We start from the raw sequence: 115343 nt of genomic DNA, 5'->3' as shown, positions 1-115343 counted from the left end.
AGAACACCCTGCCCGGTCAGACGGTCGAGGTGACCGTGCTGCGCGGTTCCCGGTCGGTCGACGCGAAGGTCAAGCTCCAGGCCAACTCAAGTGCGGGTAAGCAGGGCTTCCTGGGGATCGGCGCCGTCGAGCGGCCCAAGGCCCCGTTCACCATCTCCATCTCACTGGCCAACATCGGCGGACCATCGGCCGGCCTGATGTTCACCCTCGGGATCCTGGACAAGCTGACCCCGGGTGGCCTGACCGCCGGACGTTTCATCGCCGGCACCGGGACGATGGAGGTCGATGACACCAAGGGCACGGTGGGCGAGATCGGCGGGATCCTGCTCAAGATGATCGCCGCCAAGAACGCCGGGGCGTCCGTGTTCCTGGTGCCCGCGGGCAATTGCGCCGAGGCGCTGACCCGCGTCCCACAGGGCCTGGAACTGGTCCGGGTGGCGACGCTCGACGACGCGGTCAAGGCGCTCAAGACGTTGGGCGCCGGCGGCACTCCGCCGTCCTGCTGAGCCGAACCCGGTCAGTCCTCGAAGGTCGCGTGCAGGGCCCGCAGCAGATTCGGTGCCAGGTCGCCGCCCCGCAGCGGCGTCGCGTCGTCCTTGCCCCGTACCCGCAGCAAGCAGGCTCCGCCCTTGCCGTCCCGCAGCACGCCGGCGGCCAGTCGGGCCTCGACGCGATCCGGGTGGGCGGCGGCTTCCTCCGCCGTGATCTCGACATCGTTGCTCTCCCGGAACGAGCCTTCGGCCCGCGTCGTGGCGGTGTTCGCGGCCGAGGTCGGTGAGCCTTCCGCGTCGGCCTCACCCGGCAGCAGGTCCTGCGCCCGCTCCGGCGAGCCTTCGGCCCGCGTCGCGACCGCTGACGGCGGGAGCACGACGATCTCCTGCACCAATACACAGCCCGCCACCTCGTCGGGCCAGGAGATCGTCGACAGGGCCTCGGACAGGTCCCCGGGCGGCAGCACCTCCTGCGCGATGGGGGTGAAGACGCCGGAGTCGGCCAGGGCAGCGGCCAGACCGGGTTGGGCGGCCGCCAGATCGGCCGTCCGGACCAGGGCGAACATCTGCGGAGCGGCATCCCACCCGGCGCTGCCGACGAATTCCTCGACCTCGGCGACAGCCGCCGCCAGGTCGGGGTCCTCCCACCAGTAGGGAGCCTGCGCGGGCGGGATGAGCGAAGCCGGATCCACGGGGTCGGATCCGGCCGGAATGTTGTTGGAAGCCACCCGGTGATCCTTGCATCCCGGCGCGACGGCGATGTGCCGGCATCGGGCCTCGGACCCGGCCGACCCGGCACGGCGCGGGCTCCGGCGACGCACCGGGTTCGCACAGATCCGCTCACCGGGCACAGCCGTCTCCCCGGGAACCATCATGTGCCGCCTACAGTTGATCCAACGTTGCCCCCGTCATGGGTCGCGTCAGCCGAAGCGAGAAGGGTTTCGGCGTCCCCGCCGGCAGTTGAGAGCCCCGCACCACGAACGCAAGGAGTCCAGTAGTGGCCATGCGGCCCCCGATCGGCATGCCGAGCATGTCGAAGCGATCCAAACGAGTCCTCATCACGCTGGTCGCGCTCGTCGTGCTGGCCATTCTGTGGTTCCAGTTCGTCGGTGTGTTCGTCGACTGGCTCTGGTTCGGCGAGGTCGGATACCGGCAGGTCTGGACGACCGAAATCGTCAGCAAGATCGTGTTGTTCCTGATCGGCGGGATCGGTGCGGGGGGAGTGGTGTTCCTGGCCCTCAACACGGCCTACCGCTCCCGGCCGGTGTTCGTGCCGTCGGGCGAGGTGGATCCGCTGAGCCCCTACCGGACCGTGGTCAGCAGCCGGCCCAAGACCTTCGTCTTCGCCATCTCCATCCTGGTCGGTCTGATCTGTGCCTTCTCCACCCAGGGGGACTGGCAGACGGTGCAGCTGTGGCTGCACGCAGTGTCGTTCGGGAAGTCCGATCCGCAGTTCGGGCACGACGTCGGCTTCTACGTCTTCACCCTGCCCTTCCTGCAGATGATCATCAGCTGGCTGTTCGCGCTGGCGGCGCTCAGCTTCTTCGCGGTCCTGGTCACCCAGTACCTCTACGGCGGACTGCGCTTCTCCGGGCCCGGCCGGCGCATCACGTCTCAGGCCTCGCTGCAGCTCTCGCTCCTGGTCGGGGTGTTCGTCCTGGTCAAGGCGATCCAGTACTGGTTCGACCGGTACGCCCTGCTGTTCTCCAACCGCGGGGGAAAGTTCACCGGCGCGTCCTACACGGACGTCAACGCCGTGCTCCCGGCCAAGATCATCCTGATGGTGATCGCGGCCATCTGCGCCGTCGGGTTCATCGTCGGTGCGTTCCTGCGGAGCGTGAAGCTCCCGGCCATCGCATTGGCCCTGCTGGTGCTGTCGAGCGTGCTGATCGGCGGTGTCTGGCCCCTCATCCTGCAGCAGGTGGTGGTCAACCCGAACGGCATCACCAAGGAGCCGCCGTACATCGCGAAGAACATCGCCGCGACCCGGGCGGCCTACGACATCGGTTCGGACAAGGTCAAGTACGTCAACTACTCGGACGAGACGAGCTCGACCCCGCTGACGGCGACCGGCAATCCCACCATCTCGAACGCTCGGCTGCTGGACCCGAACATCCTGTCCTCGACGTTCACCCAGAACGAGCAGCAGAAGAACTTCTACGGCTTCGCCGATCCGCTGTCGGTCGACCGCTACACCGACCCGAAGACGGGCAAGACCCAGGACTACATCGTGGCCGTCCGTGAACTCAACACCGCGGGGCTGACCGGCGATCAGACCAACTGGATCCAGGAACACATGGTCTACACCCACGGCAACGGCTTCATCGCGACCCCGGCCAATCAGGTCGGCTCCGACGGATACCCGGTGTTCAGCGGGAACGTCTCCGACGTGTCCAACTCCGGGACCATCAAGGTGACCCAGCCGCGGATCTACTACGGCAGCCAGGCCACCACCTATGCGATCGTCGGATCCGACAGCCCCAACAGCAACCGCGAGTACGACACCGATTCGACGTCGTACACCTACGCCGGGAGCGGCGGCGTCAAGCTGGACAACCTGTTCGACCGGTTGGTGTTCGCCACCCACTACGGCGAGGCGAACTTCCTGTTCTCCTCGGAGATCAACGGCAACTCCAAGATCATGTACAACCGTGATCCGCTGGACCGGGTCCGGAAGGCGGCGCCGTTCCTGACCACCGATTCGAACCCGTACCCGGCCGTGGTCGACGGCAAGATCGTCTGGATCGTCGACGCCTACACGACGGCCCAGAACTACCCCTATTCGCAGAGCGTCTCCCTGGCCAGCAGCACCACCAACTCGCAGACGACCGGCACCGGCGCGCAGGCCAACACCGACGTGTCCTACATCCGCAACTCGGTCAAGGCCACGGTGGACGCCTACACCGGCGCCGTGACGCTCTACTCGGTGGACGACGCGGACCCGGTCCTGAAGGCCTGGGAAGGTGTGTTCCCCAATCTGATCAAGCCCAGCTCGGACATCAGTACCGACCTGCGCGCCCACTTCCGCTACCCGCAGGACTTGTTCGAGATCCAACGCAAGCTGTTGACCCAGTACCACGTGGACTCGCCGGTCGACTTCTTCCAGAACTCCAACTACTGGGATGTCCCGGCCGATCCGACGGAGGCCGGCAACACGGCGGCCCAGCCGCCGTACTACCAGCAGATCGCGCTGCCCGGCCAGACGAGCACCAGCTTCCAGCTGACCAGTGCGCTGACCATCTATCAGCGTCAGTTCATGGCCGCGTTCGTCTCGGCCAGCAGCGATCCGAAGACCTACGGTGATCTGACCGTGCTGCAGTTACCGCAGAACACGCAGACACCCGGGCCGGTGCTGATCCAGCAGGCGTTCAACTCGAACCAGGCGATCAGCAACTTCGTCACGACCAGACAGACCAGCGGCCGATCCCAGGTCATTTACGGGAACCTGCTGACCCTGCCGACGGACAACGGCCTGCTGTACGTCGAGCCGCTGTACATCAAGGGCGTGTCGACCAGTGCCTCGCCGCAGCTGGGGCAGGTGCTGGTCTGGTACGCCAACCGGGTCGGCTACGGCACCACCCTGGCCGATGCGCTGCAGGTGGCGGCGGCCAGTGCCCCGACGCCGATCACCGGGACCGGCACCGGGACGTCGTCGGGCAGTTCGACTTCGTCCGGCTCGGCCACCCTGTCCAGTTCGAGCAGTCCGTCGACCCCGGTCGTCCTCCCCTCCGACCAGGCCCAGGCGTTGTCGGCCATGGACGCGGCCAACAAGGCCCTGGCCACGGCCAAGGCATCGGGTGATCTGGGCAAGATCGGTGCCGCCAGCCAGGCGCTGGAGGACGCCGTGAACAACTACCTGAAGCTGGCCGGCACATCGCTGACCACACCTTCGACGACATCGGCGGCCCCGACGGCGACCGCCACCAGCCCCACCGGGTAGCGCAGGGAATCCTTGTGTTCCAGCCGATTTGGCTTTGGTGACACCACTTGCTACAGTGGTGTTACCGCCAACGCGGGGTGGAGCAGCTCGGTAGCTCGCTGGGCTCATAACCCAGAGGTCACAGGTTCGAATCCTGTCCCCGCTACCACCGGATGGCCCTGATCAGGTGCACAACCTGATCAGGGCCATTTTTTTGTGTCCGCTCTCGCTTGCTCCGGTGGTGATCCAGGCTTGAGCAGGGGGTGGGACCGCGCCGGGCCGGATGCGGTCCGCGTCCCTTCGCCGCCGGATCCGCCCCGGCGGCGGCTCCACAGGAAACGGGCACGGTTAGCACCGATTTCCGAGCCTGACAATTGTTTCCTTGCCCACCCCGGAAGAGTCGGCGACGAGCCGATCCGATGACCGTCCGTGCGCGCCAACTGCGCCGTTGGGGAAAATCGATTATCAACAGGCTATAGATAGCCCGGCTTCGGACGTCGAGCACCAGATCCGTCACGCTAGTGCACATCTGCCGTTACTATCCGTCAAGAGGTTGGTCGGACCGCATCCTCAAAGACACTCCCCCAAGTCGAAAGTGTGAAATCACCGTGCTCAGAAGACGTTCAATCATGGCCGGATGTGCCGCCCTCGTGCTCCTGGCCACCGCCGCCTGCGGCTCGAGTTCCACGGCCGCATCATCGAGCTCCGCCGCCAGTTCGGCGCCGGCCTCCAGCGCGGCCGTTTCCGCACCCGCCTCGGCCGCCATGTCCTCTGACTCGGCGCCCGCTTCCGATGTGCCGAGTTCGGCTCCGGCCGGCACGGACGCCGCCAGTTCGGACGGGGCCGTGAGCTCGGACGCTCCCCAGAGTTCGGCTGCGGACAGTGCTTCCGCGGGTGCCGATCTGGATGCCGCCAGTGCCACGTGGTTCACCGCGCTCTGCACCGGTCAGGCCAAATCGGCAACGGTCTCCCCGAAGATCAAGGCGGCGACCGCCGGTTCCATGTCCGACGCCGACAAGGCCAAGGCTGCTTCGCCGTTCCTCACCGAGGGCGGCCAGGACTTCATGGACCTGGCCAGCACCCTGACCTCGTTGCCGGCACCGGGATTCACCGGGGGAGCCGACTACGCGACGAAGCAGATCGGGTCGCTGAAGGAGAAGGGCGAGGTCTTCCTCGCCGCCGGCAAGTCGACGGCATCCGGCGACACCAGCAAGCTGATCTCCCTCGCGGCGGACCAGGCGGCCGGGCCCAACACCATCGCCCTGAATTCGGTTCAGCTGCCCGCCGGCGTCGGAGCAGCCGCGAAGGCGCTCCCCGCGTGTGCGGCGGTCCTGGGCTGACCGTCTGCTCTTACCGATGCTCGGCTCCGTGGCCACCAGCGGCCACCTCGGCCCGAAAGCCATTGCCGTAAGGCGCTTTCGGTAGCAGCTGTTCCGCCTGCGGTTGGGTCGTGACGGTTACGCGTGGTTGCCAGGACAAGACGAGGATCTCGTTCCTGCATGTACTGAGAATGGCCCCCGATCAGGTCTCACGACCAGATCAGGGGCCATTCCCGCGTCTATCTCCAGCCGGCCGGGTCGCGTCCGGGTGGTTCCGGTGTCGACGGTGGCCTCGGCCCGGTGGATCGAAGGGCTCGCCGGTCCGTGTTCATGCGGGTGGGAGTACCGGTTGCGAGTCGTGCTCGCCGGCGCCGGAGTCGGCGACGCCGTCGTCGGTCAGGCCTTGGTCCTGGTGGGTCGACACGCGACCCGAGGCGCCCTTGACCGAACGCCTTCGCCGACGAACCCGGAGCGACAGCAGGAGGACGGTCAGGAGTGCGACGGCCCCCAGGATCAGAAACGTCGGCAACATCCATCGGTGACGACCGTCGCCCGCCGGAATGGGCGCCACCGCCACCGAGGAGGCACGGCCCGCAGCCGGAAACGTGATCGTGCCCGCGACGCTGACCTCCGTGAGGCCGCTTCGCAGCGTGATCCTGGCGTTCCACGGCCCGGCCGGCAGTGCAGCGTCCAGCACGGCGGCGGCGGACTCGGTATCGCCGATGCCGACGGTCGTACCGAGTTTGATGGGGAATGGGCCGGCGCTGAGGCCGCCGGGGCCGTGATCGAGTTGGATCGTGCCCGCAAGATCGATGGCCCGGCCGCCCGTGTTGTGGACGGCGGCACTGACCGTCGGTTGCCCACCAGGCGTTCGTGCGGCCGTGAGCCTGTCGATGGTGAAGGCAGCAGCCGGGGGACCGCCGGGACCGACATCGATGTAGAGGCGGATCCCGACCCGGCTGATCTGGGTCACCCCAGCGCCATGTCCTGGTCGGGAACGGATTTCAGCCCAGACGGCGCCGTAGCGCTCTCCGGGCGCGGCGTCCCGTGGGACGGACACGGTGACCGTCGCCATCTGCGTGCCGCCGGCAGGGAGATCGACGAGGCCCGGTTGTGTCGAGGTCCAGCTCGACAGCTCATTGGGTGTGTGCCCTGCGGCCCCGACGAATGATCCGCCGGTGACGTCGGCGGCGGCGGCGTACAGGGAGACCTGCACCGGCGTGGAGGTGCGGTTCGACAGCTCGATGCGCCGGTGGATGACGGCGGCGGGGTTCAGGTGATCGACGATGTAGACGTGGGCCCTGGGGTCGTCCTTGGCGTCGGTAGGAGCGTCGATCAGCCGGATGCCGATCCCGGCACTCGGTGCTCGGGCCGGAGTCTGTGCGGGTGCGGATGCCGCGGCGAATACCGGAGGCGCGGTGACAGCCGGGACCAGGGTCCCGGCTATCACCGCCAGTGCGGCGAAAAAGCTTCTCACATCTACCTTTTCGGCTTGCCGTGGGCCTAGAGGACCGAAGTGGTGACGGTGCCCGCGTAGGTACCGGCCAGGGCGGAGGCGGGCAGAGTCACGGTCAGGGTCGGAGAGAAGGACGCGGTGTTGTTGCCGCTGGCCGCCGTCCCGGTGGCCACGGTCTGCGCGGTGGTGATACTTGTCGGGCCGTTGCTGGCGGGCGTCACTGTTCCCGTGCTCGCGGTCGCCGGGCCCGAGTCATACGTGACGTCCGTGCTCACGGACCCGCCAGAGGCGGTGAAGGTGGTGGAGGCGGCCGTCATGGTCCATCCGGCGATGCTGCCTCGGGCGTCCGTAACGTCGACGGCACCCAGCGCTCCGGTGATCGACGTCGTGCCGGTCGCACCGGGGTCCAATGTGGCCGTGGCGGCTTGGGAGACGGTCAGCGACCCGCCGGCGAGAGTGAACGTCGCACCGGTGGTACCGGCGGAGGCGGGCACGGCTGCCGTGAGCGCAAGGCCGCCGGCCATCGCCGCGATGATCACACCGCGCGTCACCGAGCCATACGCACCCAGGCCGGGTCGACCGGACAATTTGGGGGACGTCTTACGGAGATTGTTGATCATGGCTGCTTCTTCCATCAGAATGACCGGTCGATACGCCGGCAAATGGAATCTACACCTCAATACGGCAAGTATTGCGGGGACGAAACAATTTCACTCCCCGGTGCCCCGTCGATCTCTTTCCGGATATGGCCATGACTGCGAGTCACCGGGAGACTGTGCGCGGCTTTCAGTGGTCGGTCATGGCGAGAAGGATTGTGCAGCAGCACATCACCGGGTGCCTGGCATCTCTCCGGGGCCGCGATTGTGCAGGCGTGGCATCGTTTTGCCCCCTTTCGAGGCGATCACCAATCCGATTCGATCACGCGTCGTAGAGGCTCCGAATATGGGATCGGGCGGGCACCGTTCTGAGGCTCGTCCACCGCGATGCGCGAACGTGACCTGAGCGGTTTAAGAATGAACAGAAGGATCAGACCGCTCTCGCGGTGCCGGACAATTCCGTGTCGTGCCCCAATTGTCTCCGGATTCGCCGCACCGCCATCGGGGGATGGATCAGATGGCCACTCGGCGCAGGTGTTTGGCCTGGTTCATGGTGCGGTCGGCGTGCTCGAGCACGACCGCGGCGTCGTCACCCGCTCTGGCCAGGTGCACTCCGATGCTGCCGCCGGCGCAGAGGGTTCGCCCGGCGACGTGATGGGCTCCCATCAGAGCCATCTCCACTTGCCGGCTCAGCACCGTCAAATCGGCGCGGGTCGCTCGCGGTGACAGGATGGCGAACTCATCTCCACCGAGGCGGGCCACGGTGCTGCCCGGTCGGGCCAGTGCGCGCAATCGATCGGCCACGGTGCGCAGGACTTCATCGCCGACGTCGTGCCCGAAGGTGTCGTTGATGGCCCTGAAGCCGTCCAGATCGATATGGAGCAAGCCGACATCCCACGCTGTTTCCTGGGCCCTGCCGGTCGTCAAGCTCTTGGCCAGTCGCTTGTGGAACAGGACGCGGTTCGCCAGTCCCGTCAGGGGATCGTGGGAGGCAGCGTGCTGCAACTGCTCCTCGGCCATCTTCCGTCGGGTGATGTCGACGTGCGACACGACAACCCCCTGGAGCGGGCCGCCGAGGCGGGTGATCCGCAGCATGAACCACTTTCGCTCCGTCGAGGACGGGCATGGATACTCCAGTTCCGGTTCCGGCAACGCGCCGGCCAGCACCGAGCGCAGGCCCGTGGCCACCTTCCGCGCATCCCCGCTGCCCTGCTCTCCTGCTCGCCGGCAGACGTCGAGGTAGCTCACGCCGACCCCGTTCGTCTCCTCCGATCCGCCGTTGTCGAGTGAGAACGTCCGCCAGGCGCGGTTCACCGCGACAATGACCCCTTCATGGTTCAGGACCGCCGTTGCATCCGGGAGGGCATCGAGGACGGCCGTCGTCAACCCGTCCACGACCGGACGGTCGGTGGCTCCGGGATGGGTTCGGTCGGTGGCGGGCGCGTGCATGTCGTCATTGGCTGTTTCCAGCGGATTCGGGATCGGATCGACCAACCCTCGTTGCTGAGCCAACCGGCTTCGCAGAGCAGGGATCTCGGCCGCCGGAACGGCGGCCGAGAAGAAGAATCCCTGGGCGTTGAGTGCTCCCAGCTCACGCGCGCGGCCGACCGCGGCCGGTGCCTCGAGACCTTCGATGGTGGTACGCATCCCCAGCCGGCGCGTCAGATCGGTCACCGACCGCACCAGGGCATCTCCGATTGGCGTTCCCAACGCCAGGGAAAGCATGCGGTCAATCTTCAGTCCGTCCGCCGGCAGTCGCAGCAAGTATTCGAGCGAGGACCAACCGGTTCCGAAATCGTCCAACCACACCTGGAAACCGCACGCCTGCATCTGCCGGACGAACGTCCCGTCGCCATGCCGCGACGACAGTCGAGCAGTCTCGGTCAACTCCAGATCCACCGATGCGGGAGACACCCCGGCCGAGAGCGTGACGGCCAGCAGCGATGCCAACCAGTCCTCGCTGTCGAAATGCCGCGACGAGATGTTCACGCTCATCCGCAGCGTGGGATCAGTCTGCTGCCAGACCTTCAGGTCGATGAGGGCCCGCCGCATGACCGCCAGGTCCATGTCGATGATCAGATCGCTGTCCTCGGCCAGTGGGATGAAACTGTTCGGCTCGGACACCGTGCCGTCCGGATGAACCCATCGGGCCAGAGCTTCGAACCCGACGACCCGGTGGTTGGACAGTTCGATGATGGGTTGGTACCACGGAACAATCTGCCCGGCAGTCAGCGCGCTGGCCAACTCACCGGTGGCCACCGTGACGCCCATCCGCTGCTCCCGCAACCGCCGGATGAGATCCAGCTGATCCTCCACCACCCGGCCGAACTGCTCCAACCGGGCCAGCTGATCGTCGGGGAAGACATGGACCTCGTCGTCGACGACGCAGATGGCTCCCACCGGTTGGGACTCCCTGCCCCACAGCGGGAACCCGGCGTAGGACACCCACCGACCGGACGCGAGCGCCGGACGGTGAGCGAATCTCTGGTCAGTTCGGGCGTCGGAGACCACGATGGGCCCCGAACTGCGCACGACGAGATCACAGATCGAATCCGAGCGTGGAACCACATCAGCGTGACCCCCGTCGAGGACCGCGATGGAATGTTGATCGTGCTCGTCCAGGATGTTGATCATCGCGGCGCGGAAACCCAGCGTGCGGGCGGCCAACGTCAGGATGGGCTGGAGGCGCCCGGTGAGGCTGTCCGGCAGACCGAGATAGTGCCGAGCCGACCGCCACTGCCGCTGTTCGTCAGGGTTCGTCATGCCGGTGGGTGCGAGGCCTTCACGTGGCCGAGCACTCCCGCCGCGGGTGGCGAAGCCGTACCCTTACACGCCATTGGCAGCGATCGTGTGCTCCGTGTCGTGGCATCAGGGTGGTTCAGGCTCCGGTGCCGATCGAAGGCAGAGGTTGGCGTCACCCTCAAAGCCTATCGTCGGCCGCCCGGGCCTCTCTGGGCGAAGTCTCCCGACTTTGGCGTCATCATCGGCCTATGCTGAGCACAATAGGTCGACGTGACGGCGGGGCACGGTGATCACGAGAGGGTGGCCGACCAATTGACGACGGACAAATCCGACGATCCACTGGCCGGAGCCGGCGTCCTCGCCGACGACGACTCCTGGATTTCCGACGGCACGTTGGCCACCAGTGCCTACGCCGCGGTGGTTCTGCAGGTGCCATCGACGACAATAGTGGCCTCCACGGATGCAGCGAGGACCCTGCTCGATCCGTCGGGCCAGGGCATTATCGGGCGCAGCTTCGAGGATTTCATGAGCGATTCACCGACCGGTGGAATAGACCTGCTTTCCCGGGGGGTCATCACCGGTTACGAGGCCAGCCGCCAGTTGAGCCGTCGGCCGCAATCGGATCCGAAGGTCCATATGTGGGTACGCCGGTTCGTGCACCGATCGTCGTCGCGGTATGTCCTGGTGGTGATGATCGCCGGCGAGGGGGACCGCGCCGACCCCCGGCCCCGCGGTGGACCTGATGCACGCGCCGTGGTCGGGACGGTTGACGCCGACCTGCTGATCGATCGGATCAGCGGTGAGGCCGAATCCCTTTTCGGCTGGCCCTTCTCGGCCCTGTTGGGCCGCTCCCTGATCAGCCTCGTTACCGAGCAGGACGTGCCGCGCTGCCTGTCGGCCATCGGCGAGGCGTCGGCCACCCAGCGGGGAGTGAATGTCTACTTGCAGGTACAGGTGGGGGATCGGTCAGCCATGCCGACGGGGCGAGCGATCGGCTGCGAGGCGCTGATCCTGCCGTTGCACCCCGCGCCCACCTGTGCATTCGTGTTGTTGCCGGCCCGGTCTGGCTTGCCTCGCGCACCCATCACGGAAGACCTTCCCACCATCCTGCGGCGACTGGGCCGAGGGATAGAGGTCGCCGAACTCACCCGTGGCCGTGTCGCCCGGGTCACGGAAAGATCAGTCCCGGGAGTGAGTCGTCTGACGACGCGAGAGCTGCAGATCGTGGATCTCCTGCTCCGCGGCGACCGGGTGCCCTCGATCGCCGGTCAGTTGTTCCTGAGCAAGAGCACCATTCGCAACCACCTGACCTCGGTCTTCGCCAAGCTGGGGGTCAACTCCCAGCAAGGGCTCCTGCACCGATTTCGGGAGGCCGATCCACTCGAGACGCGTTGACCAGTTGCGGTGGCCTATTTGAAGTTCTTGGCCATCTCGATCGCGACCGGCCCGAGCAACACGATGAACAGAGCCGGAAGAATGCACAACATCAGCGGAAAGATGACCTTGACCGGGATCTTCATCGCCTTCTCCTCGGCGGCCTGACGTCGTTTCATTCGCATCTCGTGCGCCTGGGTCCGCAGCACGCCGGCGATGGCGATGCCGTAGAGGTCCGCCTGGATCACCGCCCGGAGGAAGCGCCGGAGGTCCGGAACGCTCGTCCGGTTGGCCAACGCGAGGTAGGCCTCCCGGCGGGACTGCCCGAGCTGCATGTCCTGGAGCGTGCGAATGAGTTCCTCGGCCAAGGGGCCGCGGCCGTTCTTGGCCGCTCGCAGCATGGCGCCTTCGAAGCCAAGGCCGGCTTCGACCGCAATGGTCATCTGATCCAGGGTGTCGGCGAGTTCCAGCCCCATCGCCGCCTGCCGCTCCTGGCCGCGGCTGTACAGCAGCAGGTCCGGCAGGAAGTGGGCCACCACCGTCACCAGCACTGCGAGCAGGTAGCGTCCGGTCGAGGGGCCGGCCTCCACGAACAGGGCGCTGAGGGCGGCGCCCACCGCCGGAAGGATCAGCCTCGCGCCCATCAGCCGGCCGAGGGTCCAGGCCGGGGGACGGCCGGCGAGGGCGGACAGTCGTTCCAGCCGGGCGACCGCCTTGCCGCCGGTGAGGTGCCGGGCCAGTCCACCGGACGGGTTGCGCCTCGGGGTCGAGCCCGCCGCTCCGTCCGCCGGGCGCAGGCCACCGATCGCATTGGCCAGTACCTCTTCCCGGGCCGGATCGGCCGGCGTCAGGACGACCCAGCTGGCGATGCCGACACCGAGGGCGAACGTGAGCGCTGCGGCCAGCACGATGGGGGCCATGGTGAACCTCCTCCAGGGATGAGTGGGAGTCGTGGACGTCGGAAGATCAGAACCGGAAGGAGACGACCTTGCGGAGCCACAGGGCGCCCACCACCACCAGAATCACGGCGGCGCTGATCAAGCCCCAGCCCAGGACCGATCCGGTCAGCTTGGACAGGTAGCCCGGATTGGTCATCATGAGAAAGCCCGAGACACCGATCGGCAACAGGATCAGCACGATCCCGGACAGGCGCCCCTCAGCACTCAGCGCCTTCACCTGTCGCCGGATCTGATTGCGCTCCCGGATGGTGTGGCCGACGGTATCCAGAACCTCGGCCAGGTCACCGCCCACCTCCCGGTGGATCGCGATGGCCTGCGCCACCCAACTGAAGTCGTCGCTGCGCATACGGTCCGCGGTGTCCTCCAGCGAATCACCCAATTCGCGGCCGACGCGTGTCTCGTTGAGAATTCGGCTGAATTCGATCGACGTGGGCTCTTCCGCTTCCCGGGACACCGCGTCGACCGCGCGGAGCAGGCTGTGCCCGGCCCGGAGGCTGCCGGCGAGCAACTGCAGGGAGTCATCCAGCTGGTCGGCGAAGGCGGCCCGGCGGCGGCCGGCCAGATACCCCAAGCCCACTTTGGCCACGACGGGTACGACCAGCGCGAGCAGGACACAACCGGCCCCCAACCCGAGGACGAGCCCGGCAACGACCGCTACCAGCATCCCGACCATCAGCAGCATCACAAAGTCGCCTGGCTGGACGTTCTTGCCGGCGCTGTCCAAGGCGGCCTTGACCTTGACCTGCCAACCCGAACGCCTCAGGCCCCCATCGACGGCCGCGATCAGACGTGCGCTCGGCTTGGCCAACGGACTGGGCCGATCGACGGCCCCCGGCTGGGTGCGGCGGTCTGGTGAGATCCGAGGCCCGCCGGACCAGACCGCGGCGACGGCGGCGGCCAGGCTCAGGTACATCAGGACGAGCCCGGCGTAGGAGATCACCGGGACCGCCCGGACGGCACCCCGAACACGCTGGGCGACAGCGTGATGCCGAGGTCGCGGAAGCGGTCGGTGAACCGGGGGCGGACACCCGTCGGGATAGCGCGACCGATGAAGCGGCCGGAGCTGTCCATTCCGGCCGAGTAGTCGAACACGAATGCGTCCTGCAGCGTCACCACTTCGCCCTCCATGCCCTGGACCTCGGTCACGTGGGTGACTCGACGGGAACCGTCACGCAGCCGGCTCAGCTGGACGAACACGTTGACCGCCGAAGCGATCTGCTCGCGGATGGCCCGCAGCGGCAGGTCCATCCCGGCCATCAGGACCAGGGTCTCCAGCCGGGAGAGGGCGTCGCGCGGCGTGTTGGCGTGCACGGTGGACAGGGAGCCGTCGTGACCGGTGTTCATGGCCTGCAACATGTCCAGGCTCTCGCCGCCACGGCACTCACCGACCACGATCCGGTCGGGGCGCATTCGCAGGGAGTTGCGGACCAGGTCCCGGATGGTGACCGCACCCTTGCCCTCGATGTTCGGCGGGCGGGATTCCAGCCGCACCACGTGCTCCTGCTGCAGCTGTAGTTCGACCGCGTCCTCGATGGTGACGATGCGCTCGCCCTCGGGGATGAACGACGACAACACGTTGAGCAGAGTGGTCTTACCGGTGCCGGTGCCACCGGAGACGATGATGTTCAACCGGGCGGCGACACAGGCCTGCAGCAACTCCGCCATTTCCGGCGACAGCGTGCCGAAGGCCACGAGATCCTCGACCTGGTAGGGATCCTTGGCGAACTTCCGAATGGTCAGCGAGGATCCGCTGAAGGCCAGTGGCGGAATGACCGCGTTGACCCGCGATCCGTCGGCCAGCCGGGCGTCCACCATCGGGGATGACTCGTCGATCCGGCGGCCCACCCGCGACACGATCCGCTCGATCACCCGTCGCAGATGCTCTTCCGAGCCGAACCGCGCCGTGGTGCGGAACAGCTTGCCGTTGCGCTCCACGAAGATCATCTCCGGGCCGTTCACCATCACCTCGGTGACCGACGGATCGTCCAGCAGTCGCTGCAGTGGCCCGTATCCGAGAACGTCGTCACTGACCTCCCGCAGCAACCTCTGCCGCTCGTCCGGGGTGAGCGGAACCGACTCCTTCTCCACGACGTGGCCCAGTTCCTCCCGCACCAGCGCATGGAGTTGGTCCTCGGCGAGCGTGACGTCGTTGAGCCGGGCGCCCATTCTCTCGAACAGGGCCTTGCTCGCGCGTTCCTTGAGCTTGCCGAGAGCGTCGACGGGCGGTGCCACGGCCGCCTCGGGAGTAGGGCGCCGGACGGCCGGTGTGGTCGCCGTCCCGGTTGTCCGCGCGGTGCGACTGGGCGGGGCCGTTGGCCCAACGCGCACCGCCTGCAAACGATCCGACAGGTTCATCGCGCCATCGCCCGGTGTCGCGGAGCCCGGCCGGCGGCCTTCTTCAGTTGTGGTTGGAAGAGTGCGACCAGTTGTTGGAGGTTCTTCGTCACTGCATCCCGGGTGCGGCTCTGCAACAGCGGCACGCCGCGATTGGTCGAGAGCGGAACGGCTTTCGAGCGAGGGATCACCAGATCCACGCCCCGGCCGATCACGGCTTCCACGTCCTTGACGGTCAGACCACTGTGGCGGTCGGCGAAGTTGCAGAGCACATGCTGGGTCATCCCGTCCAAGGAGAGTTCGTGCAGGATGCTCAGTTCCTTGTGCAGGCCGCGGATGCTCGGCACGTCCATCCCGCAGACCAGGACCGCGTCGCTGGCGCGATCGAGCACCGCGAGGGTGTGCTCGGTCAAGCCGGGGGCGGTGTCGATCACCACGTACCGGAACTCCTGCGCCAGCAGGTCGATGAGGCGCCCGACGTCCTCGCCGGTGATCACGTCGCACTCGGCCGGCGTCTGCGGGGCACACAGCGAGTACAGCCCGGTCGAATGCGGGGTCAGAAAGGTCTTGAGCGCCATGGCGTCCAGGTCCTTCGCGGCCACGGCCTGCGCGATACCCTGCTCCGGCGCCAGCTGCAGAGCCGTTGCGATGTCACCGAACTGCAGATCCAGGTCGACGATCACCGTCTGGTGCGGGGCCAGGGCGGCCAGGCCGACCGCGAGATTGCTGGCCACCGTGGTCTTGCCACAGCCACCCTTCGGCGAGACGACGGGGATGACGCGTCCGCGAGATCCGCCGGGGCCGGTGGTCAGCGCGGCATGCCGCTGCGCCGCGGCCGCCGACGCGGCGCGATCCAGGACCAGGCGCAGATCGGAAACCTCGGCGTCGGCAGCGATCACGTCGCGGATACCGGCCTGCATGGCCAGCAACCACTCGTCGGGGCCGACGCCGTTCGCCAGCACCACGCTGGTCGGGAGGTGACGTTGGTCGATGTGCGCGGCGATGTTCAACGCGGCCGCCATCGGGATGTCGGGACCGATGACGACGACGTCCGGCGGCTCGCCGACGCCCAGGCTCACCATCAGCCGCGCGGCATCGATGACGACCGGATCACCGGCCCGGCGGTGACCATCGGGTTGGCCGGCCGCGCCGCCCGGGTCCATCGACTCCACCGAATCGGCACCGATGGCCAACCGCACCCGCCGCTCGAATTCCGCCGACGTCGTCATGACCACGGTGCGCTTCATTTGGTGTAGACCTTCGTTCCGTCGACGATCTCGGTTCCGCTCTCGTCAGCGGTCAGCGGCTCGTAGGACAGCCAGATCGATCCGTGTTCGGCACCGAAGACGATCTTCTCCGCGATGTGGGCCGTTGTCGCCAGGGTGACCAGCACATTGGCGGTCGGGTCGGGGCCGGATGGGGTGGCGGCCGACGTCGCCGGCCCGGACGCGACGACTGATGGTGCGGTCGCAACGGCCGGGGTGGCGGTGGAGGAAGTGGTCGGACCGGCGGTGGCGCTGGCCGCCGCAGGTGGTGCGGTCTGCGCCTCGACCCGGGTGACCAGGACCTTCTGCGCGGTCAGATGGGTGCGAGCCGCAGGGATGTTCTTTTCGCCCAACGAGATGAACACCCCGACGGTGTCGCCGGCCGCGAGATGGCCGCCGAGCACCTGCTCGGGTCGCAGCAGGATGGTGATCTGCTGGAACGCGGGCGGGATCTTGACCGCCGTCGACGACGACATCACGACCAGCGGTGGCCCGAACTTGCTGATCAGCAATTGTTCTCCGGGAACGAGCGGTACGAGCGCCACCTGCTGGGCGAGCTGCGTCAGGTCGGTGACCGTGTTCGGTAGCACGGCGGCCGCTGGGATCGCTTTGAGGGCAGCCAGTTTGGCAAACGCGGTGGCCGGAGTGCCGGCGGGTATCGGACTGGTGGCGACCCAGACGCTCGTCATGGCCGGTGCGGCCGGCGCCGCCGCCGCGTTCTTGTGCGCGTAGCTCAGCAGGACGACCGTTCCGACGACGGCCAACAGAACCGCTGCCACCGCGGCGATCATCCGGCTCTTGATCATGACGCCTCTCTCATGCGGTCAACCGGACGACCCGCGCGCCGAGGTCGGGCGCGCCGGAACCATAGGTGAAGGCGTCGGACGGCGCGACGAACTTGGTGAAGTAGCCCTTGATCCAATTGGTGTTGCCCTGGAACGAGAAGTCGGTGAGCGTGAAGGCCGCGTAGCTGTACACCTGGTACCACGCGCCGCTACCGGTGCCCCCGTAGTGGTCGAAGATGGGCAGCAGAACGGTCTGGCCCTTCAGCACGGTGAAGAATGAGTCGCTGCAGGGTGACGAGGATCCAGGGTCCGACCACAGCACGTTGGACACGGACGAGGTCACCGTGCAGTTGCTCCCGTTGTCCACCTTGAGCCAGCCGAATCCGCCCGGAACGACATTTCCGGACGGTCCGGTACAGGTCGTTGACCCGTCCAGTTTCGAGAATTTCAGCGGGGTGCTGGTGGTGGTGGGCAAGCCGCCGCCGGTCTGGGCCAGGAACGAGCACCAGGAGAACGCGATGGGCAGCACGGTCCGGCCGCCGGTCGCCGAACCCCAGGATGCCGCGCTGGTGGCGCTCACGGCGGTGTTGGCGATTCCCACGACCGGAGCGAAGACGAACGGTGTGACCGCCGACGCCGTGACGGTGACCGTATTCCCGTTGACGACCGCAGTGGCGGTGGCCGCCCCAGTGCTGACGTTCGCCGTGGCCAGAGTACTTGCGGTGGAAGCGATGTTCCCACAGCTACCCGCCCCGCACGCTTGAGCGATGGCCAGGGCGGCGGCATCGGCGGCGTTCTGCAACTGGCGCCGCTGGAGGTAGGCCGACCCGGTGTCCATGACGAGAGCCGCGAACATGAGCACCGGCACCATCAGTAGTGCGGTCATCACCGCCACCGCGCCGTGGTCGTCGTTCAACCGCCGCATCGCATGACACCAACCGCAATCAGGTTGTGCCCCTTCATGATCGAACTGAACATTCCGCTGACCGAGGTCATCGGGTAGGTCACGGTCACGGTCACCGTTGTCCCGGCGGCACAGGCGGCAGGCGAGATGGCAATCTGGGCGTCGGTCAGTGACGGAGAAAGCTGTTGTGTCGCACTGCGAACGGCTGTGCGGGCGGCCACCGGATCGTTCTTCACCGCCATGACGCGAACCCCCTCGCGGGCGGCGGCGGTCAGCGAGAGATCTTTGCTGTAGGCCGACCCGAAATCCACGATGCCGAAGAGAATCAGGAACAGCGGAACCATCACGAGGGCGAATTCCACTGCCGTCGCGCCTCTGTCGGATCCGATGCGTCGCATTCTCTCCACCTCATTGCCAGATGCGGAAACCGGGGGTGAGACGAACGCGGTGAAGACGTCACCGCGTTCGACAACCCCGTTTGATCCTGGCCTGGACTCTCGTTAGATCGAGCTGGTGATGCTAGTGAACAGGGTGGTCAGCTTGCCGCCCAGCGCGGTGACGGCGACGATGATGACCACCGCGATCAGGCCGACGAGCAGTCCGTATTCCACTGCCGTGGCGCCACGATCCTCCTTGCTGAAGCGATCCTTCAGGTCGGCACCGAACACGTAAAGGGTGACGAAGAGCGCGTTCATACCAAACTCCTTGCGAGGGATGAGTGTCGAATTCAAATCGACAGACGCCGGGATCGGGCGATACCGAGAACTTTAAGCGCCCTGCCTCGTCTGGCCTAGTCCCTGAGAGGATGGACGAAATTCCGGCACCACTACGCACAGTGGCTGCTCGCTGCCAGATTGTGATCGTGGGCCGCCCGAGGGAGTGGAGCCGTGGCCTGATCAGTCGGAATCGAGTAACACAGCAACGATCGCCGCGCCCAGCATCGACGGCCCGAACGGCACCAGTGTGCGGCGGTCGGCCCGGTGGATGGCCAACAGCACCAAGGCGATGACCGCCCCGAGGACGAACGAACCGAAGGCGCCGTATACAAGTGTCCGCACGCCTCGGTAGGCGAGGAGAGCTCCGATCACCCCGGCCAGCTTCACGTCACCCATGCCGATGCCGGCCGGAGATACCAGGGCCATGATCAAGAAAAGCAGAAACAGCGCCGCACCGCCGACGAAAGCGCGCCGGAGCGGCGGCAGCGTGCCGTCACCCAAGGCCCCGCCGCTGAGCAGTACCAGGCTCGCGATCGCGGACCAGCCGACAATTGCGTTCGGCAGGCGTTGATACCGCAAGTCGATCACCGCGAGCAGCACTGCCATATAGCAGAAGTAGAGGTAGGCCGGCAGAGCCCAGGAAAGCCCGATGCGTGCCGTCACCGCGCCGAACAGTGCGCCCACGGTCAGAGCCAGCCACAGCCGTCGGCCGGGCTGCGGGAGTCCCGACCGCTCATCGGTCGTGACCGGCGTCCCGGACAGCCGCGTGGCCACGGCGTTCAGGCCGAGGCCGACGCCGATCCCGCCGATCGTCATGGCCACAGTCAGGGCGATCAGCATGCTTTCCTGCCTCGGGTCCGATGGGTGATCGGGGACGGTGCCAATAGAACCGCGGGCGCCGGCTGAAGGTCCACAAATGCTCGCCGTGACCGTGTGCTCGGTCGGCGGGAGCCTCGCCTCACCCTACGGCCCGGCGGCGTCAGGACGGGTTTGAGAATGAGATCGGCACGCGGTCGGTGACCTGAGGGCAGGACGGTCACTGCGGGCCCGGAGTGGCACCGGGTTCGCCCGCCCGGAGCCGGCCGATGCTCAGCGGCTGGCCCACACCATCCCGCGCTCCACCACGGTGCGGACGTCTGGCATCTCGAAGTCCGGTTCGTGGTGACCGATGGTGGTGACGAACACCCGCCCGGCCCCCCACTGGCGGGTCCAGATCGCGGGGCAGGTGACCGGGCGTCGCCAGCGCGTGTTTTCTCCGACTGGCAGTGTCGTCGTGGCGAGGACGTCGTTGTACTCGTCGGTCAGCACCCAGTACTGCTCGGAGTTCAGTCTGATGGTCGAGAGGCCCTCGACGATCGGATGGTCGGGTTGGGTGATCACCACCTCGTGGTCGACGAAGTTGCCGGGATGGGCGACGAACTGACCACCGACCATCTGCAGGTAATGGGTGGAATTGCGAAATGAATCGGCGATGCCGCCGTGCCATCCGGCGAAACCGGTGCCGGCCGACACGGCGCGGATCAATCCGGTGAGCGCCGGACGGTCGATCTCGTCCAACGTCCAGCACTGGACGATAAGGTCGAGTCCCGTCATGGCCTCGGGGTCTGCGTAGACCTGCAGCGACTCGCTGACGGTCACCTCGAACTCCGAACGTTCGAGGAACGGAATGATGAGGTCCGTCATCTCGGTAGGCCGATGGCCGGGCCAGCCACCGCGGACGATCAGGGCTCGACGTCGAGTCATGGCGCCATTTTCACATGCGCCATGCCGCGGTCTCCATTCGGGTGTCGGCCATCCGGCTGCCTTTGCGCAAACCGGGGCCGGCTGTGCGTATGACGTCCGGCCATGTCAGCACCCTCTCCGGGGCCGTAGAGCCCGGAGGTTTGCGCAAAGGCGCACGAGATCGGATGATCGGGCCCATGAGCTCGAAGATCCGCCGTCGCCCACCAGGTGCGCCGACGCTGTCGGCCATTGCCGAAGCGGCCGGAGTCGCGCTGCCCACGGTTTCCAAGGTGCTCAACGGCCGCAGCGACGTCTCGGACTCGACCCGGCTGCGGGTCACTCAGATGCTCCGACAGGGAGGGTACGAACTCGACGACGATGTCGACGGAAGATCCGATCATCCTCAGGACGCTGCCGGCGGGCTGGTGGACTTGGTCGCTCCGGGTATCGAGGGGTCGTGGGCCACCTCGATGCTCGCCGGGGTCGAGGAAGTGGTCTCGCGCGCCGGCCGGGACGTCGTGGTCACCCTGGCGCGGGAGACCGGGCCAGGCGAGGCCAGTTGGGCCGATCGGTTGGTCGCACGTGGCTGTCGTGGCGCGGTGCTCGCTCTGGTCACCCCGACACGAGCACAGCGACGCCTCCTCGCCGCGGCCAACGTGGAGCTCGTCATGCTGGATCCCGGCGCCGAGCCGGTGACCGACCTGGCGACCGTCGGCGCGACCAACTGGTCCGGTGGATACTCGGCCACCGAATATCTGGTCTCCCTGGGACACAGGCGAATCGGCATCATCGGCGGTCTTCCGATTCATCTCTACAGCAAGGCGCGACTCGACGGTTACCGATCCGCCCTGAGCGCGGCCGGCATCGCCTGGAATCCGGATCTCGTGCGGGAAGCCGACTGGACCCGGGCCGGCGCCTTCGACGCCGCGACGGATCTACTCGCCCAAGCCCAGCCGCCGACGGCAATCTTCGCCTGCTCCGACCGAATGGCTCTTGGCGTCTACGAAGCGGCCGCGTCGGTGGGTCTGTCCATTCCGGGTCAACTGTCGGTGGTCGGATTCGACGACCTGCCGGAGGCGCGATGGCTGAGTCCGGCCTTGACGACGGTGCGGCAGCCGGTGCGTGAAATGGGACGAACCGCGGCGACGATGCTCCTGCGTCTGCTCAACGGAGAGGAACTGGAGACCCAGCGGCTGGAGTTGGCCACGGTTCTGATGCCGCGCGCCAGCGCCACCCCACCCGATCTCGGACAGTAGCCATCGTCGGCGGTCCGGCCCGACTTGCGCAATGTCTGGCCGGCCGGCCGACTCCCGCCGCGGGATGAACGAGCCCGCGGGCGCAGGCTCCGGGCTCGCCCGACCGGAACGGACCGGGTTCTGACGATCGTGGGGTCCCATCCATCGGTGGGGCGCGTGGCCTCGAGCCGCACGCAGATCACCCGTCGAGATTCGTGGCAATCAGCTTGACCAGCCAATACAGTGCGCTCTGCATGGCCTGATCAATGGTTGCGGGCGGCATCGGTCCTGAAGTCGAGCTCGGTCCGAATCGAAGATGCTCCGTTGGTGACGTCCGGTCGAACCCGGAGGTGTGCAGCGGACATCGGTGCGAAGGAGAATGCGACTCCATTGCCCCGAATGGATGAATGCGAAAGGTTTCGAGGGAAGGCATTGACGGGCGACCGACGACCATTAATGATTGTTTAACAAGTGGACGAGACGAGGTTGCAATGACGCCACCCGGCGATGAACCCCCCCTGCCGACGCGGCCGAGATCGAAGGACCTGTCGTCCGATGACGATCGGTCGGTTCCGGATCAGGCCGATGAACCGCTGTTGATCATGACGGGCATCGTCAAGTCCTTCGCCGGGGTCAGGGCGCTCGACGGCGTCGACCTAGAGGTGCTGCCGGGCGAGGTGCATTGCCTTCTTGGCCAGAACGGGGCCGGCAAATCGACCTTGATCAAGGTGATGGCCGGGGTGCACCGGCCGGACGAAGGGACGATGATCTGGCGCGGAGAGCGGGTCAGCTTCAACAGCCCGGCCGCGGCGGTCAAGCTCGGCGTTGCCACGATGTACCAGGAATTGGATCTGGTCGACGGTCTTTCCGTGGCCGAGAACATCTTCCTGGGTCACGAGCACTCCATAGCAGGCTTTACCCGGCGGGCCGCCGCCGCGGCCGACGCCCGTCAGATGCTGGTACGACTCGGACATCCCGAGGTCGATCCGCACGCCGAGGTCCGCACCCTGTCGATGGCTCAGAAACAGGTCGTGTCCATGGCTCGTGCCCTTTCGCACGACGTGCGAATGATGATCATGGACGAGCCGTCGGCCGTGCTGGATCCGGAGGAGGTCGAGAGCCTGTTCCGGCTGGTGGGTGATCTCCGGCGTGAAGGCGTTGCGGTGGTGTACATCTCTCATCGCCTCGAGGAGATCCAGCGCATCGGCGACCGCATGACGGTCCTGAAGGACGGTCGGGCGGTCGCGGTGAATCTGGCCGCCCGGGAAACGTCGACGCAGGAGGTGATCCGCCTGATGACCGGTCGATCGATCGAGTACGTCTTCCCCGGTCGGCCCGGTGTTCGGAAGGATGCTCCGGTCGTGCTGGATGTCGACGATCTGAGCCGTACCGGCGAATTCCACGGCATCTCGTTCAATGTGCTCGCCGGTGAGATCGTGGGAATCGCCGGCCTGGTCGGTGCGGGACGGAGCGAGGTGATCGAGACCGTCTACGGCGCGAGGAGGTCCGAGACCGGGACGATCACCGTCGACGATCGTCCGGTACCACGCGGATCAGTTCCGGCAGCCGTTGCCGCGGGGATGGGTCTGTGCCCTGAAGAGCGCAAGGCACAAGGACTTCTGCTGGGCGAACCGGTCTCGGTGAATATCACGGTCGCCTCCATGCGGCGCTTCGCGAACATCAGTTTTCTCCGTCGCCGAGCGGAACGTCGGGCTGCGGTCGAGCAGATCCGGGCCTTGGACATCCGACCAGCGGATCCGGACAAACCGATTCGGATGCTGTCCGGAGGCAATCAACAAAAGGCGGTCCTGGCGCGCTGGCTGGAGCGGGGCTGCCGGGTGTTGTTGCTGGACGAGCCCACGCGAGGTGTCGACGTCGGGGCACGCGCGGACATCTACGCGGTCATTCGCCGTCTGGCCGACTCCGGCGTCGCCGTGGTCGTGGTCTCCAGCGAGGTCGAAGAAGTGTTGGGGCTCGCCGATCGCGTGCTGGTCATGGCCGACGGACGGATCGTGCACTCCGGCCCAGCCGCGGAGATCGACGAACACACCGTCTTGGACCTGGTCATGAAGGGACACGCAGCATGAGCGTCACCACTGATAGGCAGGAGGCGAACGGCATCGGTTCGCCGCCGCCGGTGAAAGGCACGAGGCGACGTCGGTCGGTCATGGCGTCCCCGGTCGCCCGGCATCTGGGCCTGGTCGCGGCGCTGGTGGTGCTGTGTGTCATCGGGCTGGTCACGGCCGGCGACCGCTTCGGCACCGAATCGAACATCCGCACCGTGTTGACGCTCTCGGTGGTCATCGGCGTCCTGTCCGTCGGGATGACCTTCGTGATCATCGGCGGCGGCATCGACCTGTCCGTCGGATCGCTCGTCGCGCTGGCGTCCGTGTGGTCGACTACCCAAGCCACGCAGAGCATGTCGGGGTCCTCATGGTGGCTCATCGCCGTGACGTCGATGTTGGTGGGCACCGTCTGCGGCGTGGTCAACGGGGTGTTCGTCGCGTTCGGTCCCATCGTTCCGTTCATCATGACCTTGGCGACGATGGCGGCCGCCAAAGGATTGGCCGAGGTGATCTCCGCGAAGAAGACGCAGGTCATCAAGGACCCGGCGTTCAAGGACTTCTTCAACTCGTCCGTGCTGGGCGTTCCCGTGCAGGTGCTGGTGTTCCTGGTCGTCGCCGTGATCGGCTGGATCGTCCTGAACCGCACCACGTTCGGGCGCCGAACCTACGCGGTCGGGGGAAATCCGGAGGCAGCCCGGTTGGCGGGACTCGGGGTGCGCACCCACACCGTCGCGCTCTACGCCCTGATGGGACTGTGCTGCGGCATCGCCGCCATCATCATCTCCGCTCGTACCAACTCCGGCTCGTCCAACCTCGGCAGCGGCTACGAGCTAGATGCCATCGCTGCCGTCGTCATCGGCGGGACTCTGCTGACCGGCGGCCGCGGAACCATCATGGGTACGGTGCTGGGCGTCCTGATCTTCACGACGTTGAACAACGTGTTCACCCTGAACAATCTGGACACGTCGACCCAGCAGGTGGCCAAGGGGGCCATCATCGTCGTCGCCGTCCTACTCCAACAGCGCCTGGCTCGCTCTCAGCTGAGGGCCTAGCACCTCCGGCGGCTCCCGACCAGGACCCGCCATCCATTTCCACATCAGCTCACCGAACCGACCATCCGGGCCGGTCCATGTCGCACGCCCATGAGGAGTATCGATGTCCGAAACTGACCAACCACCAGGCATCGCCGCACCGGCGGACGTCGGGCAATCGCCTGCCGCGGGCGTTCCCCGCCGTTCGTTCCTGTTCGGCGGCTTCGCCTTCGGAGCGTCCGCGTTCCTGGCTGCCTGCACGTCCAACAGCGTCGGGGGAACCTCCGCCGGCGCCAGCAGTCCCGCCGGTTCGACGACCGCGTCGAGTGCCGTCATCAGTAGCTCGGCCAGTAGCTCAGCCGCGACAAATCCTGGAGGAAAAATGGTCAAGATCGGCTTCTCGGCACCGGCGGCCGATCACGGCTGGATGGCGGCCATCACCGACCACGCGAAGAAGACGGTGGCGAAGTTCCCGGACATCCAGGCGAACTTCGTGGAAGGGACGAACGACGTCAACCAGCAGATCTCCCAGGTGGAGACACTCATCAACGCCAAGGTCGACGCGATCGTGCTGCTGCCGTTCGACGGCGCGCAGATGACCGATGTCGCGAAGAAGGCCACCGATGCCGGTATCGAGGTGGTCAACGTCGATCGGGTGTTCTCCTCGCCGTTCGCCTACCGCACCTATATCGGCGGCGACAACTACGGCATGGGGGTTTCGGCCGGCAACTACATCGGACAGCGACTCAAGGACGCGAAGATCAGCAATCCGGTGATCGCCGAGATCCAGGGTATTGCCAGCCTGCCCCTGACCGTCGATCGGTCCAAGGGATTCTCCGACGCGCTCAAGTCCTTCGGCTTCAAGGTGTCCAACCAGGTCGCGGCCGAGTTCACGGCCGACTCCGGTGAGTCGACCACCGCCAACCTGTTGCAGGCCGCGCCGAAGATCGATGCGATCTGGAATCACGACGACGATCAGGGCGTCGGGGTGCTGGCGGCCATCGAGAGTGCCGGACGCAAGGAATTCTTCATGGTCGGCGGCGCCGGTTCGGCGAACGTCATGCGGGCGATCAAGGCCGACAACAGCGTTCTGAAGGCCACGGTCGTCTACCCGTCGACCCAGGCTTCGTCCGGCATCGAGCTGGCTCGGTTGCTGGTTCTGGAGAAGGGACTTGGCGACCTGCAGGAGATCGAGGTGCCGAAGAGCTTCACCCTGTTCTCCGCCGTGGTCAGCAAGGAGAACGTCGACAAGTACCTCCCGTCGGCCTTCGAGTCCTGATCGGTCGGCCGGGCCGACCCGCACCCAGGCAAGACCCGATCTTCGACCGAACCGGCCGAAGATGCTCAGTGGGGCCGTCTTTCGAGCAATGACCTGACGGTCCGAATCGCAATATCCACCCACATCCCTCCACGCGGCTGCGCGCGACCGGAGCGAGAAGACAACTCAGCGAAAGGAAACTCCCATGTCTGGTCCCTCGGACCCCCGAGCCGGCGATACGCCGGCCGGAGGGCGTTCGATGACCCATCGGCGGTGGAACGGGAAGGATGCCGCAGCCTCCGGCCCGTTCCACCTTCTCACCACCGCTCGGCGGTTGATGGCCTTGTGCCTGGTGCTCGCCCTGTCCACCGTTGGCAGCGTGATGTTCGCCCCGGCCGCGACGGCCGCTCCGGTGGCGGCGGGCCCGCGTCTGGCGATGCACGCAGATGACGAACCCACCTACAAGGTGCTGGTGTTCTCCAAGACCGCCGGGTTCCGCCACACCGACGGCATCGCCGCCGGAATCGCACAGATCCAAGCCCTTGGGGTCGAGCACCACTTCGCCGTCGACGCTACGGAGGACGCGGCCGCGTTCACTGCGGCCAACCTGGCGCAGTACAGCACGGTGATCTTCCTCTCGACCACGTCCCCGACCGCGGATGCCCTGCTGACGGCGGCTCAGCGGCAGGCGTTCCAGGCCTACATCGAAGGCGGTGGCGGCTTCTTCGGTATCCATGCGGCGTCCGACGCCAACTACGACTGGCCCTGGTACGGCGGACTGGTTGGCGGCTACTTCAAGCAGCACCCGGCCATCCAGACCGCGTCGCTCCTGCTGGAGGACCGAGTGCATCCGGCGAACGCCGGACTCGGTGAGAGCATTTCGCTGACCGAGGAGTGGTACGACTTCCAGGCCAACCCGAGGAACAAGGTTCACGTCCTCGCCTCGGTCGACACGCGTTCCTACAGCGGATCGACGATGGGACTGGATCACCCCATCAGTTGGTGTCAGGACTACGAGGGAGGCCGGTCGGCGTACACGGCCCTCGGCCACGACGCCACCAACTGGAGCAAGCCCTGGTTCCAGCAGATGGTCCTGGGCAGCATCGAGACCACCGCCGGCGTGGTCGCGGCCGACTGTGGCGCATCCGTTCCGGGCAACTACGAGGTGGTGTCGCTGGACAACACTCCGAAGAACCCGATGATGCTGGACATCGCGGCGGACAAGCGCGTGTTCTTCATCGAACTCGCCGGCGCGCTGAAGATGGTCGATCCGGCAACGCAGCAGACGTCGACGGTCGCCACCTTGCCGGTGTTCACGGCCAATGAGTCCGGCCTGCTCGGCATGGCTCTTGACCCGGGCTTTGCGAGCAATCACTACATCTACCTGTACTACTCACCCACGGGTGTCGACGTGGACCGGCTGAGTCGTTTCACGGTCAGCGCCGACTACACCTCCTTGGGCGCAGAGAAGGTGCTGGTCGATGTCCCCGTACAGCGGGCCGAATGCTGCCACCACGGTGGTTCACTGGCCTTCGATCGGAACAGCGGCAACCTGTACCTGGCGACCGGCGACAACACCAACCCGTTCGCCTCCGACGGCTACTCGCCGACCGACTACCGCTCGGGCCGCGCCTTCTGGGACGCCTCGCGGTCGTCCGGCAACACCAACTCGTTGTCCGGGAAGGTGCTCCGGATCCACCCGGAGGCCGACGGCACGTACACCGTGCCCGACGGCAACCTCTTCGCCGCCGGCACGGCGAAGACGAAGCCCGAGATCTACGCCATGGGCTTCCGGAACCCGTTCCGGATCAACATCGACCCGAACACCGGCCACCTCCTGGTCGCCGACTACGGGCCCGACGCCAGCAGTGACAATGCCAACCGCGGGCCGGGCAATACGGTGGAGTGGAACATCGTCGACACCCCGGGCAATTACGGCTGGCCTTTCTGCACCGGCAACAACGCCGCCTACAAGCGCTGGAACTTCGCGAACTCGACCGCCGGTACCGCCTACGAATGCGCGACCGGTCCGGTCAACGATTCGCCCAACAACACGGGCCTGACCACCCTCCCGGCGGCGATTCCGGCCGACATCTACTACCACTACTCGGCCGGCACCGATTTCCCCGAGATCGGTGGTGGCGGTGCCCCGATGGCCGGCGCGGTGTACGACTACGACGAGTCCAACCCGTCGGACACGAAATGGCCGGCCTACTGGGACGGCAAGCCGCTCCTGGCCGAATGGAACAACAACACCCTGTACTCGATCCTGACCGATGCCGCGATGACCAAGGTGCAGAAGGTCACGCCGGTGACCTTGCACCAGTTGCCGGCCCCGGCCACTCGATCCATCAAGATGATGGACTCCAAGTTCGGTCCGGACGGGTCCCTCTACATGATCGACTGGGGTGGCGGTTGGTCGGACAACACCGACGCCGGGATCTACCGGATCGACTACGTCCACGGCGACCGGGCTCCGGTGGCCAAGGCGTCCGCTGACGTCACCGCGGGGTCGGCGCCACTGGATGTCACCTTCTCCTCAGCCGGATCGGCCGATCCTGATGGCGACACACTCACCTACGCCTGGGCCTTCGGCGACGGCGGGACGTCGACCGAGGCGAATCCGAGCCACACCTTTGCCAGGGGCCAGTGGAACGTCCAGCTGACCGTCACCGACAGCACCGGTCGCACGGGTGTGTCGAACGTTCGGATCGTCTCGGGCAACGCCCGCCCGGTCGTGACCATCACGGGTCCGAAGGACGGCGGATTCTTCGAATTCGGCGATCAGCTCACCTACACCGCCACCGTGACCGACGCCGAGGACGGGTCGACGCAGGACCAGACCATCTCCTGTGACCTGGTCAAGGAATCGAGCCAGCTCGGCCACTACTCGGGTGGGTCGGCCCATGCCCATCCGATGGATGAGACGACCGGGTGCACCGCCACGGTCCAGACCCTCGGTGAAGGGGGCCACGGCGGCGACGTGCACCTGTTCTGGATCATCGAGGTGAGCTACACGGACAAGGGCAACGGTGACATTCCGCCGCTGACCGGCAGTGCTTCGGTGACGCTTCAGATGAAGCACCGGCAAGCGGAGCACTTCACCGAGAGTGGCCGCATTCCCGGGACCAGCTCCACCGGTGATCCTGGGGTGAAGATCGAGACCACGTCCGACCCGGCCGGCGGAACGTCGAACATCGGGTTCATCGAGCCGGGGGATTGGTTCTCCTACGACCGGGTCAACCTGACCGACATCACGGCGCTGAGCATGCGGGTGGCCGGTACAGTCGGTGCCGATTTCGAGATCCGCTGGAACGATCCGGTCAACGGCCAACTGCTGGGTACCGTCCCGGCCAAGCCCACCACCGGCTGGCAGGATTTCACGGACACCCAGACCGCCCTGACCAACGTGCCCACCGAGACCGGGACCATCTACCTCGTCGCGACCAAGGCGGGCCAGACCGGGTCGGTCGTCAACGTGAACTGGGTCGACTTCATCGGAAAGGGCGCCACGTCCAACGAGCGACCCGTGATCAGTTCGGCATCAGTGAGCCCGACCTCCGGCATTGCGCCGGTGACCGTGGACCTGGCCTCGGCCGCCACCGATCCGGAAGGCACGCCCGTCTCGTACTCGTGGGACATGGGAACCACCGACGGCGCCACCGTCAAGCAGGCCAATGGTTCGTACACCTTCACCGTCCCCGGCACCTACACGGTGAAACTCACGGCCACCGACGCCGGCGGCGGATACAGCACGAAGTCGTTCACCGTGAGGGTCAACGCACCGGCCGAGTCCTGCCTCGGCGACAAGTCCGATGATTTCGACGGCAGCACGCTGAGCAACGGCCGGTGGTCGGTGGTGCGCGGAGACCAGACCATGGTGGTCGCGGGTGGCAATCTGCGTATCCCCGCGTCGACCAACGATCTGTACGGAACCAACAACACGCCCGTGTCCAACATCGTGCTGCAGAGCATGCCGGCGGGTGCCTGGCAGGCCACCACCAAGGTGAACGTGCAGGCCTACACGTCGTATCAGCAGGCGGGCCTGATCCTTTACACCGACGACGACAACTACGCGAAGTTCGTCGTCCAGGGCCGAACGTCCAGCAAGGACGGACGGGTGATCCAGTTCGCCCACGAGGTCGGCGGGAGCGCGCAGGAATCCAACTCCGCCGCGCTGGGGGCCGACTTCCCTGACACGGTGTATCTGCGTCTGACCAGTGACGGCACCACGTTGACGCCCAGCTATTCAGTGGACGGCAGCACGTACACCACACCCGACCAATCGTGGTCCGGGTGGAACACGATCCGCAAGACCACCGCAACCCTGGGCACCCCGAAAGTCGGGCTGGTGGCCTTCGCGAACACGTCCGGCACGGTGACGAACGCCGACTTCGACTGGTTCCGGTTGACTCCGGATTCCACCGCCACCGCGAGCACGCCGAACGACGAATTCAACGGGAGCAGCGTGGAAACCTGCCGTTGGACGGTGCTCCGGTCGGATCCGTCCCTGTCGCGGGTCACGGGCGGAAACCTGCAGTTGGACACGATCGCGGGCGAACTGGGCGTTGCGAAGAACGTCACGCTGCAGAAGCAACCGGCCGGCAACCACTGGACGATCGAGACCAAGGTTGACGGCAGCAACTTCACCGGCAATTACCAGCAGGTCGGTCTGGTCGACTACGTGGACGGTGACAACTTCGTCAAGCTCGACTTCATCCGGGACAGTGCGACCGGCCGACGCATCGAGTTGCGGTCCAATGTGGCCGGCTCCTTCGTTCAACCACAGCCGAACTCGGCGAACCTCACCACCGACGTCTGGTATCTGCGGCTGGAACGACAGGACAACGCATTCGCCGGCTACTACTCGGCCGACGGAATCACCTGGACGAAGTTCGCGGACACGGTCGCCAACATCCCGGCCGCCTCCGACGGGCTGGTCGGCGTGTACGCCTCGGGTGTCAATCAGACGTCCTCGGCGACCGCGTTGATCGACTACTTCCACGTGGTCGGTGCCGATACCGGGACGGACACGACGGCCCCGGTGACCGCGGCGACCACGAATCCGGCCGCGCCAACGGGTCAGGACGGTTGGTACGTCGGAGACGTCGGGCTGACTCTCACCGCCACCGATTCCGGTGACGGCGCCAGCGGTGTCGACCAGACCCGGTACCAGCTGGACGCGGGAGCCGAAGGCGTCTACGGAGCACCGCTGGTGGTGACCGGCGACGGCACCCACACGGTCAAGTTCCGTTCCGTGGACAAGGCCGGCAACGACGAAGCGATCAAGACCGTTGCGATCAAGATCGACTCGACCGCGCCGACGACGGTGGCCGACGTCAGCACCGACAACCCCGCGAAGGTCATCCTGACCGCGACCGACCCGACGTCGGGCGTGCAGCGCACCGAGTATCGGCTGGACGGCGGAGAGTGGACCACCTACGCGGCACCGTTCACCGTTGTCCGGACCGGCGCCGACCAGAACCTGGAGTTCCGCTCCACCGACAAGGCCGGCAACGCGGAGATCACCGCCTCGGTGGTCATCACCAAGGCCGGCGACACCACCGCACCACTGACGGCCGCGGCTCTGAATCCGGCCCAACCCAACGGCCAGAACGGTTGGTACACCTCACCGATCGAACTGAAGCTGTCGGCGACCGACGGGGACAGCGGAGTCGCGTCGACCGAATACGCCCTGGGCGACGGCGCCTGGACCGCCTACACCGGTCCGGTATTGATCGATCTGGAAGGGGCACAGTCGGTTCAGTTCCGGTCGACGGACAAGGCCGGCAACGTCGAGGCGGCCAAGAACGTCGTCGTCAAGTTGGACGCGACGGCTCCTGTTGCCGCGGCCAACCTGGACGGCGACCAAGTCGTCGTGGTCACGTTGGTCAGCTCCGACGACGCCTCCGGGGTCGCCGGCAGCACCTACCGGGTGGCCGGCGGCGCGTGGAAGGCCTATGCCGGGCCCTTCACCATCACCCGCACCAGTGCGGCTCAACTGGTGGAGTTCCGCTCCACCGACAAGGCGGGCAACGCCTCGGCGATCCGTACGGTCACCGTCGCTCCGGCTCAGGTCGTCCTCAAACCATCGGTGACGACTCTGACCGTCAGCCCGGCCTGGGCGCCGTTCGGGTCGAAGGTGACCGCTGCGATCACCGTGGTCTCGGCCGGAACTCTGGGGTCCGAGTTGGTCACCCTCTACGACGGGTCGACCATCATCGGGGCCGGGGTGCTCAAGAACGGCAAGGTCAGCGTCGCGATCAGTGACCTGACGGTGGGCGCCCATTCCCTGACCGCTCGTTTCGCGGGCAATGCCAACGTGGCCGAATCCGCTTCGCCGGCCAAGGTCGTCACGATCGACAAGGCCACCGCAGCGGTTGCCCTGAAGACGGACAAGGTGACCCAGACCTACGGAACCCGGTCGCCGGCCACTCTGACCGCCACGGTCACGTTGAACAGCAAGCAGGCGGTCGCCGGACGCGTGCAGTTCAAGGACGGCAGTGCCGTGATCGCCACCGCGCCGGTCGTGTCGGGTGTGGCCCGGGTCAAGTTGTCCCAGACCTTGGCCGTCGGATCCCACCGGTTCACCGCGACCTTCCTGCCCACCGACACGGCCAGTACCGGAGGAGCCACCTCCCAGGTGGTGACGGTCAAGGTCGTCAAGGCGGTCTCGAAGACGCTCCTCAAGGCGAATCGGTCCAGCCAGAAGGTCGGCCAGACCACTACCTTCACCGCTGGGGTGTCCTTGGACACCAAGCAGCTGGCCGTCGGCGTGGTGCGGTTCGCGGTCAACGGCAAGAAGGTGGCGACCGTCACCGCATCGAAGGGATCGGCCGCCTACGTGCTGCCGAAGTCGACGAAGGCGGGTTCGTACAAGGTGACCGCGACCTTCGTGCCCTCGTCGGCCAAGTCGGTCTCGGGCTCCGTCAGTTCGACGGTGGTCGTGAAGATCGTCAAGTAGAACCACGTCAGGTAGTTCGCGCTGGTCGCTGTGGTGCCCAGACGGAGCCAGCTCCGTCTCGGCACCACAGGGCCGGCGTCCTGGGCCGCTTCGCCGGTGCCGCAGGGGTCCGGCGATGCGGCCGGTGGAACCGCCTCGGACCGGCGCGCGGGATTCGCCATCAAGTCACGGAGAGGAACCGGTCATGGCACGACCAATTACGCTGTTCACCGGCCAGTGGGCCGATCTGCCGTTCGAGAAGGTGGCCGAGCTGGCCGCCGGATGGGGATACGACGGCCTGGAAATCGCATGCTGGGGCGACCATCTCGACGTCTGGCGCGCCGCCGAGGACCGGACCTACCTGCAGGGCCGGAAGGAGATCCTGGATCGATACGAACTGTCGGTCCATGCGATCTCCAACCATCTCAAAGGTCAGGCGGTCTGCGACGACCCGATCGACGCCCGGCACCGGGCGATCCTGCCGGCTCAGGTCTGGGGTGACGGTGAAGCCGAGGGGGTCCGACGCAGAGCCGCGGAGGAAATGAAGCTGACGGCGCGCGCCGCCGCGGCGTTGGGGGTCGACACGGTGGTCGGTTTCACCGGCTCGTCGATCTGGAAGTACGTCGCGATGTTCCCGCCGGTGGGCAAGGAATTGATCGATGCCGGCTATCAGGACTTCGCCGATCGCTGGAACCCCATTCTGGATGTGTTCGACGAGGTCGGTGTCCGCTTCGCACACGAGGTCCACCCCAGCGAGATCGCCTACGACTATTGGACGACGGTGGCTGCGCTGGAAGCGATCGGCCACCGGGAGGCATTCGGCCTGAATTGGGATCCCAGCCATTTCGTGTGGCAGGACCTCGATCCCGTCGGTTTCCTGTGGGACTTCAAGGAGCGGATCTATCACGTCGACTGCAAAGACGCCAAGCGTCAGGTCGGAAATGGTCGCAACGGCCGTATGGGGTCGCATCTGCCCTGGGCCGATCCCCGGCGGGGATGGGACTTCGTCTCGACCGGTCACGGGGATGTTCCCTGGGAGGCCTGTTTCCGCATGCTCAACACCATCGGATACAGCGGCCCGGTCTCGGTCGAATGGGAGGACGCGGGTATGGACCGTCTCGTCGGTGCGCCCGAGGCATTGGAATTCGTCCGGCGGCTGGCGTTCTCCGCGCCGAGCAGTTCTTTCGACAGTGCGTTCTCGACCGGATCGATGTCCGACGCCGGACCCGATCCGCGCACGACGCCCGCCGCCAACGGCCCCGCCCCGGGCTGAGGCCAGAGCCGATCGGTGTTCGGCCCAGTGCCTGGGGCTAGTCAGAGCTCTCGAGCCGCTTGCGGTACTCCTTCCGCCACGCCCGCTCGAACTGCACTTCGACCTGATCGGCCCGGACCTGCTGCAGCGCATGCAATCGGCCGATGGTGAACGGGTTCTCACCGTCCAGGTGCATCCGGACACCGATGGCACGCAACGTCTTCCGTAGCACCACGCTGTCCTGGTGGGCGCCGAGCAGTTCCTGGATCTCCTCGCCGGTCGCGGCGAGCTCGATGGCCGGGCGACCGAGTACCGGCAGGCTGGTCTCGGCCGCATACCGGACCCGTTTGGCCGCCTTGCGGATGTCGTGCAACCACCAGTCGCGCTCGTCGCCCGCCGCTGGGGCGCCGAGGGCGACCACGGCGACCAACCGGCGGATGGCCTTCGCCACGCCCAGGCCGAGCATCTTCCGAGCCCGGCCATCGGCCTGCCTGCTGAACGGCGGAGAGGCCACCAGGTCGTCCAGGGTGTCGAGCAACCGGAAGTAGCGGTCGGAGTGCATGACGTCACGGAGTTGCTCGTGCGCGGCCGCGGCATCGGCGTGCAGTTCGACCTGGATTCGACCGGCCACCGGGCCGAGAATCAGATCGTCGGGTTCGGCGGCGATGACCTGCAGCAGGTGGTCCTGCTGCACATAGGCATCGCGAGCCCCGCCCAGCGCGGTGGCAAACCACGCCACCTCGTCACGGATGGGGTCGGTGACGTCGCGGTGCAGCAACGGCCGGTAGGTGGCCAGGGCGCTTCGCAGCCGGCGAGTGGCCACCCGGACCTTGTGGACGGCGTCGGCATCCTGCACCCGCACGTCGTGGTCACGGCGGACGATCACCTCGACCTGCTCGCGCAGATAGGCGAGGAGGACCTCACCGGCGCGGCTCTTGGCGTCGAGAGCGGGGACGGCGGCCATCGGTCGCGGCCGCCGTCCGACGGCGTGGTGCCCCGTCGATGGCCAGTCCGACGGCCGGGCACCGGCTGATACGAGCAACTCCTCGGCCGCCGACCGCAGCTTCTTCCCACCGTCGACCAGGGCGAAGTGCCACTCTCGCCACTCGGAGAGAAGGGCGGACCCGCCGTCGGCCGCGGCATGGGCGGTCACGTGATCGTCGCTGAGGATCGCCAGCACCGCGCCGTCGGAGCCGAGCAGGCGGTGATCCGACCGGCGGGTGGTCACCGTCCCCACCTCCGACAACAAGTTCCCGCGGGTCCAGGCCAGCGCCCACTCGGCCAGGACCGAGGGGACCGAATCGTTCCGCCGTACCAGCGGGGCGGTGATCTTTGTCCGCTGGTCGGCATCCCAGGGCCGATCGAGCGACCAACCCGGGCCGGCCTTGTCGGTGCGGCGGCGCAAGGTGATCCCGGCGTCGAGCAGCGCGAGGCCCTGCGTGTCGTGAAACACCTCCACCAGTTCGGTCTCCGGGTCGGTGGCCACGGACCTGACCGTCTTCAGGCCGGTCAGATCAGGCAGCCGGGCGGCGGGTGAAACCTGGTACGTGTCGGCCCGGTCCAGTTGATCGGAGTTCATGTTCGACTACTACCCGAAAAGTGCCGGGCCCACCCGGATCGGGCTCACAGAGTGGGGAATCCGAGGGCCTGATCGACCCGGTTCAGTACCTCGGTGTCGTCGTTCCCGGCACCGCGCAGCAGATCGATGGTGATCGACCGGAGCTGGCCGACGATCATGACGATCGGAAGCGGCTGGCGGACGGCCAGGATCGATCGGGCAGCGTCGATGGTGGCCATCGCCTCGGCATCGAGTGCGGCTCGAGCGCTGGTGGAGCCCGGCTCGTCGCGCCGGAGTTCGGCGATCAGGGCCAAGCCGAGGTGCCCGACGGCGCGTTCGAGATGGCGGAGGGCGACCGGTATGTCGGCCGTCGTCGAGGCCTCCGTGGCGGGCCAGTTGGTCACCGTGACCGATGCTCGGGCCAGGATGCGGGCGCCCCGCACCACATAGTCGAGTTGCCGGATCGCGGCCAGCAGCGCGGTCACCCCGGCGCGTTGTTGTCGCCGGACCGGATCGAGTTGCAGGGCCTCGCGGGCGCCGGTGGCGGCGTCCTGCAGTCCGGTCACCGCGGCGTCCGACGCGCGGGCCTGGGCCAGCGCTTCGGAGGCCAGGAGCCGGTCGTGCTGCTCGACGGCGTCGGCCGACGTGCGGATGACGGCGACGATGCGGTCGCAGATCCCCCTGATCTGGTCGACCGCCGGGCCGAACGGGTCGCGGGCGGCGCCGACCTGGCTGATCAGGAGGGCTATGCCACCGCCGACCAATGCATCCAGGAAGCGGTTGGGCACCAGGGTCTGCGTCGGGGGTGACACGACCGCCACGTACAGCGCCGAGACGGTGGCCTGCACGACCACCACCGGGCCGGCGTCCAGGGCGGTGGTGATGGTCAGGGTGACCACGATCAGTACGGCGATGGTCAACGTGGGCCACGGTTCCAGCAGCTGCGCCACGATGTCGGCCAGCAGCACGCCCCCGGCGACGGCGAGGAACACCTCGAGCGCCCGGGTGATCCGGGCGCCTCGCGCCTGCGACAGCACGATGATGGTCGCCGCCGGCGCGAAGAACGGCTGGTGATGGCCGATCAGGGTGGCCGCGACGAACCAGGCGAGGGTGGCGCCGGCGGTGGCCTCCAGCAGGGGCAGCCAGCCGGCCCGCAACCGCCGGGCGAAAGTGGTGAGCATGGGTGTATTGAACATCGGGGATGTTCCGGACGCGTTCCGTCCGGAACACGTCCTACGCTCACCGGCATGACCGATATCACTGAGGAAGCCGCAGATCAGCCGCCTGTTTGGGTCCCGCCCCCGTGGGAACCGCCGGTCGCCGGGACGGAGGTCGGCCACCTGCTGGGTGCGTTGGACCGCCAGCGGGCGACGTTCCGCTGGAAGGCCGACGGGCTGGACGCCGACGGGTTGAACGCGAGGATCGGCGCCTCGACGCTGACCATCGGTGGCCTGCTCAAGCACCTGGCCGTGGTCGAGGACGAGAAGTTCGGGGTGTGGTTGTCCGGAGCGCCGCTCGGCGAGCCGTGGCTCAGCATGGGTGGCCCGCCCGAGGGTGACGACGCCGACGTGTGGATCTTCACCTCGGCCACGGACGACTCACCGGAAGACCTCTACGCCCTGTACGACGGGGCCGTGCGGCGGTCTCACGAGCGGTTGGCGCTGGCACTGCCCAACGGTGGTCTGGATCAGCCGCTGCGCATCGACTTCGGTGCCTACGGCCATCCGAGCCTGCGGCGGCTTCTGTTCGACCTGCTGGAGGAATACGGGCGCCACACCGGACACGCCGATCTGCTGCGCGAGGCGATCGACGGTCGGGTCGGCGAGGACCCGCCCCCGGACTGGCGACCCTGGCCGGACAACGGCTGACCGGACCGGCGGTCGGCCGGGCGACGAGATGGCGTGCCCGTCCGTGGGCGCCGGTTGGTCGCCTTCAGATCGCGGCCCGTTTCAGCCAATCCGAGATGAGGGCACGGAGGAGGTCCGGCTGCTCGTGCGGCAGCGCATGCCCTGCGTCGTCGAGCACGGCGAGTGAGGAGTGGGGGTAGGCCTGGAGCAGGTCGACGGCGGCCGCGTACCCGATGGCCGAATCCAGGCGTCCGGCCACGAGCAGCACCGGGCCGGCGTATGGCCCCCCGCCTGGCGGCGTGAGCTCCCAGTGCTCCCCGATCCGTTCTAGCGCAGCCTGATCCACCAGGGTTGCCGCCGGTGCGACGTATCGCTCGTAGCGCTGGAGCATCTCGGGCGTCTGGATGACGAAGTAGTCCCGGAACGTGGCGTCTCCGAGCGTGCCCGATCCGGTAACCACGCGGTGCTCCGGAACGTCGCGCACACCCGGCACCAGGGGACAGACGAGAGCCAGACCCGCCACCTGGGCCGGACGCCGGGCCGCCATCGCCTGCGCGTAGTAGGCACCGGCCGAGTGGCCGATCAGGAGGAGCGGTCGGTCGCCGGCGACCTCGTCGGCCAGACCCAGCAGGACGTCAAGGACGTCATCGGCGCTTCGCATCGACGCCGGGGCGACCGTACGTCCCATGCCGGGCAGGTCAGGATAGATGCGGCGGAGCCCCGGGTCGCGGCTGAGCGCGGGCTCGAAGCAGGCTTCCACCTCGCGGTGGTCGACGCCGGCGCCGTGCAGGACGAGCACCGCCCGACCGGTTCCGTGCTGGACGCAGTGCACGTCCGTCTGGCCGACTCGGACCTCCATCCCCGTAGGCTAGGCGACCCGGACGGTAGGGTGGGTTCCGGTGTGCCGGGAAGTCTGGTCGGCGAGTCGTTTTGTCGACCCGCTGCCACCGGGCAGCGTGACCCCCAGGAGATGCCGCCGTGTCGGAGAAGATCACCCATCGTGTGCTGGGCCGTGGCTCGTGGCCGGAGGCCAGCCGGGTCGCGGAGATCCTCCGCAAGGAAACGGTCGGCGGCGCACTGCTACTGGTGGCCACCGTCGTTGCCCTGGTCTGGGCGAATTCCCCGTGGTCGGATTCCTATGCCGCCCTGCGGGATCGCTCGTTCGGGTTCTCGGCCTGGCACCTGGAGCTCTCCGTCGGACAGTGGGCCGCGGACGGCCTGTTGGCCATCTTCTTCTTCGTCGCCGGCCTGGAACTCAAACGTGAGTTCGTGGCCGGTGACCTGAGAGACCCGCGCCGCGCGGCGATCCCGGTGATCGCCGCGGTCAGCGGGGTGACGGTGCCGGCCCTGCTGTTCACCGTGCTGAACCTGGGCGACGTCGCCAAGCTGCGGGGCTGGGCGGTGCCGACCGCCACCGACATCGCTTTCGCGCTGGCCGTTCTGGCCGTGATCAGCACCCACCTGCCGTCCGGCCTGCGGACCTTCCTGCTCACCCTGGCCGTCGTCGACGACCTGCTGGCGATCACCATCATCGCCATCTTCTACACCAGTTCGCTGGCCGTGGTGCCGTTGCTGCTGGCGCTGATTCCCCTGGCGCTCTTCGCTTTTCTGGTTCAACGCCGAGTTCGATCCTGGTATCTGCTGATTCCGTTGGCCGTGGCCGCCTGGGCGTTGGTGCACGCATCGGGAATCCATGCAACGGTGGCCGGCGTGCTGCTCGCGTTCACCGTCCCGGTGCTGCGCAGCGATGCGGCCGGCGGGCCGGACGCCGGCCCCGGCCTGGCCGAACATTTCGAACATCGTCTGCGGCCGTTGTCGTCCGGTTTCGCCGTGCCGGTGTTCGCGTTCTTCTCGGCCGGCGTCACGATCGGGGGAGTGGCCGGCCTCGGTCACTCCCTGGCCGACCGGGTCACGATCGGGGTCATCGTCGCCCTGGTGGCCGGCAAGACGATCGGCATCTTCGGATCCACCTTCCTGATGGCCCGATTCACCAGGGCGAGGTTGGACGACGAGTTGGCCTGGACCGACGTCTTCGGCATGGCCCTGCTGGCCGGCGTCGGATTCACGGTTTCGTTGCTGATCGGGGAGCTGGCCTTCGGGCCAGGGAGCCCGTCCGACGAACACGTCAAGGTCGGCGTACTGCTCGGCTCGCTGCTGGCCGCCGTCCTGGCCGCCGCGGTGTTGCGCTCCCGGAACCGTACGTACCGCCGGATCTGCGAGGCGGAGGAACGCGACGACGACCTCGACGGTGTCCCTGACGTCTACCGCTAACCGGCGTCTCTACCGCTGACCCGTCAGGCGGCGCGGCGGCGAGCCAGGACGCCCAGGGAGAGAAGCAGGAGAAGCAGGACCGCCGAGAACCACAACAACGCACTGGCGGTCGAGATGTACTGCGTGGCCAGCCCGACGGCCAGCACCGGTCCGATGAGGCCCAGGTAGGCGATCAGGAACAGGCCGGCCAGCGCTTCACCGCGCTGGGCGGCCGGTGCCTGCGCCACGACGGTTCCGATCGCGGATTTGAACAACACGCCGGCGCCGGCTCCGGCCAGCGCCCCGCCGACCAGGAACGGTGCGAGTGCCGCCGATTCCACACCGACGGTCAGCACCACCAGACCCGCGGCTTCACCGACGATGCCGGTGAGCATCTGGCGGTGCGGGGCCATGCCACGCGTGAACGACTGGGCCAGGGCGGAGACGGTGAAGACGATGAACACGACGGCGCCGGCCAGCACCCGGGCCGGGTGCCCGAGGGTCCCCGACAGGAATGTCGGCGCCAGCGACGTGAACAGGCCGAACACGGCGAACGCGGTGAAGCCCGCGGCCATCGCGGCCAGAATCTTCCTCTTGTCGCCGTGGCCCAGGCTGACCCGCTGCGGCCGGTACGGAACCGGTTCGGTCGGCGCGACAACGGTCTCCGGGGTGAGCTGGACGGCCACGATGCCGAGCCCCAGGAGGCCGGCGAACACCAGGTAGGGGGTGGTGAGCGGAGCCGGTGCCCACTGAGCCAGGATCCCGGCGACCAGCGGGCCCAGGCCGAGACCGCCGATGTTGGCCGCGGTGGAGACCAGTTCGAAACGGGCGGTGCCCTGCTCCGGCCGACTCGCCGCGTGCAGTTCGCTCAGGTGAGCGGTCGCGGTGGCGGTGATCATGCCGACCGCGAATCCGGTGATGAACCGGGCCATGATCAGGCCGGGAAGATCGGGCCAGACGACGAACACGACGGCGGCGACGATCTCGATGCTCAGGGCGGGCAACAGGATCCGTCGCCGGCCCACCCAGTCCGAGACGTGCCCGAACAACAGGAGGCTGGTCACCACCCCGACCGCGTAGACGGCGAACACGATGGTGACGGTGAACGAGCCGAAGCCGTCGCGCTTCTCGTACAGCGGGTACAGCGGAGTGGAGACGGTGGAGAAGGCCATGGCGGTGACGAACACCGCGGCGATCAACCAGAAACCCAGGCCGTGACGGGTGCGGTGCTGTTGTGCGGTGGTGATGACGGACATCTTTTCAGGCTCCCTGTCGGTGGTGACGTCATCACTGTGCGCCCGAGCGAGCATCAACGCCAGCGACAATTCTTGATATCAATCCCCACCATCAGTGATGATTGGCCGATGGAACTCCGGCAGCTCGAGTACTTCCTGGCCGTGTGCGACGAAGGCAGCTTCACTCGGGCCGCACAGCGCCTGCACGTGGTCCAGTCGGCGGTCAGCGCCGCCATCAAGAACCTGGAACGCGAGCTGCACACGGTGCTGTTCGTCCGCAGCTCCAAGCAGATGGACCTGACCGAGGCCGGGCGGGCGCTGCTGCCCAAGGCACGGGCCACGATCGACGCCGCGGTGGCCGCGCGTGACGTGGTCGCCGAGGTGCGGACCGGGCTGCGCGGCACCGTGCGCGTCGGCACGATGACCTCGGTCGCGCCGATCGATGTGCCCGACGTGGTCGGGCGCTTCCACCGGGCCTATCCGGGCGTCACATTGTCGTTGCGGGCCAATATGACCGGATCGGCCGGTCTGGCCGAGCTCGTGGTCAACGGCGGCCTGGACCTGGCCATTCTCTCGATCAGCGGCGGCGCGCCGGCCGGGCTGCAACTACGTTCGCTCGGGTCCAGCCCGCTGCTCCTGGTGGTGCGGGACGACCATCGCCTGGCCGACCGGGCCGACGCCACCCTGGCCGACGTGGCCGACGAGCCGTTCATCGACTTTCCGGTGGGCTTCGGTAACCGGACCATTGTCGACCGCGCGTTTCGCGAGGCCGGGCGGCGGCGCCGGGTCGTCGTCGAGATCGCCGATGCCGGCGAGGCGGCGGCCTACGTCAGGGCCGGGTTGGGGGTGAGTCTGGTGCCCGGCTTCGTCCGGCCACGCCCCGACGGGGTGGCCGTGCTCACGATCTCGGACGTCGATCTGACCTGGCCGGTGCAGCTGGCGCAGCCGGCCGATCGGCCGCCGAGTGCGGCGGCGTCCGTGCTGGCCCAGATGATGGTCGACGCGGCGCCGCCGACGGCGGTCTGACCGACCGGCCGGCGGCGCGGTGCAAAGGGTGGGCCGACCGCCGGGCGACGCCCGGCCGTCGGCCCACGGTGCCCTATCGGAGGGACGCGACCATGGGGCACTGGAAACGGCTGGCGGACAGGCCCACCTTGTTCAGGTAGACGGCCACGATCCGCCATGCCCGCAGAATGCTGACCTCGTTGTACTCGACCTGGCTGTTGGCGCAGTAGTTCTGCACCACCGTGCGGACCTTGTGCAGGTGCGGCCGGGGCATGCTCGGGAACAGGTGGTGCTCGATCTGATAGTTCAGGCCGCCCATGGCGAAACTCGCGATCCGGCCGCCGGCGATGTTGCGGGAGGTGAGCACCTGACGGCGGAAGAAGTCGATGCGGGAATCGTGCGGCAGGATCGCCATGCCGATGTGGCTGGCGGCGAAGGAGACGCCCAGATACATCCCGGTGACCGCGAGTTGCACGCCCAGGAACGCTCCGGCGATACCCGGGGACAGGAAGATGAACAGGATCGCCGGGTAGCCGCCTAGACGGACCACCAGCATCGCCGCCTCGATCCAGCGGCGCTTGAGACCCTTGCGCGTGACGACGGCCTGGACGCCTTGGACGTGGAGGTTGAGCATCTCGACGGCCAGCAGCGGGAAGAACCACCAGCCCTGCCGGCGGTGCAGGAAGCCCAGCACCCGGTTGCGCGGCGGGTTCTCGGCCGGGTAGAAGTGCACGACCGAAGCGGCGATGTCCGAGTCCTTGCCGATCTGGTTCGGGGCGGCATGATGCTTGTTGTGCTTGTTGTGCCACCACGCCAGGCTGACGCCGCCGATCAAGGTGCCCATGATCAGGGCCGCCATCTCGTTGGCCTTCTGTCCGGCGAACACCTGCCGGTGGGCGGCGTCGTGGCTGTAGAAGATGATCTGCGTCAGCACGAGACCTAGCGTGGCCGCGATGGCCAGCTGACTCCAACTGTTCCCGACGAAGGCGAAGGCGACCCACACCCCGGCCAGAGCGGCGGCCAGCATGCCGAACCGGATCGCGTAGTAGCTGTAGGCGCGCCGCATCAGGTTCAGCGACTGCGCGGACTGCAGCACTTGGGAGTAGTCGCTCGGCGGTCTTGCCGCGCGGCGAGCGCGAATGGCCGTCGAACTCATGTCAGTGGGGATGTTCGTCTCTTTTCGCCGGAATCGTCGTGCCTATCACGTAAGTGGACTCGATGAACCTGTCAAAAGCATGTGGACGGCGTTCTGTAGGGCCGGATCCATTTCCTTAGCTTAGCCAACAACAAGGGAGAACCGTTGCGCCAGTGAGAGTTACGTCGGGCGATAGGGCAAAGAAGAATCTTTGCGGATCTATTTTTTCCGGCGTCTGCGGTGGTCGACGAGTTACCGCCACCGAGCGGCGGCTTTTCGGCCTGATTGGGTGTTCGTTCGAGTGTAAGGTTCGTGATCCCGTATTCTGATTCGGCCGTACGGGACGCGCCGAGGCGCGTCCGAGGCGAGCAGCCACCACACAGTAGGCGGCGGCGCCGTCGGAGGTCGTCTACAGCTGATCGACCAGCATTCGCAACGGCCGGGGGACCTCGTCGAGGGGGAGGGCATCGACCATGAGGGTGGCGTACCGGATCTTCCGGCCGCCGCGGGTGCCCATGAACCGATGCAGCAGGGCCAGGGTCGGGCGGCCGATCGACGCGGGTTGCTGCTCCATGGTGCGAAAGGCCGCCAGGTCATCGTTTTCGGCCAGCAGTCGCTCCGTTGCTGACACGCCGAGCGCGCGGATCAATTCGTCTTCCAGATCGACCACGCAGGGATGAAAACCGAGAGCCGCCATGGCCGCGACCGAAAGGTTGTCGCCGAGACCCGCGCGGGCCAGGCCCCGCCGGAAGAACCGCACTTCGCCTTGGTCGTACAGGCCCGCGACCCGCAGATTCCGACCGGTCGGCCCGTAGTACACGAGGAATTTCGTGATGTTCGTGGCTCCGCCCATGGCCACCACCGCGATTCCCTCGGCGAGCAGGCTGCGTCCCCGACGCCCGGCCAACGCCTCGACCGCGCGCCGGTCGCTCGCCCCCTCGACCAGCACCACGGTGCGGGTGTCGGTCGGCAACGGCCGCTCCGGACCCTCCATGGCCCGCAGGATACTGCCGGCCGCCGGACACCACTCGTTCGAGTGGCTGGCGATCACCGCCGGATGAAAACCCAACCGGATGCCAGGGGTGGGTCTCAGGTCTTCGTACAGTGCAAGGGCCGCCCGCGTCCGTTGGGTGCACTCATCCAGGGGGACCACCTTGCGCTTCCGTTCAGCCGTCGCCGCCGCCGTCCTGGCCATCACGGCCACCATCGTTCCGTCGGTGGCGCAGGCCGCCCCGGCCCCGGCCCTGCACGCCGCGGTAGCGGCCAAGGCCTGCTCGGCGAGCGTGTCGAACTCGCGGCCCACGCAGAACAGCAAGGTGGTGGTCACCGTGAAGAACGTCGGCGCCGGCGCCGCCGTCACCACGGTCGCCAAGTACAAGACCACGAACACGAAGAAGTCGGTTCACGCCACCGCCAAGGGCGTTGCCTCGGCCACCTATTCGATCGGCCGGGCCACTCACGGTTTCAAGGTCGTCATCACCGTAGCCGCGAGCAAGGGCTCGACCCGATGGGCCTGCCAGACGTCGTTCACCACGCGGTAGCCGAGCCGGGCCGCCCACCACGGTGCGGCGCGACGCGCCGGCGCGGGGACGTTCGCCGGCTCGTCGTCACAACGGCTCAGACGACCGACGGTGAGAGCCGCCTCAGCAGATCGAGCGCGGCGGTGGCGATGACGGTGCCCGGTCCGAACACCGCCGTCGCCCCGGCCTGCAGCAGCAGTGGCACATCGGCCGGCGGTATGACCCCGCCGACGACGATCATGATGTCCGGCCGCCCCAGGTCGGCCAGCGCATCGCGCAGTTGCGGAACCAGCGTCAGATGTCCGGCGGCCAGGGAGTTCACCCCGACGATGTGCACGTCGGCGTCGACCGCCTGGGCCGCAACCTCGGCCGGAGTCGAGAACAGCGGCCCGACGTCGGCATCGAACCCCAGGTCGGCGAAGGCGGAGACGATCACCTTCTGGCCGCGGTCGTGGCCGTCCTGCCCCATCTTGGCGACCAGGATGCGCGGGCGGCGTCCCTCGGCCTCGGCGAACCGCGCCGTGGCGGCGAGCGCCCGGGCGACCGCGTCGTCGTCGCCCGAAGCCTCACGGTAGGCGCCGGTGATCGTCCGGATCACCGCCGTGTGGCGTCCGTAGGCCCGCTCCAGGGCATCCGAGATCTCACCCACCGTCGCCCGGGCCCGGGCGGCGTTGACGGCCAGCGCCAACAGGTTGCCGGACAGGTCCCCCGACCGGGACGGCCCGGCCGACGCAGCCGCGGTCAACGCGTCCAGGGCGGCGTCGACGGCCTGCTGGTCGCGGTCGGCCCGCAGTCGCTCCAGCTTGGCGATCTGGGCTTGCAGCACGGCGCGGTTGTCGACCTTCCGGACCTCGAGCGCCTCGTCGTCGGCGACGTGGGTGTTGATCCCGACCACCGGTTGTGACCCGGAGTCGATCCGGGCCTGGGTGCGGGCGGCCGCCTCCTCGATCCGCAGCTTCGGGATGCCGGCCTCGATCGCCTTGGCCATTCCCCCGGCTGCCTCGATCTCCTGGATGTGCGACCAGGCCCGGTCGGCCAGATCGTCGGTGAGACGTTCGACGTAATAGGACCCGCCCCATGGGTCGATGATCGCGGTGGTGCCCGACTCCTGCTGCAGCAACAGCTGGGTGTTCCGGGCGATGCGGGCAGAGAAGTCGGTCGGCAGGGCGATGGCCTCGTCCAACGCATTGGTGTGCAGGGATTGGGTGTGCCCCTGGGTGGCTGCCATCGCCTCGATGCACGTACGAGCCACGTTGTTGAACGGTGACTGCGCCGTCAGCGACCAGCCGGAGGTCTGACAATGGGCCCGCAGTGACAACGATTTCGGATTCTTCGCGCCGAATTCGGCGACGATCCGGCTCCACAGCACCCGCGCCGCCCGGAGTTTGGCCACCTCCATGAAGAAGTTCATCCCGATCGCCCAGAAGAAGCTCAGTCTCGGCGCGAAGGCGTCGATGTCCAGCCCGGCATCCTGCCCGGCCCGGAGATAGGCGATTCCGTCGGCCAATGTGTAGGCCAGCTCCAGGTCGGCCGGGGCACCGGCCTCCTGCAGGTGGTAACCGGAAATCGAGATGGAGTTGAAGGCCGGCATTCTCGCGGCCGTGTACAGGAAGATGTCGGAGATGATCCGCATCGACGGATCGGGTGGGTAGATGTAGGTGTTGCGCACCATGAATTCTTTGAGGATGTCGTTCTGGATGGTGCCGGACAGTTTCTCCGGGGGCACGCCCTGTTCTTCCGCGGCCACGATGTACAGGGCCAGGATCGGCAGCACCGCCCCGTTCATCGTCATCGACACCGACGTACTGCCCAACGGGATGTGGTCGAACAATTCGCGCATGTCCAGAATTGAATCGATGGCCACCCCGGCCATTCCCACATCGCCGACCACCCGGGGGTGGTCGGAGTCGTATCCGCGGTGCGTCGGCAGGTCGAAGGCGACCGACAGTCCCTTCTGCCCGGCGGCCAGATTCCGGCGGTAGAAGGCGTTCGATTCCGCCGCCGTCGAGAAGCCGGCGTACTGCCGGATGGTCCAGGGCTGGGTGGTGTACATGGTCGGGTACGGCCCTCGACGGTACGGGGGCGATCCCGGGAAGGTGTGCAGGGTGCCGACGCCGTCCAGATCGCCCGGTGAGTAGACCGGCGAGATCCGGACGCCCTCGGGGGCGTCGAAGGCAGCCGCACCGTCGACCGGCTCGGCGATCTTCGTTCCCCGCCAGGAGAATCCGGTGAAGTCCGAGGGAACGGTCATCGGTGGTTCTCCGATCCGGGGTCGGTGGCCAGCGCCTGCCGGGTGCGCAACAGGAAGGCCAGCACGTCATCGTCGGCGGCGATGTGATCGTCGACCAGGTCGGCCAGGTCGCCCGCCGGGCGACCGGCGAGCACCACGCGGGCGGCGCCCGCTGCGCGCAACCCGGCTATCACCTCAGCGCCCCGGTCGGCGTAGGTCGCATCCGGGCCGGCCAGGCAGACCACCGGTGACGGTCGGGCCCGGTAGCGCTGGATGACCTCGTCCGCGGTCCGGGTCGGCCCGGCCTCGATCACGCCGATACCGCCCGCGGTGAATGCATTGACCACGAATCCGGACCGGGCGTTGTAGTCGGCGAGCCGGCCCAGCGTGGCGACGAACACCGAGGCGCTCGGCCGGTCCCGCAGTGTCTCGAAACCGGCGGCCCAGGAAGGGGTCTGGTGGTCGCGACCGTCGACCGGTTCCCGATGAGGCGGTCGGTTGAGCAATTGCTCGCCGGCCAACGGGAATTCGGAGATCCCGGTGATCGGCTGGCGGCGGGTGTTGATCCGCCGCGTCCGCTCGGCCGCGGTGGGTGCGAAGATGGCCGTCAGCGAGCCATCCTGCGCGCGTCCGGCGATGCCGGCGCCGCGGTCGATCTCCAGGAACGCCGCCCAGGCGGCGTCGGCAATGCGATCGGTCAGGGTCTCGATGGCCCAGGCGCCGCCGGCCGGGTCACGCACGTCGGCGACGTGCGATTCGGCGATCAACAGCGACGAGATGTTCCTGGCCCAACGACGGGAACGCTGGTCGGGGATACCCAGGGCCGCATCGAAGGGTTGGACGGTCAGGACATCCGCCCCGCCCACCCCGGCCCCGAAGGCGGCCACGGTGGTACGGAGCAGGTTCGTCCACGGGTCGTACCGCGTCATCATCGGGCCGGAGGTGACGGCGTGGATCGGCGGTGCCGGCTCACCCTGGCCGCCGCACAGCTCGGTCACCCGGGCCAGCAGCAGCCGGGCCGCCCGGAACTTCGCGATCGTCGAGAACTCCTCGTCGGTGGCCGCCAGGCGGACCTGCAGCAGGGCCAGCGCGGCCGAGACCGTGACGCCGATCGACTCCAGGACCCGCAGGTAGGCCACGCAGCCGGCCAGGACGTAGCCGAGTTCGCCGGCATCGCCGGCTCCGGCGTCGTGCACGGCCGTTCCGTCGACCACCAGGGCCCCGATCCCGAGATCGGTGGCCAGGGCAGCCAGATCACGAACAGCCGGCTCCACCTCCGGTCCGGTTCCGCGTCGGCGGACCAGCCGCCCCAGAGGGTCGCCGCCGAGCGAACCCGCACCGGCCGGACGCAGCCCGCGGCGCTCCAGCACCGCGGAGAAGGCCCGGGCGGCCTGGATGTCCGACGTGGCGCCGGAGGCCTCCAGCACCACCGGGACGGCATCGAGCGGGAGGAGGTGCAGGGCCCGCGTCAGGTCATCCGGCGCGACCCCGGCCCCGCCGATCCGGATCCAGAGGGAATCGGAGTCGTCCTGCCATTCCGCCAGGGCCGTGTCCGCGGCCCGGTCCGGATCGGAATCGACGACGGCGGCCCGGATCTGCCATCCGCCCGACGGGCCGTTGCGTCGGCCGTCGTCGACGCTCGGCGCCGGGCCGGGCAGGCCCAGCGGGGGAACCGGGATGCCCTCCACCGTGGTGCGGGTCAGGGTCGCCCAGACCGCCTCGTCCGGAGCGTCGGCCGGCAACCGTCGGGCCCGGCGGAGCACCGCGGCCGCCTGGCTCTCCCAGATTGCCTGTTCCGGGCGCATGTCAGACGATCTCGGCGATGACGGCGCCGCCGACGACCGGAGCGCCGACGATCAGGCTCAGGCCGCTCACCGTGCCGTCCTTGTGCGCGTTGACCGGGTTCTCCATCTTCATCGCCTCGATGACCGCGATCAGATCGCCGGTAACCACGATGTCGCCGTCGGCGACCGCCACCTTGACGACCGTGCCCTGCATTGGGGCGACCACCGCGTGTCCGGAGGCCGCCGGGCCGGCCGCCTTCCGGGCTCGACGGGCCCGGGCCGGTGCCCCCGCGGTCGCCACGCTCTGGCCCAGGCCGGCCGGAAGCACCACCTCGACCCGACGGCCGTTGACCTCGGCCACGATGGTCTGCCTCGCTTCGACGGCCGGTGAGCCGGTCAGGTCGACTGGGCCGAACGGGGGGATCTGGTTGTCGAACTCGGTCTCGATCCAGCGGGTGTGCACGTCGAACGACTGCCCGTCGCCGACGAAGGCCGGATCGGCCAGCACCGCTCGGTGGAACGGCAGCGCCGTGGCCATGCCCTCGACGCGCATCTCGGCCAGGGCCCGCCGGGCCCGGGCCAGCGCCTGGGGCCGGTCGGCTCCGGTGACGATCACCTTGGCCAGCAGCGAGTCGAACGCACCCGAGACCACCGACCCCGACTCGACCCCGGAGTCGACCCGCACGCCGGGCCCGCTCGGCGCATGGAACGACGTCACCGTGCCGGGAGCGGGGAGGAACCCGCGACCCGGATCCTCGCCGTTGATGCGGAACTCGATCGAATGACCCCGCGGCACCGGATCCCCCTCGTACTGCAGCTTCTCGCCGACCGCGATACGGAACTGCTCCAGCACCAGATCCAGGCCGCTGGTCTCCTCCGAAACCGGGTGTTCGACCTGCAGTCGCGTGTTGACCTCGAGGAAGGAGATGGTCCCGTCCCGCCCGACCAGGAACTCCACCGTGCCGGCTCCGTGGTAGCCGGCTTCCGCGCAGATCGCCTTGGCCGCTTGGTGGATCCGGGCGCGCTGCTCGTCGGTCAGGAACGGCGCCGGCGCCTCCTCCACCAGTTTCTGGTGGCGGCGCTGGAGCGAGCAGTCGCGGGTTCCGACCACGATCACGTTGCCGTGGGTGTCGGCCAGCACCTGGGCCTCGACATGCCGGGGCCGGTCCAGGTAGCGCTCGACGAAGCATTCGCCCCGCCCGAACGCGGCGACCGCCTCGCGGACCGCCGAGTCGTACAGCTCCGGAATCTCGGCCATGGTCCGGGCCACCTTCAGCCCGCGGCCGCCGCCTCCGAAGGCCGCCTTGATGGCTACCGGCAGGCCGTGTTCGGTCGCGAACGCGATCACCTCGTCGGCGCCGCTGACGGTCTCGGCGGTTCCGGGCACCAGCGGGGCACCGGCCCTGGTCGCGATGTGCCGGGCCGTGACCTTGTCGCCCAGATCGCGGATCGCCTGGGGTGACGGCCCGATCCAGATCAGCCCGGCATCCAGCACGGCCTGGGCGAAGTCGGCGTTCTCGGACAGGAAACCGTAGCCCGGATGAACGGCGTCGGCACCGGCCCGCGCGGCCACGTCCAGCAGTTTGGCGATGTCCAGGTAGGAATCGGCCGGGGTGCTGCCGCGCAGGGCGTAGGCCTCGTCGGCGGCCCGGACGTGCAGGGCGTCGGCATCCGGGTCGGCGTAGACGGCGACGGATCGCAGCCCGGCGTCGGCGCACGCCCGCGCGACCCGGACGGCGATCTCGCCGCGATTGGCGATCAGAACGGTGTGCATCAGCAATCCCCGTGGAGTCGGCGGGCCGGAACCCGGCGGGCGGTGGTGTTCATCGCGGCAGTCCTGACGCCCACCAGGCACCGGGTGTCTGCGGCGATACCGGACCGAGCTGACGGGCGAAGAACGACCGCGGCGCCGGCACCTCGGGCGCCGGGACGGACGCGGCCAGGGCGGACAGCACGGCGATCACCGCCGCCACGTCGTCCTCGTCCCGGTGGTCGGGCCGGGCGCTCACAGAGGGATGTTCCCGTGTTTGCGGGGCGGCAGGATCTCGCGCTTGTCGGCCAACACGTCCAGTGCGCGGCCGATCGCGGCCCGGGTCTCCGACGGAGCGATCACCTGGTCGACGTAGCCGCGCTCGGCGGCCAGATACGGATTGGCGAAGGTGTCCTCGTACTCGGTCTGCAGCTGGCTCCGCACGGCGGCGACGTCGTCACCGTTGCGCTCGGCGCGGGCGAGCTCGCGGCGGTAGAGGATGTTCACGGCGCCGGCCGCGCCGACCACCGCGATCTGCGCGGTCGGCCAGGCCAGGTTGACATCGGCCCCGAGATGCTTGGATCCCATCACGTCATAGGCCCCGCCGTAGGCCTTGCGGGTGATCACCGTGACCAGCGGGACCGTCGCCTCGGCGTACGCATAGATCAACTTCGCGCCGCGCCGGATGATGCCGTTCCACTCCTGGTCGGTGCCCGGCAGGAAACCGGGGACGTCGACGAAGGTGAGGACCGGGACGTTGAACGCGTCGCAGGTGCGGACGAACCGGGCCGCCTTCTCCGATGCGTTGATGTCCAGGGTGCCGGCCAGGTGCATGGGCTGGTTGGCCACGATGCCAACGCTGCGGCCGCGGACCCGTCCGAATCCGGTGATCACGTTGGGGGCGTACAGGTCCTGCACCGGCAGGAACTCACCGTCATCGAGCACGGCCTGCACCACGGTGTTCATGTCGTAGGGCTGGTTCGCCGAGTCGGGGATCAGCGTGTCCAGGGCCAGATCGGTGTCGGTCGGCTCGTCGTCGGCGGGCCCGGGAGCGGGCCAGTCGCCCTCCGGTGGGGGCACCGAGAGGTTGTTGGACGGCAGGTAGGACAGCAGAGCACGGACGAATTCCATGGCGTCGTGCTCGTCGGCGGCAAGGTGGTGGGCGTTGCCGGACCGGGTGTTGTGGGTGCGCGCGCCGCCCAGTTCCTCCAGCGTCACGTCCTCACCGGTGACCGTCTTGACCACGTCCGGTCCGGTGATGAACATCTGGGACGTCCGGTCGACCATGACCACGAAGTCGGTCAGGGCGGGGGAGTAGACGTGGCCGCCGGCGGCCGCTCCCATGATCACCGAGATCTGCGGGATCACCCCGGACGCGTGCACGTTGCGCTTGAAGATCTCGGCGTAGAGGCCGAGGGAGACGACCCCCTCCTGGATGCGGGCGCCACCGCCTTCGATCAAGCCGACCAGGGGCCGACCGGTCTTGAGGGCGAAGTCCATCACCTTCACGATCTTCTCGCCGTAGACCTCGCCGAGCGCGCCGCCGAACACCGTGACGTCCTGGGAGAACACACACACCTGACGGCCGTCGACCGTGCCGTGACCGGCGATCACGCCGTCACCGACCGGCCGTTTGTCGGCCAGCCCGAAATTGCTGGATCGATGCCGGGCCAGGGCATCGAACTCGACCAGGGAGCCGGCGTCCAGCAGCAGGTCGACCCGCTCTCGAGCGGTGAGCCGACCCCGTGAATGCTGGCGTTCGATCGCTTCCGGCGTCCCCGGGTGCTGGGCCTGCTCCATCCGGGCGCGCAGGTCGGCCAGCTTGCCGGCCGTGGTGTGCATGTCCGCGGTGGCCACGGTGTCGGGGTCGACCTGGGTCACGAGGATCCTCCATTGGATCGGCCTGTTCTCGCCCTCTCCGCGTGTCCTGCGGTACGGGGTGCTCATGCAACGGTACTGCGTACCATCGATCGGGACAACACCAGGTGGCGCGCCCGGCCACCCCGGGTGCGGAAGGATGAGGCCGTGAGCATGACCCCGGTGCGGGAACGCCTGATCGCCGCCGCATTCCAGTTGTTCGGCGAGCGCGGCTACGACCTGACCACGGTCGAGGAGATCGCCGAGCGGGCCGGCGTCGGCCGGACCACCTTCTTCCGGAACTTCCGGTCGAAGGACGACGTGATCTTCCCCGACCACGAGCACCTGATGGAGGCCATCCGGCGCCGGTTGGACGCCTCGACCGACAGCACCGCACTGGTTGCGGTGTCCGAAGCGGTCCGGTTGGTTCTGCTCCGGTACGTCGAGGAGGGGGACCGAGCGCGGATGCGATACGCGTTGACCAGCCGGGTGTCGGCCCTCCGGGATCGTGAGATCGCCAGTGTGGCGCAGTATCAGCGCCTGTTCCGCGAGTTCATCGCCAACTGGATGGGTCCGACCGAGGACGATGCGCTGCGGGCCGAACTGATGGCCTCGTCGGTCGCCGCCGCCCACAACCACGTACTGCGGCGCTGGCTGCGTGGAGACACCACCGACCCGATCGGCGAGGTCGATCACGCCATGCAGCAGGTGGTGGCGCTGTTCGGCTCGTCGTCACGCTCGGTCGACGAGAGCACGACCATCGTGGTGGTCAGCACCTCGCGATCCGCCGATGACGTCGTCCCGGCGATACGCAGAGCACTCGCCCGACCCTGACGGTGGGCACCCGAGAGTGAACTGTGGCCACAGCCTGGCCAAACCGGGGGATACCTCCTAGCCTGGTGACGTTCCGTAGATCGGAGAACGCGTTACGTAGCCGCAATTCACGGATCGACCGGCGGCACCCAGGCCGATCCGCACGAAAGGTACAAGGTGACGCGGATGGCGGCCAGCCCGGTCCCGACGAAACCTACTGCGGCCCAGCGGTTCCACCTGCTCTCCCGATTCTCCTTCGGCGCCACGCCGGGCACTCTGAACTGGCTGACCCGGTACACCCCGATCAACTGGTGGGACAGCCAGGTCACCCTCGGGCGGCGGTACCCGAACTACGGTGCCCATTCCAGGATCGCCGCCGCCGGACCGCTCCTCACCAAGAGCCCGGCCCAGGTCAGAGCGGCCCTGAAGGCGTCCGGTCACGAGTACGGCTGGGAGATGATGGACCAGCTCACCGCCGTGACCCTCGGGCTTCAGGCCTTCAGCCCGGCCCAGCTGTTCGAGACGGTGGTCGACTTCTTCGCCAATCATCTGAACGTCGCCAACCACGCCGACGGCCAGACCTGGATCCGCCACACCATCGACCGCGACGTCATCCGCAAGTATGCGTTTGGCACGTTCAGCGACATGCTGGTGGCCTCTGCCCGCAACCCGGCCATGTTGCGGTATCTGAACCTGGCCGAATCCACCAAGCGGCTGGTGAACGAGAACTACGGCCGGGAACTGCTGGAACTGCACACCGTCGGGCTCGGAGCCCGGTACAGCGAATCGGACGTCAAGAACTCGGCCCGACTGCTCACCGGTCGCGGGGTGGATGACAACGGGAGCTACGTGTACCGCCCGTCCGACCACTGGACCGGAAAGGTCAAGATCCTCGGGTTCACCGCGGACAACGCCGGACCGGGCGACGGCCAGGCCGTCGGCGACGCCTACCTGCGCTACCTGGCCGGCCACCCGGCCACCGCATCGCATCTGGCCCAGAAGCTCTGCGTCCGTTACGTTTCCGACAACCCGCCGGCCGCGTTGGTGGCCCGCGTGGCGCAGGCCTACCTGGCCGGTCACACCGCCATCCTGCCGGCCCTCAAGGTGATCTACACATCGGCCGAGTTCTGGGCCAGCAAGCGGCAGAAGCTCCGGCGCCCGACCGAGAACCTCCTGGCCACTCTGCGGATCCTGGATGTGAACATGGGGCGCGACACCAGGGCGGCGCTGGACACCCTGCGGTGGATGACCGCGTCGATGGGCAACGTGCCGCTGGAATGGGCCCCGCCCAACGGCTATCCCGATGTGTCGGCCGCGTGGCGGTCGTCCAGCACCCTGCTGCGCCTGTGGGAGTACCACCGCGGTTTCGCCCAGAACTGGTGGAAGGATCAGTTCGCCGCGCCGGCCAACACCACCCTGTACGGGCCGGCCAAGCCGGCCACCAGCGGTGCGGCGATCGCCGCCCTCACCCAGCGACTGGTCGGGAACCCGCTGCGCCCCGGCGACATGGCCGCTCTGCAGAAATTCCTGGGTGAACCGGCGTCCACCCCGCTCGCCGGTTCGAATCTGCGGTGGTACCTGGACCACTTGGTGCCGCTCATCCTGGACGGACCCGACCATGCGCGACGCTGACCGGCCGGGAGGGCCCATGACGACACGCGGCGTTCCATCGGAGGTGCTGTGCCGGCACGCCGAGAAGGTGCAGGCCGGTCTGGCCGACCAGGACGCGGCCTGGTCCCGCGGTTTCACCCGCCGCCGGATGCTGCAGGGCGTCGGCATGGCCGGGGTGGCCGCGCTGGCCTCGCAACTGGTGACCACCCGGGTCGCCTACGCCGCGTCGGCCGCGTCGACCGGCAACACCCTGGTCGTCGTCTTCCTGCGTGGCGGGGCCGACGGCCTCCGCATGCTGATCCCGCAGGGCGACCTCCTGGGCGGCGGGTATCTGCGGAGTGTGCGCGGGCCGCTCGTGCCCGCCAATGCCGACATCCGTGCTCTCGCCGGCACATCGGGATGGGGTGTGAACAAGGGCTTCGACTCGTTGCTGCCGCTCTGGGCCACCGGCGAACTCGCCTTCGTGCCGGCCGTCTCGGCGGCCGGGGTGACCCGGAGCCACTTCCAGGCGCAACAGGTGCTCGAGCGCGGCGGCCCGTCCTCGACCACCGGCTGGCTGGACCGCACGCTGCAGGCGCTGGGGCCGGGCACCACGTTCCGGGCCCTGGCCGAGGGGTCGGCGATGCCCGCCTCGTTCGCCGGGAACCAGCAGAAGCTCGGAATGAGTTCGCTCGCCGCCTTCAACTTCCCGGGGTGGGACGGGGTGAAGCCGCAGAGCATGGCGGCGATCAGTTCGCTCTACCGAGGATTCGCCGGCGCGCTGGCCGAGGACGTGACGACCACGTTGAGCGCCATCGGCACCGCCCAGAAAGCCAACGCGTCGGCCGGGCCCCAGCACGGAGCGGTCTACCCGAAGGGCGGCTTCGCGTCGTCCCTGGCCGATCTGGCCACGTTGCTCCGGAGCGAGGTCGGCGTCGAGGTGGCAACCGTCGACGTCGGCGGGTGGGACACCCACACCGACGAGGCCGGTGATCTCGATGCCTTGACCAGATCGGCATCAGATGCCCTGGCCGCCTTCATGACCGACCTCGGCCCGGCCCGCCGGAAGCGGGTGACGGTGGCCGTCATGACCGAGTTCGGCCGGCGGGTGCAGATCAACGCGTCGAACGGCACCGACCACGGGACCGGCTCGACCATGTTCCTGCTCGGCGGCGGGCTGGCGCGGGCGAGTGTGTTCGGCAAGTGGACCCCGCTGTCGGCGGCCACCCTGGCCGACGGTGACGTGCCGTCGGTCAACAATGCCTACGACGTGCTCGGCGAACTGATCCAGAAACGACTGTCGGTCGGGAGTCTGGCCACGATCTTCCCCGGCCATCGGTTCGCTTCGCTCGGCCTTGCCCGAGCCACCTGAGCATCTGGTGGCCAGGCGTCGGATCGGCGGATCGGGGTGGCCGGCCCCCGGGCGGGAACCGGGGACCCGCGGCCGCCTCGTAAGGTCAGCGTCGTGATCCCCGAACTCGCACCACTTGGCGCCGCCGTGGCGGCCCTCGGCGACGAAGTGCTGGACTGGCGCTTCAAGGCCGCACCGGCCGTCGCCGACGGGTACACGGTGAGCGAGTTCCTGGTCAGTGGGGCCCGGCTCTCCGATTTCGGCACCCCCCTGTTGACTCTCGACTCCCGTTGTGTGGCCGGGAATATCGCCGCCATGGCGTCATGGTGCGCCGAGCGGGGGCTGGCTCTGGCTCCACACGGCAAGACGACGATGGCGCCCGCGCTGTATCTGGCCCAGCTCGAGGCCGGTGCCTGGGGCATCACCTTGGCCAACGAGCCACAGGTGCGCGTCGGGCGCGCCTTCGGTCTGCCGCGTATCCATCTGGCCAACGCGCTGTTGCGGCCGGGCGCCCTTCGATGGCTCGCGGCCGAGCAGGCCGCCGACCCGTCGTTCCGGTTCTCCAGCTGGGTCGACTCGGTGCGGGCGGTGGAACTGATGACGGACGGGCTCCCGCCCGGGGCGTCGGTGGACGTGTGCGTCGAACTCGGTGTGCTCGGCGGTCGTACCGGCGTCCGGGGGCTGGCCGCAGCCACGGCCGTCGCGCAAGCCGTCGCCCGGTCGCCCCGGCTCCGGTTGGTCGGAGTGAGCGGATACGAGGGGGCCGTGGCCCACGGAACCGATGCCGGGCAACTGTCCGCCGTCGACGCGTATCTCGACGACCTGGCCGCGCTGCACGCCGCGGTTTCGCCCCTGTACGACCTGACGACCGCCGGCCGGGCGATGGTCACCGTCGGTGGCAGCGCCTATTTCGACCAGGTGGCGGCCCGGCTGGCCGGACTCGCCGACCCGGAGGGGACGACCGGTCCGGCCACCGAAGTGGTGCTCCGGTCGGGGGCCTACGTGATCCACGACGACGGCTACTACCGCTCCGTCACCCCGTCCACCCGCTCGGACGGCCCGGCGTTCGAATCGGCCATGCACGCGTTCGCCCGGGTGGTCTCGCAGCCGGAGCCCGGGCTGGCTCTGCTCGACGCGGGTCGCCGGGATCTCCCGTTCGACCAGGGGTATCCCGAGCCACAGCTGCGACTGCGCCCGGACGCTCCCAGCATTTCGGTGCGCGGGTCGAGCATCACCGGGCTCAACGATCAGCACGCCTTCATGCGAGTCGGCACCGGCGACGACGTACAGGTCGGGGACATCATCCGGTTGGGCCTGTCCCACCCGTGTACGGCCATCGACAAGTGGACGCTGATACCGATGCTGGCCGATACCGATGCCGACGACCCCCACGTCGTCGGCATGATCCGGACATACTTCTGATGGCCGGGCGGGTCAGCGTGATCACGGGTGCCGGATCGGGGATCGGTGCCGTGATCGCGGCCCGGGCGGCCGCAGCCGGGGATCTGGTGGTCGTCGCCGACATCGACGGCGACGCGGCGGCGCGGGTGTCGGCCACGATCGCCGGGTCACGCCCCGTCACGGTCGATGTGACGGTGCGCGAACAGGTCTCGGCCATGATCGAGCAGGTCGAGCGGGCGGCGGGGCCGGTGGGGCTGCTGGTCAACAACGCCGCCGTCGCCTCCGACGTGCCCTTCGACTCCCTGTCCGAGCAGATCTGGCGCCGGGACATCGCCGTCAGTCTGGACGGCGCCTTCCACACCATCTCGGCCGTACTGCCCGGCATGATCGCCGCCGGCGGTGGCGCGATAGTCAACATCGCCTCGGTCAACGGGTTGACCTATGTCGGCAACGAGGCGTACAGCGCGGCCAAGGCCGGCCTCATCAGCCTGACCAGGAGCATCGCCGTTCGGTACGGCCGGCACGGAATCCGCTGCAACGCAGTGGCACCGGGCACCGTGGCCACGCCGATCTGGGAGGAACGCATGGCGGTCGATCCCGACGTGATCACCCGGGCCGCGAAGTGGTACCCGCTCGGTCGCATCGGACGCCCTGAGGACGTCGCCGCGGCCGTGCTGTTCCTGGCCGGGGACGACGCCTCGTGGATCAGCGGGGTGACCTTGCCGGTCGACGGCGGCCTGCTCGCCGGGCGCCTGCAGATGGCCGACGAGATCGCCATCGCCGGAACGCCTGTGGTCCCCGACGGTGACACCTGATGAGGCGCGTGATACTGCGCGGAGGCATCGTGGTGGACGGCGCGGACACCGGTGAACGGCGCGCCGATGTCGCGGTCGCCGGGCAGCGGGTCACCGCGGTGGGGGCGGTCGACCCGGAGCCCGGCGACCTGGTCGTCGACTGCACCGACCGGTTGGTGCTGCCCGGGCTGATCGACGCGCACTCCCACGCCGACGCCGCGGTGTTCGACCCCGCGGTCGCCGACGCCCTGCTGCGGCAGGGGGTGACCACCGTGATCGCCGGGCAGGACGGCGTCTCCTTCGCCCCCGGCGACGGCCGCTACGCCACCGCCTACTTCGGCGCGCTCAACGGGGCACATCCGACCTACCGGGGCTCGACCGTGGCCGACCTGCTCGACGGATGGTCCGGCGGGAGCCCGGTCAACGTCGGCTACCTGGTGCCCCACGGCACCGTCCGGCAACTCGTGATGGGTGACGCCGACCGACCGCCCACGCCCCCCGAACTGGCCGAGATGGCCCGCCACGTGGCGCATGGCCTGGCCGAGGGGGCGCTGGGCCTCTCGACCGGCCTGGACTACGCACCCGGCTGTTTCGCCGACACCGCCGAACTGGTCGAGCTGGCCCGCCCGGTGGCGCGGGCGGGCGCCCTGTACGTGACGCACATGCGCGGCGGGTACGAGGCCAACCTGGCCTCCGGTATCGACGAGGTGTGCGAGATCGCCCGTGCGGCCGACGTTCCGGTACACGTCTCGCACCTGCACGGGCCGGTCCACCTGATCTCCTCGCGGGTCGACGCGGCCCTGGACGACGGCATCGACCTCACCTTCGATGCCTACCCCTACCGGCGAGGATGTTCGTTGCTGGCCATGCCCATGCTGCCGCCGGACCTGCTGCGGCTGGGGGCCCGGCGGGCCGCCGAACAGTTGCGAGACCCGGCCGTCCGGTGCCGCGTGACACGAGAGTGGCTGCCCCTCATGGCGTTGCGCCCTGACCTGGGGCCGGCCTGGGCGCAGAACATCACTCTCGCCGGGATCGGCACGGCGGAATTCGCCTGGGCCGAGGGTTTGACGCTGGCCCAGGCGGCGGCCCGGGTGGACTCGGATCCGGGCGACTTCGGGCTCACCCTGATCGCCGCGTCGGATCTGGCGGTCAGTGCCGTGCTCAAGGTCCCGCACCAGCGGCCGGTCGCCGAGTTCGGCGAGATCTTCGCCCACCGGGCACATCTGGGCTCCAGCGACGGCATCTACCTCGGTGGTCATCCCCATCCGCGCGGGTGGGGGACATTCGCCCGTTACCTGGGGCGTCACGTGCGTGAACGACGGGACATGACCTGGTCGCAGGCCGCGGCCCACCTGGCCGGGCGGACCGCCGCCCGTCACGGACTGGGCGACCGCGGCCGGATTGTCGTCGGCGCCGCGGCCGACCTCGTCGTCGTCGACCCGGCGACCGTGGTCGACCGGGCCGATTACGATCACCCGCGGCGGACGGCCGTCGGAATCGACGACGTGCTGGTGAACGGCACGCCGGTGCTGCGCGGGGGACTGTCGACCGGGGAGCGTCCTGGAGAAGGGCTGCGCCGCAACGCACCCGCCGCTCCGGGCTCGTGGCCAGCATGATCTACGTGGCCGGCTCGGCCGGAGTGAGCGTGTTCACCTCCGACCTCCTTGCCGTCGGGCCGATCACCCCGGTCGACGAGCTGCTGTACCTCTGCCCGGATCCCACCGGCCGTTGGCTGTTCGGTGTGTCGGGAGTCGGATCGGGCCTGGCCCAGGCCTGGCGGATCGACGGTCACCGGATCCGGGCCGTGGGCGAACCGGTCGGAACCGGCGGTACCGAACCGTGCCACTGTGTACTCGGTCGGGACGGTCGGCATCTGGTGGTCACCAACTACGGCTCAGGATCGGTGGCCGTATTGCCGGTGGGGCCGGACGGATCGCTCGGCGCGGCAACGGTTCTCGAACGGTCGGGGTCACCCGGCCCGGACGCGGAGCGGCAGGACGGCGCTCATCCCCACCAGAGTGTCCTCGGTCCGGGCGACGAGGTGCTGGTCACCGATCTCGGCGCCGACCAGGTGATCAGCTACCGATCGATCGGCGGTCGTCTTGTCGATCCGGTGGTCTCGTCGGCTCCGGCCGGGTCGGGACCTCGTCATCTGGTGCTGCTGGCCGGAGACCGGGTCGCGGTCTCCGGCGAACTGGATTCGTCCCTGCTGCTGGCCCGCCGGGACGGCCGACGGCTGGTCGACTGGCGGTCCGTCCCGGCCACCGAGCGACCAGGGGCCGACCGCAACTACCCGAGCGATCTTCTGGTCTCGGCCGACGGGACGCGCCTGTACCTGGCCAACCGTGGCGCCGACACCGTCGCCGTGTTCACCGTGGACGGCACCCGGGTCGAGGAGGTCGACTGCGGAGCCTGGCCCCGGCAGATGACCCGGAGCGGGGCCCGGCTACTCGTCGCGGCCACTCGCGCCGACCGGGTCGAGGTTCTCGACACGAGCACCCGGCGCATCGTCGGCGACCTGCCGGTCACCGGGGCGATCTGCGTCGCGACCACGGAGGGACAGGGATGAGTCGAACGGCATTGGTCACCGGAGGGGTCAGCGGTCTGGGCCGAGCCACCGCGGAACGGCTGCGGGCGGACGGGATCACCGTCCTCACCCTCGACCGATCGCCTGATGCCGACCTGACGGTCGACGTCACCGATGCGGGCGCGGTCGCCTCGGCCGTCGAGAGCTGTGGCCCGGTGGACATCCTGATCAATTCGGCCGGGGTGATCGGGCCGAACAAACCGCTCTGGGAGATCTCCGACACGGAATGGGCGACCACCTTCGCGGTGAACGTGACCGGCATCTTCCACCTCTGCCGAGCGGTGGTGCCCGGCATGCGCGAGCGAGGCTGGGGCCGGATCGTCAACTTCGCGAGCATCGCCGGCAAGGACGGAAACCCCCAACTGTCGGCCTATTCGGCCTCGAAGGCGGCGGTGATCGCCCTGACCAAGTCGCTCGGCAAGGAGCTGGCGTCGTCGGGCGTGCTGGTCAATGCGATCGCCCCGGCCGTCATCAACACCCCGATGAACGCGGCTACCGCACCGGAGGTACTCGCCCGCCTGGCCGGCCTGATCCCGATGGGCCGGATCGGGGAGCCGGAGGAGGTGGCCGAGCTGGTGGCCTGGCTGGCCTCGGAGAAATGCAGTTTCTCCACCGGGGCGGTCTACGACATCAGCGGCGGCCGCGCCACGTACTGAGCGGCACAGCCGCCGAGTATTCCCGAGACCGCTCACGACGACGCAGCCGAGGCGGGACAGTCAGTGATCGACCGAAAGAAGGAGAAGTCCGTTGTCCACCTATCTGTACCGCCTGTCCCGCTGGTGCTTCCGCAAGAAGTGGGCGGTCCTCGCTGTCTGGCTGGTGGCGTTGATCGGGGCCGGCGTCATCGCATCGGTCAGCGGGGGCAAGACCAATGACGCGGTGACCATCCCCGGGACCGAGGCGCAGCAGGTGGTCTCGGTGCTCCAGGCCAAGCTGCCGGCCGCCTCCGGCGCCTCGACCCAGGTCGTGTTCGCCGCCTCGGACGGTGACATCACCGACGCGAAGTACCGGACGGCGATCGAGGCAGCGGTGACGAAGCTGGCCGCCATCAAAGGTCAGGTGGTCAGCGCCACCGACCCGTTCCAGACCAGCGCGATCTCGCCCGACAAACACGTCGCCCTGGGCAGTATCAGCTACGACACCGTCGCCGCGGAGGTGACGACGTCCACCCTCGACGCGGTCCAGGCCGCGGTCACCGGGGCCCAGGCGGCCGGCGTCGAGGTCGAGTTCGGCGGTGGGGTGTACCCGAAGGCCAAATCAGCCGTCAACTCCGAAGCCATCGGCCTGCTGGTCGCGCTGATCGTGCTCCTGATCACCTTCGGCTCGATGGTCGCCGCCGGCCTGCCCGTCGTCACCGCCCTGATCGGTGTGCTGACCACGACGTTCGCGGTCACGGCGCTGGCCGCGGTGGTCGACATCGCGTCGTCGGCGACCACGGTCGCGACCTTGCTCGGATTGTCCTGCGGTATCGACTACGCCCTGTTCATCCTGTCCCGCCACCGAAGTTACCTGCTCGACGGCCTCGACCCGGAGGAGGCGGCCGGTCGCGCCGCGGGCACCGCTGGAGGTTCAGTGGTGTTCGCGGGTCTCAGCGTCATCATCGCGCTGTGCGGTCTCTCGGTCGTCGGTATTCCGTTCCTGACCACGATGGGCCTGGCCGCCGCGTTCACCGTGCTGATCGCCCTGCTCATCTCCATGTCGCTGCTGCCGGCCGTGTTCGGGTTCCTGGGTCGGCGGGCCGGCCGGGTTGCCCGCATCCCGGGCCTGCGCCGGGCCGGCGTGGCCGCTCGCACGGCTGTCGACGCTCCGGAGAAGCTGGCCGGGACCCGGTGGGCGAACTGGGTTGTCCGGCGCCGGGTGCCGGTCGTCATCATCGGGGTCATCGTGCTGGGCGTGCTCTGCATCCCGATCGGCGGCATGAAGCTCGGCCTGCCCGGGGCGGGGTCCAACCCGACCACGGACACGTCACGCCGGGCCTACGACCTGACGACGGCGCACTTCGGTCCGGGCTACAACGGCGCCCTGACCGTGGTGGCCGAGAACATCACCACGGCGGCACCGGCGGCCCGGATCGCCTCGGCGATGGGCGCGATCCCGGGAGTGGCGTCGTCGTCGGTCTCGGCCGTCACCAACGGCCTCGCCATCATCAGCGTCGTCCCGACCACCGGACCGAACGATCCGGCCACGGCCGATCTGGTCAACCGCATCCGCGACCAGCGATCCACGCTGGAGGGAACGACCGGGGCCACCCTGCTGGTCGGCGGTCTGGTCGCGACCAACATCGACGTCTCGGCGAAACTGCTGGACGCGCTCCCGATCTTCGTCATCACCATCGTCATCCTGGCGTTCCTGCTGCTCACGTTTGCCTTCCGGACGATCCTGGTACCGATCAAGTCGATCATCGGGTTCCTGTTGTCGGCCGGGGCCGCGCTCGGATCCCAGGTGGCCATCTTCCAGTGGGGCTGGGGGGCCAAGTTGATCGGGGTGGAGCCGACCGAGACCCTGAGCTTCCTGCCGGTGATCCTGATCGCGATCATGTTCGGGCTCTCCAGCGACTACGAGGTGTTCGTGGTCTCTCGGATCAAGGAACACTTCACCAAGACCGGAAAGGCCGGGGAGTCGGTGATCACCGGCACCGGCCAGTCGGCCCGGGTGGTGACGGCGGCCGCGTTGATCATGGTGTCGATCTTCGTGTCGGTGTTGCTGGCCCCTGAACCGATCACCAAGGCCATCGGCTTCAGCTTCGCCCTCGGTGTGTTCATCGACGCGTTCATCGTCCGGCTCACGCTGGTGCCGGCCGTCATGGCGATCGTGGGCGGCAAGATCTGGTACCACCCGCAGTGGTTCGCGCGCTATGTGCCGGACCCGGACATCGAGGGGGAGCGGCTCGACGAGAAGCTCGCCCAGCGGAGCGAGGACGAGAAGCTGGCCGCGGTCTGAAGCCGGCCCGGACCCGGGTTCAGGCCGCGGGGCGTGGGTCGGTGGACAGCAGGGCCATCACGATGACGTCGTGCCAGCCGTCGTCGTCGTGGTGGGCCTCCCGCAGCACGCCCTCCTCGCGGAAGCCGGCCTTGGCGTAACTCCGACGGGCCCGTGCGTTGAAGTCGAAGACCTCGAGGTGGATGCGGTGCAGCCCGACCGTCTCGAAGCCGTGCCGCAGGGCCATCCGGGCCGCCGCGGTGCCGTGACCGTGGCCGTAGGCGGACGGCCCGGCCAGGCTGATGCGGAAGTTGGCCGACGCCTGCGCCGGATCGAACTGGTTGAGCACCACCTCGCCCAGGAACTCGTCGGTGTCGGAGTCGACGATCGCCCAGTCGGCCCGGTCGTGGTGCTCCTGGCGGCCGGTGAGCCACTCGGTGATCCCTCGCCGGTCGAACGCCGCCGTCGTCCCGGTCAGACGGTTGCCCTCGGGGTCGGCCAGCATCGTCAGGTAGTCGTCCAGGTACCGCACACCCAACGGGACCAAGGTCACCTGCGGCCCGCGCAGCACCGGGGCCACCCCGAACGCGTCGACGGCCAACGGGAGCGCCATCACGATCAGTTGCTGCCCGGATCGGCCGAGCGACGCCAGCGGATGCCGGCCTCCAGGAAGCCGTCGATGTCTCCGTCGAACACGGCCGACGGGTTTCCGACCTCGAAGTTGGTGCGGAGATCCTTGACCATCTGGTACGGGTGCAGGACGTAGGACCGCATCTGGTTGCCCCAGGAGTTGCCGCCGTCACCGCGCAGCGCATCCATGGCCGCCTTCTCCTCCTCCTTGCGGCGGACCAGCAGCTTGGCGCCGAGCACCGCCATGGCCGAGGCCCGGTTCTGGATCTGGGACCGCTCGTTCTGACAGGAGACGACGATGCCGGTGGGCAGGTGGGTGATCCGGACCGCGGAGTCGGTGGTGTTGACGCCCTGACCGCCCGGACCGGACGAGCGATACACGTCCACCCGCAGTTCCTTCTCGTCGATCTCGATGTGGTCGCTGGTCTCCAGCACCGGGATCACCTCCACGCCGGCGAACGAGGTCTGCCGGCGACCCTGGTTGTCGAAGGGGGAGATGCGCACCAACCGGTGCGTGCCCTGCTCGACCGAGAGGGTGCCGTAGGCGTACGGGCTCTTGACCTGGAAGGTCGCCGACTTGATGCCGGCCTCTTCCGCGTAGGACGTGTCGTACACCTCGGTCGCGTACCCGTGACGTTCCGACCAGCGCAGGTACATCCGCATCAGCATCTCGGCGAAATCCGCGGCATCGACCCCGCCCGCCTCGGAGCGGATGGTGATCAGCGCCTCACGGACGTCGTACTCGCCCGACAGCAGGGTGCGGACCTCCATCGTCTCCACCTCCGCATGCGCGGCGATCAATTCGGCCTGCGCCTCGGCGTGGGTGGCCGGGTCGTCCTCGCCCAGCTCGAACAGGACGTTCAGGTCATCCAGGCGCTGACGCAGCTCCTGAACCTTCTTCAACTCCGACTGCGCGTGCGACAGCTTGCTCGTGACCTGCTGCGCCTTCTCCTGGTCGTTCCAGAGGTCGGGCGCGCTGGCCTGCTCGGACAGTTCGGCGATGGTCGCCTTGAGCCGATCGATGTCCAGGACGGCCTCGATGCTGGTCATCGTCGCTTCGAGGGCCTTGAGTTCAGCGGATTCGTCGGCATTCACAACTCCTCAGCCTACGCGGCACGGCAGGGTGTCCGAGGCAACAGCGGGGGGCCCGGCCGGATCCGAAGCGCCCGCCATAGACTCGGTCCCTCCATCCCGCCCACCCCGGCGTCACGCCCACCGAGCCAGGAGCGCACCGCAGATGACGAGTCCGGCCGAACCGCAGCCGATCCTGGCGCCGCTGACCGGCAGTGCGATCTTCCTGTCGCTGACCATCGATCCCGGCGGTGAGGACGCCGTCCGGGACCTCCTGGCGGACCTCTCCGGGCTGCTCCGTTCGGTCGGGTTCCGGGTCCCCGCCGCCGCCCTGACCTGCGTGGTCGGCATCGGATCGGACGCCTGGGACCGGTTGTTCGCCGGCCCGCGCCCGGCGCGACTGCACCCGTTCGTGCCGCTGCAGGGGGTAAGGCACGAGGCCCCGGCCACGCCGGCCGATCTGCTGTTCCATTTCCGGGCCGGTCAGATGGATGCCTGTTTCGAGCTGGCTTCGCAGATCATGAACCGGTTGTCCGGCGCCACGACGGCGGTCGACGAGGTGCACGGGTTCCGCTTCTTCGAGGTCCGCGACCTGCTCGGTTTCGTCGACGGGACGGAGAACCCGGGCGGGAACGCCGCCGCGCGGGCGGTGCTCATCGGTGACGAGGACCCCGACTTCACCGGCGGCAGTTACGTCATCGTGCAGAAGTACGTGCACGACCTGGATACCTGGAACGCCCTGAGCACCGATGAGCAGGAGCGGGTGATCGGTCGCAGCAAACTGACCGACATCGAGATGCCGGACGAGGTCAAGCCGGCGAACTCGCACGTGGCGTTGAACGTCGTCCAGGACGAGAACGGGGTCCAGCTGCAGATTCTGCGGGACAACATGCCCTTCGGCCGGGTCGGGACCGCCGAGTTCGGCACCTACTTCATCGGTTACGCCCGCGATCCCGCTGTCACCGAAACCATGCTGCGCAACATGTTCCTGGGCAATCCGGCCGGCAACTACGACCGGATCCTGGACTTCTCGACCGCCCGCACCGGGGCGTTGTTCTTCGTTCCGACGGCCGATTTCCTGGACGATCCGCCGCCGGCACCGGACTCCACCCCGGCCGTGGCGGCCCCGACCGGTGCGTCGGACCAGCCGGCGGTCGACGGGTCGCTGGGCATCGGGAGCCTGAAACCGTCCTGACGCGACCCCACGGTCGCCGACCACCGAACTCCGCACACCACCGGGAGCAACCCATGAACAACCTGCACCGCGAATTGGCGCCGATCTCCGCGGCGGCCTGGGACGAGATCGAGGAGGAAGCCAGGCGCACGTTCAAGCGGCACCTGGCCGGGCGCCGGGTCGTCGACCTGGTCGGGCCCGGCGGCACCGCACTGTCCGCGGTGGGCACCGGGCACCTGTTGGACGTCGAGTCACCGGCGGCCGGGGTGATCACCCGGCAGCGCCAGGTGCAGTCGTTGGTGGAACTGCGGGTGCCGTTCTTCGTCAGCCGGGAGGCCATCGACGACGTCGAGCGCGGCTCTCGCGACTCGGACTGGCAGCCGGTCAAGGAGGCCGCCAAGCAGATGGCGTTCGCCGAGGACCGGGCCGTCCTGGACGGCTACGCGGCGGCCGGCATCGTCGGCCTGCGGGAGGGCAGTTCGAATCCCGCGTTGCCGCTGCCGGCCGATTTCCGGGACTACCCGAACATCGTCAGTCAGGCCATCTCGGCGCTGCGCCTGGCCGGGGTCAACGGGCCGTACTCCGTACTGCTGTCGGCCGATGCCTACACCGGAGTGATGGAGACGTCCGATCACGGCTACCCGATCCACGAGCACCTGGCCCGGCTGGTCGACGGCGAGATCATCTGGGCCCCGGCACTCGACGGCGCTCTCGTCGTCAGCACCCGCGGCGGGGACTTCGAACTGCACGTCGGCCAGGACCTGTCCATCGGCTATCTGACGCACGACGCATCGACGGTGCAGCTGTACTTCCAGGAGTCGCTGACCTTCTTCACCCTCACCAGCGAAGCCGTGGTGGCGCTGGGCTAGTCGGCGTCGGGTTTGAAGACGAACTGCAGATCGGCGGCGACGCGGGTGGCGGCGTCGAATCGGTTGGCCTCGAACCCGTCCCGGATCGCGATCGGGTCCGCCTCGTGCACGATGTAGCTGACGATGCGCTCGAACTGCCGCTGGACGTTGAACCGGCCGGCGGCGGTGTATTCGCCGCGGCACGGGTTCTGCTGCTGCGGGCCCGGATCGTCCCCGTCGGTCGACTCGAAGGCACGTCCGCCGGGCAGGAATCGCAGCACGATGCCGGCTCCGGCCACCTGGTAGCAGCCGTCGTAGCGGGGCTGGAACCAGGTCGGCTCGGGCGCCTCGGCGTCCAGCCCGTCGTCCTCGGTGGTCTTCCCGCCGCTCCGCAATCCTCGTAGGACGTCCCGGATTCCCATCGTTTCCCCTGTCCGCGCGAGCAATGTCAACGCCGTGTGCTGTGACGATCAACTCAACAATCGGCCGCGGCGACTCTGGAGGCCCAATCTACCTTGGTCACGTACCCCCGCCCGGCATGATGACGTATGGGGCGTTCGAGTGGAGAATCTTCGGATCGTGAATTCGTTTCCGTCCTTCGCCGGCCAGGTTGTACGCCGATCGGGCACGATCGAGTGAATTGCGTAGTGCATATCACGGCCAGGCTCTAAGATTCGTGTACGCCATTTGGAGCAGTGGGACGGCTTTCGAGCCCGGTGCCCGCGAATATCACGCCGAATTGATCCAGGGGACAAGTGCTCACGTGCGACTGACATCCACCGCCGCAGTCGACGTGCCGGCACGTCGTGGACGCCACCGTCGGAAGACGTCAGGCGGTCGATCCCGGGGGGCGGTCGTGGGGGCGGTCGCCGCTCTCGTTCTCGGGCTGGCGGCCTACCCGTCGTCCGCGTCCGCGTCCGCCGTCTCGCCGGCCTCCACCTCCACCGCGCCGTGCCCGGTTACCCCCACTCCCACCACGCCCACTCCGACGACGCCAACCACGACGGTCGCGCTGGGGGGCACCTTCGACGGCGTGAAACTCAGTGCGCTGCAGACCACGTCGGCGTCGACCATCGTCGATGTCGGGAAGAAGCTGAAGGTCACCCGCCGAGGAATCCGGATCGCGCTCGCCGTAGCGATGCAGGAGTCGTCGCTGGATCCGGCGGCCACCCGCGGCCCGTACATCGGGCTCTTCCAGCAGCGAATCGATCCCAGTACCGGCCTGTACACGCAGTACAACCGGCTCGACGCCACCGGCGCGGCCACCATGTTCTTCCAGCAGCTGCTCAAGCTGGTGCCGCGGTACGAGACCGACGGTCGCCTCGACTGGCAGATCGGTGAAGTCATCCAGAAGACCAATGTCGGCCGCAACGTCGAGCAGTGGTACGGCCTGTCCGAGGCCCTGACCGCCAAGCTCGTCGGGGCGCCGGTGATCACCCTGGTCGCCCCGGCCTCCCAGGGCACGACGGTGAAGACCAAGGCCTCGACGAAGGCGGTCGCGGCGGTCCGCCCGGCCCCGGCGCCCGGGTTGCGAGGTGGGGGATCGGCGTTCGCCGCGCAGTTGCCGCTGAGCACGGATACCACCGCTGCATCCACCACGGATTCCTCCTCGCTGACCGCGACCTCGTCGACGAGCACCACCACGGCGGCTGATCCGAGCACGTCGACGACCTCGACCGACGCGTCGACCACGGTGACGACGACGGCGACGGCCAGCTCCGGATCGAGCACCACGACCTCGACCTCGACCTCGACCTCGACCTCGACCTCGACCTCGACCTCGACCTCGACCTCGACGTCGACGTCGACGACGACTCCGACCACCGCGCCGACGACGCCCACCCCCACCACGAAGGCAACGTCGACCGCCCCGGCCAGCTCGACGACGCCGCGCACGGCCACCACCATTGCCACCACGACCGCGGCGACGACCAAGCCGGCGACCGCAACCTCGACGCCGAAGCCGACCACCGCGGTGAGCCCCACCACGAAGGTGACCCGGCCCGACGTCGCGGTGAACCCGGACCCACCGGAACCGCCGGTCCCGACCGGCCGCAACGACGATCCGGGCGTCAAATCAGACCCGACCTCGCGCCCCCATCAGCCGGCCGCGACGCCGGCCACGACTCCCGCGCCGGTGGATTGCAGCCCGTCCACCGGCGGCCGGTCGACCTCGTTCGATCCGGGGATGATCATCTCCGACGCGGTGTTCTACAACACCAAGTCGATGACGATCGCCGACCTGCGAACCTTCATCAACAGCAAGGGCGCCGCCTGCACCGCGGCCGCGTGCCTCCGATCGCTGAAGCTGTCCACGCCGAGCCAACCGGCCGACAAGTACTGCGCCGCCTACAAGGGCGGCACCAATGAGGACTTCGCCTCGATCGTGCTGAAGCTGTCGGTCGCCTGCGGGATCAACCCGCAGGTGATGTTGGTGACGCTGCAGAAGGAGTCGGCCCTGCTGACCCGCACCGACACCACCATGGCGAGCTACAACGCCGCCTTCGGATGGCACTGCCCGGACACCGGTCCCGGCGGATCGGCCAACTGCGACCCGCAGTACTCCGGTCTGTTCAACCAGACGTACGGCATGGCCAAGCAGTGGGCCCGGTACCGGATCGACCCGACCAAGTACAACTACCAGGCCGGCAAGACCGTCAACATCCTGTGGAACGTCGCCCAGAGCGGCTGCGGCGGGTCGAACGTCTACATCCGCAACACGGCGACCGCATCCCTGTACGACTACACCCCGTACCAGCCGAACGCGGCGTCTTTGGCCGCATATCCCGGTGTCGGGGACAAGTGCAGCTCGTACGGGAACCGCAACTTCTTCTTCCTGTTCGTGAAGTACTTCGGCCCCACCGGCGGCGGTACGGACGCCAACGGCGGCGTCAACGGGCTCAACGTGACCCTGCCCAGCAGCCAGCATGTCGCGTCGGCCGCAGCCGGTGCCGTCATCAAGGCGCCGACCGCAGCGGTGGCCAAGGGCCTGGCCGCCGGGTTCGCGGCCGTCGGGCTGCCGTACGTGTACGGCGGCGGTACCAATGGTGGCGGCGCCGACCAGGGTTGTGCGCGAGCCGGCGGGGCGGAGAACTCCTGCCAGGGAATCGTCGGATTCGACTGCTCCGGTCTCACCGCGTACGTCCTGCTGCAGGCCGGGGTCCACATCCCGGGCTACTCCGGGGCACAGCGCGCCGCCGGGAAGTCGGTCCCGTGGAGCCAGGGCCAGCCGGGCGACATCATCGGGTACCAGGGCCACGTGGCCATCTACCTCGGCCTGATCAAGGGCGTCCCGTATCTGCTGGAGGCGCCCGACGTCGGGATGTACGTGCAGATCCGGCCGGTCTACTACTCCAACGGAGGCGTCCCGGTCGACAGCAGCCTGCACCGCTACTGGGGCTGACCCGCGCTCGGCGTGGATCAACTTCTCAGGCATGGACGAAAGTGATGACTTCTGTCCCTCCCGTCCCACCACGATGAAGTTGATCCATGCCGCACCCGGACGCGCCGACGTGACCGCGCTGGTCGAGGACGTGCGGAGCACGATGCGGGCCCAGGCCGATCAGTCGTGCGCGCCCGGCATGCAGGCCTACATGAAGTCGGCGATGCCCTTCTTGGGGGTGCCCGTTCCCCAGGTGCGGGCCATCGTGACGGAACGCCTCCGGCAGGAACCGGCAATGACCGTGGAGCAGCTCCGGGACGCGGCCGTGACGCTCTGGCGGGAGGCGGAATTCCGCGAGGAGCGCTACGCGGCCACCGCTCTCACGAGGGCCAGGCCGGCCCGGGGCGTTCTGGAACTGCTGCCGCTGTACCAGGAGATGATCGTCACCGGCGCGTGGTGGGATCACGTCGACGAGATTGCGCGCCGCATCGGCGAGCTGCTGGTGGCGCACCCGGCGCAGATCCGGCCGGTGCTGATCGAATGGTCGACGGCGCCCGATCAGTGGTTGCGTCGGGCGGCCATCCTCGGCCAGCTCGGCCTCCGGAGCGCCACTGACCTCGACCTCCTGGCCGCGGTGATCGAGCCGAACATGGGCGACCGTGAGTTCTTCATCCGCAAGGCCATAGGGTGGGCCCTTCGCGACTACGCCCGGACCGACCCGGCCTGGGTCGGCGACTTCGTCGCCCGCCATCGGGCCGAGATGCAGCCGCTGTCGATTCGGGAAGCCCTCAAGAACGTTCACGGATGACGCACCGAGCGGAGAACCCATGTACCTGGATCTGACCGACTGGCGGCGCACGGTGGCCGAGCTCTACGCCGGCGTCCGGGCCGAGATCGACCCGCCGACCGCGCACCGACTCTGGCGGATCGGCCGGGACGAGTTGTTCCGCCACCATCCGCAGAGCCCCCTGGAGCCGACCGACCCGTTGCGGGACAGCGGTTTGCCCTACTGGCCGTACGATCCGACGCTGCGCTTCACCGTGCCGCTGGAGCCAGCGGCCACACCCGTCTCCATGACGGTCCCGTCCGGGGACGGCGACATCCCAATGGTGCTGGCCGGACGGGTCCGCCTGGGAGGACCGATCGACTCCGACGTCGACGTCTGGTGGCTCGACCAGTACGGCGGGGGTCTGTTCCTGCCCCTGCGCGACGGCACCGCGGGCGTCGAGAGCTACGGCGGCGGACGATATCTGCTGGACACGGCCAAGGGCGCCGACCTCGGTGGGGACGGCGCCGAACTGACGCTGGACCTCAACTTCCTCTACCACCCGTCGTGCCGGTACAGCCCGGAGTGGTCCTGCCCGCTGGCGCCGGCCGGCGACCGGGTGACGGCCAGGGTCGAGGCCGGCGAACGAATGCAGTTCGCGACCTGATCAGTCGGGGACGGGGCGGCCGGAGACGATGACGCCACGTCGCAGATGCAGGTGTCCGGTCAGGAGCGGCGCCGTCGGATCGGCTGCCCGGCGCTCCTGGGCGCTCCGGGCCGGCGGGGCCAGCAGGGCCTGCAACCGGCGGGCGGCGTCAAGGTGGTCACCGGTCCAGATGACCCGGACGGCGGTGCCGCTGATCGCCCCGTCCGGAGAGTGCAGGTCGGCGCGAACGGCCCGGACCAGGCGGGCGTCGGCCTGGGGGTCGTGCGGCGCCGGCTCCGGGATCGGCCGGCCGTCGACGAACCCGGCGGCCAGGTCGCGGTACCAGCCGGTGACCAGGTCGCAGGCGCCGAGCAATGCCTGCCGGGCGGTGGTGCGGTCCCCGCCGGGGGCTCCGTCGTCCCGCTGCCAGAGATCGAGCACGGCGTCGGCCGACAACCGGAGAGCTGCGGTACCGGTCACCAGGGTGGTGACCTCGGCCAGGGGGACCGGCTTGGAACCCTTTTCGGCCAGGTAGGTGCGGAAGGTGTCGTCAAGTCGGCGGGACGCAGCGGCGGCGCGTTGCGAGGAGGCGTTGGGCAGTGCCGGTGCCGGACCGGCCGGGTCGCAGCGCAGCACCCCGAACAGGACGGCGTCGGCCAGGTACGCCGCGCCGTCGGTGTAGGCCTCGGCCAATGCGCGCCCGAGGGCGGCGCCCGCGCCGCGAGGCCAGAACAGGGCACCGACCACCAGGCTGACCGCGCAGCCGATCGCGATGTCCTCCACCCGCAGCAACCCCACCTTCCATCCGGCCGGCGCGATGAGGTTGAACAGGATGACGATCACCACGGTGAACGCGGCCTGCCCGGCCACGAACGAGATGACGGCCGGGGCCAGCCCGGCGAACAGGATCGAGATCGGCAGCAGAACCCACAACGCGGCCGGGCTGGTGCCGACCAGTGCGAGCAGCCCAGCCCCGACGACGAACCCCACGAGGGTCCCGGCCAGTCCGCGGAGGGCGTTCTGACCCGTGTTCAGGGCGTTGGAGCGGAGGACGGACAGTGTGGCCAGCACCACCCAGAACGAGTGCTGGACGGCGGACAGATCGGCCACCAGGACGGCCACTCCGAGGCCGATGCCACCTCGGATGCTGTTGTGCAGCCACACCGAATGCCGATCGAAGTGGGCCACCGCGCGCTGGCCGGCGGCCGCCACCGGTCCGGCGAACCCGGCCGGCTGCCGCCCGAGCAGCCGGGCGATCCAGCTGCGGCGTTCGGCGGCGCCGGCCAGATCGATGTTGCCGGCCACGGCCCGAACGGCGAAGGTCAGCTCCTGGGCCCGGAACGAGGGATCGAGGGCCGACAGGAACTCGGTCGGCGTCTCGTCGGCCGGCGCGTCGCCGATCCGGCCGTCGGCCTCGGCGCGGAGCACCGGCAGCACTTCGGTCGACCCCTGTTCGAGCCGGAGCAGGGCGGCCTCGAGATCGCTCAGCGCCCGATGCAGACGCGACGGGTCGCCGCCGGTCACCTCCAACAGGTCGGAGCCGGCGTCGAGGACATCGGCCGCACTGATCTTCACGGCACACGCCGCCCGGTGCAGGTCGGCATCGTTCCGCGGAATGGTCGCCGCGGCCAGGATCGCGTCCAGCCACTTCAGCTCGTCGACCAGCCGGACCACGGCGCGGGCGGAGGTGCTCAGCCCGGTCGGGCGGTTCGGAGTGGCGATGAAGGCCTTCTGCAGGCTGGCCACCGCCGTGGTGGCGGCCGCGATCGCCGCCTGGTGCTCGGGGGTGTCGTGGCGGCCGCCGAGCACGAACTCCGCCTCGGCCCGGAGCCGGACGGCGATCGCCCGACAGGCCGCCGCGGCCGGGCCACGCAGGACCTCCCGGGGCGGTGCCGGCCACAGCACCGCGATGGCCACCACCGCCACGGCCGATGCGAGGCCCCATCCGGCCAGCCGGGCGGGAAGGGTCGACAGCGGCGCCGACAGTGACACCGGGAGGATGAAGGACAGCAGCAGGGAGGTCCCGGCGGCGGCCAGGACGGAACTGACCACGCCGGCGAACAGCACCGCGAAGCCAACGACGGCCATGGCGATCCCCGCCGACCACGTGTTGTTCGAGACCAGTGTGCCCAGGCAGACGAAGACCGCTCCGACGACGGACAGCGCGATCTGCGCCTGCACCCGGTCGCGGACGGGCCCACCGAAGTCGACCAGCATCAACATCGCGAACGATCCGAACGCAGCGTAGGTGGCCAGGTTCGGGTCGTCGAAGATCTTGTCGCCCAGGGCGAACATCGCCGGCATGATGATCGCCGTCCGCGCCGCTCGCCGGAGGGCAGAGAACCCCCGGTCACGAGCGGCGAGCCAACTCATCAGGTGCATGGCCCACTCCCGTCCGCCCGGCCCTCCGCCGTTGTCTTCGGCGAAAGTACCGGGCGGGCCGCCGGGTTCGACAGGGCGGTCACCTGTCGGGTCCTTCTCGGTTCACGCCGTCGTCGAGAGATGGGTCCGCGCAGTGGAGGTGACGGTGCGGTGGACGGTCGGGGAGCCGAAGAGAGCGCCGAAGGTGACGGGGTAGTCGGCGCTGCAGGTCAGGCTCAAGGTCGGGCCGCGCAGGTCGATGTCGACGGCCGGCTCGTCGCCGCGGTCGGCGAAGTAGCTCCGCAGCGAGTCGGCGGTCGTGGTCGTCGCGCCGGCGTCGGTGATCGCCCCGGCGGCGGTAGCGGCCGCCCCGTCGCACATGTGGCGCAGACGCTGTCCGGCCAGGAATGCGGAGCCGGCCGCGGTGACACCGGCACCGAGCAGCAGCAGGCACAGCACCATGCCGATGACGAGCGGGGTGATGGAGCCGCGGTCGTCATCGAGCCGCTCCGGGTGCATCAGCTGCCCTCCCGGAGGTCGCCGATGTGCACCGTGTAGATGCCGGTCACCGTGTTCTTCGAGCCGGTCAGGACAGACGGAACACCGGGGAGACTGATGACCGCGGTGACGCAGATGTCGTACACCGCACCGCCCTCGGTGCTCGGGCTGACGACCGCACCGCCGTCACATCCGGTACCCGTCGCAACGAAGGTGAGGGTGAGTTGGTCGTCGGAGACGTGTTGGTCGGCCAGGTCCAGGCGGGCGATCTGACGGGCTCGGGCAATGCCGTCGTCAACGGTCGGCGCGCGGTCCAAGGCGCGTCCGGCGTCGCGGGCGGCCTGGGTGACGGCGAACGTCGCGGCTTGGATCCGCAGGACGCTGATCAGGATGTAGACCACCGGGATCAACATCAGTACGGCCAGGAAGATCACCTCGATGATGGCGCGGCCGCCGTCCTCGGCGCCGGAGCCGGTCACGGGTGGATCGGTCGGCTCGACCGGTCCGAACCAACGGCCGGTCACCTGTCCTGCTCCTTGACCGAGTGGCCCGTCACCGTGATGTCGGGCATCACGCCGTCCAGCAGGCCGACGATGCCGGGGCTGCGCATGGTGCAGGTGACCTGGACCAGCAGGCCGTCGGAACTCGAGGAACACCGCAGGCTGTCGCGGGTTGACCCGGCGACGCCGCCCTGGAGCAACTCGGCCGCCCGGTCGGCTGCGGCCGAGGCGGGGACGTCGGCGTTGGCGATGTACCGAGCGGTGTCGGCCGCGGCCGAGGTGAGCAGGGTGCGGGAATAGGCCCACAGACCGACCGAGACCAACGACAAGAAGAGGATCACCAGCAGGACCGACACCAGGGCGAACTCGGCGACCGACGATCCGCGGTCGCGGTCGTCGGGGTCGGTCAGTTGTTGCCGGAACCCGAGACCGAGTCGAACACGTTCTTCACGGCCGCGGTGACCTGCGGCTTGAACACCGCGATCAGTGCGACGACGACGATCGCGGTCATCACGGTGATCATGACCCAACCGGGCACGTCTCCGCGGTCGTGGTCCTCCGCGTCGTCCCGCCGGGTCACCGCCACGACCCGGTCGACGACGAACAGCACCGCCGTCGACAGGTAGAACTGGACGTGCTGGGCGACTTTCTGCGGCATGGATTCCTCCTGATGGGGTGGGGCGGTTCATTGGGCGACGGCCGAGATGGCGAGCAGCCCGGGGAACAGGGCGAAGACGATGGTGATGGGCAGGACCAGGAAGACGACCGGTGTCAATATGCGTCTAAGATGTTTCTATGGCCGACCTCGTGACCTGCGGAATCTACGCCCGCATCAGCTCCGACATCAGTGGTCTCGCGCTCGGTGTCCAACGTCAAATCGCCGACTGCACAACAGATGCCGAGCGACGCGGGTGGAAAGTCACAGAGACCTACGTCGACAACGACGTCAGCGCGACACGATCCAAGGTCCGCCCGGGGTATCAGAAGATGATCGCCGACATCAAGCGCGGACACATCAGCGGACTAGTTGTCTGGGACGTGGATCGCCTAACCAGGACGCCGCGGGAGCTCGAGGACATCATCGACCTGGCCGACCACCATGGCCTCGCGCTCGCATCTGTCGGCGGGGACATCGACCTAGCGACACCACAGGGACGGATGACCGCCCGGATCAAAGGCACTGTGGCCCGACACGAAACAGAGCAACAGTCGCGCCGATTGAAGCGCAAGCTGCAGGAGCGGGCTGAATCCGGCAAGCCGCACGGAGCGGTGGCCTACGGGTACCGGCGCGTTGTTGAGTTTGACGAGCGCGGCCACCAAGGTGGTGTTCATGAGGAACTCGTCCCGGAGCAGGCCGAAGTTATCCGCAAGACCGCCCGCCTTTTGCTCGGTGGGCAATCGCTTCGGTCTGTGGTCGCACAGCTCAATGCTGACGGTGCCCGGACCCCGCGAGGTCTCCCTTGGGTGTCGACGACGCTGCGGCAGATCATGCTTAGGGACAGGAACGCCGGGTTGAGGACCCATCTCGGCCAGGTGATCGGTGACGGCGCATGGCCGGCCGTGTACGACAAGGGGACACATGACCGGGTCGTCGCGCTGCTGACCGATCCGGGCCGTCGCTCCCAAAAGGGCTCTCCTCGGAGGCATCTGCTCACCGGTATCGCCAGGTGCGGGCGCGACGGATGCGAGGGGACGATGGTTGTCAACAAGGGCCGATTGCAGGCTGACGGACGACGACAACCGCCCGCATATACATGCGCGGTATGCACTCGGGTTCGGCGGAAGCAGGCCGCAGTGGACAAGTTCGTCGAATCGGTCATGATCGCTCGCTTGGGTATGGCCGACGCGCTCCGCGTTCTGGCGACAGGCGATCCCGCAGAAGTCGAGACCGCGCGGACCACCGCATTGGATCTTGAAGCACGCTTGGATCTGGCCGCCGACCAATACGCTGACGGAGTCCTTACAGGGGAGCAGCTACGCCGGATCACTGAGCGGCTGCGCCCGCGAATCGAGACAGCGAAGTCCGTCGTGAACACCAGTATGCCCGCGGTTTGGGCTCAGGACATGGCCGGTCCGAGGGCAGAGAAGCACTGGGCGGAGGCGAGTCTTGACATCAAGCGGACCTTGATTGACATGCTGTGCACTATCACGGTCCTACCCACCGGGTCGGGCAGGTTGTTCAACCCGAGTGACATCCGAATTGAATGGCGGGAAGCAGAAGCATGAGCACCGGGCACCCCATCATCCGAGTCATCTGCTCCGAAAACCACCCTGAATACGTGGTCACCCGGTTCGCGCGACTGGACAACTACTGGTGGGGGACGGGCCGAGGGTTGAAATCAATCTTTGTCGGTCCGGATGGCCAGGGAATGCCAGAGTCGTCGGACCCGGAAGCCGTCATTGAGCACCTTTCATCACAACGAACACGTTGGCCGCTGCAGTGCGCCAGGTGCCGGTTCAACGTGCCCGCGCGCGATGACAAGATGCAGATCGTCCTCACCGCCGCCTACCAGCAAGGCATCAGAACGCTTCCGCTCCGATCCGTTCGGGCATTGCTTGAGCACGCCGCGAAGATCCCGCGGCCTCCTTTGCGCTAATAGGAAGTAGACGCTAGTCTGTTGGCAGAGCGGCCGGACCAAGCCAGATTCTTGGCAGGCCAGCGAACCATCTCAACCCGGGCAGCCCTGGGGCGGTGCACCATGCCCCCCCGGGAGACAAGATGTCCTGGACTCGAACGCGAGCGAAAATCGCGTCCACTTCTCGGCTTCATCCAGAGGCCGACCTCACTGACCTCCGCCGCCAGCTTCGCGCTGAGCGGCTCGCTGATCATGTCGCGAAGGTTGTGGCGGAGGCGCCCCCGCTGACCTCCGAGCAGCGCGAACGAATCGCGCTGCTCCTGCGGGGTGGTGTGAATGACGCTGCCTGAGAACAGAAAACCCCCGGCGGGCACCGGGGGTGGTTCCGAGAACGATCTGCTGACGGGCGAGATCCACTTCCAGCATACGGAACTTGCGGAACTCGTGGCCGAGACGGAAGCCGCGCTCGTCGGCACACTGCTCAAAAGCGACGCTGAAAGCGTAAGGGAACTTGCAGGCGGCACCTCAGCGGCCATCCTGGCTGACGTGCGTTACCAGTTTGTGTGGAATGCGGCTCGCCTTTGCGCAGATGATCTGGTGGATCCCATTCCCTTGGCGGTTGTCGACGCGGCGCGTCGAGCTGGGCTGGAAGTGCCGGTCGGGTTCAGAGGTCACGTGCTGTCCGAACTGTGGGCGCTGCATACCGCTGCACCAGCGCCCGCATCAGCCGGCTGGCTACTCTCGCAGGTCCGCGCAAACTACGCCCGCCGCCTGGCCGCTGGTGCCTTGGCGGTTGCATCAGACGCAGTATGGCGTGGCGATCTCGCAGATTTGCGGCACGTCGTCGCCGAGCAACTGGGACTCGCGCTTGCGGAGCTGGATTCGGCGGCGAGCCTGTGACACCTCCTCAGGTCGTCCCCTTGTCCCAAAGAGTGCGGACCCGCAAACAACTCGCCGACCTCCCAACGCCTTCACCATTCATCCGCAGCACGCTTGACCTGGGGACCGTAGCGTTGCTGGCCGGCTACTACGGCTCCCTGAAATCGTTCATCGCCCTGGATATGTTCGCCTGCGCCGCAACCGGCTTCGCCTGGAACCGACGCGAGGTAGAACCAGGCAAGGTGTTGTACATCGCGGGCGAAGGGGCCTACGGGCTTCATCAGCGCCTCAACGCGTGGGAAGAATACCGGCAGACGGAGATCCCCTCAGAAGGCTTCCAGGTGCTGCCTGAGGCGGTCAATTTGGGGGACGACAACGCGGTCCGTGAAGTTGCCGATCTCATCACCGCTGAGCGCTTTCGGTACGTCGCGGTCGACACCTTGGCGAAGTGCATGCCGGCGATGGATGAGAACAGTGCCCGTGACATGGGGATCGCGGTCACCAACCTCTACCGACTCCGTGCGGCGACCGTTTCGGGCACGGTGCTCGCCGTCCACCACACAGGAAAAGACAGGTCGACGATCCGTGGATCGTCTGCGCTCGAAGCCGGCGTCGATTGCGTCTACAAAACCGAAGGTGACGCCTCACTGGTGCAACTCACTCGCACCAAGCGGAAGGACGGCCCGCTGGACGACGTGCACCGCCTCGCATTCCAGGCCGTGGCAGGCAGCGAATCCGGCGTAGTTGTGTCTCAGTCGGGGTTGGGACTCCGGCCCGGAACTGAGACGTTGCTGTCTCACTTTCAGTCTCACTTCGGAGCTACCGGAGCCTCTGGGACGCAACTGTTTGAAGTGTCTGGCGTTCCTCGCGCGACGTTCTACCGATCCCTAAACGAACTGGTCACAGGCGGTGTCTTGGTTAATACCGGGACAAGTAAGCGGCCGTTCTATAAGGAGGCCAGCTGATGACCAGTCTCAGTGTCTCAATCGGTCTCAGTGTCGGTGGTACCTGTCTCACTGTCCCCACTTCTTTAGAAGTGGGACATGGGACAGACCCCGGACGAAAACGCGAGATCTGCTCAAAGGGATGCCGCCTCGCCGAGAGCCACAGAAAGCGCTGCGGGTGCGCTTGCCGCGGCCAGAACCACGGCGCAGATCGAGGTGCCGAGTGACCCTCACCGAGTTCTGCGACCACTGTGGGGCCGACACCGAGTTCGCACCCCACCCTCGGCTGGCTTTCGCGCTGGTCTGCGAGATCTGTGGCCACGTTCGCATCGACCGGTGGCGCGCTCCGATCACCGCGCTACCAGGATCGACATTGCAGGCAAGGACGGTCGGTGATCGGCGATGAGCGTCGTCGTCCCAATCAAGGATTCGGTGATGCCCTTCTGGCTCTCACTGCAAAAGGCTCTGATCGAGGCCACAAGTTTTCCTTGTGACGGGCGTGACGAGTGGGTCAGCGACAACGCCGAGGACCGCGCATACGCCGCCGGTCACTGCACCGGGTGCTCAGCGATAGCCGAGTGCGGTACTTACGCCGCGGCGGCAAAGGAGCGGTCGAACGTCTGGGCCGGCGTCGACCGAACCCCGAACTCCGGACGCCGGTCCGGATCACTCCCGCTATTCACCACCGACACCGAAGGACGGACCGCATGAACGACCAATGGCCTACCTGGGACTACGACCGGGGCGACACCATCGATCTCGACGGCCACGGCGGCACCGTTGAACGAATCGTGCTCGAAACGCACTGGCACAGCGGAAGAGAGGACCGAACGGACGGCTGGGTCAACTTCCCCGTTCGTGCCGTCTGCATCGACGCTTCTGGTCCATCCGTCGAGCTGGGCCAGTTCTCGATCAGTCCGGACCAGGCGCGCGTCCTCGCCGACAGTTTGCGAATCCTCGCTGACGTCGCTGATCCCGAGCACCTGAGCCGACCCGTCGACCCCGAACTGTTCCGCCGCGCACTGAATGGAGATCAGCAGTGACCGACGACGTCGCGCTCTGGGCGTTCACGGGACCCGATGGTCGGCCTCTATCGATGGACAGTGCCACCAACCTGCACCTCGCCGGTGTCCAACTGGCCAGCCAACTCGCCATCACCGACAACGCCGCGGTACGCGCCGAACTGATCCGCGGCGTCGCAGTGAATGATAACCAAGCGGCCGACATCTGGCAGGCCGCACTCATGCACATGTCCCTCATTGCCAACCGCATGCTCAGCATCATCGACGAGGCCGACACCGGTCTACGCCATGAACTCGAAGGCACGGCCGCCGGCATCGTCCCGCCGGAACCGAGCGTCGAAGCACCGCAACCAAACCGGGCGGCCCGTCGATCTGCGAAGCGGCGCCGGTGAGCGCCCGACGGTTCTGCGACGTGTGCGACGGGAAGACCGTCTGGGATGCAACGAACGCCGCAACCCTGACCATCACCTGCACGACCTGCGGCGGCACCGTCTCAGGCGAGACGCTCGAGTACGCAGCCGTTGCCAACTCGCAGGTGAACGTCCTGCACTACAGAGGATGCCAAGGGACAACGACCATCGAACGACCGGACATCTTCCAACCCGACATCATGTGGTCCGAGTGCCCGGCCTGCCACTACGAGACCTGGCGTCGCTGATGAACGAACCGGCCGAAGTCCAGCAGTTCGGTCCGGCCATCGTCATCACCGGACTCGCCCTGCTCGACGCCAGACGCCTCATCACCCGCGGCATCCAAGCCGGTCGCCGCGACGGCATCCAACCTCACCCCCGACTGCAGCGCCTCATGGCAGCCCTAGACGACGCGCTCGAAGCGGATGCAGTGTCGCGCAACGGACATCACGACGTCGCAGAGACAGACCCACTGCCAGCATTAGCAGCAGCGCCAGACCAGATCGGAACCCGCGAAGCAGCAAACATCCTCGGGCTCAGCAGCCGCCAAGTCCAACGGATCGCCCGCAGCCTCGAAGGACACCGAACACCGTCACGGCACTGGACCTTCGACCGCACCGCCGTCGAAGCCTACGGATATGAATACGAAAGGACTCGCCGGTCATGCCCGACAACTCAGCCGCCCGCAAGGTAGCAATCGACTCCATCTTCGGCGGTGGTGAAGTCGTCGTCGACCCGTGGTCCATCAACCTGGTTGCTGATGACTTCGCCGCCTCCAATCCCTGGACATCAGCGCAAGCGCTGGCCGAGGCGCCTGCCCCGAAGATGTTCTCCGGTGGCACCGCAGATACACCACCATTCACCGCCAGCGGCATTGACCCACAATTCCTGCTCCAGATGCCGGCGTACACACGGCACGCACTCGCCGCCGAACCCGAACGTGCGGCCGTCGCGCTCGCATTCGAACAGGACTCAACCAACCCTTACGCTCTCTACTCGCACCAAGGTCTGACCGACGCGATCGCACGCATCCGGACGTGGGCCGCGGGTCAAGCATTCGACCCGCTGCAGGCCATGCGCGAGCAGGAGGACCAGAAGGCCGCCGCCGCGCGACGTAACGCCGCACTCGCCACTGCCTTCGCACGCGGCGGCAAAGCAGCCTCCGACGCGCTGATGGCGCAGTACGCCGCCGAAGACGCGACGCGAACACAGCAGCAGGCGGCCGCGTTCGCCTCCGTTATGGACGCTCTGGGCTGGCAGGACACCGGTACCGGCAACATCGTGCCGAAGCGCTGACAAGCATGGGCGTCAACGTCACCACCGGGCCGTCACAGCTGTGCGGCCATGACGGAACGAAGGCAGTGAGGGTGCGCCTCACCTCTGGCCCTACGACCTGCCTGCGCCCAGACACCGACCGGCTCGGCCTTGCGACCCGAGCCGGCCGGTCGTCACCATCCACCCTGGCCGAAGCCCTTCTACCCGGGGGCATCCCGGGTACCGCGGGGGAGAGCCGGCCGTGTGTGTACGGGTTCCTCAGCCGAAGCCGAACATCACCCAAAGTAGCCACCCTGGCCGCATCCCCCCACCCCGGGCGTGTAGCGGGTACCGCGGGGGAGGCCTCCCGGTGGTGCGGCACTGCTCAACACTCAGTTTTCCGGATTGTGGTGACTTTGTGTGACTGACAAGCCAATCACTCCAGTCGGTCTCGGGACCCGGGGTCGGCGCTTCTGGCGTGAGACGGTGGCCGAATTCGACCCTTCTCAGTCCGAGACAGAGATTCTGACGGAGATCTGCCGGACCCTGGACAACCTCGACGCGCTCAATGCGGCGATCGCGGCTAACGGGGCGATGGTCGACGGCAGTAAGGGCCAGCGGGTCGTCAATCCGTGTCTGACGGAGGTTCGGGGCCAGCGGTTGGCATTGCACCGGCTGATCGCGGCGCTGGGCATTCCGGATGACGAAGGCGACAGCGTCCCGTCGGTGACGAAGTTGAGGGCGTCCAAGGCGGCCTCAGCTCGTTGGTCTGGGCATCGTCGTGAGGTCGCTCGTCGTGTTGTGAACGGAGTGGAGTGATGCGGCGCCGAACCGTCGAGAAGCCGATGTCGACCGTGGCCGAGCTCGCAGCCGATGTCCCCGTCGACCTGACCCAGCCGCAGTCGGCTGTGTGGGCTGACCGAGCGGCCTTCAGGCGCTGGTGCGTGACGCATCTCGGGGTGGAGATCACGTTCGGCGAGTTGGCGGATCAGTCGTGGTGGCACCGCCTGAACTCGGCTGCTGCGGCGTGGGCGCTGGCGCACGACGTTGTCGATGACTCCGGCCATCCGGACTGGCGAAAGCTTGCCGATCTCGGGATTCGTATGCCGCGCCGGCTTCGGCCGCTCGCGCTCATTCACAGTGAAGGAACGGTGGCCTGATGGTCGAGCGGTCAGTAGCGGTCCGGTTGAGTGTGAATGCGCAGGCCTATGTCGCGGGTGTCAGGCAGGCTGCTGAGGCGACGAAGAGTATTGCCACTGCGGCGGTGGAGGCGCGCACGAGGATCGCCGGTATCGGCGCCGAGGCTACACAGGTTGCTTCCCGGCTGACTGGGCTCGGCAATACCGGAGGCACGGCGCTGCGCGGCTTGGTGACCGAATCGAACCGTGTGGCGGCTGCCTTCCGCGGTCTGGGTTCGGGCAATCCGTTCGGGACGCTGGCGACGGACATCCGCAACATCGGGTCGACTCTGGCGGCGCAGCTCGCCCATGTCCATGCGTTGCACGCCGGCCTCGGCGCCCTGGCGTTCCCGCCTGGTGGTCTTGCTGGTACTGCTGCGATGCAGAACCAGATCCGTGACCTGGAGGCGCAGATCCGGGCGTTGCGGGCGGCTGCTGGTGCGCCGATCCCGATTGGTCCGACACCCCATAGTCCGGCCCCCGCCGGGGGTTCGTCTGGGTCGTCGGGGTCATCCGCTCTGTCCAGTGCGTCGCTGGCCCGCCTTGCAAGCTACGCAGCCGGGTATCTGGCTATCGGCTCCGCGATCAAGTCGACCTACAAGCAGACCGCTGATTTCGAGACGGAGATCAACACCCTGGGTGCGGTGACGCAGACGTCGGGTGCGAAGCTACAAACCGTCGCGGACAAGGCGATGGCGTTGGGTGCTGACGCGTCGATCGCAGGCGCGTCTGCCTCTGATGCTGCCGTGGCGATGACTGAACTGGCCAAGGGCGGCTTGTCGGTCGCGGACTCGATGACGGCCGCGAAAGGTACTTTGCAGTTGGCGTCGGCCGGGTCGGTGTCGTTCACGCAGGCCGCGCAGATTCAGACTTCGGCGATGGCGGCGTTTAGCCTCGGTGCGGATCAGGCGCAGAACGTCGCGGATACGTTGGCGAACACCGCTAATGCTGCTCGTGGCAGTATCGCTGATTTCGCGACTGGCCTAACCTATGCGGGTGCGACGGCGCACCTGGTCGGGTGGAACCTGACTGATACTTCAGCAACGTTGGCGTTGTTTGCGAAGAACGGTCTGACCGGGTCTGTTGGCGGTTCGACGTTGAACACGATGCTGCTGAACATGCTGCATGTCAGCAAGCCGGCGGCGGCGGCGATCAAGGCGCTGGGTATCCAGACGTACGACGCGTCTGGGCATTTCATCTCTGCGGCGAAGCTGACTGATCAGTTGTCCGCGGCTCAGAAGCGGATGACCCCTGAGGCGTTCAACGCCGCGATCGCCGTCCTCGGGGGGAACCGCGCGGTGCGTGGCCTGGCTGATGTCGCCAAAGAGGGGACGCCTGGTCTGACGAAGATGACAGCGGCCATCACGGGTGGTGCCGGTGCGGCAGCATTCTCCGAGGCCCGGATGAAGGGTCTTGGAGGCGCGTTCTCCAATCTGCAGAACCAGATCGAGACGGCGCAGGTCACCCTCGGCGAGAAGTGGTCACCTACCTTGCAGAAGGCTGCGAACCTGGCGGCGTCAGCTGTTCCTAAGATCACTGGGTTCCTGACCGGTTCGGCGCTCGGTGGTGGGCTGTCGAAGATCGGCGACTTCTTCAAGCCACTGATCTCCGGCGCTGGCGAGCTGCTGACCAAGGCATGGCCGTATGTGAAGAGCTTCGCCGAACAGGTCGGCGTCTACTACAAGAACCTCGTCGCCGGCGTGAAGCCGGTGATCGATGCGTTCGGCGGGCTGTTCCACACCCTGGCCAACAACGGGTTTCTGACCCAGTTCGGGAACGTCTTGCACGGTGTCGGCAACGCCGCCATCTTCGTCAGCAAGGCCTTCAAGCCGGTCGGTCAGGCGATCGGCTTTGTGGTTGACGCATTCGGCAAGATGCACGGCGGCGCCCAGTTCGCGACGGTCGCATTCGCCACCTTGTTGGCTCTCGGCCCGAAACTGGCCGGCGGTCTGCGGCTGGTCTGGAACGAGATGCGGAACATCGGAACAGGATCCGGCGCAGTCGCGTCCGGCCTGAGCAGGGTCAGGAGCATGTTGGCCACGGGTGGGGTTATCGCGGGTGCGGCGTTCCTGTTCAACCAGATCGGCGACGCATTCGCCGATATCAAGCGGAACCAGGATGCTGTCACTAGTTCGACGCAGGATTTGACGACGGCGCTGGTTGCGAACAACGGGCAATGGAGTACGCAGATCCGGAACCAGCAGATCGCGTCGATTGCCGGCACCGACCAGTTCAAGACGCTGATCAATGCTGGCGCGAACTACAACGACACGATGGACTTCCTGACCGGCAAGACCCATAACTTCAGCTTGATCCTGTCGGAGATCAAGAACCCGAGCCTTGACGTGATGAACGTAGTCCAGTGGGCGCAGGGCATGAACCAGTCAGGAGATGCGGCGCAGAAGGCCGCACAGGATCAGATTGCCTACGGCAAGGCAGCGGATGCGTCCGGCGCGGCAGCGATGAAGGGGTCCGGCGGTGTGTCGGGGATGGCCCTGGCCAACGAGGCGGCGGCGATCTCTGCGCTGAAGCTGATCCCCGCCACCAAGGCAGCTGCCGCCGCGGTGGTCCAGTCGTCTGGTCTGTCTCTCACTAGCCTTTCGAACATCGCCCACGGTGTCACAGGTGCCGCGGCGACGGCCAAGGAGGCCGCTGCGGACAGTCTTGACCATGCGGCCTTGCTGTATCAGAACTTCGGCGCGCACGTGGCGGGCATCCATGTTCAGCTTGACGACAAGGGTGTATTCCAAGGGTTCCAGACTGACACCGAGAAGGCGTTTGCTGCGTTCAAGCAGGCCACGTCGGATGCCGGTGATGCGGCTGATCTGTTCTGGTTCAAGATGGCCGGCCCGAAGGCGACGGCTCAGCAGGCGATCTACGCCGCTGCGGCTGCAATGCGTGCCGTTGCTGCGGCCGGTCGGGACCAGGGGTCGAACGCCGATGCGGTGACCTCGGCCCAGGCGGGCGTGAAGTCGGCCGAATCGAAGCAGACCAGTTCTGACTACACGTCGGCTCAGAAGATCCAGGACGTAGCCGCTGCCCGCAGGACGCTCGCTGCGGCTCTTGATACCCAGGCGGCGTCTCAGGCGAACCTGTACAGCGCTGAGGTAGAAGCTGGTAAGGCCGCCGCTCAGCAGGTGGAGCAGACCTACGAGGCGATCAAGGCCACCAAGGGTGACACCGCCGCCCGTACGGCCGCCGTCGCGAAGATGGCGGAGATGCGGAAGGCGTTCGTCGACAACTACGTCGCCGGCAAGCAGTCCGCCATGTCGGACGGGGAGAAGAAGAAGTCGCTTGCCGGGCTGACTGCGGAGGCGGGGAAGGTCGCTGACTCGTTTGATCTGATCCCGAAGCACGTCAACACCATCATCTCGTCGAACAATAAGGACGCGATCGCGAAGGCTGCCGCTACTGATCTGGCGAACAGGCAGGCGACGCAGAAGCGCACCGCTGTCCTGGATGCGAAGATCGATGCGGCTAAGGCGAAGGCGTTGGAGCTGAAGAAGCTCGGTATCGATGCGACGGTGGACCGTCAAGGCAACCTGATTCTGCAAACAGCACAGGCGAAGGCTGACGCTGAGGCGTTGGCGACTGCCGCTGCCGCTGCGACGGCGAACCGGTCGGGAACGTTGACGATGCAGGTGATCGCGGACACGAACGCTGCTCAGGCGGCGATCGATGCGTTGAAGCTGCCCTCCTACGCCCCGACGTTGGCAACGGAGGCTGCGTCCTACCAAGCGGCCGCGCGGCCGAAGTCCGCGAACGGCAACATCTTCTCCGGCACGTTGCAGAAGTGGTTCGGCACTGGCGGTGAGGACCACTCGGCGAACATCTACCGCGGAGGTCCGATCCGGTTCTTCGCGGAGCCGGAAACTGAGGGCGAAGGCTATATCCCTCTTGCGAAGTCGAAGCGTCGCCGGTCGAACGACATCATGGGTGCGCTCGCTCGTCGTATGGGTGGGCATTTCATCTCCGACGCGGGTAAGGCGTACGCGGACGGCGGGATGTTCCTGGCCTCCGGTGGGGTTCTTCCGGGTTCGACGGCGCTGTCGTTGTCGGGTCGCACCCCGGCGACGTTGGGCACCTCCGCGGCGAATGTGGCGCAGGCGTTGACGGATATCGCGACGGCGGTGTCTGATGCGCGCGCTGCGGCCGACGACAAGGCGTCGAAGGTCCCGGACTTGGCGTCGAAGGTTCGCGATGCTACGGCGAAGCGGACGTCTGATCTGGCGGCGGCGGAGAATAAACTTGCGGACGCCCGTGCGGTGCAGCATGCGGAGAACGCGAAGACGACGGCCCGTCAGCGGGCGATCGACGCCGAGCGGATCTCGTCGGCGCAGTTGGCGTTGGTGAAGATCAAGGCGACCGACAACGCTGCGGTGGACAAGGCGACGAGGGAACTGGCGGCGGCGAAGAGGGTCGCGGCGGCGTACCGGACGGCTTCGGATGCGGCTTCGGCGTATCAGCGGGCCGCTCAGGCGCAGTTCCGGGCGCAGCAGGCGAATGCGGCGCGGATGGATTCGTTGACGGCGCGGTTGACGACGGCGCAGGACAACCTGACGCAGATCAAGTCGGACCGCTCGAGCATGGCGTCAAGTGTCGCGGGGACAGTTTCCGGGTTCGACGGCGGCATCACGGGCCACTCGGACACCAGGACGACGTTCGACACGATCCTGCAGGGCCAGAAGTACGACATGGCGCAGACGCAGGCGTTCCAAGCGAATCTGGCGGCGTTGAGGAAGAAGGGCCTGTCCAATGCGTCGCTGGGTGCGATCGCGAATGCGGGCGTTGACGGCGGTGGGGTCACGGCGGCTGCATTGGCGAAGGCGTCCCCGGCGCAGTTGAAGCAGTTGAACGGCGTCACGGGGATGATCTCCAACATCGGGAATGCGGCCGGCAACTCGGTGGCTGGCGCGTTCTACGACGTCGGGGTCCGCGCCGGTGAGGGTCTGGTCAAGGGGTTCCAGTCGCAGATCGGTGCGTTGCAGAAGGTCATGACGAAGGCGGCCGGTGTGGTTGTCGGGACGTTGAAGAAGGACCTGCAGATCCATTCCCCGTCGAAGGTGATGCATGACCTCGGTGGGCATGTTGCGACGGGGTTCGCCAACGGGATCCTCGGTGGCTACGGCGGTGTCGCGTCGGCCACGTCCGGGATGATGTCGATCCCGCAGATCCCGGCGTCCAGCCACCGGCAGGGCGCCTCGTACAGCACCCCCCAGTTCAACGTGCGGGTGTTCGTTGGGAACCAGGAGATCACCGATATTGCGCGCACCGAGGTTGAGGTTGGCGTGGCGAAGCTCAGTCAGGCCGCCCTTGTAGCTGCTGGGAGGCCGGCGTGACCCTGGCGATCAACCTGAGTCATGTTCGTCTGACCACACGCGCAGGTCAGATCTACCCTGACTGATCGTCAGCCCCGCTGAGCTTCTGCGCCACGGCCTCCCGCTGCACTCGATTCAGACCGACGGCGCGAGCTGCTGCGGCACTTACGGCGCTCGTGGTCGCCGCCCCGCCGACCGGTTCCGCGTATGCCGGAACATAACGCCGTTCGTTGCGCCACGCCCAGAACAGCAGGAGCAAGATCCAGATCAGCAACGCGAAGCCGAGCAGCGTCCCACCCGCAGCCACTTTGCCCGCGTTGACGGTCGACACCTCCAGGTAGTCGATCTTCTCGGAGCTGTTGAACCCGATGACCATCATGACCAACCCCGCGGCACCACAGATAACTGCCAGTGCGGCGAGCGTTGACGCGGCAAGGTTCTTGTCCTCGTTCATGCATAGATGATGGACCACCAAGCGCCATATCGACAGGCGAACGGCGTACGGAAAATCCATCGCGCTGCCGATCGAACGTGCCATCATTCAGGCGTGAACCTCGACCCACGCCTGGTCGCTCTCGCCGAAGCAGTCGAACGCGGTGCCGTGGTGGCCCCCATCGGCATCCTGACTGGAGCCGGACTCGTCCAGGGCACACCCGTCACCTACGCCGCGTTCTACGAAGCGTCGACCATCAGCATCGGCCGGCAACTCGCCAGAGCGATGCCGAGCCGCGAGCTGAAGTCCTACGACGGGCGCGAGGCTGACCTATGGGCTCATCTCCGCGGCCGGATCAATCCAGCGATGTCGGCACTTGGCGATCCGAGCCAGCCCGACACTCTTGCGCTCAACATCGCGCCCGCCCAGTGCACGCTAGGAACCACCGTCCTGCACGTGCCGGCCGTCCGCGTGCCACTCTCGGCGGTCGACACCTGGTGGGTCAGCGACTTCATCCCCGAGCAGAAGACGCCGATGTTTGTCGGGTTCACCGTGGGACTCTAGGCAAAGGATTCGGGAAGTTGGCTTCAGCCCGCAGGCGTCCAGGTACCGCAGCCCGTTGACTCGAAGTCGTATCCATCAGCCGGAACCGAGGCGACTCGACCGAAACCCGATGACGTCCCGTTGTGGGCGCTGTCGAATACCACCCAGACGCAGTTCCCCGAACCACCAGACGCAGTGTAGTTCCCAGGCGGCATCTCCGAGCCGATCAGGTACGCGCCATCCGGAAAGCCGCTCGCCGCGGCCAGAGCCTGAGCCGGTGTCGGTTCAACCTGCGTGTAGTAGAACGACGTTGCCGTGACCGTCACCGTTGATTTACCGGCCACCGTGGTTCGGACGGTGGCGGTCACCGTTGCGGGCGGCTTTCCGGCGAGCGCCTGCCAAGCATGAGCGTTGCTGACGTTCGAGCCGTTTACCCCGACAAGTACCACCACCGCGACTGATAGACCAGCGACAACGGCGGTCAGAGTCAAGTTGCGTCTGCTGACGCGCCGACCTTTCGACGAAACGTCCGCATCGGTCATTCGGATCCTTCGGTCGTGGTTCCGGTGAGTATGAACTGTCGGCGGAGAACTCGCAGCTGAAACGTGATGTCGGTCCTCAGTGACACTGCCACCATGACGGACCGCATCCAGTGGGAGCAGCCCACCAGGCCGAGTTGGTCCCGCGTGCACCACGCGCTCGTCGGCACCGTGCAGTGCGCTGGCCAGACCCATGAGGTCACCACCTACACCGAGCCGAGCCGCGGCCGGATCGTTGCTGGCCACATAGTCATCGACGGACGTTGGTCATCGGAGATCCGCTCGACCCGAGCACCTGGCGAGCGGCCAGCAACTAACCCCCACGGAAGGACCACCCGATGGTCACACCCGGGTCTGCTGGGCATCGGCGCTCGGCGCTGCTCGCCGCGGTCGGCCGCCGGAAGACTGGGACGTCTCCGACGTACGCGCCCGGCAGTTGCTCGCCGATGGCGCGTGCTGGTGCAAACCCCAGAATAAGGGTGGCGGCCACGCGCAAACCGGGGTAACGCCGGCGCTAGCGGATCATCTGGTGGTACGCAGACCGAACACGCTTGAGGCAAATGGCCATCGCCAACACGAAGTGGGTGATCACGGCGAGGACACCAGCTGACCACCACTTATTGAGCAAGGCGTCCGAGGCCGTGGCGGAAGCGACGATGACAGCAGTCGAGCCAACACCGGCCAACACGCTGTACAGAACGTTCGCGAACAGCTCGTCGATGAGAGTCGGCAGCGTGCTGTGGGCAGGAACCCTCGGGTCCGCACCAACCGTCATCCTCAATTGGAAGACCCAGACGACCAGCCCGAAGAGCAAACCAGTCAGTACCGACACGCCGCCTAGCAGTTGGCCGATCCCCTTGAGCTGGACGTGAGTCACCAATATGACGACGAAAACCACGACCGGGAGCCCGAAAAGACCAAGGAAGTCGCGGGGGCGCTTCTTGGACGTCTCTGCGTCGACCAACGTGGCAACCTGATCGGTGATCACGCGGGTGACGGAAAATTTACTCGTCAGAGGAACCTCCTCCTGGCCACTTCAGACGCTCATCATCCCACGGACCGTGCTCGTACGTACCTTCCCATTTCTGTCCCGTCACACGCAGGCTGATCTCCTTGGCCATGGAGAAGCACGCGGTCCGGAAGTCACTGTCTGTGAGCGGCTTGGAGCCGTCGGAAACCAGCTCCGAGATACCCGGAGTGCGCTCGTTCCCGATCACGAAGGTCTTGGTCTTGCCGAGGGACGTCACCTGAACCTCGGCCTCGTTGGGTTCGTCCCGCATCGGTACGCCGATCAACTTCCCTGGCGTGATCTCTTTCGACCGGAGCCTCTTCCAGAGGGACAACCCGTTGACCGGCCTGAGGACCACCACGTATTCGCCGCTGATCGGCGGCGCTTCACCAGCCTCGGCACGATCGGAGACCCACTCACTGTAGGTGGCCGTCAACTTCTCGACACTGGCATCTTCGAGCCATGCAGAAGTCTCAGTGATGGTCTCGCTCTCGAAGACGAGGGCAGGGAACCGAGCTTTGAGGGCAGCCTTCAAAGGCTTGATCACAGTGCCCGAAACACTCTTCAGGCCCACCTTCTCGAAGATCAGGACGACCGCCGTTGCCCCAGGTGGAGCCAGTGCCAACACCCTCACGATCGAAGTTGCCGAACTCTCGCCGTCGTGTATGTGCTCGACCTCGCCGGTCTTGGCGCTTCGGACACGTCCGGGCTGTCCGTAGTGACCGGAGTCGATCGACGCTTGAACCCACTGCCCTAGTGGGACGACCTCCTCGACGGTAACGAACCTCTGAGCCTTGGTGTCAACCAAGTCGCTCTCGGAGACCGGCATGGACTTGTAACGCTGCATCGCCCTATGAAACACCTCCAGGACTCCATGACCAGCCTTATCGAGATTCGTGACGTCAAGGATTTCTTTGGAAGTCCGAGCCGCATGGGCTGTTAGCTTCACTGCGAAGATCGAGTGTCTTGGCACGGGGTAGTTCTCCAGATGCAGGCCAGTTCGCATCGTCGCGAAGGTGGGTGGTTCGCGAAGTATGCCTCTTTCGGCATGAGCCACTAGGTCAGGGGTCGTCGGCAGGTTGGGACCGTGCGTTCAACTGTAACAATCTGTTACAGTTGAACACATGGCCGGGATGACTGCAGATCAATGGGCTGGGTACGAGGTACTGATGAGTGGCGGCATGTCAATCCGTGCCATGGCCACCGTCCTCGGCGTCAGTCCGACCACCGTTCAGAAGTACCGGGCGTTCGACTCGACCAACTCAGACGCTTCCATCAACGTGGGGACATCACGGGGCCGCGACGGCCGGTTACGACCGGATCGCCGGTTCGATACGACACATCGGGATAGCATCATCAAAGACCTGCGGGCCGGCGGCTTGTCGGTCCGCCAGGTAGCCGAGGCCGTCGGGTGCTCGGTGGGCACGGTGCACCGAGTCATGAGCTTGCCCTCAGACGTCTCGGCATCGACTTCTCTATGAGGTCCGGGTCGAGCATCATTGCTCGGCCCACACGCACCGCGGGCGGGTAGCCCCTCACGGGCCATGCGGTAGATCGTCGGCCGAGCCAGCGCGGTCAGTACAGCCGCGTACTCGGCGAGCCAGCTATGCCCAGATTGACCATGGCTGGCTACCGGGGCCCCTACGGTCGTGGTCGCCTCATGTCCTCTACGGCTGCGGCGTATCCGAGGTGCCATGCTTCCTTCAGCGCTGACATCATCGAAGCCTCCGCCGGCTCGCTCGATCCCCAGTCGATTGTGTCCGGATCCCATCCGACGACCGCGAACGCGTAGATCCGCTCGCTGTCGTCGTCGAGGTCGTTCATGCGGTTGCCGCCGCGCAGTCGTACGCCGCCAGCAGCTCGGCGATCGCTAGGACCGTCGGATCGTCGGTGGGGCCGGTGATCATGGCCCGGGCTTCCTCGATGGTCAGGACCTGGCCATCGAATCCGCCGGGGATCGAGATCGTGGCTGGCTGCCGGACCACGGAGTATGTGCGTGTCTCCTCGTCGTACAGGAGTTCGTCGGTCTGGTCGAGTGTCGCCGTCACGCCGTCACGCACGACCCTGCGGTCGGCGTAGACACAGCCACGGTCGAACTCGACCGAACCTTCATGCCAGGCAGGCGGGACGATCTCCGCTTGGGCGCCACCCGTGAAGCCTCCGCTGGCCGCAAGCAGGCGGCCGAGCGCCGCGTAGATCTTCACGGCTTCCGAGATTCGGTAGTCGTTCAGACCGGAGATCGGGCTGTGCGGGATGTGGATTTCCCGCTCGGTCTCTTCGAGGTCATCGTTGCGCGCGTCTCCTGGTGGGAATTCCCACCAGGAGATCTCCAATCCGGACGCGTCAACCACGGTGTGCTCCCGGGAGATGGTGCCGTTGATGTCATCGACCGAGTCGTACTGCCACCCACAAGTGCCGCGGTGGGTCGCGTCGGTGCATGGCATGGTGATGTTCAGTAGTGCGGTGTCGTCCTTGCCGACGTACCGGCGGTAGTCGCTGGTCATGGTCATGTATAGCTCCTTCCGGTTGCCCCACGGTGGGGCATGCCAGAGAAACTACGGGCCGAACTTGACCGGGACCATCATGGCGATCTCTTTCTTGCCGCCGGACTCCAGCAATTCACGTTTGCCCAGGGCCCGGACGTCGGCCGCCTGCGCCCGCAGGACGTCGGCCAGCGGCGTGCCGCGTTCGATGGCCACGGCCATCCCGTCGAGGAACCGGGACAGTGGCTCGAGTTGGGTGCGGTCCCGCAGGGTGGTCAACGCCACGAGAAACGGGGTACCGGAACGGGTGTCGGCCAGGATGCCGCCGAGCAGGCCGACCAGGTGGCCGCGGGCCAACCGCGAGACCCGTTCGATGGCGCCGATCGGTCCTTCGCCGGCGGTGACCGCCAGGGCCAGCATCTCGGCGACGACGGGGAATTCGCTGAGGATGGCGGCGTTCCGTTTCGAGACGGCCTGGCTGAGCCACCAATCCCGGGCCAGCACCCCGCCGATGCCACAACCGCCGATCAGCAGGAGGAGCGCGAGCGGGTTGGTCTGGCCGAACAGGACCGCCAGTAGGCCGACGCCGAGCCCGCCGGCGGTGGCCAGGGCCCCCCAGAGCACCTGGTCGGTGCGGAACTGCTCGACCGTGATCGGTGAGCCGAGGGCATCGAGGCGCCGCCGGACCGACGCCTGGCCACCGACCAGGCGGTCGATCATCCGCACGGCGTCCCGCAGCAGCGGAGCGGTCAGCCGGGCCAGCGCGCCCGCGGTTCCGCGTCCCGGGCGGGCCAGCAGCTGGGACTCGTTGGCGGTGTCGGCCAGGTAGGGCGCGATCCGGTCGGCCAGGGTCGGGCGGCGCATCGGCGGTGACGCGAGGACGGCCATCACCACGCCGGCGGCGGCCAGGCCGCCCAGCAGGCCCCCGATCAGGGCTGTGTTCACCGGAGCACCCGTTTGTCCTCGGGCAGGCGCCCGATGCGGATCATCAGCCGGTACGCCGTCAGCGACAGCACCGCCCCGATGATCAGGATCGCGGTGCCGGCCGGAGTGTCGTACGCCGACAGGGTCGTCTGCTGGGTGGCCAGCAGGACCAGGACCAACCACGGTGCGCACACGGCCATCCGGGCGGCGTTGACGCTCCAGGACTGTCGGGCCAGGAGTTCGGACCGGGTGCGGGCGTCGTCGCGGAGGAAGGTGGAGAGCGTGGTGAGGAGGCGGCCGAGGTCGGTGCCGCCGACTTCGCGGGCGACGCGCATGGATTCGCAGACGCGGTCGCCGACGGGGTCGGCCAGGGTGGTCTTGAGGCGATCGAGGGAGTCGTTGAACTTGCCGGTGGTGCGGTAGTCGGTGCCGAACTGCCGGAAGGGGTCGCGGAGTTGTTCGGGGCCGCGGATTCCGATGGAGGAGAGCGCTTCGGGTAGGGACAGGCCGGCCCGGACGCCGGAGGTGAGGTTGTCGACCACTTCGGGCCAGAGTTCGCGCAGGTCGGATTGGCGTTTGTGGCGCAGGCGAGTGACGAGCAGGCGGGGGGCGGTGCTGGCGAAGGCGGCGAAGATCAGCGAGACGGAGATGGATCGGGTGAGCACGATGCCCAGCAACAGGACGAGCAGGGCGGCGAGGAATTGCAGGGCGATGAGTTGGTGGGGGGTGATCCCGGTGAGCCCGGCCTGGGCCAGTTCGTCGCGTAGGCGTTCGGTGCGGGTGTGCGGACGTGGTGCGCGCGGCCGGGCACTGAGGCCCTGCCAGACGAGCAGCAGCCCGATGCCGAGCATCAGTCCGACGAAGACGCCCATGTTCACCCCCCGGGTCCCGTTCGACATGTGGATCCGGAGGAAGGGTATCGAAAAGAACTGGTCAAGGGGAATTGGGATCCACATCGCAGGCAATTGGTCGGCGATGGAACCATTCACGCAACGTGCCGTTGACGTGATGTGTGATGAAAGGGACGAAATGGCACGGGCGTCCCTTGTGTCCGGTTCGCCTGTGGCGGGCGGGCGGGCGGGCGTACCGGACGCGGTGCCGACCCGGAACGAGAGTCTGGATGGGGTCCCAAAGGGGCGCCTGCTTGAGCGCGTTCCGCCTTGTCGGCTCGTCGTCGTTGGCCCCTGTGAATGAGCACCGGGAGGGGAGGCGTTCGGTCCGCTGGGAACCCAGGGGTGGGCCAGGGTTTCCCCTGATCCCGGTCCGAACGGCGAGATGTAGGTTCTGTCGAGCAGTTGCGGGCGCGTTGCCAGGATCAGCTCTGGTGGCCTCGTGCCGGACGGGCAGCTGACGGTTCGAGTAGGGCTGCATGCCGTTGATCAGTGCGAAGGGGAGTTCACATGGAGATGTCGCCGCTGGGGTCGGCCGACCGGGAAACTCTCAAGTACCTGGCCGCGATGGGGAATGACGATGCGTTGGATCGCTTGGCCGATCTGGCCTACGAGGAGCAGGACTCGGCCGGGCTGTTGGATCTGTGGGGCGAAGGGTACGAACGCGCGGGCGAGCTCTTGACGGGACTGGCCGTCGCGGCCCGGGATCTGATCCAACTGCAGGAACTCGGTGATGCCGGCGTGCCGGAGGCCCAGGAAGCGGTCAGTGCATTCCTGCGTGGGCGTTGACATTCTGGTCAGGTAGCCACCGACTGGTTCGACCTCGACGTGCAGGGCACCCCGCGGACCCTGTCCGACAGCAAGGGCTCCACGGTCGCCGCGCAGTCCTACACGGACTTCGGCGCCGCCGAACCGGCGGCCGGACTCAGCGTCACCACCGACGGGCACAGCCGGTTCGCGCCCGGCTGGTTCATCGAACCCCCGACCACCACGTACACCCCGGTCGGCTACACCGGCCAGTCCACCGATGTCGCCACTGGCCTCATCCACTTCCCGGCCCGCGACTACGACCCAACACAACAACCTGGCTTCAGCCCGATCCCGGCGGCCGCCTCGACCCGGACGGCATCACCCCACCGACCCCGGCGACCCGAAAGCCTGCAGCCAACAATCCGGCTACCGGGGCGATGCGTTCCCGCTCCAACAGTTCCACGGGCGCGGGGTCGCGGCGTACATGGCATGGCCTTCTCGTCTTGAATGTCCCTGCTTCTGCCGGAAAGCCGGCAGCCGGAACCGGTGATAGCGGCGCTCCAGTGTTCAGTTCGCGGGCGGTGTGAACAAGGTCATTGCGCACGGAATCGTGGAAGGGGCGAGGTGAACATTAGCCGCGCGCCGTGCGTCGGCGGTGCGACAACGTGCTCAAGCCGGATGTACATGACGACATCAAATCAGTTGAATCAGTCGTTGGCATTGCCATTGGCCCAGCGCAATTGCGGTGATCTCTGCGTAGCGTGACGACGCATTTCGGATCTAGGACGACCGGTGGCCCCACGGTGTAGGGCCACCGGTCGTTCTTGCGCACACGACATCACGGCCGTAGCGTTCGGCGAGGAGCGTGTTGACTTCATCAACGATGCTGGCCGGCACGCCTGGGACAACGACGCGGCCGGCCGATGGTTCCAGGAAGGTCCAGCCTTCAACCGCGATACCTAAGTCGTCCCAACGAAGTTTCGATCCGACACGCGACCACCGCAATGCGTCCCGGGCCAGCTGCGCTCGGGTGCGCTGCATGTCGGCCAGACCGAAGCGAACCTCGATCACCGCTGAACCCGGAAACAGTCGTTCAACGTCGCCGTGATGCTTGCCGGAGCGCAGCGGCTTCAGGTAGAACACCAGGTGATCGCCGACCGTGTCGACGCCGGCACCGACGTCCGGGTGGTATGTGCACCACCGCTGAGCGGCAGAGAGCGACACAGGAGGAAAGGGCCAGAACTCATTTGGTTCCACCCAGTGATTGTGACAGACGACGTCTCATTCGACCCGTTGTCTATTGGACGTCATCGAGGTGCTTGCCGCGCGGAAGGGCGGCGTTGGGCAAGGACATCCCATGGTCGCAGCTGAACGGACAGTGCCGATTGAATCGGCGCCGGAGTCTTTTGGCCCTCAGGGCCAATGATGATCCTGTCGCTCAACGCAGGGCAGCCGTCGAGCCGGGCCGTCGAAAGTCGCGCCGTGGGCGATTGGCCGCTCTCACTGCCGGATCAGGCGCGGAACCGCACCTCGTCCTGCAGGGCCTCCTCGTACTGGACGTCCACTTCAGGAATGGCCGGGACCTCGGCCGCTGCGCCCTCGCGGGCCAGCGCCTGCATGGTCGTCTCGTGGTGCGGGGCGGTCAGGTCCGCACCCTGGTCGGCGTGGACGAAGTGCTTGCCGCGTAGGGCCGACGCCACGATGGCGATCAGCAGCAGGCCGATCGACGCGCTGAAGGCGACCACCAGGCCGTGGTGGAACGCGTCGGAGATCAGGTGCGGGAAGAACGTCTGGCCGGTCAGGGTGGCGACGTCGGCTCCGTTGCCCGGCGTCAGTTGGGCCGGATCGACGGTGCCCATCAGTTGAGTGACCGGGTTGTCGCCCAGGAAGGCCGCGAACAGGGTGGCCACCGGCGGAGTGTGCGAGATCGCGGCAGCGGCATCGGAATGCACCCCGAGCCCGGTCAGCCCCGCGTACATCGAGCTCGGCAGCCGGCTGGCCAGCCCGATCGCCATCAGGGTGAAGAAGCCGCCCATCGACAGCACCATGCCGGCGTTCATGCCGGTTGCCCGGACCCCGGACGCGGCGCCCCGCTGGTCGGCCGGGACCGAATTCATGATGGCCGCCGCGTTGGGCGCGGCGACCAGGCCGGAGCCGATCCCGTTGAGCGCCAGCAGGGCGGCGAACAGGACGTAGTTGAAGTTGGCCGGGATCAGCATCAGCCCGGCGAAGGTCAACGCGATGATGATCAATCCACCGGTCGAGAACGCCCTGGCCCCGAAGCGGTCGGACAGCGCACCCGAGACCGGACCGGCGATCAGGAAGCCGACGGTCAACGGCAGCATGTAGATGCCGGCCCACAGCGGGGTGTCGGCGAAGGCGTAGCCGTGCAGCGGCAGCCAGATCCCCTGGAGCCAGATGATCAGGATGAACTGCAGGCCACCCCGGGCCATGGCCACGGCGAAGTTGACGATGTTGCCGGCCGTGAAGGCCCGGATCCGGAACAGTTTCAGATTGATCATCGGGTCGGTGACCCGGTTCTCGATGACCACGAACGCGACCAGCAGGAGCAGTCCGACCAGTACCCCGGTCAGCACCATCGGGCTGGTCCAGCCCATGTTGTGCCCGCCGTACGGCTGCAGACCGTAGGTGATGGCGACCAGGAGGCTGATCAGGCCGAGCCCGAAGGTGACGTTGCCCCACCAGTCGATGCGCTGGTGCACCGTCGTCGTCCGCGGTTTGTCGTGCAGCGTGCGGTATCCCATCCAGGTGCCCCAGAGTCCGACCGGCACACTGACCCAGAACACCGCCCGCCAGTGCCATTCGGACAACAGGCCGCCGATGACGAGCCCGAAGAACGATCCGGCCAGACCGGCCACCTGATTGACCCCGAGCGCGAATCCCCGGCGATCCGACGGGAAGGCGTCCGTGATGATGGCCGTCGAATTGGCGGTCAGCATGGCGCCGCCGACGCCCTGCAGGATGCGCAGGCCGATCAGTTCCAGCGCGCCGGCCGACCCGGTGTTCGGGACGAGGGCGCAGGCGATGGATCCGACCGTGAAGATGGCGAATCCGAGATTGAACAGCCGGGCCCGGCCGTACTGGTCACCGAGCCGGCCGAAGGTGACCACCAGCACCGCGGTGACCAGCATGTAGCCCATCAGCATCCACAGCAGGTAGCTGATGTTCTGCGCGGCCAGCGGATCCAGGCCGAGACCGGCGAAGATGGCCGGCAGTGAGATCAGCAGGATGGATGAATTCAGCATCGCGGCAAGGATGCCCACCGTGGTGACGGTGAGCGCCACGCGGCGTTCGTGGGTGGTGGTGGCGGTCACGGAAGCCCCTCTCGGTCGTTACTGATGCTAACGACATGGTCAATGGGCGGTGCACCGGTCCGCTGTGAGGCCGCTCACGGCCGGGCGAGCAACTCCCGTACCTGCTCGACGGTCACCGATCCGGGCGGTCGGCCGGAACGGGCCAGTTCGTTCGCCAACCGCTGGAGCAACTCGTTGACCGGGGTCGGTACCCCGTGAAGGCGACCCAGCAGCACGATCTCGCCGGCCAGGTAGTCCACCTCGACGCGGCCGGTGCCCCGGCTCAGGCTCTGCCAGGTGGACCCGCCGCCGCGGGGTTCGCCCGGGATCTCGGCCGTGGTCAACCGGCGGCGTGTGGCCGCCTCCTCCTGCGGTCCGACGTGATCGATCCCGGCCGCGTCCAGAGCGGCCGCACCTTCGGCCCGGGCGTGCTCCAGGAGAGCGAGCGCCTCGTCGGAATCGATCGGCCCGGTGACGGCCTCGAGGGCGTTACCCAGGTTGGCCAGCAGCTTGTTGTACTTCCGCCGCATCACCGCCGCGCTCGCCTCACCGCCGATACCGCCGGTCTCCAGGTCGGCGCACAGCCGGTCGACCAGTTCGTCGGTGCCGGCCGGATACCGACCGACGGTGAGTACACCGGTCAGCGGATCGCCGATCGCGGAGATCCGGCCGGGAGCCAGGTGAGTGGCCGGCAGCATCACGCAGACGCCGTAGACGCGGGCGAACCGGCGCAGCGCCAGCCGTTCGCCCTCGACGCCGTTCTGGGCGCAGAACAACGGCAGTGCCGCGCCGGCGGTGCGAACGCCCACCGGCTGGTCACTCCAAAGATCCAGCGCAGCCACGCTGTCCTGGACCTTCACGGCCAGGATCAGCACGTCGGCCTCGGTCAGCCGCAGTTCGTCCGGGCCGCCGACGACCGGGATCGGCAGGACCGATGTGCCGCGCGGCGTGACGAATGTGAGTCCGCCCGCCGCCAGGGCCGCCCGGTGCTCGCCCCGGGCCACCAGCACCACGTCACGCCCGGCGCCGAACAGGGCCGCGCCGATGGCTCCGCCGACCGCGCCGGCTCCGATCACGATGTAACGCATGCCCATACGGTGTCACGGACACCACTAGGGTCTGCAGGTGAGGGGAGAGACTCCTCGCCGCGGTCGCCCGCGGGGTCATCCTCGGGAGTTCACAGATGCCGTTCGACGCCGCTCCGGACATGTCCCGGCGGGCCCTGATCCGCCGTCCGTCGCCGCGGTTGGCCCAGGGCCTGGTCACGCACATCGACCGCAGCCCGATCGACATCGACCTGGCCGGTGCGCAGTGGCAGGGGTACGTCGACGCCCTCACCGGTAACGGCTGGCACACCATCGAGGTGGACCCGGCCTTCGACTGCCCGGACTCGGTGTTCGTCGAGGATGCCGCCGTGATGTTCGGCGGGACGGCCGTGATCACCAATCCCGGCGCCGACGAGCGCAAGCCGGAGACGGCCGGAACGGCCGCCGCGCTCCGCGACCTCGGATATCCGGTGCGCACCATGACGGCCGGGTCGCTGGACGGCGGCGACGTCCTCAAGATCGGGTCGACGGTCTACGTCGGCCGCGGGGGACGGACCGACGCGGCCGGGATCGCCGAGTTCCGTGCCATCCTGGAACCGTTGGGCGGCAACGTCATCGCCGTCCCGCTGACCAAGGCCCTGCATTTGAAGTCGGCCGTCACCGCGTTGCCCGACGGCACCGTCATCGGCTATCCGCCGGTGGTCGACGACCCGTCGTTCTACCCGCATTTCCGGCCCATGCCCGAGGAGGGCGGCGCCCACGTCGTCGATCTCGGACAGGGGCGTCTGCTGATGGCGGCGTCCGCGCCGCGATCCGCGGATCTCATCGCCGATCTCGGGTACACCCCGGTCGTCGTCGACATCAGCGAGTTCGAGAAGATGGAGGGGTGCGTGACGTGCCTGTCCGTGCGCCTTCGGTCCGCGCCGTCCGGAAGTTGATCACCGGCGGTCTTCACCGGTCGCCGGAGGGCGAACGGGCGGCGTCATCACGGTCCAGTCCGAGCCAGCCCCATCACGGAGCACAAAGGAGTGCGCGATGAAGAAGATCATCAACGACCCGGCCACTGTGGTGGACGAGGCCCTCGACGGCGTCGCGGCGGCCCACGCCGACCTGCTGACCCTGCACCGCAACCCCACCTACGTCACCCGGGCCGGCGCCCCGATCGCCGGCAAGGTGGCCCTGGTCTCCGGCGGTGGCAGTGGCCACGAACCGCTGCACGTCGGCTACGTCGGTGAGGGCATGCTCGACGCGGCCGTACCCGGGGCGGTGTTCACCTCGCCGACGCCCGACCAGATCCTGGATGCCACCAAGGCGGTCGACGGCGGCGCGGGCGTGCTGCACATCGTCAAGAACTACACGGGGGACGTCCTCAACTTCGAGATGGCCGCCGAACTGGCCGAGGCCGAGGGCCTGCGGGTCTCGGCCGTCGTGGTCGACGACGACGTCGCCGTGCAGGACTCGACCTGGACTGCCGGCCGGCGCGGCGTTGGCGGCACCGTCCTGCTGGAGAAGATCGCCGGTGCGGCCGCGGCCCGGGGCGACGACCTCGACGCGGTGACGGCCATCGCCCAGCGGGTGAACTCGCAGGTCCGGTCCATGGGCATGGCCCTGCGGGCGTGCACCGTCCCACATTCCGGGGAACCGTCGTTCAATCTGGCCGAGGACGAGATGGAGATCGGGATCGGGATCCACGGCGAGCCCGGACGGGAAACCCGCAAGCTGGCCCCGGCCGACGAGATCGTGGAGATCCTGCTGTCCACCATCGTCGAGGATCTGCCGTTCGCCTCCGGCGACCGCACCCTGCTGTTCGTCAACGGGATGGGCGGCACGCCCGAGGTGGAGCTGTACCTCGCCTACAATTCGGCACGAAAGTATCTGCACGGCAAGGGCATCGAGGTGGAGCGGTCGTTGGTCGGCAACTACATCACGGCGCTGGAAATGCAAGGAATGTCCATCACCCTGCTCAAGCTCGACGACGAGTTCGTCGAGCTCTGGGACGCGCCGGTGCACACCGTCGCCCTTCGAAGAGGACTGTGAACTCATATGGGCTACGACGCCGAGTCGTTGGTCGCGGCAATCCGGGCACTGGGCGCGGTCATCGCGCAGCGCCGCACGGAGCTGACCCAACTCGATCAGGAGATCGGCGACGGTGACCACGGTGAGAATCTGGCCCGCGGGTTCTCCGCCGTCCTGACCAAGCTGCGGTCGACCGAACCGGAGACCCCGGCCAAGGTGATGGCGCTCGTCGCGACCACACTGATCTCCACCGTCGGCGGCGCGTCCGGCCCGTTGTTCGGCACGGCGTTCCTGCGCGGCAGCACCGTGCTCGGCGGCGCCGCGGAACTGGACGGCGCCCTGGTCGCGGCCGGACTGGTCGCCGCCCGCGACGGCGTGGTGGCCCGCGGCAAGGCCGAACTGGGCGACAAGACGATGGTCGACGCGCTCAGCCCGGCGGCCGACGCGGCCACCAAGGCGGCGGAGGCCGGCGCCGACGTCGCCGGCGTGCTGGCCGCGGCGGCCGAGGCGGCGGCGGCGGGCGCTGCGGCCACCGCGCCGCTCCAGGCCCGGAAGGGTCGGGCCTCGTATCTCGGCGAACGATCAATCGGCCACGTCGATCCGGGCGCGCAGAGCACCGCGTACATCCTGGAGTCGCTGGCGGCCAGTGCCGCATCGCATGCCACCGGAACGGCGGTCTAGGCCGTGTCGGTGGGGCTGATCCTGGTGTCCCACAGCGCCGATCTGGCCCGGGGCAGCGCGGAGCTGGCCCGGCAGATGGCGCCGTCGGTGGTCATCGCCCCGGCCGGGGGCACCGACGACGGGGGCATTGGGACGTCGTTCGACCTGATCAACGAGGCCATCGCCAAGGCCGACACCGGCGACGGCGCGGTGCTGCTCTACGACCTGGGCAGTGCCGTCCTCACCGCCGAGATGGCAGTGGAGTTCCTCGACCCGGAGGCGGCGGCCCGGATCCGCATCGTCGACGCCCCACTGGTCGAAGGAGCGGTCTCCGCCGCGGTGACCGCAGAGGGCGGCGGCGACGTCGACCAGGTCGCCGCCTCGGCCCGCTCCGCGGGCGGCCCGTCGGGTGACGGACCGGAACCGGACATCGAGGCGAGCGTTTCGGCTCGGTCGGCCGGCGATTCCGTCCCGGCCCCGGACGCCCGGGATCAGGTGGTGAAGGCCACGGTCTCGGTCGTCAACCCGCTCGGTCTGCACGCCCGCCCGGTGGCCGCGCTGATCCGGGCGCTGACCGGCTGGGACGTGCAGGTGACGATCGGCCGTCCGGGCGAGCCCCCGGTCCACCTGCGGGCCGTGCTGCGGGTCGTCGGACTGGCCCTGCGCGGCGGTGACACGGTCGAGGTGATCGCGTCCGGACCGGACGCGCCGGACGCGGCGGCCATCGTCACCGCGCTGATCTCCGGCGGGTTCGGAGAGACGGTCGACCGGCCCCGCCGCCTCGCCCCGGCGGCCATGGGGGCCGCCCCGGCCCGGATGGGAAACGCCGGCACCCTGCGTCCTGTTGGTGGCCCGGCCATCGTCAACTCGGTGCTGCGGGCCACCCCCGGAGCCCCCGGCCTGGCCATGGGGCCGCTGGTCCGGCTCGACCGGGCGCCGCGGCAGCTGACCGGCGACGACGCGGCCGCCGGCGGTGACCACGATCCGGCCACCGAGCGCGACCGGCTGGACGGGGCGATCGCCGCGGCCGCTCAGAAGCTGTCCGCCGGCAACCAGTTCGAGGTGGCTCACGCCATCCTGCTGACCGATCCGGAGTTGCGCAGCGCCGCCGACGCCGAGCTGGACGCCGGCGGGTCCGCCGCGGCCGCCTGGTGGTCGTCGGTCGGTTCCACCGCCGACGCGCTGGCCGCCGACGTCGACGAACTGGTCGCGGCACGCGCGGTCGACGTTCGCGAGGCCGGCGCGGCCGTGCTGGCCGAACTGGGCGTCGTCGTCGACCGGATTCCGTCCCGGCTGCAGGGGGCCGTCGTCTTCGCCGACGACCTCGGTCCCGGCGAGGTGCCGGTGCTGCTCGAGCGGGGAGCGGTCGGTGTGGTGCTCTCCCGGAGTTCCACCACCGCCCACGCGGTGATCGTGGCCCGCGGCCTCGGCCTTCCGATGATCCTGCGCGCCGGTGACGAGATCGGTCGCCTCCCGGCCGGGACCGAGCTGGTGCTCGACGGTGACCGTGGCACCGTCCGGGTGTCGCCCGACGCGGACCAGGCGGCCGACATCCGTCGCCGGATCACCGAGATGACCGACGCCGCCCAGGCCCGTACGCAGGCGGCGCACGGCCCGGTGCACCTCGCCGACGGGCGGCAGATCCTGGTGGTGGCCAACATCGGATCGCTGGCCGACGCCAGGGCCGCGGTCGCGTCCGGAGCCGACGGCGTCGGGCTGCTCCGTACGGAACTGCTGGTCCTGGACCGCGACACCTACCCGGACGAGGACGTCCAGACGGCCGATCTCACGGCCATCTTCGACGTCCTGGGGGACCGGCCGATCGTGGTCCGGGTGCTGGACGCCGGTGGTGACAAGCCGGTCACCGCACTGGATCTGGACCCCCAGCACAACGGTTTTCTCGGGGTCCGCGGCTTGCGCTACCTGCTCGCTCACCCTGACCTGCTGCAGACCCAGCTGCGGGCGATCTGCCGCGCGTCCGTCGGTCACCGCGTGTCGGTCATGGCCCCCATGGTGTCGGTCGCGGCGGAGGTGGTCGCGTTCCGGGCCGCGGTGGAACAGGCCGTCGTCTCCCTCGGCGAGAGCGGGGTGCCGTTCCAGGCCCCGGACGAGATCGGCGTGATGATCGAGGTGCCCGCGGCCGCTCTGGCCGCCGACGAGATCTGCGCGGTCAGTGACTTCGTGTCCATCGGGTCCAACGACCTGACCAGCTACACGATGGCGGCCGACCGCACCGAGACCGGCGTCGCCGATCTGCTGGACCCGTCGGCGACGGCCATCCAGCGGCTGCTGGATCAGCTGTGCGGGTTCGCCGTCGCCTCCGGAACGCCGGTCGCGGTGTGCGGTGAGATCGCCGGAATGCCGGAGCACGCCCTGGGTCTGGTGGCCCGCGGCGTACACGAGTTGTCGGTCGCTCCGGTCCGTATCCCGTTGATCAAGGAACTGTTGCGCACGCAGGGCTGAGGGGGCGGCCGAGTATCCTCGCTCGGTGCCCGGTGGAGTCGTCGCGGTGGTACTGGCCGCGGCCGTACTGCACGTGCTGTGGAACACGCTGGTCAAGATGTCCCCTGAGGGGTACCTGGCCACCGTCCTGATCGCCGGTGGCGGCGCGTTGGCCTGCGCCGTCGCTCTGCCGTTCCTCCCGGCCATCCACGGGGCCGCCTGGATCAACGTCGCCGGGTCGGTGATCGCCCAGACGATCTACTACCCGCTGGTCGCCGCGGCCTATCGGGCCGGTGACATGAGCCAGACCTACCCCCTGATGCGGGGAACCGCCCCGCTGTTGGTGGCGATCGTCAGCGGGCCGCTGATCGGCGAGCACCTGACCGCCGGGGAGTGGTTGGGTGTGGCTCTGATCTGTTGCGGCATCTGGGGAATCGGTGCGGGCGGGTTCTTCGGCCGGTCGCGTTCGGGGCGGTCGAGGCGCAGGGTCCACCTGTCCCGGGCGACGGGGCTGGCCCTGCTCAATGCCGTGGTCATCGCCTCGTACACGTTGATCGACGGGGCCGGATCCCGGGCATCCGGGGCGCCGGCCACCTACACCGCGTGGATCTTCCTGTTCACCGCGCTGCCGATGATGGGCTGGACGCTGCTGCGCCGGCCGGCCGTGCTGGTCGCCGCGGTCCGTACCCGGTGGTGGGTGGGTGCCGTCGGGGGACTGGCCAACGTCGGCGCGTACGGCCTGGTGCTGTGGGCGATGACCAGGGCGCCGGTGGCCGCCGTGGCCGCGCTGCGGGAGACGTCGATCCTGTTCGCCACGGTCACCGCCGTGCTCGTCCTGAAGGAGAAGGCCGACCGCTACCGGATCGGGGCCGCCGTGGTCATCGCCGCCGGGACGATGGTGCTCCGGCTGGCCTGAGCGTCACCGCTCCGGCAGACCGGGCAACCCGTCCAGGCTACGGGAATTCTTGCTGCGGCGGTATTCGGCCAGCTTCTCCTCGCCCTTCTTGGCGTTGGACAGGTCCAGCACGTCGCGATCCTGCACGTAGGTCATCCGCGGCACGGCGTACCCGCAGGAATCGGACACGCGCTGGACGTCGACGACGATGATCGACCGCACCCCCGGATGCTCGGAGAACAGCGGCAACAGCGACGCGAACCCCTCGTCGTCGGGCCACACCACGCGTCCGGTCCCGTGCAGCCGGACGATGGTCGGGCGCCCGTCGAACGCGGTGAACATCAGCACGATGCGCCCGTTCTGCCGGAGATGGGCGATGGTCTCGACCCCGCTGCCGGTCAGATCGAGGTAGGCCACGGTGTGGTCGTCGACGACGGCGAACGTGCCCGCCATGCCCTTGGGCGAGACGTTGATCAGCCCGTCCGCGGCCAGCGGGGCGGTGGCCACGACGAACATCGGCTGCGCCGTCAGCCACGCGGCCAGGGTGCCGTCGATACCGTCATAGACCTTGCCCATGACCCGACAGACTACGGACGCCGGACGGGTGTCAATCGTCGAGGGTCTCGGTGAAGCGGGCCAGCTGCACCGGGTCGATGGAGTAGCCGTGCTCGGCGGTCGGGTAGGCGCCGGAGCGGACGTCATCGGCGTAGGCGGCGACACCGTCGTTCATGGCCTGCTGGAGGTCGGCGTACCGCTTGACGAACCGGGCGCCCCCGCCGTCGCGGATGCCCAGCAGGTCGTGGAACACCAGCACCTGGCCGTCGGTGTCGGGACCGGCGCCGATGCCGATCACCGGGATGCCGACGCGCGGCATCAGGGCGGCGGTCACCGCGTTCGGGACGGCCTCGAAGACGAGGCTGAAGCAACCGGCCTCCTGCAGGGCCAGGGCGCCCCGGGCGATCGCGATGGCCGAGTCGGCGTTGCGGCCCTGTGCCTTGTAGCCGCCGAGCGCGGTGGCCGTCTGGGGGGTGAGGCCGACGTGGCCCATGACCGGCACCCCGGCGGCGACGACGGCGGCGGCCCGGCGGACCGACATCACGCCCCCGCCCTCCAGCTTCACCGCGTCGGCCCCGGCTTCCTTGACGAACCGGATCGCGGTGGCCACCGCCTGTTCGTCACTGACCTCGTAGGAACCGAAGGGGAGGTCGGCCACCAACAGGGCGGTGGTGGTTCCGCGGCGGGTCGCGGCGGCCAGCACGAGCATCTCGTCGGTGCTGACCGGGACGGTGCTCGGGTACCCGAGGACGGTCTGGGCGCCGGAATCGCCGACCAGCACGATGTCCACGCCGGCCGCCTCGGCGGCCCGGGCACTGGGGTAGTCGTAGGCCGTCACCATGACGATCGGCGTGCCCGCATCCTTCAGGGCCCGCAGGTGCGGGATGGTGATCTGGCCGCGGCCCGCGGCGGCGGCTGGTTTGCTCGACATACCTGTTCTCCTTGCGCTGGCTGAATCGTCGTCGATTCTCAGGTGAGCACGACGTTGTCGATCAGGCGGGTGCGTCCGACCTCGGCCGCGACGATCAGGACCGATCCGGGTGGCGGGACCTCGTGCAGCTGGCGGAAGTCCGCGTCGTCCACCACCGCCAGGTACTCCGGGTTGACGCCGAACTCGGACAGCACCAGTTCGGCGGCCAGGACGATCTCGGCGGCGGTCACTCCGCGCCGGTGCGCCGCTTCACCGGCGGTCAGGGCCCGGCTCAGGCCGAGCGCGGTGGCCCGCTCGTCGGCCGAGAGGCGGACGTTGCGGCTGGACAGGGCGAGCCCGTCGGGTTCGCGCACGGTCGGCACGTCCACGATCCGCACGTCGATGTTGAGATCGGCCACCATGGCCCGGACCACCCGCAACTGCTGGGCGTCCTTCTGGCCGAAGTAGGCCCGGTCGGGCCGCACCATGCCGAACAGCTTGGTCACGACGGTGGTGACGCCGTGGAAGTGTCCGGCCCCCCGCCGTGCCCCCTCGAAGGTCTCGACGATCGGTCCGGACAGGGCGACGGTCGCGCTGAACCCAGGCGGGTAGACGGCTTCCGCCGTCGGGGCGAAGTAGATGTCGACACCGGCCTGCTCGGCGTGGGCGCGGTCGGCCTCGTCGGTGCGGGGGTAGGCCGCGAGGTCGGCCGGGTCGTTGAACTGGGCCGGGTTCACGAACACCGACAGCACCACGACGTCGTTCTCGGCCCGGGCCCGGTGCAGCAGTTCCAGGTGACCACGGTGCAGCGCGCCCATGGTCGGGACGAACCCGACGGAGCGGCCGGCCCGATCGCGCAGCGCGGTGCGCAGGTCGTCGACGGTGGTGACCACGATCATGTGTAAGTCCTTGTGTCGCTGGAACTATCGACCACGCCGGCGGCGAGTCGGCGGGTGGCGTCGGCGAGCGAGTCGAATAGCGGCAGGTACTCCGGTACCCGTTGCGCGATCGCTTCGCGATGCGCCTGGACGGTCCGTTCGTCACCCCGGGCCACCGGTCCTGTGAGTGCGGCATCGCCGATCCGGCCCCAGTTCTCCAGGGCGGCGCGGGCCAGCGGGAGCAGCAGCGCGGGGTCGGCCCCGGCGGAACGCATCAGGGCTCCGGCCGCGGACTCCAGGGTGACCAGGAAATTCGCGGCCATGGCGGTCGCCGCGTGATACGCGGCGCGGTCGGCCGGGGCGACGATGAACGGGCGCATCCCGAGCCGGATGGCCAGACCCGATGCCAGGTGGAGCGCGTCGGCGTCGGTGCCGTCGACGGCGGCGCCGACGCCCTGGAACACGTTCGGCGGCGAATCGGGTGTGAACGTCATCACTGGATGCATCGAGAAGGCCCGATGGGGGGCCAGAACGGCCAGTCCGCTGGCCCCCGAGCAGTGCCCGACCAGGGGTCCAGGGGGGATCAGAAGCGCCGCCGCGGCGATCGCCGCGTCCGGCACACAGAGCACGATGAGGTCGTCGGGCCGAGACGGAGACGGACCCGGATAGCCGCGGCCATGCGGGCCACTGACGTCCACCCGGGCCGCAGCGAGGGCGCTGACCAGCGCTGTTCCCAGCCGGCCGGAGCCGACCACGGATACCCGTCCCAGCTCCGCCGCGCGGTTCGCGGGCTCGGCCGGGCCCCCCGGTCCGGTGGCGGCGGCGAGCTCCGCCGGCGTCGCCTTCGTCCCTGACGGCTCGGTCATACGAGAATCCTGCCCTACCGCCGACCGGGCCCGGCGCCACCGAACGGCGGCGCTCAGCTGCGTTCGGCGAGTTCCTTGGCGACGGAGTAGCACTCGGCCAGCTCGGCGTCGGTGGGGTGGTTGGCGCAGCGGATCTCGTACTTCATCATCACGACGCGGGGGACCCAGTCGTGCGCGGTCGGGGTGTTCCCGTTGATCTGCAGCATCGTGTCGATCTCGGATACGACCCGCTGCCGCGCGGCGGTCTTGGCCTTTGTTGCGGTGCTCATGACTTCCTCACTGGTGCGGTAACAGTTCCTCGTCGCACCGGTGCACAGTGGGCTTCGGTACGCGAGTCCGCTGCGCACCGTTGCTCGCAATAGGTTAACCGCGCGAAGCACTTCTCCATTCCTCTGCATGGATCAGGCAGGTGTCCATCTCGTCACAGTGACCGAGCTCGCACGGCGGGCCGCCCGTTGGCCGGCCCGGTTCAGGGCGCGGCGTGGGGATGGCGGCCACTGCTTGCCGAGCGGTCGCGACCGAGCCGCGGCGCCGCGATGGGCCCGACCCGGTGGCGCACCGCCGGAGCGTCGAGCGAGGGCAGCCAGGGGCCGGTCAGGATGCCGAGCAGGGCGCCGGCGGCGATCCCGGTGACTGCGCCGACGCCGAGCACGGCGGGCGCGGACCAACTGTCCGCGGGGCGGCTCGCGCCGAAGAAGATCACCGCCATCACCGGCGGCCACGCCACGGTGTTGGCCGCCACCCAGCGCCATGGGCGCCGTACCACGGAACGGAGCGCCCAGGCCTGGGCCGCACCCAACACCGGTCCCATCACCAGGCCGATGCCGGCGCCTCCGGCCAACATCAAGGCGAGCGACGGTTCGGTCCCGCTGTCATCGCCGGCGAGCACGCTGGGGGCGGAGGCCGCCGCCCACCCGACTCCGGCCAGCACCACCGTGACGATCAGATACCGGCCACGGGCGAGCGCGGGCCAGATCCGCGACAGGACGACTCCCTGGGCCGTACCCAGCGCCACACCCTCCACCAGGCCGCCGGTGACGATCAGCCCGAGCGCGACCGCGGTGCCACCCAGCACCCCCGGTCGATCGGACAGCGCCTGCACGGCCTTGGCCGCGCCCGAGGCGGCGGTCATCCCGATGGTCTCGGCCAGGGCACAGGCCGAAGTCCACTGACGAAGGGCGGTCGAGTTCATGCCACCACTCAACCGGGCCGGACCGGGGCGGGGGAGGGCCGAAGGTCACTGGTGGTTGGACCGGTGACTCCGGTGGGCACTTGGGTTGCTCAGTACTCGCGGACGTCGTGACGGGCGCCGGACAGCAGGGCCGGCAGGTCGATGCCGTGACGGACGAACCGGTCCGCATGCGGCGGGTAACCGTCGGCCCGGACCAGCTCGTTGCCGCGCGAGGTGAAGATGTCGGCGATCTCGACGACGCCGCTCTCCACCCGCCCGGGCAGAGCGACGATCTCCCGGACCCGGCGGGCTCCGCCCGGGTCGATCCCGACCTGCACCACCAGGTCGATCGAGGTGGCCACGGTGGGCACCACGAATGCGGCGGTCACGTTCTCGCCGGCCAGCAGCGGCAGCGTGCACAACTTGATGACGGCCTCGCGGGCCGAGTTGGCGTGGACGCTGCACATCCCGGGCAGCCCCGAGTTGAGCGCTATGAGCAGGTCCAGGGACTCCTCCTGCCGGACCTCGCCGACGACGATCCGGGAGGGCCGCATCCGGAGGGCCTCCTTGATCAGGCGCCGCAGCCGGATCTCGCCCTGCCCCTCCAGGTTGGGTTGCCGGGTCTGCATGGCCACCACGTCGGGCAGGTTGGGCCGCAGCTCGAACACCTCTTCGCAGGTGATCACCCGCTCCCGGGGCGGAATCGAGTTGATCAGCGTGTTGAGCAGCGTCGTCTTCCCGGCCTGGGTGCCGCCGGCCACGATCACGTTCAGTCCGGCGATGACGGAGGCCTCGAGGAAGCGGGCGGCGTGTGCGGTCATGGAGCCGCGGGCGACGAGGTCCTCCAGGCCGTTGGCGGCGACGACGAACTTGCGGATGTTCAGGGACAGGTGCTCGCGGGTGATGTCGGGGATGACGGCGTGCAGCCGGGAGCCGTCGGGCAGCAGGGCGTCGACGAAGGGTGAGGACAGGTCCAGGCGTCGGCCGGACGGTTTGAGCATGCGTTCCACGAGGTCACGGACCTCGCCCGGGGCCAGGACGGTGGTGGTGAGTTCGGAGACGCCGTTGCGGGCGACGAAGACCTTGCCCGGTTGGTTGATCCAGATCTCCTCGATCTCCCGGTCGTCGAGGAAGCGTTGCAGGGGGCCGAATCCGGCCAGGGAGTCGAAGACGAACCGTGCCGTGCCGCCGCGGTCCATCAGCGGGGGTAGGGAGGAGGTGGGGACGCGTTCCTCGTAGTGGCTGATGACCTCGTCGATCAGGGCGCGGGTGGAGCGTTGGTCGGTGATGGGGTCGACGCCGCGGCGGCGGATCAGCTCGCGGACCTCGTCGTGGATGTGTTCGGTGGCGGTGGCCATCTGCGCTCCCCCTCGTCGCGTTCACCGCAGACGGTAACTCGTCCGGCCTAGTGGCACCACGGCTGTCCACACCGACCCAAGACCCCAGGAGACGGGAGGGCCCAGGCCACCCTCCACGCTCTGAGCAGAAGCGGGATGCATTGTCGGCCGGGCGTGCTTGGCTCCGGGGAGAACATCGCACGCCGACCCGGCGTGCCGGCGGCAGGAGGTGCCCGACGTGTCCGGACCCATGGGCGGCGGCTCGATGGCGGCGCTGCGGGCCATGCACCGCGACGACTCCGTCAAGGACCACAAGTTGCCGCCGGGGATCGCCAAGCGGATCCTCGCCTTCGCCCGGCCCTACCGCAAGGAACTGATCCTGTTCCTGACGGTGACGGTGTTCTCGGCCGTCATCGCGGTGGCCACGCCATTGCTCGCCGGGCAGGTGGTCAACGAGATCTCCGGTCACGGGCAGCTGCGCGTTGTCATCATCCTGGCCCTGGTGATCGCCGCCCTGGCCGTCGTCGACACCGGCAACTCGCTGGTGTCCCGCTTCTACTCCTCGCGGATCGGGGAGGGCCTGATCTACGACATGCGCAGCCGGGTCTTCGACCACGTGCAGAAGATGTCGTTGTCGTTCTTCACCCGCACCCAGACCGGCGCGCTGGTTTCCCGGCTCAACAACGACGTCATCGGCGCCCAGCAGGCGTTCACCTCCACCCTGTCCGGGGTGGTGTCGAATGTGATCGGGCTGGTCCTGACGGCCGGGGTGATGTTCAGCCTGTCCTGGCAGGTCACCGTCCTGTCGCTGATCCTGCTGCCGGTGTTCGTGCTGCCGGCCCGGGCGTTCGGCCGCAAGCTGCAGACCCTGACCAGGGAGTCCTACGGTCTGAACGCGTCCATGACGACGACCATGACGGAGCGGTTCAACGTCTCCGGTGCCCTGCTGGTCGCCCTGTTCGGCCGGCCGGAGGAGGAGTCCAAGTCGTTCGCCGAACGGGCCGGGCGGGTCCGCGACATCGGCGTCACCACCGCGATGTACGGACGGACGTTCATCGCCGCGCTGACTCTGGTCGCCGCCCTCGCACAGGCCCTGACCTACGGGCTGGGTGGCTCGCTGGCGCTGTCCGGTTCGCTCAACGCCGGCAACGTGGTGGCGCTGGCCCTGCTGCTGACCCGCCTGTACGGACCGCTGACCGCCTTGTCCAACGTCCGGGTCGACGTGATGAGCGCGCTGGTCTCCTTCGAACGCGTCTTCGAGGTCCTGGATCTCGAGCCGCTGATCTCCGAGCGGCCCGACGCGGTCGTCCTGCCCAAGGGCTCCCGATCGGTGGAGTTCGACGACGTCCGGTTCGCCTATCCGAGCGCGGAGCAGGTGTCGCTGGCGTCGCTGGAGAGCATCTCCGTTCCCGACCACAGCCCCCGTCATCCGGTCCTGCACGGCGTCAGCTTCCGGGCCGAGCCGGGCCAGCTGGTCGCACTGGTCGGGCCCTCGGGGGCGGGCAAGACCACCATCTCCCAGTTGATCCCGCGCATCTACGACGCCGATTCCGGAGCGGTCCGGATCGGCGGGGTCGACGTCAAGGACGCCACCCTGCAGTCGCTGCGCGACTCGATCGGGGTCGTCGCTCAGGACGCCCACATGTTCCACGACACCATTCGGGCGAACCTGCTCTACGCCCGGCCCGAGGCGTCGGAGGCCCAGCTGATCGAGGCGCTGCGGGCGGCGCAGATCTGGCCGCTGGTCAGCTCGCTCCCCGAAGGCCTGGAGACGGTGGTGGGGGACCGGGGCCACCGGCTGTCCGGCGGTGAGAAGCAGCGCCTGGCCATCGCGCGGGTGCTGCTCAAGGCGCCGGACGTGGTGATCCTGGACGAGGCGACGGCCCACCTGGACAGCGAGTCCGAGGCCGCCGTCCAGCGCGCGCTCGACGCGGCCCTCACCGGCCGTACGTCCATCGTCATCGCGCACCGGCTCTCGACGGTGCGCTCGGCCGACCAGATCCTGGTGATCGACCGGGGCCGCGTCGTCGAGTCCGGACGGCACGCCGACCTGATCGCCCGGAACGGGTTGTACGCCGATCTGTACCGGACCCAGTTCGAAGATCAGGCTCGGACTCAGGTCAGCACGCCGGAGTAGGGGCGAGCGCGACCGGGACGAGGGTGGACGATGGTCGGGTGCATTCCTTCGCCTCACCGACATCCGCGCCCTCGGGTGGGAGCCTGCTGACCGAG

At 68.0% G+C, this 115343-nt stretch carries 98 protein-coding genes, 1 tRNA gene and 1 pseudogene (2 of these 100 cut by a window edge); 50 read left to right on the top strand and 50 right to left on the bottom strand.

The features are described 5' to 3' along the window. Positions 1-506, top strand: partial view of a YlbL family protein gene (locus tag BLS97_RS00780; RefSeq protein WP_090474110.1) — the final stretch only. 559 nt of this gene lie to the left of the window's left edge; 506 of the gene's 1065 nt are visible here — the last part of the coding sequence; its start codon lies beyond the left edge, outside the window; it ends in the stop codon at positions 504-506. An 11-nt stretch (positions 507-517) separates the two neighbouring features. Here the strand turns inward: BLS97_RS00780 and BLS97_RS00775 are convergent, their stop codons facing one another. Then, the gene (locus BLS97_RS00775) at positions 518-1219 is read right to left on the bottom strand and encodes a PPA1309 family protein (protein WP_231988279.1); all 702 of its coding nucleotides are present in this window, start codon (positions 1217-1219) and stop codon (positions 518-520) included. A gap of 275 nt (positions 1220-1494) precedes the next feature. On the opposite strand from BLS97_RS00775, the gene BLS97_RS00770 reads away from it, so the two are divergent. From BLS97_RS00770 to BLS97_RS00755, 3 genes are all read left to right on the top strand, one after another. Beyond that, a complete protein-coding gene (locus BLS97_RS00770; protein WP_231988483.1) occupies positions 1495-4431 on the top strand; it encodes a UPF0182 family membrane protein in 2937 nt (978 codons plus the stop codon). Between the two features lie 71 nt (positions 4432-4502). Continuing rightward, positions 4503-4579 (top strand) — tRNA-Met (locus tag BLS97_RS00765). Between the two features lie 460 nt (positions 4580-5039). After that, the gene (locus BLS97_RS00755) at positions 5040-5750 is read left to right on the top strand and encodes a hypothetical protein (RefSeq protein WP_172832187.1); all 711 of its coding nucleotides are present in this window, start codon (positions 5040-5042) and stop codon (positions 5748-5750) included. A 307-nt stretch (positions 5751-6057) separates the two neighbouring features. On the opposite strand, the gene BLS97_RS00750 is transcribed toward BLS97_RS00755, so the two are convergent. The 3 genes from BLS97_RS00750 to BLS97_RS00740 all read right to left on the bottom strand — a co-directional run bounded on the left by BLS97_RS00750 (position 6058) and on the right by BLS97_RS00740 (position 10544). Continuing rightward, on the bottom strand, positions 6058-7206 hold the full coding sequence (locus tag BLS97_RS00750; RefSeq protein WP_197676340.1) for a hypothetical protein: 1149 nt from the start codon (positions 7204-7206) through the stop codon (positions 6058-6060). Positions 7207-7232: 26 nt separating this feature from the next. Further along, entirely contained in the window at positions 7233-7805 is a 573-nt protein-coding gene (locus BLS97_RS00745) for a hypothetical protein (RefSeq protein ID WP_197676339.1), read from the bottom strand. Positions 7806-8294: 489 nt separating this feature from the next. Beyond that, entirely contained in the window at positions 8295-10544 is a 2250-nt protein-coding gene (locus BLS97_RS00740) for an EAL domain-containing protein (RefSeq protein WP_090474107.1), read from the bottom strand. 249 nt (positions 10545-10793) lie between these two features. Here BLS97_RS00740 and BLS97_RS00735 point away from each other — a divergent pair, with 249 nt between their 5' ends. Further along, positions 10794-11918 carry a helix-turn-helix transcriptional regulator gene (locus tag BLS97_RS00735; protein WP_157695094.1) on the top strand — a complete coding sequence of 375 codons (1125 nt, stop codon included), beginning with the start codon at positions 10794-10796 and terminating at the stop codon, positions 11916-11918. A 14-nt stretch (positions 11919-11932) separates the two neighbouring features. Here the strand turns inward: BLS97_RS00735 and BLS97_RS00730 are convergent, their stop codons facing one another. The 10 genes from BLS97_RS00730 to BLS97_RS00685 all read right to left on the bottom strand — a co-directional run bounded on the left by BLS97_RS00730 (position 11933) and on the right by BLS97_RS00685 (position 20603). Then, positions 11933-12817 (bottom strand): type II secretion system F family protein, encoded by an 885-nt coding sequence (locus tag BLS97_RS00730; RefSeq protein ID WP_090474105.1) that lies wholly within the window; start codon positions 12815-12817, stop codon positions 11933-11935. Positions 12818-12863: 46 nt separating this feature from the next. Further along, positions 12864-13796, bottom strand: coding sequence for a type II secretion system F family protein (locus BLS97_RS00725; RefSeq protein WP_197676338.1), 933 nt, complete (start codon positions 13794-13796; stop codon positions 12864-12866). Next, positions 13793-15211, bottom strand: a complete 1419-nt coding sequence (locus BLS97_RS00720) for a CpaF family protein (protein ID WP_090474104.1) — start codon at positions 15209-15211, stop codon at positions 13793-13795. The genes BLS97_RS00725 and BLS97_RS00720 overlap by 4 nt, the downstream gene beginning before the upstream one ends. After that, positions 15208-16437 carry an AAA family ATPase gene (locus BLS97_RS00715; RefSeq protein ID WP_090474103.1) on the bottom strand — a complete coding sequence of 410 codons (1230 nt, stop codon included), beginning with the start codon at positions 16435-16437 and terminating at the stop codon, positions 15208-15210. The genes BLS97_RS00720 and BLS97_RS00715 overlap by 4 nt, the downstream gene beginning before the upstream one ends. Then, a complete protein-coding gene (locus tag BLS97_RS00710; RefSeq protein ID WP_090474102.1) occupies positions 16434-17261 on the bottom strand; it encodes a CpaB family protein in 828 nt (275 codons plus the stop codon). The genes BLS97_RS00715 and BLS97_RS00710 overlap by 4 nt, the downstream gene beginning before the upstream one ends. Positions 17262-17271: 10 nt before the next feature. Continuing rightward, the gene (locus BLS97_RS00705) at positions 17272-18165 is read right to left on the bottom strand and encodes a pilus assembly protein TadG-related protein (RefSeq protein ID WP_090474101.1); all 894 of its coding nucleotides are present in this window, start codon (positions 18163-18165) and stop codon (positions 17272-17274) included. After that, positions 18153-18542 carry a TadE/TadG family type IV pilus assembly protein gene (locus tag BLS97_RS00700; protein WP_090474100.1) on the bottom strand — a complete coding sequence of 130 codons (390 nt, stop codon included), beginning with the start codon at positions 18540-18542 and terminating at the stop codon, positions 18153-18155. Before BLS97_RS00700 ends, BLS97_RS00705 begins: the two co-directional genes overlap by 13 nt. A 102-nt stretch (positions 18543-18644) precedes the next feature. Continuing rightward, on the bottom strand, positions 18645-18839 hold the full coding sequence (locus BLS97_RS00695) for a Flp family type IVb pilin (RefSeq protein WP_090474099.1): 195 nt from the start codon (positions 18837-18839) through the stop codon (positions 18645-18647). A gap of 201 nt (positions 18840-19040) precedes the next feature. Beyond that, complete coding sequence (locus BLS97_RS00690) at positions 19041-19700, bottom strand: prepilin peptidase (protein WP_090474098.1); 660 nt, start codon at positions 19698-19700, stop codon at positions 19041-19043. Positions 19701-19949: 249 nt separating this feature from the next. Next, complete coding sequence (locus BLS97_RS00685; RefSeq protein WP_090474097.1) at positions 19950-20603, bottom strand: ThuA domain-containing protein; 654 nt, start codon at positions 20601-20603, stop codon at positions 19950-19952. A 176-nt stretch (positions 20604-20779) separates the two neighbouring features. Between BLS97_RS00685 and BLS97_RS00680 the strand changes: the two genes are divergently transcribed. The 6 genes and pseudogenes from BLS97_RS00680 to BLS97_RS00655 form a co-directional block, all read left to right on the top strand. After that, positions 20780-21838, top strand: a complete 1059-nt coding sequence (locus tag BLS97_RS00680; protein WP_090474096.1) for a LacI family DNA-binding transcriptional regulator — start codon at positions 20780-20782, stop codon at positions 21836-21838. A 581-nt stretch (positions 21839-22419) separates the two neighbouring features. Beyond that, entirely contained in the window at positions 22420-23904 is a 1485-nt protein-coding gene (locus BLS97_RS00675; protein WP_090480933.1) for a sugar ABC transporter ATP-binding protein, read from the top strand. After that, positions 23901-24935 (top strand): ABC transporter permease, encoded by a 1035-nt coding sequence (locus BLS97_RS00670; protein ID WP_090474095.1) that lies wholly within the window; start codon positions 23901-23903, stop codon positions 24933-24935. The genes BLS97_RS00675 and BLS97_RS00670 overlap by 4 nt, the downstream gene beginning before the upstream one ends. Before the next feature lie 103 nt (positions 24936-25038). Then, positions 25039-26193 carry a substrate-binding domain-containing protein gene (locus BLS97_RS00665; protein WP_090474094.1) on the top strand — a complete coding sequence of 385 codons (1155 nt, stop codon included), beginning with the start codon at positions 25039-25041 and terminating at the stop codon, positions 26191-26193. A 184-nt stretch (positions 26194-26377) separates the two neighbouring features. Then, positions 26378-33136, top strand: coding sequence for an OmpL47-type beta-barrel domain-containing protein (locus BLS97_RS00660; protein WP_090474093.1), 6759 nt, complete (start codon positions 26378-26380; stop codon positions 33134-33136). A 184-nt stretch (positions 33137-33320) separates the two neighbouring features. Then, a pseudogene (locus tag BLS97_RS00655) lies at positions 33321-34319 on the top strand (sugar phosphate isomerase/epimerase family protein); the annotation flags it as partial. Positions 34320-34425: 106 nt separating this feature from the next. Here the strand turns inward: BLS97_RS00655 and BLS97_RS00650 are convergent. Together BLS97_RS00650 and BLS97_RS00645 are read right to left on the bottom strand one after the other, a co-directional pair. After that, entirely contained in the window at positions 34426-35946 is a 1521-nt protein-coding gene (locus BLS97_RS00650; protein ID WP_090474091.1) for a CYTH and CHAD domain-containing protein, read from the bottom strand. 44 nt (positions 35947-35990) lie between these two features. Continuing rightward, positions 35991-37106 (bottom strand): FUSC family protein, encoded by a 1116-nt coding sequence (locus tag BLS97_RS00645; RefSeq protein ID WP_157695093.1) that lies wholly within the window; start codon positions 37104-37106, stop codon positions 35991-35993. 66 nt (positions 37107-37172) lie between these two features. On the opposite strand from BLS97_RS00645, the gene BLS97_RS00640 reads away from it, so the two are divergent. After that, positions 37173-37793 (top strand): mycothiol transferase, encoded by a 621-nt coding sequence (locus BLS97_RS00640; RefSeq protein WP_090474089.1) that lies wholly within the window; start codon positions 37173-37175, stop codon positions 37791-37793. 64 nt (positions 37794-37857) lie between these two features. Here BLS97_RS00640 and BLS97_RS00635 read toward each other — a convergent pair whose 3' ends face one another. After that, on the bottom strand, positions 37858-38631 hold the full coding sequence (locus tag BLS97_RS00635) for an alpha/beta fold hydrolase (protein ID WP_090474088.1): 774 nt from the start codon (positions 38629-38631) through the stop codon (positions 37858-37860). A gap of 119 nt (positions 38632-38750) precedes the next feature. Here BLS97_RS00635 and nhaA point away from each other — a divergent pair, with 119 nt between their 5' ends. Next, positions 38751-40043 (top strand): Na+/H+ antiporter NhaA, encoded by a 1293-nt coding sequence (gene nhaA / locus BLS97_RS00630; RefSeq protein ID WP_090474087.1) that lies wholly within the window; start codon positions 38751-38753, stop codon positions 40041-40043. Between the two features lie 23 nt (positions 40044-40066). Here the strand turns inward: nhaA and BLS97_RS00625 are convergent, their stop codons facing one another. Beyond that, a complete protein-coding gene (locus tag BLS97_RS00625; RefSeq protein WP_090480930.1) occupies positions 40067-41278 on the bottom strand; it encodes an MFS transporter in 1212 nt (403 codons plus the stop codon). Between the two features lie 108 nt (positions 41279-41386). Here BLS97_RS00625 and BLS97_RS00620 point away from each other — a divergent pair, with 108 nt between their 5' ends. Beyond that, complete coding sequence (locus BLS97_RS00620; RefSeq protein WP_090474086.1) at positions 41387-42283, top strand: LysR family transcriptional regulator; 897 nt, start codon at positions 41387-41389, stop codon at positions 42281-42283. A 73-nt stretch (positions 42284-42356) separates the two neighbouring features. Here BLS97_RS00620 and BLS97_RS00615 read toward each other — a convergent pair whose 3' ends face one another. After that, positions 42357-43418 (bottom strand): fatty acid desaturase family protein, encoded by a 1062-nt coding sequence (locus BLS97_RS00615; protein ID WP_090474085.1) that lies wholly within the window; start codon positions 43416-43418, stop codon positions 42357-42359. 388 nt (positions 43419-43806) lie between these two features. Next, positions 43807-44391: a TOPRIM nucleotidyl transferase/hydrolase domain-containing protein gene (locus BLS97_RS00610; RefSeq protein ID WP_090480926.1), complete on the bottom strand. Its 585-nt coding sequence runs from the start codon at positions 44389-44391 to the stop codon at positions 43807-43809. Between the two features lie 160 nt (positions 44392-44551). Here BLS97_RS00610 and BLS97_RS00605 point away from each other — a divergent pair, with 160 nt between their 5' ends. Continuing rightward, positions 44552-44938, top strand: a complete 387-nt coding sequence (locus BLS97_RS00605; RefSeq protein ID WP_090474084.1) for a hypothetical protein — start codon at positions 44552-44554, stop codon at positions 44936-44938. Between the two features lie 76 nt (positions 44939-45014). Here the strand turns inward: BLS97_RS00605 and scpA are convergent, their stop codons facing one another. From scpA to BLS97_RS00580, 5 genes are read right to left on the bottom strand one after another with little or no spacing between them, the layout of a single operon-like run. Next, positions 45015-47168: a methylmalonyl-CoA mutase gene (scpA, locus tag BLS97_RS00600; RefSeq protein ID WP_090474083.1), complete on the bottom strand. Its 2154-nt coding sequence runs from the start codon at positions 47166-47168 to the stop codon at positions 45015-45017. Beyond that, positions 47165-48952 carry a methylmalonyl-CoA mutase family protein gene (locus BLS97_RS00595; RefSeq protein ID WP_090474082.1) on the bottom strand — a complete coding sequence of 596 codons (1788 nt, stop codon included), beginning with the start codon at positions 48950-48952 and terminating at the stop codon, positions 47165-47167. Before BLS97_RS00595 ends, scpA begins: the two co-directional genes overlap by 4 nt. Position 48953: 1 nt before the next feature. Continuing rightward, entirely contained in the window at positions 48954-50705 is a 1752-nt protein-coding gene (locus BLS97_RS00590) for an acetyl/propionyl/methylcrotonyl-CoA carboxylase subunit alpha (protein ID WP_090474081.1), read from the bottom strand. 49 nt (positions 50706-50754) lie between these two features. Next, on the bottom strand, positions 50755-50940 hold the full coding sequence (locus BLS97_RS00585) for a hypothetical protein (protein ID WP_090474080.1): 186 nt from the start codon (positions 50938-50940) through the stop codon (positions 50755-50757). Continuing rightward, entirely contained in the window at positions 50937-52523 is a 1587-nt protein-coding gene (locus BLS97_RS00580; RefSeq protein WP_197676526.1) for an acyl-CoA carboxylase subunit beta, read from the bottom strand. The genes BLS97_RS00585 and BLS97_RS00580 overlap by 4 nt, the downstream gene beginning before the upstream one ends. Positions 52524-52706: 183 nt before the next feature. On the opposite strand from BLS97_RS00580, the gene BLS97_RS00575 reads away from it, so the two are divergent. From BLS97_RS00575 to BLS97_RS00535, 9 genes are all read left to right on the top strand, one after another. Next, on the top strand, positions 52707-53372 hold the full coding sequence (locus BLS97_RS00575) for a TetR/AcrR family transcriptional regulator (RefSeq protein ID WP_197676335.1): 666 nt from the start codon (positions 52707-52709) through the stop codon (positions 53370-53372). 165 nt (positions 53373-53537) lie between these two features. Continuing rightward, positions 53538-54983 carry a DUF1800 domain-containing protein gene (locus BLS97_RS00570; protein ID WP_090474078.1) on the top strand — a complete coding sequence of 482 codons (1446 nt, stop codon included), beginning with the start codon at positions 53538-53540 and terminating at the stop codon, positions 54981-54983. Positions 54984-54999: 16 nt separating this feature from the next. Then, positions 55000-56313, top strand: a complete 1314-nt coding sequence (locus BLS97_RS00565; RefSeq protein WP_157695092.1) for a DUF1501 domain-containing protein — start codon at positions 55000-55002, stop codon at positions 56311-56313. A gap of 93 nt (positions 56314-56406) precedes the next feature. Next, positions 56407-57714, top strand: coding sequence for a type III PLP-dependent enzyme domain-containing protein (locus BLS97_RS00560; protein WP_231988276.1), 1308 nt, complete (start codon positions 56407-56409; stop codon positions 57712-57714). After that, entirely contained in the window at positions 57714-58508 is a 795-nt protein-coding gene (locus BLS97_RS00555; RefSeq protein ID WP_090474076.1) for an SDR family oxidoreductase, read from the top strand. Before BLS97_RS00560 ends, BLS97_RS00555 begins: the two co-directional genes overlap by 1 nt. Beyond that, the gene (locus BLS97_RS00550; protein WP_090474075.1) at positions 58508-60103 is read left to right on the top strand and encodes an N-acyl-D-amino-acid deacylase family protein; all 1596 of its coding nucleotides are present in this window, start codon (positions 58508-58510) and stop codon (positions 60101-60103) included. Before BLS97_RS00555 ends, BLS97_RS00550 begins: the two co-directional genes overlap by 1 nt. Next, a complete protein-coding gene (locus tag BLS97_RS00545) occupies positions 60100-61056 on the top strand; it encodes a lactonase family protein (protein ID WP_231988479.1) in 957 nt (318 codons plus the stop codon). The genes BLS97_RS00550 and BLS97_RS00545 overlap by 4 nt, the downstream gene beginning before the upstream one ends. After that, positions 61053-61730: an SDR family NAD(P)-dependent oxidoreductase gene (locus BLS97_RS00540; protein WP_090474073.1), complete on the top strand. Its 678-nt coding sequence runs from the start codon at positions 61053-61055 to the stop codon at positions 61728-61730. Before BLS97_RS00545 ends, BLS97_RS00540 begins: the two co-directional genes overlap by 4 nt. A 91-nt stretch (positions 61731-61821) precedes the next feature. Further along, positions 61822-64014, top strand: a complete 2193-nt coding sequence (locus BLS97_RS00535) for an MMPL family transporter (RefSeq protein WP_090474072.1) — start codon at positions 61822-61824, stop codon at positions 64012-64014. Between the two features lie 19 nt (positions 64015-64033). On the opposite strand, the gene BLS97_RS00530 is transcribed toward BLS97_RS00535, so the two are convergent. Both BLS97_RS00530 and prfB read right to left on the bottom strand, forming a co-directional pair. After that, the gene (locus tag BLS97_RS00530; protein WP_090480918.1) at positions 64034-64606 is read right to left on the bottom strand and encodes a GNAT family N-acetyltransferase; all 573 of its coding nucleotides are present in this window, start codon (positions 64604-64606) and stop codon (positions 64034-64036) included. A 5-nt stretch (positions 64607-64611) separates the two neighbouring features. Further along, complete coding sequence (prfB, locus tag BLS97_RS00525) at positions 64612-65673, bottom strand: peptide chain release factor 2 (RefSeq protein WP_090480915.1); 1062 nt, start codon at positions 65671-65673, stop codon at positions 64612-64614. Between the two features lie 187 nt (positions 65674-65860). On the opposite strand from prfB, the gene BLS97_RS00520 reads away from it, so the two are divergent. Together BLS97_RS00520 and BLS97_RS00515 are read left to right on the top strand one after the other, a co-directional pair. Then, complete coding sequence (locus tag BLS97_RS00520; RefSeq protein WP_090474071.1) at positions 65861-66889, top strand: Dyp-type peroxidase; 1029 nt, start codon at positions 65861-65863, stop codon at positions 66887-66889. 53 nt (positions 66890-66942) lie between these two features. Next, the gene (locus BLS97_RS00515) at positions 66943-67737 is read left to right on the top strand and encodes a family 1 encapsulin nanocompartment shell protein (protein WP_090474070.1); all 795 of its coding nucleotides are present in this window, start codon (positions 66943-66945) and stop codon (positions 67735-67737) included. On the opposite strand, the gene BLS97_RS00510 is transcribed toward BLS97_RS00515, so the two are convergent. Next, positions 67734-68138 (bottom strand): hypothetical protein, encoded by a 405-nt coding sequence (locus BLS97_RS00510; protein ID WP_157695090.1) that lies wholly within the window; start codon positions 68136-68138, stop codon positions 67734-67736. The genes BLS97_RS00515 and BLS97_RS00510 overlap by 4 nt on opposite strands. 434 nt (positions 68139-68572) lie before the next feature. Between BLS97_RS00510 and BLS97_RS23320 the strand changes: the two genes are divergently transcribed. The 3 genes from BLS97_RS23320 to BLS97_RS00490 are packed head-to-tail and all read left to right on the top strand — an operon-like array spanning position 68573 to position 72531. Continuing rightward, positions 68573-71119 (top strand): C40 family peptidase, encoded by a 2547-nt coding sequence (locus tag BLS97_RS23320; protein WP_231988275.1) that lies wholly within the window; start codon positions 68573-68575, stop codon positions 71117-71119. Positions 71120-71150: 31 nt separating this feature from the next. Further along, positions 71151-71906: a DNA alkylation repair protein gene (locus tag BLS97_RS00495; protein WP_197676333.1), complete on the top strand. Its 756-nt coding sequence runs from the start codon at positions 71151-71153 to the stop codon at positions 71904-71906. Between the two features lie 19 nt (positions 71907-71925). Continuing rightward, positions 71926-72531, top strand: coding sequence for a DUF1684 domain-containing protein (locus BLS97_RS00490; RefSeq protein ID WP_090474066.1), 606 nt, complete (start codon positions 71926-71928; stop codon positions 72529-72531). Here the strand turns inward: BLS97_RS00490 and BLS97_RS00485 are convergent, their stop codons facing one another. The 5 genes from BLS97_RS00485 to BLS97_RS00465 all read right to left on the bottom strand — a co-directional run bounded on the left by BLS97_RS00485 (position 72532) and on the right by BLS97_RS00465 (position 76527). Beyond that, the gene (locus tag BLS97_RS00485; protein WP_090474065.1) at positions 72532-74892 is read right to left on the bottom strand and encodes an FUSC family protein; all 2361 of its coding nucleotides are present in this window, start codon (positions 74890-74892) and stop codon (positions 72532-72534) included. A gap of 102 nt (positions 74893-74994) precedes the next feature. Next, the gene (locus BLS97_RS00480; RefSeq protein WP_090474064.1) at positions 74995-75390 is read right to left on the bottom strand and encodes a pilus assembly protein TadG-related protein; all 396 of its coding nucleotides are present in this window, start codon (positions 75388-75390) and stop codon (positions 74995-74997) included. Then, positions 75390-75893, bottom strand: a complete 504-nt coding sequence (locus BLS97_RS00475; RefSeq protein ID WP_090474063.1) for a hypothetical protein — start codon at positions 75891-75893, stop codon at positions 75390-75392. Before BLS97_RS00475 ends, BLS97_RS00480 begins: the two co-directional genes overlap by 1 nt. Beyond that, positions 75890-76279 (bottom strand): TadE family protein, encoded by a 390-nt coding sequence (locus BLS97_RS00470; RefSeq protein ID WP_269457500.1) that lies wholly within the window; start codon positions 76277-76279, stop codon positions 75890-75892. The genes BLS97_RS00475 and BLS97_RS00470 overlap by 4 nt, the downstream gene beginning before the upstream one ends. Then, positions 76276-76527: a hypothetical protein gene (locus BLS97_RS00465; protein WP_197676674.1), complete on the bottom strand. Its 252-nt coding sequence runs from the start codon at positions 76525-76527 to the stop codon at positions 76276-76278. The genes BLS97_RS00470 and BLS97_RS00465 overlap by 4 nt, the downstream gene beginning before the upstream one ends. 137 nt (positions 76528-76664) lie before the next feature. Between BLS97_RS00465 and BLS97_RS00460 the strand changes: the two genes are divergently transcribed. From BLS97_RS00460 to BLS97_RS00410, 12 genes are all read left to right on the top strand, one after another. Next, the gene (locus BLS97_RS00460) at positions 76665-78095 is read left to right on the top strand and encodes a recombinase family protein (RefSeq protein WP_090474061.1); all 1431 of its coding nucleotides are present in this window, start codon (positions 76665-76667) and stop codon (positions 78093-78095) included. Next, complete coding sequence (locus BLS97_RS22550; protein WP_157695088.1) at positions 78092-78466, top strand: hypothetical protein; 375 nt, start codon at positions 78092-78094, stop codon at positions 78464-78466. Before BLS97_RS00460 ends, BLS97_RS22550 begins: the two co-directional genes overlap by 4 nt. A 315-nt stretch (positions 78467-78781) precedes the next feature. Further along, on the top strand, positions 78782-79345 hold the full coding sequence (locus BLS97_RS22545) for a hypothetical protein (RefSeq protein ID WP_157695087.1): 564 nt from the start codon (positions 78782-78784) through the stop codon (positions 79343-79345). 20 nt (positions 79346-79365) lie between these two features. Then, entirely contained in the window at positions 79366-80289 is a 924-nt protein-coding gene (locus BLS97_RS00450) for an AAA family ATPase (protein ID WP_157695086.1), read from the top strand. A 686-nt stretch (positions 80290-80975) separates the two neighbouring features. Beyond that, the gene (locus BLS97_RS00440) at positions 80976-81311 is read left to right on the top strand and encodes a hypothetical protein (protein WP_090474057.1); all 336 of its coding nucleotides are present in this window, start codon (positions 80976-80978) and stop codon (positions 81309-81311) included. Further along, entirely contained in the window at positions 81308-81682 is a 375-nt protein-coding gene (locus BLS97_RS00435; RefSeq protein WP_090474056.1) for a hypothetical protein, read from the top strand. The genes BLS97_RS00440 and BLS97_RS00435 overlap by 4 nt, the downstream gene beginning before the upstream one ends. Further along, a complete protein-coding gene (locus tag BLS97_RS00430) occupies positions 81679-81948 on the top strand; it encodes a hypothetical protein (protein ID WP_090474055.1) in 270 nt (89 codons plus the stop codon). The genes BLS97_RS00435 and BLS97_RS00430 overlap by 4 nt, the downstream gene beginning before the upstream one ends. Beyond that, entirely contained in the window at positions 81948-82394 is a 447-nt protein-coding gene (locus BLS97_RS22540; protein WP_157695085.1) for a hypothetical protein, read from the top strand. Before BLS97_RS00430 ends, BLS97_RS22540 begins: the two co-directional genes overlap by 1 nt. After that, positions 82364-82996 carry a hypothetical protein gene (locus tag BLS97_RS00425; protein ID WP_090474054.1) on the top strand — a complete coding sequence of 211 codons (633 nt, stop codon included), beginning with the start codon at positions 82364-82366 and terminating at the stop codon, positions 82994-82996. The genes BLS97_RS22540 and BLS97_RS00425 overlap by 31 nt, the downstream gene beginning before the upstream one ends. Positions 82997-83440: 444 nt before the next feature. Beyond that, complete coding sequence (locus tag BLS97_RS00420) at positions 83441-83773, top strand: hypothetical protein (RefSeq protein ID WP_090474053.1); 333 nt, start codon at positions 83441-83443, stop codon at positions 83771-83773. Further along, on the top strand, positions 83773-84114 hold the full coding sequence (locus BLS97_RS00415) for a hypothetical protein (protein WP_157695084.1): 342 nt from the start codon (positions 83773-83775) through the stop codon (positions 84112-84114). Before BLS97_RS00420 ends, BLS97_RS00415 begins: the two co-directional genes overlap by 1 nt. 32 nt (positions 84115-84146) lie before the next feature. Then, complete coding sequence (locus BLS97_RS00410; RefSeq protein ID WP_231988477.1) at positions 84147-89471, top strand: phage tail tape measure protein; 5325 nt, start codon at positions 84147-84149, stop codon at positions 89469-89471. A gap of 52 nt (positions 89472-89523) precedes the next feature. On the opposite strand, the gene BLS97_RS00405 is transcribed toward BLS97_RS00410, so the two are convergent. Continuing rightward, positions 89524-89904, bottom strand: coding sequence for a hypothetical protein (locus BLS97_RS00405; protein WP_090474050.1), 381 nt, complete (start codon positions 89902-89904; stop codon positions 89524-89526). 93 nt (positions 89905-89997) lie between these two features. Between BLS97_RS00405 and BLS97_RS00400 the strand changes: the two genes are divergently transcribed. Then, the gene (locus tag BLS97_RS00400) at positions 89998-90447 is read left to right on the top strand and encodes a hypothetical protein (protein WP_090474049.1); all 450 of its coding nucleotides are present in this window, start codon (positions 89998-90000) and stop codon (positions 90445-90447) included. 23 nt (positions 90448-90470) lie between these two features. Here the strand turns inward: BLS97_RS00400 and BLS97_RS00395 are convergent, their stop codons facing one another. From BLS97_RS00395 to BLS97_RS00360, 6 genes are all read right to left on the bottom strand, one after another. Then, on the bottom strand, positions 90471-90968 hold the full coding sequence (locus BLS97_RS00395) for a hypothetical protein (RefSeq protein WP_157695082.1): 498 nt from the start codon (positions 90966-90968) through the stop codon (positions 90471-90473). Positions 90969-91479: 511 nt separating this feature from the next. Then, a complete protein-coding gene (locus tag BLS97_RS00390; RefSeq protein WP_090474047.1) occupies positions 91480-91953 on the bottom strand; it encodes a hypothetical protein in 474 nt (157 codons plus the stop codon). Between the two features lie 16 nt (positions 91954-91969). After that, a complete protein-coding gene (locus tag BLS97_RS00385; RefSeq protein ID WP_157695081.1) occupies positions 91970-92980 on the bottom strand; it encodes a hypothetical protein in 1011 nt (336 codons plus the stop codon). Between the two features lie 814 nt (positions 92981-93794). Next, positions 93795-94484 (bottom strand): hypothetical protein, encoded by a 690-nt coding sequence (locus tag BLS97_RS00370; protein WP_090474043.1) that lies wholly within the window; start codon positions 94482-94484, stop codon positions 93795-93797. 45 nt (positions 94485-94529) lie between these two features. Beyond that, entirely contained in the window at positions 94530-95402 is an 873-nt protein-coding gene (locus tag BLS97_RS00365; protein ID WP_090474042.1) for a type II secretion system F family protein, read from the bottom strand. Next, positions 95399-96253: a type II secretion system F family protein gene (locus tag BLS97_RS00360; RefSeq protein WP_090480906.1), complete on the bottom strand. Its 855-nt coding sequence runs from the start codon at positions 96251-96253 to the stop codon at positions 95399-95401. The genes BLS97_RS00365 and BLS97_RS00360 overlap by 4 nt, the downstream gene beginning before the upstream one ends. 528 nt (positions 96254-96781) lie before the next feature. Here BLS97_RS00360 and BLS97_RS00355 point away from each other — a divergent pair. Continuing rightward, on the top strand, positions 96782-97060 hold the full coding sequence (locus tag BLS97_RS00355) for a hypothetical protein (protein WP_197676332.1): 279 nt from the start codon (positions 96782-96784) through the stop codon (positions 97058-97060). 741 nt (positions 97061-97801) lie between these two features. Here BLS97_RS00355 and BLS97_RS00350 read toward each other — a convergent pair. From BLS97_RS00350 to BLS97_RS00340, 3 genes are all read right to left on the bottom strand, one after another. Continuing rightward, on the bottom strand, positions 97802-98278 hold the full coding sequence (locus BLS97_RS00350) for a hypothetical protein (protein WP_157695080.1): 477 nt from the start codon (positions 98276-98278) through the stop codon (positions 97802-97804). 254 nt (positions 98279-98532) lie between these two features. Continuing rightward, positions 98533-100356 carry an MFS transporter gene (locus tag BLS97_RS00345; protein WP_231988272.1) on the bottom strand — a complete coding sequence of 608 codons (1824 nt, stop codon included), beginning with the start codon at positions 100354-100356 and terminating at the stop codon, positions 98533-98535. 74 nt (positions 100357-100430) lie between these two features. Next, positions 100431-101423 carry a ketopantoate reductase family protein gene (locus BLS97_RS00340; protein ID WP_090474040.1) on the bottom strand — a complete coding sequence of 331 codons (993 nt, stop codon included), beginning with the start codon at positions 101421-101423 and terminating at the stop codon, positions 100431-100433. Positions 101424-101518: 95 nt separating this feature from the next. Here BLS97_RS00340 and ddaH point away from each other — a divergent pair, with 95 nt between their 5' ends. The 5 genes from ddaH (at position 101519) to BLS97_RS00315 (ending at position 107415) form a co-directional block, all read left to right on the top strand. Then, positions 101519-102319: a dimethylargininase gene (ddaH, locus tag BLS97_RS00335; protein ID WP_231988271.1), complete on the top strand. Its 801-nt coding sequence runs from the start codon at positions 101519-101521 to the stop codon at positions 102317-102319. A gap of 97 nt (positions 102320-102416) precedes the next feature. Beyond that, positions 102417-103418: a dihydroxyacetone kinase subunit DhaK gene (gene dhaK / locus BLS97_RS00330; protein ID WP_090474039.1), complete on the top strand. Its 1002-nt coding sequence runs from the start codon at positions 102417-102419 to the stop codon at positions 103416-103418. Between the two features lie 6 nt (positions 103419-103424). After that, entirely contained in the window at positions 103425-104078 is a 654-nt protein-coding gene (dhaL, locus tag BLS97_RS00325; protein ID WP_090474038.1) for a dihydroxyacetone kinase subunit DhaL, read from the top strand. Between the two features lie 3 nt (positions 104079-104081). After that, complete coding sequence (dhaM, locus tag BLS97_RS00320; RefSeq protein WP_090474037.1) at positions 104082-106520, top strand: dihydroxyacetone kinase phosphoryl donor subunit DhaM; 2439 nt, start codon at positions 104082-104084, stop codon at positions 106518-106520. A 25-nt stretch (positions 106521-106545) separates the two neighbouring features. Beyond that, entirely contained in the window at positions 106546-107415 is an 870-nt protein-coding gene (locus BLS97_RS00315; RefSeq protein WP_090474036.1) for an EamA family transporter, read from the top strand. Positions 107416-107418: 3 nt separating this feature from the next. Here BLS97_RS00315 and BLS97_RS00310 read toward each other — a convergent pair whose 3' ends face one another. The 7 genes from BLS97_RS00310 to BLS97_RS00280 form a co-directional block, all read right to left on the bottom strand. Beyond that, positions 107419-107970: a pyridoxamine 5'-phosphate oxidase family protein gene (locus BLS97_RS00310; RefSeq protein ID WP_090474035.1), complete on the bottom strand. Its 552-nt coding sequence runs from the start codon at positions 107968-107970 to the stop codon at positions 107419-107421. Between the two features lie 31 nt (positions 107971-108001). Continuing rightward, positions 108002-108880, bottom strand: a complete 879-nt coding sequence (gene panB, locus BLS97_RS00305) for a 3-methyl-2-oxobutanoate hydroxymethyltransferase (RefSeq protein ID WP_090474034.1) — start codon at positions 108878-108880, stop codon at positions 108002-108004. A 38-nt stretch (positions 108881-108918) separates the two neighbouring features. Then, positions 108919-109758 carry a pantoate--beta-alanine ligase gene (panC, locus tag BLS97_RS00300; protein WP_090474033.1) on the bottom strand — a complete coding sequence of 280 codons (840 nt, stop codon included), beginning with the start codon at positions 109756-109758 and terminating at the stop codon, positions 108919-108921. Next, a complete protein-coding gene (locus BLS97_RS00295; protein ID WP_090474032.1) occupies positions 109755-110603 on the bottom strand; it encodes a DUF2520 domain-containing protein in 849 nt (282 codons plus the stop codon). The genes panC and BLS97_RS00295 overlap by 4 nt, the downstream gene beginning before the upstream one ends. A 53-nt stretch (positions 110604-110656) precedes the next feature. Beyond that, positions 110657-110872, bottom strand: a complete 216-nt coding sequence (locus tag BLS97_RS00290) for a hypothetical protein (RefSeq protein WP_090474031.1) — start codon at positions 110870-110872, stop codon at positions 110657-110659. 200 nt (positions 110873-111072) lie between these two features. After that, positions 111073-111795, bottom strand: coding sequence for a hypothetical protein (locus tag BLS97_RS00285; RefSeq protein WP_090474030.1), 723 nt, complete (start codon positions 111793-111795; stop codon positions 111073-111075). Between the two features lie 89 nt (positions 111796-111884). Then, positions 111885-113132: a CpaF family protein gene (locus BLS97_RS00280; protein ID WP_090474029.1), complete on the bottom strand. Its 1248-nt coding sequence runs from the start codon at positions 113130-113132 to the stop codon at positions 111885-111887. Positions 113133-113361: 229 nt separating this feature from the next. Here BLS97_RS00280 and BLS97_RS00275 point away from each other — a divergent pair, with 229 nt between their 5' ends. Then, positions 113362-115248, top strand: coding sequence for an ABC transporter ATP-binding protein (locus tag BLS97_RS00275; protein ID WP_090474028.1), 1887 nt, complete (start codon positions 113362-113364; stop codon positions 115246-115248). A gap of 38 nt (positions 115249-115286) precedes the next feature. Continuing rightward, positions 115287-115343, top strand: partial view of a cytochrome c oxidase assembly protein gene (locus BLS97_RS00270; RefSeq protein WP_157695079.1) — the start only. Its footprint extends 945 nt past the window's final position; only the first 57 of its 1002 coding nucleotides appear in the window; it begins with the start codon at positions 115287-115289; the stop codon falls past the right edge of the window.

This window comes from Nakamurella panacisegetis, from assembly GCF_900104535.1.
Lineage (GTDB): Bacteria > Actinomycetota > Actinomycetes > Mycobacteriales > Nakamurellaceae > Nakamurella > Nakamurella panacisegetis.
Note: the sequence above shows the minus strand (reverse complement) of the source record. Positions and strands in the feature narration are given on the sequence as shown.

Coding starts and splice junctions, on each gene's coding strand:
- BLS97_RS00590 (WP_090474081.1), bottom strand. CDS start 50,705: ATGCACACCGTTCTGATCGCCAATCGCGGCGAGATCGCCGTCCGGGTC.
- BLS97_RS00415 (WP_157695084.1), top strand. CDS start 83,773: ATGCGGCGCCGAACCGTCGAGAAGCCGATGTCGACCGTGGCCGAGCTC.
- BLS97_RS00700 (WP_090474100.1), bottom strand. CDS start 18,542: ATGCGACGCATCGGATCCGACAGAGGCGCGACGGCAGTGGAATTCGCC.
- BLS97_RS00690 (WP_090474098.1), bottom strand. CDS start 19,700: ATGCTGATCGCCCTGACTGTGGCCATGACGATCGGCGGGATCGGCGTC.
- prfB (WP_090480915.1), bottom strand. CDS start 65,673: ATGACCAGCATCGAGGCCGTCCTGGACATCGATCGGCTCAAGGCGACC.
- BLS97_RS00440 (WP_090474057.1), top strand. CDS start 80,976: ATGAACGACCAATGGCCTACCTGGGACTACGACCGGGGCGACACCATC.
- BLS97_RS00685 (WP_090474097.1), bottom strand. CDS start 20,603: ATGACTCGACGTCGAGCCCTGATCGTCCGCGGTGGCTGGCCCGGCCAT.
- BLS97_RS00490 (WP_090474066.1), top strand. CDS start 71,926: ATGTACCTGGATCTGACCGACTGGCGGCGCACGGTGGCCGAGCTCTAC.
- dhaK (WP_090474039.1), top strand. CDS start 102,417: ATGAAGAAGATCATCAACGACCCGGCCACTGTGGTGGACGAGGCCCTC.
- BLS97_RS00705 (WP_090474101.1), bottom strand. CDS start 18,165: ATGCGGCGGTTGAACGACGACCACGGCGCGGTGGCGGTGATGACCGCA.
- BLS97_RS00680 (WP_090474096.1), top strand. CDS start 20,780: ATGAGCTCGAAGATCCGCCGTCGCCCACCAGGTGCGCCGACGCTGTCG.
- BLS97_RS00730 (WP_090474105.1), bottom strand. CDS start 12,817: ATGGCCCCCATCGTGCTGGCCGCAGCGCTCACGTTCGCCCTCGGTGTC.
- BLS97_RS00745 (WP_197676339.1), bottom strand. CDS start 7,805: ATGATCAACAATCTCCGTAAGACGTCCCCCAAATTGTCCGGTCGACCC.
- BLS97_RS00405 (WP_090474050.1), bottom strand. CDS start 89,904: ATGAACGAGGACAAGAACCTTGCCGCGTCAACGCTCGCCGCACTGGCA.
- BLS97_RS00660 (WP_090474093.1), top strand. CDS start 26,378: ATGTCTGGTCCCTCGGACCCCCGAGCCGGCGATACGCCGGCCGGAGGG.
- BLS97_RS00645 (WP_157695093.1), bottom strand. CDS start 37,106: ATGCTCACCACTTTCGCCCGGCGGTTGCGGGCCGGCTGGCTGCCCCTG.
- BLS97_RS00740 (WP_090474107.1), bottom strand. CDS start 10,544: ATGACGAACCCTGACGAACAGCGGCAGTGGCGGTCGGCTCGGCACTAT.
- BLS97_RS00555 (WP_090474076.1), top strand. CDS start 57,714: ATGGCCGGGCGGGTCAGCGTGATCACGGGTGCCGGATCGGGGATCGGT.
- BLS97_RS00720 (WP_090474104.1), bottom strand. CDS start 15,211: ATGAACCTGTCGGATCGTTTGCAGGCGGTGCGCGTTGGGCCAACGGCC.
- BLS97_RS00665 (WP_090474094.1), top strand. CDS start 25,039: ATGTCCGAAACTGACCAACCACCAGGCATCGCCGCACCGGCGGACGTC.
- scpA (WP_090474083.1), bottom strand. CDS start 47,168: ATGACCGTTCCCTCGGACTTCACCGGATTCTCCTGGCGGGGAACGAAG.
- BLS97_RS00620 (WP_090474086.1), top strand. CDS start 41,387: ATGGAACTCCGGCAGCTCGAGTACTTCCTGGCCGTGTGCGACGAAGGC.
- BLS97_RS00395 (WP_157695082.1), bottom strand. CDS start 90,968: ATGACCGATGCGGACGTTTCGTCGAAAGGTCGGCGCGTCAGCAGACGC.
- BLS97_RS00370 (WP_090474043.1), bottom strand. CDS start 94,484: ATGACCATGACCAGCGACTACCGCCGGTACGTCGGCAAGGACGACACC.
- BLS97_RS00530 (WP_090480918.1), bottom strand. CDS start 64,606: ATGGCGCTCCCGTTGGCCGTCGACGCGTTCGGGGTGGCCCCGGTGCTG.
- BLS97_RS00285 (WP_090474030.1), bottom strand. CDS start 111,795: ATGAACTCGACCGCCCTTCGTCAGTGGACTTCGGCCTGTGCCCTGGCC.
- BLS97_RS00635 (WP_090474088.1), bottom strand. CDS start 38,631: ATGGAGGTCCGAGTCGGCCAGACGGACGTGCACTGCGTCCAGCACGGA.
- BLS97_RS00715 (WP_090474103.1), bottom strand. CDS start 16,437: ATGAAGCGCACCGTGGTCATGACGACGTCGGCGGAATTCGAGCGGCGG.
- BLS97_RS22540 (WP_157695085.1), top strand. CDS start 81,948: ATGAACGAACCGGCCGAAGTCCAGCAGTTCGGTCCGGCCATCGTCATC.
- BLS97_RS00640 (WP_090474089.1), top strand. CDS start 37,173: ATGACCGATATCACTGAGGAAGCCGCAGATCAGCCGCCTGTTTGGGTC.
- BLS97_RS00515 (WP_090474070.1), top strand. CDS start 66,943: ATGAACAACCTGCACCGCGAATTGGCGCCGATCTCCGCGGCGGCCTGG.
- BLS97_RS00710 (WP_090474102.1), bottom strand. CDS start 17,261: ATGATCAAGAGCCGGATGATCGCCGCGGTGGCAGCGGTTCTGTTGGCC.
- BLS97_RS00465 (WP_197676674.1), bottom strand. CDS start 76,527: ATGCCGCAGAAAGTCGCCCAGCACGTCCAGTTCTACCTGTCGACGGCG.
- BLS97_RS00280 (WP_090474029.1), bottom strand. CDS start 113,132: ATGGCCACCGCCACCGAACACATCCACGACGAGGTCCGCGAGCTGATC.
- BLS97_RS00340 (WP_090474040.1), bottom strand. CDS start 101,423: ATGCGTTACATCGTGATCGGAGCCGGCGCGGTCGGCGGAGCCATCGGC.
- BLS97_RS00510 (WP_157695090.1), bottom strand. CDS start 68,138: ATGGGAATCCGGGACGTCCTACGAGGATTGCGGAGCGGCGGGAAGACC.
- dhaL (WP_090474038.1), top strand. CDS start 103,425: ATGGGCTACGACGCCGAGTCGTTGGTCGCGGCAATCCGGGCACTGGGC.
- BLS97_RS00565 (WP_157695092.1), top strand. CDS start 55,000: ATGACGACACGCGGCGTTCCATCGGAGGTGCTGTGCCGGCACGCCGAG.
- BLS97_RS00545 (WP_231988479.1), top strand. CDS start 60,100: ATGATCTACGTGGCCGGCTCGGCCGGAGTGAGCGTGTTCACCTCCGAC.
- panC (WP_090474033.1), bottom strand. CDS start 109,758: ATGATCGTGGTCACCACCGTCGACGACCTGCGCACCGCGCTGCGCGAT.
- BLS97_RS00275 (WP_090474028.1), top strand. CDS start 113,362: ATGGGCGGCGGCTCGATGGCGGCGCTGCGGGCCATGCACCGCGACGAC.
- BLS97_RS22545 (WP_157695087.1), top strand. CDS start 78,782: ATGACGCTGCCTGAGAACAGAAAACCCCCGGCGGGCACCGGGGGTGGT.
- BLS97_RS00595 (WP_090474082.1), bottom strand. CDS start 48,952: ATGCGCCCGGAACAGGCAATCTGGGAGAGCCAGGCGGCCGCGGTGCTC.
- panB (WP_090474034.1), bottom strand. CDS start 108,880: ATGTCGAGCAAACCAGCCGCCGCCGCGGGCCGCGGCCAGATCACCATC.
- BLS97_RS00670 (WP_090474095.1), top strand. CDS start 23,901: ATGAGCGTCACCACTGATAGGCAGGAGGCGAACGGCATCGGTTCGCCG.
- BLS97_RS00295 (WP_090474032.1), bottom strand. CDS start 110,603: ATGACCGAGCCGTCAGGGACGAAGGCGACGCCGGCGGAGCTCGCCGCC.
- BLS97_RS00310 (WP_090474035.1), bottom strand. CDS start 107,970: ATGGGCAAGGTCTATGACGGTATCGACGGCACCCTGGCCGCGTGGCTG.
- BLS97_RS00385 (WP_157695081.1), bottom strand. CDS start 92,980: ATGCGAACTGGCCTGCATCTGGAGAACTACCCCGTGCCAAGACACTCG.
- BLS97_RS22550 (WP_157695088.1), top strand. CDS start 78,092: ATGAGCACCGGGCACCCCATCATCCGAGTCATCTGCTCCGAAAACCAC.
- BLS97_RS00675 (WP_090480933.1), top strand. CDS start 22,420: ATGACGGGCATCGTCAAGTCCTTCGCCGGGGTCAGGGCGCTCGACGGC.
- BLS97_RS00610 (WP_090480926.1), bottom strand. CDS start 44,391: ATGGAGGGTCCGGAGCGGCCGTTGCCGACCGACACCCGCACCGTGGTG.
- BLS97_RS00625 (WP_090480930.1), bottom strand. CDS start 41,278: ATGTCCGTCATCACCACCGCACAACAGCACCGCACCCGTCACGGCCTG.
- BLS97_RS00570 (WP_090474078.1), top strand. CDS start 53,538: ATGGCGGCCAGCCCGGTCCCGACGAAACCTACTGCGGCCCAGCGGTTC.
- BLS97_RS00770 (WP_231988483.1), top strand. CDS start 1,495: ATGCGGCCCCCGATCGGCATGCCGAGCATGTCGAAGCGATCCAAACGA.
- BLS97_RS00550 (WP_090474075.1), top strand. CDS start 58,508: ATGAGGCGCGTGATACTGCGCGGAGGCATCGTGGTGGACGGCGCGGAC.
- BLS97_RS00650 (WP_090474091.1), bottom strand. CDS start 35,946: ATGAACTCCGATCAACTGGACCGGGCCGACACGTACCAGGTTTCACCC.
- BLS97_RS00695 (WP_090474099.1), bottom strand. CDS start 18,839: ATGAACGCGCTCTTCGTCACCCTTTACGTGTTCGGTGCCGACCTGAAG.
- BLS97_RS00540 (WP_090474073.1), top strand. CDS start 61,053: ATGAGTCGAACGGCATTGGTCACCGGAGGGGTCAGCGGTCTGGGCCGA.
- BLS97_RS00615 (WP_090474085.1), bottom strand. CDS start 43,418: ATGAGTTCGACGGCCATTCGCGCTCGCCGCGCGGCAAGACCGCCGAGC.
- BLS97_RS00360 (WP_090480906.1), bottom strand. CDS start 96,253: ATGGGCGTCTTCGTCGGACTGATGCTCGGCATCGGGCTGCTGCTCGTC.
- BLS97_RS00495 (WP_197676333.1), top strand. CDS start 71,151: ATGGACGAAAGTGATGACTTCTGTCCCTCCCGTCCCACCACGATGAAG.
- BLS97_RS00480 (WP_090474064.1), bottom strand. CDS start 75,390: ATGCACCCGGAGCGGCTCGATGACGACCGCGGCTCCATCACCCCGCTC.
- ddaH (WP_231988271.1), top strand. CDS start 101,519: ATGCCGTTCGACGCCGCTCCGGACATGTCCCGGCGGGCCCTGATCCGC.
- BLS97_RS00425 (WP_090474054.1), top strand. CDS start 82,364: ATGCCCGACAACTCAGCCGCCCGCAAGGTAGCAATCGACTCCATCTTC.
- BLS97_RS00460 (WP_090474061.1), top strand. CDS start 76,665: ATGGCCGACCTCGTGACCTGCGGAATCTACGCCCGCATCAGCTCCGAC.
- BLS97_RS00580 (WP_197676526.1), bottom strand. CDS start 52,523: ATGCACACCACGGCCGGCAAGCTGGCCGACCTGCGCGCCCGGATGGAG.
- BLS97_RS00355 (WP_197676332.1), top strand. CDS start 96,782: ATGGAGATGTCGCCGCTGGGGTCGGCCGACCGGGAAACTCTCAAGTAC.
- BLS97_RS00755 (WP_172832187.1), top strand. CDS start 5,040: ATGGCCGGATGTGCCGCCCTCGTGCTCCTGGCCACCGCCGCCTGCGGC.
- BLS97_RS00520 (WP_090474071.1), top strand. CDS start 65,861: ATGACGAGTCCGGCCGAACCGCAGCCGATCCTGGCGCCGCTGACCGGC.
- BLS97_RS00485 (WP_090474065.1), bottom strand. CDS start 74,892: ATGCACCTGATGAGTTGGCTCGCCGCTCGTGACCGGGGGTTCTCTGCC.
- BLS97_RS00290 (WP_090474031.1), bottom strand. CDS start 110,872: ATGAGCACCGCAACAAAGGCCAAGACCGCCGCGCGGCAGCGGGTCGTA.